Origin of the sequence: Streptomyces griseus subsp. griseus, assembly GCF_003610995.1 — a bacterium.
In the GTDB taxonomy this organism is placed as follows: domain Bacteria; phylum Actinomycetota; class Actinomycetes; order Streptomycetales; family Streptomycetaceae; genus Streptomyces.
The window spans coordinates 2,923,908-3,039,250 of the sequence record NZ_CP032543.1 but is presented as its reverse complement, the minus strand read 5'-3'; the positions used below and the strand labels follow the sequence as shown (position 1 = coordinate 3,039,250).

The following is a 115,343-nucleotide window of genomic DNA, read 5'->3' as shown; positions in this document are numbered from 1 at the left end:
CAACAGATCCTGATCGGGGCCCGTTCCCCCAGGTGGCTGGCCGCCGGGGGCCTCAGTACGCGGGCGAGGTACCTCCGTCTGCGGCTGCTCGGCACCGTCTTGCACGCCCTCGGAGTCAGGCTGTCGGGTGCTGCCGGACTGACACTCGTCCTGAGGCAACGGTTCCTCGGCTGCACTCGGCTCGTCGTCCTCGTTGGCAGCCTGCGGTGCCTCGTGAGGCGTGTCGGTGCTCTGGGTGCCTGTGGGCGGGGCGTCTGTGTGACTGGCGCCCTCGAAATAGTTCAGCTCGCCGGACTCCTCCACCGTGACGAGACCGACCGCGACCATCAGATCGAGTAGAACGTGGGCCTGCTTGATGCGCTCAGGCCCGGCTTTGGCCGCCACCATGAGGGTGGCCACCAAGCCCTCGCGGGAGACGGGGCCGTGTCGGCAACGGTCTCTGACCGTTCGCGCGAACCATTGCCCCCTCCACTTCGTCCTCAGGGCTCCAAGCCCTTCGGCTTCACCGCGCGCGAAGGCACGTGCGATGTACCGACCCTTCTCGCTGGGCAGATATGTCGCTCGCCGGTGCCCCTTGGTGAGCAGTCCGGTGTTCATGATGAACACCGGCACCAGTCCGCAGTTCTTGGCATAGACCCCAGTCACCGCTGCCAGTTCCTCAGCCCCTACCGGGTTGACCGCCGAGCAGGCGGCCACTGTGACTAGGAGGTACTGCTCCGCCCGCAGCTTGGGCGACGGCATCAGCCGCTCTTCAGGCCTCAGCCTGGCGCGGCCGTTGGTCGGCGGTGTTCCCGCCTGGCGAGTCGACACTGTAGATACCAATCCTTTCAAACCGGCTGGGATGGAAGCGCGACCAATCATGGGTTGCTATTGTTATAGCAACCCATGATTGTGCGGGGTGAGCAAGTCGGCATCCCGTCCGTCACACTGGTCGCATGCCCGGAGGAACGAGACGTGGAAAGAAGCCGCGCGACTATGCCGTGTCCGGCCACTGGCCGTACGCAGTGATGGATAGCGCCCGGCAGGCACAGGTCGGGCAGGCCGTAGCCCGAGCCCTGGCGGAGGCGATGGAGCGGCGCGGCTTGTCGGCCAACGCGCTGGCGACTGCGTCCGGCGTCAACCGGCAAGTCATTTCCAACATCCTTGCCGGAACCGTTTGGCCCGACATGTTTACGCTCGCAAGCATCGAGGAGACGCTCGACGAGATGCTCTGGCCGCGTCACACCGATTGGCCCGCAGGCGCTGACGGTGCCCGTCACCAGCCCACTCCCTCGCATCGGCGAAGCGGCGAGGAGTAGTAGCCGGCCGGGTCGGATAGCCGGGAAAAGTCCGATGATGCGCCTGTCATGCGAGGGTCGGCCTCTCGATCGAGGGAACGCAGGCCGAACCGGCCCCTCGCCCGGGAATTGCCCGGTAGCGTGGGGGGTACGGCCCAGAGTCGTCAGACCGCCTCCCGCGTTGATGCGTCGGCCTAGGAACCATGCCAGCGCGGGAGGCGGTCGCCTTGGGGTGCCTCTAGGCGGCCTCCGTTGCCGCGGCCGCGACGAAGTAGCAGCGACGACCATCATCCGAGTACATCTTCGCCACGAGCTGCTTCTTTGCCAGGTCGTCCATGAGCGTCCGCGCGCGATTGTGCGCCTTCCCGTCGGCCTCGACCTCCTGGCCTTCCAGCCGTACCGCGAGCAGCTTCCCGGTCCACTGCAGCGTGGGCTCACTGTTGATGATCTGCATGGCCTGCATGCCGCGAGGGCCGAGCTTCGATGCGTCAAACGCTGTCGAAGCCTTGCCGGTGTGGCTGCCTTCTTCAGCCGACGTGGCCGCCGCATCCGAACTGTCCGCAGCCTCATCGGCGCAGGCGTCGCTCCCCTTGCATTCGTCAGGATCTGGCACGTCCTTGAAACTGGCCCCACCCTCGCGCTGCCCGCTACGAAGAGCGGCTCCAGCCCGGGCTGCCGCGTGGAGCATCTCCTGAACGCGCAGCGCCTCCTCGCGAGTGAGCACCACCTGCTGGCGCGCGGAGCGCACCGCTTGCTTCTCAGCTTCCAGCGCGGCGACTCCCGACGTCAGTCGGTCGAGCATGGCGTCGTGCTGAGCCAACTCGGCATCGCACTGGTGAATCAGGGCACCCATATCCACCGCGACCCAGCTGGGATTGGCGGACGCGGCGCCACTGTCGGTGGGCTGCATGGCGATCACCATAGGGCCTCGACAGCACAGTCCCGTCCGCTCTGATAGTCACCGGGGGATCCGCCAGCAGCCCAGGGCGCGTCAGAGAGGTCGGGAGCGTGATGCCTCAGGCCCCGGAAAATCGTCGGATCACGGTAGCTCTGACCTCGTGTGACGGCCCCTAAAACTTGACGCGACCCCTGTACGCGGGTACTTGAGAACCCGACCACAGCTCAGTCTGTGAGAGGCACTCAGGAGAACGGCCCAGCCCGGATTCCCTAGGCGGGATAGGAGAAAGCCACCGGAGAGCTCGCTCGGCTAGCTGGCTCCTGCCGCAGGGCAGTGGTGACAGGTGCTCACATCCTGCAGGGTTGAACACCACCTGGGCTCAACGACCTTGAGCAACCACGCGTGGGTCCTGAGAGGCTCATTCCCACTTCATCTTCCGACCCCTCAGTGCCCTGATTCTTCCCTTCACCCTATAGAGGGGCAAGAGGAGTACGTAGGTGACAGATAGAGTTCGTGTTGCATCGTGAGGGGCGCAAGCCCTACATGACCTCCGGTCAGTCATCCCGCGCTCTCTACGGGCCCCGGGGCTCCAGTGTCTATGTCCCGCCCGGCGTGAACCTGGGCAAGGACAAAGGCGCGAGGTGCCCTGGTTGCCGGATTGATACTCCGAGCACGTTCCTCGCCACGTACAGAACCCTCGGGTCTGCCGCACGATCGGGTGACATCTGAACTGGCTTGCCCTGTAGGGCAGGTGGGAAGGATGTCGCTGTGCCCAAGCCTTATCCCCAGGAGTTCCGCGAGGACGTCGTGCGGGTCGCGAGGAACCGCGGCCCGGGCGTCACTGTCGAGCAGGTGGCCGCCGACTTCGGCGTCCACGCGATGACGCTGTGGAAGTGGATGCGCCGTGCGGATATCGACGACTGCACGAAGCCCGGGACGACCAGCCAGGAGAGCGCGGAACTTCGAGAGGCCCGACGGAGAATCAAGCTGCTGGAGCAGGAGAACGAGGTCCTGCGGCGGGCGGCGGCCTATCTGTCGCAGGCGAATCTTCCGGGAAAAGGATCTCCCCGCTCGTGAAAGAGCTGGCCGGAGACGGGGGTCCCGTCACGGTGACGTGCCGGGTTCTGAAACTCGCCCGCCAGCCCTACTATCGCTGGCTCGACCGACCGGTGACCGCTGCCGAGTTCGAACAGGCGGCTCGCGCGAACGCATTGTTCGACGCCCACCGCGAGGACCCGGAGTTCGGCTACCTCTTCCTGGCCGACGAGGCCCGCGGCGTCGGTTCTGGCATGTCCGACCGGACCGCGTGGCGGATCTGCCGCGACAACCGCTGGTGGAGCGTCTTCGGGAAGAAGCGCGGGCGATCCAAGAAGGCCGGCCCGCCGGTGCACGACGACCTCGTCCGCCGCAACTTCACGACGGACGGCCCGAACCGGCTGTGGCTCACCGACATCACCGAACATTCCACCAGGGAAGGCAAGTTGTACCTCTGCGCGATCAAGGACGCCTACAGCAAGAGAATCGTGGGCTACTCCATCGACGATCGGATGAAGTCCCGCCTGGCCGTGGCAGCCCTGGACAACGCTGTTGCCCGCCGCGACAACGTCGCCGGCTGCATTGTCCACAGCGACAGGGGCTCCCAGTTCCGATCAAGGAAGTTCGTCAGGGCGCTCGCCCGCCACCAGCTGGCCGGCTCGATAGGAAGGGTCGGGACGGCAGGCGACAACGCGGCCATGGAGTCGTTCTTCAGCCTGCTGCAGAAGAACGTCCTCGACCGCCGGCAGTGGGCCACCCGCGAGGAACTGCGGATAGCGATCGTGACCTGGATCGAAAGGACCTACCACCGACGCCGCAGACAAGCCTCGCTCGGCCGGCTGACCCCCGTCGAGTTCGAGATCGTCATGACCAAACCGGCCCTCCGGGCCGCGTGACCACACCTGTCACCCAACCCTGCATCAGACCCCTCCGTGTGATGCGCCTGCTGAAGGGGGGGTGCCTCTATGTCCTTCGTCAAGCCCGAGGTGGTCATGCGGCGGCTACCTCGGGCTGGCGTGCCTCGTAGAAGGTGCCGTCCCGGAGCATGGCGAACAGGACGCTGATGCGGTGGCGGGCGAGGCGGAGGAGGGCCTGGGTGTGGGTTTTGCCGCGGGCTCGGCAGCGGTCGTAGTAGGTGCGGGATGCGGGGTCGTGCAGGGCGGCGAACGCGGAGAGGAACATGGCGCGTTTGAGCTGCCGGTTTCCGCTTCTGGGTGCGTGTTCGCCGTGGATCGAGGTCCCGGACGACTTGGTTGCCGGTGCGAGGCCGGCGTAGGAGGCCAGGTGGGCGGCGCTCGGGAACGAACTGCCGTCGCCGACGGTGACCAGGAGGACTGCGGCGGTCCTGACGCCGACGCCGGGCAGCGACGTCAGGACCTGGGAAAGAGGGTGGGCCTCCAGCAGTTCGTTGATCTGGGCTTCCAGGGCCCGGCGTTGTTCGTGGACGGCCGCGAGCGAGCGGGCCAGGGACGGGATGACCACGTCGAGGGTTGCGGTGCCGGGGACGACGACGGTCTGTTCGTCGAGCGCGTCGAAGACGTCGTCGATGAGCCGCTGTGCCATGCGCGGGGCCTTCGGGCGGATCAGCTCGACAAGTCTGCGGCGGCCGGCTTTCCGCAGGGCGGCCGGGGATCCGTGGCGTTCCAGCAGCCAGGTGACGGCCTGGTGGTCCAGGCGTGGTCCGAGGACTCGTTCCAGGCTGGGATGGAACTGGGTGAGCAGGCCGCGTATCCGGTTGGAGGTGCGGGTGGCTTCGGCGGCGAGGTCCTGGTCGAAGCCCACGAGCACGGTGAGCTCGGCGGTGATCTCGTCGGTGAGTTCCAGTGAGCGCAGTGTGCGGGGCATGGTGCGGGCGGCGTCCGCGATCACCGCGGCGTCCTTCGCGTCGGTCTTGGCCTCGCCGGGGTAGAGGTCGGCGATCCGCCGCATCGCCAGTCCGGGCAGGTAGGCGACGTGGCAGCCCGCGTCGCGGGCCACCGCGAGCGGGAGGGCGCCGATCGAGGCGGGCTGGTCCACGACCACGAGGACGGTGCCGAACTTGTCGCGGAGCTTGTCGAAGACGGCCCGCAGTTTAGGCTCGCTGTTCGGCAGCGGCTTGTCGAAGACCTTCTTACCGGCCGGGGTCAGTCCATGGCCGTGATGAGCGGTCTTGCCGACATCCAGGCCCAGGAAGACGCCTACGCCGCTGGTGTCGATCATCGTGCCCCCACTTGCTCGATACCCGTGCTGGCCTGGGCGTCGGGGCCGTTCTCGCGCATCCACGTTATGCAGACCTGCCGCCCGTAAGCGGCCGGGCATTGCGCCCGGCCGGGCGGTGGTCGGACCTCTCATCAGCGTCTCCGACGGCACCCCTCGGGCCCGGTGACACCACCCCCCCAGGTCATCCGTTCGACAGGGGGCAACAGTCATGCCGGGCCCGGAGGCCAGCGGCCCTCTTGCAGGACCGCGAAAAACATAACGGGGGGGGGAGCCGCCAGCCGAGACACGGCCTGGAGCTCTGCTTCGCAAGCTCGATAGCTGGCCTGAACTGGCGCTTGAAACAGGGCCGCTACCGCCGCCAACGGCAAGGCCGTTACCAGGGCAAAGGCGGCGGCGCGGCGCGGACCACCGGCCGGAAAGCAAAGACCTGTCCACACCCAAACCCGCAGGGCTGCAGCGTCCGGCTGCAGCCCTGTGCACGGGCACCTGGCGAGCCCAGGTCGGTCACGTGCGACCGTGTCTACGGCGGCTTACATCACGACAATGCCGACTGGCACTCCTCGCACCGTCGTACCGCCTGCCGTGTGGTTTCCCCCTCTGTCGCGGTCGCTGGGTGGCTGCTGCTCAACCGGTTCCAGAGCCCCGTGCGGCGGTTCGGGGATACAGCCCCAGCGCGGGGCCGTCACCAACTCCTCGGTCAGGTGGGCGCAGGCCCCGAGCCGGTGCGCGTACCGCGTCGGCGAGATCAGGATCGTGTCCGCGGGGAAGCGCCGCCACTCCTGTCTGTGCTGCGGTACAGCACGTCTTTCCGATACGACCCCGTTTGGCAAGCAGGCGCATCCCAACCCGACGATGCATTCACACCGGTCGCACCGCTCTTCCTTCACAGCCGCACCCCGCCCTCAGCCCGTATTGGTGTCCACCCGGTAGACGATCTTCCCATCGAACTCCGCGAATCCCAGCGACTTGTAGAAGGCCAGGGGCCGGCCTGCCGCAGGAAGGGAGCCATGGCCGCAGCCATGCGGATGACCAGCTCATGCAGCGCGAGATTGTTCGCCCGCCGGATGCAGGCGAGGACGTTCGCCTGCTCGTTCTCCAGCCAGCCAAGGGCCGCCGTACGCGACTCCATAGGCGGCGTCTCCACCTGCGCGGCGACGCCTGGTGGCGCTGGTGCAGCGGCGCCACTGCGAAGGATGTGTCCGTTCGCGACGGCAAGGGCGGCCAAGGAGTAGGTGCAGACGTGCTGAACGGCCTGAACTTGTTCCATGGTGCCTCCCTCGTCGGCGAGACCGCGGGCGTAGTCGCGTAAGAGGTCATGAAGCCGATAACGGCTTCCAGGGTGTTCGTCGATCAGATGGGCGTCTTAGAGCGCGTCGAGTTGCTCGCGCGCCGCGGCCACCGAGACTGAGCCGAGCGCGGCACCGGCATAGGCGTCGAGGTCGGTACCAGGGTAGAAGCCGAGACGCTGGAAGAAGCGCTGCCGCTCCGGCGCGAGGTCACGGTAGGACAGGTCGAACGTCGCGGCGACTGCGCGCTCCCCGGCCCGGAGCTCTCCCAGCCGGTCCCGTGCCGCCACCAGCCGCGCCCGCAGGTCCTCGGCGCTCCACGACGGATGATGGCGCAGCCGCGCTGCAAGCAACGAAACCCCCAGCGGCAAATACCCGCACAGCCCCACCAGCTCCGCGAGCACGGCATGGTCGAGCGAGTCCGCCGGCCGCCCGCTGAGGCGTACGAAGAGGTCGACAGAGTGCTCCGGCGGCAACGCTGCCACTGGCAGGACCACCTCCTCGTACGCCGCCAGCCGCTTCCGGCTGGTCACCAGCACGAGACAGCCGCTCCCGCCCGGGATCAGGGGCTCAAACTGGCGATAGCTGGCCGCGTTGTCGAGGATGAGTAGCGCCTTCTTGTCCGCGAGCCGACTCCGCCACATGGCGGCCCGCGCCTCGGCGACCGCGCCCACGTCGTCGCCGACGGGAATCCGCTGTGCGGGCACACCGGTCGCCGCCAACAACGAAGCCAGCGCCTCGGTGGCCTGCACCGGGGTGCGTCCCGTCGTGTGCCCGTTGAGGTTCACGAAGAGCTGCCCGTCCGGAAACTGCTCCGACAGCACATGTCCCGCGTGCACGGCGAACGTGGTCTTGCCGACCCCGGGCATCCCGTCGATCACATGCACGGGCAGCGCCGAGCCGCTCTCCTGCGAGACCCTCACGGAGCGGACCAGCGCCTCAAGTTCGGCGCTCCGGTCGGTAAACGCCGCGGTGTCGCGCGGTAGCGACCGCAGCACCAAGGCGGCCCCTGGAGGCTCCGCCCCGTTCCCCGGCTGATGCGGCTCAGTGGACCGCAGGGGCGTGCGGGTCTCCGACAGTGCGGCGAGCAGCATGGTCAGCCCGACCGTGGCCCCGCCCAGCACGGCGAACGAGAACCAGGCATGTCGCTGTAACCACCCCAACCAACCTGGCCACTCCGACTCGGACACCGCGTTCGTGACGAGTCCCACGAGCATCGTCGTCACAGCACCTCCGGCTGCCACGACACCGATCGTGATCCCTTGCCGGAGTCTCATGCGTGGGCCGCCCGTCCACCGAGCGGAAAGACCGAAGTTGTCTTGCTACCACGGGCACGACACATCGAACCTAGACCAGCCCTGACCACGAAGCCCCCGAGTCCGACGCCCAACTCCCCAAGCGCATCAGCTATGGAGGACCTTGGTCAAGGCCGCCTCGGCGCAGTTACACCAGAGGTGGGTGCGGATCGTGGCCCCGAACTCACTTTGGCGGACCAGGGCGGCGACCAACATGCAGGCGATCACGTCCGGGCTCGATGCCGAGTGCGCCGCCTTTATCTGCCCAGGGCTCGATCTCGCCGGTCACACAGATGGGATCGTCGCGGTGGCTCCTAGGTAATCAGATCGCTGACCAGGGCGTGTCTGCTGGCGCTGCGGCGCCACTCTCAGCGGAGAGTGATGGGGCCATCGGGGATCCATCCTTCGACGTAACCGGTGACCAGTAGGACGATCCCCTCGGGGGAGATTTCCCTTCTTCGCCTTCGCAGTTCCTCGATACTCCATCGGGCGTGTGTGACCGACTGCTTCTCAATCGCCGATCCTTCGCCGTCGCTGATGTGGACGATGAAGACCCGCGTAGCCGTGGCTCGGTCGAACTCCCAGCCTTCACCGGTGCGCGACTGCCGGATGCCATACACCGATCCATAGCGTGGAGCCGTCACCTTGAATCGCTCCTGCAGGAACCGGGTGGCTGAGTCCAGGAAGTTGGCGCTGGCCGGCATGCGTACCTGGGGGACGGTCCAGCCGCCGCAGCATCCGCCGCACAGAAGGAGCCGTCGCTGGTCGTCCAGCAGGAGGAGGTAGGTGCGACGGTCCAAGCGGGGCCATGGGACCCAAGGGGCAGTGGAGGACGGCATGCCTCAATCTTGAGGTGATGCTGCTTGAGTAGCAAGATTTGAGTGTCGGACGGGTGAGCTGTGATGCAGGGAGGGCCGGGCTGAGGTGCGCCACCCTGAGCGACTTGATCGAAGGGCGGTCAAGGTTGACCACCATGCGATCGCCGGGCAGGCCCCCGATTGAGCCTTCATCTGAGTCGGAGCGATTCATGTAGCGCAGGCTCCTGGCGCGCGAGGGGGCTGCTCAGACCGGAATGCACGGGGGCTGGCTTCTCGCCCTGGCGGTGACCGGACCGTCGGTTGGTGCGACCCGGACGGGGAGTCGCCATATTGATCGTCTCGTGGTGGTGGCGGGGCCGCCTGTGGCAGGGCTTCGGCGTAGTCAGCCCTGGTCCGGTTGGTGACGGTTCATTGACCGGTAGGTGTTCCGGAGGTAGGACAGGCGCGGATTTCCAAGATCATGGAGTTCTCTACGCCTCGTGACCTGCCTGGAAGACCGTGCCTGCCGACGCATCATTGCCGATTCCGCCTGCCCTTGACCATCTCCGCGGGCAGCCCGGCGTCGGGCCCGGGGAGGTGGCGGGCCTGCTGGAACGGCTGGCCGAGGTGCCGGACCCACGGGACCCTCGCGGTGTGCGTCACGCGTTGGCCATTGCCCTCGCCCTGGCCGCGTGCGCGGTGCTGGCGGGGGCGACTTCGCTGCTGGCAGTCGGCGAGTGGATCGCGGACGCGCCGCCCCAGGTGCTGGAACGGCTCGGCGTGCGCCCCGATCCGGTGCTGCCCAGGCGGCTGGGTGCCGGCCGAGACGACGGTGCGCCGCCTGCTCGCGCGCGTCGACGGCGACGCCCTGGACCGGGCGGTGGGCGGCTGGCTCGCCGACCGCTGCCCCGTCGGCTCCGGGTTGCGCGGACTGTCCGTGGACGGCAAGTCGCTGCGCGGCGCGGCCAGGGCGAGGGGACGGAAGATCCACCTTCTTGCGGCGGTGGAGCACAACACCGGCCTGGTCCTGGCCCAGTTCGACGTCGGTGAGAAGACCGGCGAGACCACCTGCTTCCAGCCGCTGCTGGACACCGTCGCCGACCTGGCCGGGACGGTCGTCACCAGCGATGCACTGCATACCCAGCGCGAGCACGCCGGCTACCTTCTGGGCCGGCGGGCCCACTCCATCGCGATCGTCAAGGGCAATCAGAAGAAACTGCGCAAGCAGCTGAAGTCCCTTCCCTGGAAGGGCATCCCGCTCCAGGGGCGCACGCGCGGCAGCGGCCACGGCCGCGTGGAGATCCGCCGAATCAAGGTCGCCACCGTGAACAACCTACTCTTTCCCGGCGCCTGCCAGGCCGTCCAGATCAAGCGCCGCCGCACCGACCGCAAGACCGGCAAGACCACCATCACCACCGTCTACGCGGTGACCAGCCTGGCCGCCGAGCAGGCCGCCCCCGCCCGGCTCGCACAGCTGGTCCGGGATCACTGGAAGATCGAGGCCCTGCACCACGTCCGCGACACCACCTTCGCCGAGGACGCCTCCCAACTGCGGACAGGCAATGCACACCGAGCGATGGCGACTTGGCGCAATCTCGCCATCGGCGCCATGCGGCTGGGCGGCGTCAAGAACATGGCCGCCGGCCTCCGCCGCAACGCACGCAACGCCTGCCGACCCCTCGCGTTCCTCGGCCTCGCATGATCACAAACCGGACGTCATCCAGTCTTTGCCGAAGCCCTGGGTCCGACGGCTGAGGTTCATCTACTCTGTCGTCATGGCATGCAGGGTATGTGGACTCGATGGGCACAACAACCGCACATGTCCGGGTGAACACCCCACGTGTCCGAACTGTGGTAAGCCGACAGCCAACATGAGCGACTACTCCGAGCGACACGACAGCGATTACTGCTCTCCGTTTACCTCCTCCGATTGCTGGGGGTGACGCGCGGTGACAGCGCTTGTCTGTACAGGGTGTGACGATCCCGTCGAGAACGCGACTGACTGGGACGACGAGTCTCAGATGTGTAGTGCTTGCTATGAAGTCAGCGGCGGCCCCACGTACTGCTGCGGCGTTATGTACGACGATGACGAAGACACCTGTAGGAGTTGCGGCGACCCGCTTTAAGGGACCGTTGTGCTCCAACGTTGCGTCGCGGGCCTGCGACGCAACGCCCGCGATCCCCGATGGCCCCTCGCACTCCTCGGCCTCGGATGATCACAAACCGGACGCAACGCGACTACGCCGAGGCCCTGCCGCCTGTGGCGGGTCAGTGGTGGTTGTTGTAAGTGAGGCTCGCGATGGCGTCGTGGCTGTGGATGCTTTCCAGGTTCTTCGCCGTGACGGTGTGGGTCAGCCCTTTGTCTCGGCAGGTGAGGCTTATGTCCCGGATGATGTCTTCGACGAACACGGGGTGGTCGTAGGCCTGCATGGTGACGACGCGTTCATCAGGCCGCTTGATAAGCGGGATGACGGGAGCGGAGCCAGTGGCACGCAGCATCTGGATGATCTCGTGGACCGGTAGGGGATAAGGGGTGTCGTCGGTGCCGGTGATCTCCAGGGTGATCTCGCTGCGTTGGTTGTGGGCGCCGTAGTCGGAGATGGCTTTGGAGCAGGGGCACAGGCTGGTGACGTGCGTGGTCACCGAGGTGGTGACAGTGCATCCGGAAGCGGTGATGCGGCCGGTGACGGTGACGTCGTGGGCCTGCCAGGATTCCCGCTGGCTGGCGGGGGCGGTGACAGCCGTGGCGATGGGCAGGGTCAGGGTGAGGGTGAGAGCCGGTGCATCGAGCAGGGCGAGGCCACGCTTGAGAGCGATGGGAAACTCCTGCGGGGTCAGCGTGGCGACTTCCTCGTGCACGAGCGCGATCATGCGGCTCATGTGGGTGCCGCGCCGGTCGGCTTGCAGGCCGACGGTGACGCTGATGTCAGCAATGCCCTTCTGTCGGGTGTAGCCGTCGTCGAAGGTGAGGGGGTAACGCAGGCCGCTGATGCCCACCTCGTCGATGGAAATGCCGCGGCGGTCGGCTTCGTTTTGGATGTCGTGCATGCCTTACACGCCTCGATAAGTGCAACCGGAGGTGCAGGTTTCCCGCACGGTGATCTCGGACAGTGCGGGAAGTTCGCCGATCAGCCGGTCCCAGATCCAGCGGGCCAGGTTCTCGCTGGTGGGGTTGTCCAGGCCTTCGATGTCGTTCAGGTAGTAGTGGTCGAGTTGAGCATCGATGGGCTTGAAGGCCCGCTTGATGTCGCCGAAGTCCATCACCCAGCCCAGTTCTGCATCGACGGGGGCTTCGACGTGCACGATCACCTTGTAGGAGTGGCCGTGGAGGCGGGCACACTTGTGGCCCTCAGGTACGCGCGGCAGGCGGTGCGCTGCTTCGAAGGTGAACTCGCGAAAGATTTCCATTACTGAATTCCCAGATACTTGTGCGTCTGGAGGGAGAGAGTCCAGCGCGGGTTCTTCATGCAGTATTCGACGGTGGCACGGGTATGGGCTTCACGGTGAGCGTCATCCAGCGGTTGCAGCCTGAAGTGCCGGAAGTCCAGTTCTTCGAACTGGGCGGGGTCACCGCCGACCTGCGGGTAGACCAGTTTCAGTTCGTCACCCTGGGTGAGGGCCAGAGTGGAGCCGATCTTGGGGCTGACGCACAGCCAGTCGATCCCTCGTGGGGCGGGGCGAGTGCCGTTGGTTTCCACTGCGACTTCGAAGCCGCGCTCGTGCAGAGCCTCGATGGTTTCTTCATCCAGTTGCAGCAGGGGCTCTCCACCGGTGCACACCACGAACCGGTGGGCTCGATCGGTCGTGGGCCAGGCGGCCTCCACGGCATCGGCTAGGTCCTGCGGGGTGCGAAAGCGGCCGCCACCTTCACCGTCGGTGCCGACGAAGTCGGTGTCGCAGAACTGGCAGATAGCGCGGGCCCTGTCCTGTTCCCGGCCTGTCCACAGGTTGCAGCGGGAGAAGCGGCAGAAGACCGCCGGACGCCCTGCGTGGCTGCCTTCTCCCTGCAGGGTGTAGAAGATTTCCTTGATCAGATAGGTCATGCTCAGGCGCTCTGATACCGGACGGGGTCCTTCACGCCGGCTTCAGCGAAGCCCTTCAGGCGCAGCAGGCAGGTGTCGCACTTACCGCAGGCCTGCCCCTGCTCGTCGGGGTCGTAGCAAGAGGAAGTAAGGGAGTAGTCCACGCCCAGTCGCAGGCCCTCGCGCACGATGTCGGCCTTGGACAGCGCGATCAGGGGGGAATGCAGGGTGATCTTGGAGGTTCCTTCCACCCCAGCTCGGGTGGCCAGGTTGGCCATGGTGGCGAAGGCCTCCATGTACTCGGGGCGGCAGTCGGGGTAGCCGCTGTAGTCCACGGCTGTGACCCCGGTGAAGATGTCGCTGGCACCGACCGTCTCGGCGAACGCCAGCGCGAATGAGAGGAAGATCGTGTTGCGGGCCGGCACATACGTGATCGGCACCCCGCCCTCCTCGACGTCCTCCAGCGTCTCGTGCTTGGGCACCTCGATGTCGGAGGTCAGGGCAGAGCCGCCGAAAACCCGCAGATCGATGTCGGCAATGACGTGCCGGGCCACGCCCTGGGTCTGCGCCACGCGCTGAGCCGCCTCCAGCTCGATGCTGTGCCGCTGGCCGTAGCGGAAGCTGAGCGCGTAGGGAGTGAATCCCTGGTCCTTGGCGATGGCCAGCACCGTGGTCGAGTCCAGGCCGCCGCTCAGCAACACGATCGCGGGACGGTCCATGCTGTCACTCCCCTATCTGCAGTCCAGTTTCCTCAGTTGAGGCAGGTGCAGCCTACCCCCCTAACTACCGGCTACAGTAACCACAACAAAAATCGAGTTACGGAAGCCAGGGGTCGAGTCGCAGTGAACGAGTTGCCCATCGTGGTCACGTGCACGGACCGGAAGGCCTCACCACCCCCCGCGGACCTGCAAGCCCGCACCCTGCCCAGCGGCGACCTGCCGCAGCGAGCCGCGGAATGGGCACGCCGCCTGCAGGCAGTCCAGGGCCGGCAGGCGAAACTGCAGGATCTCTACCAGGGGGATCAGTGGCGGCGTGCGCTCGCTCTCACCGACGCCGCAGCTCGAGCAGGGTTTGTCCCTCGTCTCTATGTAGCCTCGGCCGGCCTGGGCCTACGGCAAGTCTCCAGCCTGGCGCCGTCGTATGCAGCGACTTTCGTACCACGACACGCAGATTCCGTGGCTTTCTCCAGTCATGAAGCATCCCGGTGGTGGGATCACCTGCAGCACCTGGACGGCGCCAGCGATCTGTCTAAGATCGCCACGGCCGCCGGACGGGCACTGGTGGTGCTGTCGGAGACCTACGCCCAGGCCATGCAGCGGGACTTGCGCGGGCTCGCGGCCGCCGACGCCGAGGTGGTGCTGATCGGGGGCGCCTGCGATCTGGACGGGGTGCTGCGGGTGCCGGCCAATGCCGCCCTGCGGCAGGCCCTCGGCGGAACCCTCACCAGCTTGAACACCCGCATGGCAGCCTCCTGGCTCGAGCACTGCACGCCGGGCCGCCTCATCAGCCCTGAGGCGCAGGCGCGTTGGGATGCCTGGGCCTCTCAGGCGGCCCGGCCCGAACGTTACGCACGCACACCTATGTCGGACGAGCTGGTGATCGCCTTCATCAAAGAGATGAAGGCCCTCCACCCCGACTCCTCCCGCACTCGTCTGCTGCGTCTCTTCAGAGACAAGGGGATGGCCTGTGAACAGAGGCGCTTCGCAGACCTGTACACATCAACGATTGGCCGCTGATGACTTTCACTGTGCTTAAGCGTCGGGCCCTGCGGATCGAGCAGCACCCCACGATCCCGCTGTATGTGTTCACGTTGGCGGCAGAAGAGGTGCACCAGGTCGCCGACGTCGCGCGGATCTCCCGGGACGAGGCCGGCAGGCTCATCGGCTACCAGCGCCCCGAGAAAAAGCAGCACGTCAAGCAGATCCTGGAGTATCTCGACAGTGACGAGGTCCTCTTTCCCAACGGACTGATCCTCGCCTTGCCCTCCAGTGTGCGGTTCAAGTCCAGCCCCGGCCCCAGCAGCAGCGACGGCCTGTGTACCTCCGGGACGCTGGAGATCTCTCTGCCCGATTCCCCCGATGCCCCCCGGCCGGCCTGGATCGTCGACGGCCAGCAGCGCAGCCTCGCTCTGGCCCGCACCCGCAACACCCGCCTGGCCGTGACCATCGCCGGGTTTGTCGCCGAAGACCTGGAAACCCAGCGAGACCAGTTCCTGCGCGTGAACACGGTCTCCCCGCTGCCGACCAACCTCGTCACCGAACTGCTTCCCGAAGTCGGCACGGTGCTGCCGACCAAACTGTCCGCCAGGAAACTCCCCTCGGTCCTGGTCGAAGCCCTCAATCAGGACAAGGATTCGCCCTTCCACGGGTTGGTGCGCCGCCCTTCCACCACGGCCGAGCAGAAAGCGGAGGCTGTCGTCACCGACAACAGCCTCACCACGGCCATACAGGAATCCCTCAACTCCCCTTCGGGTGTTTTCTTCCCCTACAAAAATCTGTCCAACGGCACCGTCGACACCGCCACCATCCGGCAGATTCTTGTCATCTATTGGAATGCCGTCCGGGACACCTTCCCGGAAGCGTGGGGCCTGCCGGCGACTCGGAGTCGGCTGATGCACGGAGTGGGCATCCGCTCCATGGGGCGTCTCATGGACCGCGTAATGATGGCCATCCCGCCTGCATCCCCCCATGCGCTCGAGCAGGCACGGGCCGAACTCGCACTAGTCGCACCGCACTGCCGTTGGACCGACGGGCGCTGGCCGGACCTGAACATCCCTTGGAACGAACTCCAGAACAACCCGCGCCACATCAGCACCCTGTCGAACTACCTCCTCCGTATCTATGTGCAGGAAAAGGCAAAAGCGGCGTGAAATTCTATTTTCCTGACAGCCAGGACCTGGTGAGCCCCACCTACGACTTCGTCAACGACGAGTACTCGCCCTACCGAGTGCGCCAACGGGACGACGTCTACGCTCACCAGGTTGTGACGCCGATCCCCTACGACGGGATCCTCGTCAGCAAGGCGGTCGTCGACGGATCCGTGAAAGGCTCGGGAAAATACTCCTCCCCGCAGCGCGAGCGTTTCTACCGGCTGGGCGTGAGAAATTTCTTCCGTCTCCCCGAAGCCTGTGCCACCATCGGTGACTGTGGCGCCTTCAACTATATAGACGAAGAGCGTCCGCCTTACGAGGTGGATGAAGTCATGGACTTCTACGGCCGTTGTGGATTCGATGCGGGAATTAGTATCGACCACATTATCTTCGGGTATATTCCCGAAGAGTCTGATAAGCAGCCCGAAGACGCCTGGATCACCCGGCAGCAAATCTCCCTGGAACTTGCCGAAGAATTCATTACCGCAACACGAAAATCAGGCGCGCACTTCGAACCGGTCGGTGCAGCACAGGGTTGGGGCCCGCAAAGCTACGCGCACAGCGTGAAGCAGTTGCAGAAGATGGGTTACCGGCGCATCGCACTGGGCGGCATGGTTCCCCTCAAATCGCACGAAATCCTCTCCTGCCTGCGCGCCATCGACGACATTCGCTCCCCGGGAACAGGACTGCATCTCCTCGGCATCAACCGGGTGGACAGCATGGAACAGTTCGCCCGTCACGGCGTGACCAGTTTCGACAGTACCTCCGCCTTCCGTCAGGCCTTCATGGATGACCGCAATAACTACCACTCGGCCACCGACTCCTACACGGCCATCAGGGTCCCCCAAGTCGACGGAAACCCCGCACTCAAGCGGCTCATCCTGTCCGGGAACGTGTCGCAGGCAGAAGCAATCGCCGCCGAGCGAGCCAGCCTGCGCGCCCTGCGCGAATTCGATCGCGAGGACACGTCCATAGAGGAGGTCCTGACTGCCCTCGGAACCTACGAATCCCTCGTACTCGGGCCCAAAAAGAAAAGCTACCTCGAAGTGTACGAGCGCACCCTGAGCGATGCGCCCTGGCGCATCTGTCCCTGCGCCCTGTGTGAGAAGCACGGAATTGAGATCGTGATATTCCGGGGGAGTGAGCGAAACAAGCGTCGCGGATTTCATAATTTGACCGTGCTCGAAGCGAAAATGCGATCACTCACCTTCGGGTAAGATCCGCCCTCTACTTTTTATCCATGTCAGGAGATGCGATGGCCGACCGCTACGAACTCAGGCTCCCCGCACTTGAAGTGCGTCAGGGTGACCGAAAAATCTACTGCTTCGCTGTCGACGGAAAGAAGATCCACAGCTTCGCCGCCGTCTCCCGCGTCCGGCGGGACGACAGCAGCAGCCTGCAGGGCTACCAGCGACCCGAAGTCCTCAGCCACATCCGGGGCATCCGCCGCTACCTCGAGTCCGACAACGCCATGCTCCCCAACGCCCTGGTCCTGGCGTTCGACGAGTCCGTCAGGTTCGAGACCGGAGCACGCCGGGCTGCCGGCGTCGACTACTCCGTCCCGGGAGAATTGGTCATCCCCGTCGACGAATCCCTTCCCGATGAGGAAAAGCCCGCCCTGATCGTGGACGGACAGCAGCGCAGCGCCGCCATCCGCGACGCGGACCTGGCCGAATTCCCCGTAGCCGCCGTCGGATTCATCGCCGACGATCAACAAGATCAGCGCTCCCAGTTCATCCTGGTCAACTCCACCAAGCCGCTACCCAAGGGCCTCATCCACGAACTGCTGCCCGAAACCAGCGGACACCTCCCTCCCTCCTACGCCCGCAAGCGCCTGCCAGCGCGGTTGATGACTCGCCTCAACATCGACGGCGAGGGCCCCTTCTACGGCCGCGTCGCCAGCCCCACCTCCCCCCACGGCAACATCAAAGACACCAGCCTGCTGCGCATGCTGGAGCACAGCCTCTTCGAAGGGGCCCTCTACCAGTACCGCAACCCCGAAGACGGCTCCGGCGACGTCGAACGCATGCTGCTGCACCTGCGCTCCTTTTGGACCATCGTGCAGGAAACCTTCAGCGACGCCTGGAAGCTCCCGCCCCGCCAGTCCCGCCTCAGCCACGGAGCAGGCATCCAAGCCATGGGTTTCGTCATGGATAGCCTCACCGACGGCATGGCCGCCGAAGACGTCGACTGCGACCGGGTCCGCAACGCCATCCTGAGCCTGATGCCGGTCACCGCTTGGACCTCCGGCATGTGGCGCTTCCCCGACGGCGAACAGCGCCGCTGGAATGGCCTGCAAAACACCCCCAACGACATCCGCCTGCTCACCGACCTGCTGGTGCGCACCGTGCGGGGCTGACCGGCCGACTGGGTTCACCGTGCCTGGATCGGACACGGTGAATGCCCCTCATCTGCCGTGCTTGCGCCCGTCCTCGGCGGCTGCCAATTGGACAGACCCATCCTGCAGCGCATCCACGATGGCACGCACCACGGATACCGACCCGGCCCTGTGGGACTGTCGCCCGATTCGCGGGTGGTGTGCGGGGCTTCCGGCGGGGTCGGGGTGTGAGGTCGGCGAAGTGGGTGCGGCGTGTGGTGCCTGCAGGGAGTCCGGTCAAGTGGGCGTCGATGCGGTGCGGTAGAGCAGGGACACGATCATCAGGGCAGCATTACAAGTCCCCGTCGACGAGCCTGTAGGCGGGTGCCGACCAGCAGCGATGACTTTATGAGCCTCACACGCCGAGGTCGAGGCGGTCGCGGGCCCGGGTGACGGCAACGTAAGCGAGGCGGGCTTCTACCTCAAACCTTGCCGGCGCGGAGCAAGCCGTGTATTGCCGCGCGCAGAAGAGAGGCCGAACCACTGCCGTCCGCATATTCGGTAACAGCTGATTTTGCGTGCTGTGTGATGAACCCTGTGGCGGCGTGCTTGGCACAGCGGGTGGCCAAGACGATCACGTCTGCCTGTCGGGCTTTTTGACGCAGTTGGGAACTTCCTACGCTGTCGTGGGAAGCGGTCACTTTGAGGCCAGGGACAAGTTGCTGAAGCGTCTCGCTGACTCGGTCGAGCACTCGTTCGTCGAGGGAGTACAGCAGGAGTTGGCACCCCGTTGCGGCCTTGAGTTCTGCTTCGGCGTCTTGTGCTTCGCCTTCGCTGGGCTGGCTCTGCCAGTCCAGTTCAATGCCGAGTTCCGTGGACAGGCGGCGCGCCATGCTCAGGTCGCCGGGGTCCAAGCGCCCCTGGTGCACGCTCAGTGGTAGCAGCAGTGCCAGGGCGAAGGTTTCGCGTGCGTTTGGCTCGGGGCTGGCTTCCATGACGAGGCGGTCGGCGAAGTCCAGTGCGATGGCGGCTCGTTCGGGGGCCACCCAGCGTTCGCAGGTGTCGGCGAGTTCTTCCAGCAGTTGTTTGTAAGTAGCGGCGGAAGGACTGGAGCGCAGGACGATTTCGGTGAGGGCCTGTACGGCTAGCAGGTCTCCTGGGCCGAGCCAGTCGTATGCCAGTGCGCAGGTGATCAGGGCGCGTGCGCTCAAGGGGGCAGGCTGGCCGTACCCGACGCTGTCGATGAAGGCGCCCACGTATCGCCAGATTTTTGCCTGGCTGTCGTCGAGGAGGTCCTCCAGCACGGTGGCGATGTGCCGGTCGTCTTGGGCTGGTGATGGCCAGTCGGTCCACGCTTCCTGGTCCAGGATGCTGGTCAGGTGGGCGTGGCCGTCGGCGACCGCGCTCATCAACTCCGGCCAGGAGGTGGGAGTTGCTGGTGTGGGTGGTGCGTCCGCGTGGTGTGTCGGGGACGCGGGGGCGGGAACTTCGGGCGTTTCGGTGGATTTGCTTGTCTGGTGGGTTGGTATCCCGTCCGGCTGGACGTTGTGCAACGCGGTGATAGCGCTACGAAGAGCCAAGGGAAGGGATTCGAGGGGTGCGTTCTTTTGGAGGGTGGTGAGAACTGTTTTGGTGCTTGCCAAGTCCTCTCGGCTCACGGCGGCGAGGAGGAGGACGGTGAGGGCTTCAGTGGAGTATGAGGCTTGGGCATCTTCGAAGGGCGCAAGGGCGAGGAAGCCTCGATCGCGCAGGGCTTGTTGGGCGCCTGGCAGGTCACCGCAGGTGAGTGGTTCGTGCAGGTCGCATGCGTAGACAGCGTTAAGCACTGCTTCCTTGACGGGGATCGGCGGGTTTTGCCGCACGATGTCGCCCAGGTCAGGGTAGTCGAGCAGTTCCTGGTCGAGGCCAAGGCGGGAGAGCCGTTTGATGCGCAGGTAGGCGAGGTTGACGGCGTTGATGCCGCCTTGCGCTGCCAACTGCTCGAGCGTTGCTTGGGAGGCTGCTTCGCCGCCGGCGGCCAGGGCAGCGTCGAACTCGGCCAGGAGTCGCCCCGTGGGTTTGGTTACGCGCCACAGGCGAGGGGGGCGACTGGCCAGGGTGCGCTGCATGAGCAGGGCGACGTCGGTCAGTTTCTGGCGGTAGCGGCGGTTGGGGTGGGTTTCCAGGCGGAAGGTGGTTGCTTCGCCGGCGAGGTCCAGCAGTGCGGACTCGATGGGGTCGTTGACGTCGAGGGTGCACGGACGCACGCCTGCGTCGATGAGGTACGTCGGTCCGGCGAATGCGGTGATGATCTGGGCCATGAGCGCCGCGTGTGCTTCGTCACGGGCGGTGACGTAGATGGCGAAGCGGTCCTGGGCTTGCTGGTAGCGGGGCAGGACGAGGGGAATGTCAGTACTGCGGCGCAGCAGGTCGACGAAGGGCCGGGCTCGTTTGCCCTTGCGGGGGTCGGGATCCATTCCTGGCCACGCGTCGTTGCCTGGGCCGAAGAAGCGCTGAAAGAGGTCGTCCAGGTCCTGTGTGGTCCAGGCTGGGGCGCTTTGGCGTGTGGTGGTCACTGATGCTTCTTCCAGCGCTGGGCGAGTTCGAGGCGTGCCTGGCCTGCATGGCTGCCTCCCACCTTGTAGGTCACGGCTTCATCGTTTTCCAACAAGCCGCGCACGGTGAAGTTCATTGACCCGGTGAGCAGCCAGTCACGGCCGCAGATGGTCTTTTCGTGGACGGAGGCGTCTTGCACCACGCGGACGGATTGGGCAGGGGTGCGGCGGTGCAATCGGGCGAGGAAGTGGGCGTTGTGGGGATCGGGGCGGGTGACGACGGTGAGGGCGGAGCCAGCGGTCACGATCCGGGCGAGGAGGTCGGATAGTGAGCAGGCGCTGGGAGGGGTGTCGCCGAACAGGTCGTCGTATGATCCGTGGCTGTTGTCCACGACGTGGACGTCGCTGATCCAGGGCGAGACCAGCCACATTCTGGGTCCGGGGAAGAGAAGTTCTCCCATCAGGGCCGTGGCAAGAATGGTGTCGGGGTTTTCACCGGTGGGTCCGCCGGTGCGTACGGGGCGCTGGAGTCCATTCATTGTGTGGCCTCTCGGATGTCCACTCGTACGTGCCATTGCTGGCCGTGGCGGCTCATGCTTTGCATTTCTCCGTGTACGCGCATCGCGTCTCGGTCGATCGGCAGGGCCGGCACCCGGACGATGGCGTCGGCCAGTGCGGTGGTGGCTTGGGTGTCTGCGGTCAACACGGCGGCGGCGTGTTGGGCTAGTGCGGTTTGGTAGCGCTCTTCCCAGCCTTCTTCGGTGACGTCGATGTGGGGCAGTTGTTCGTCGTGTGCTGCGGTGGCCAGGAGTCGGTCCAGGCTGGCGGGGCGGTCGAGATAAGGCTGGTAGTGCTGGAGATGGTGGTTGCGGGCGTCGCGGCCACGCGGCCAGAGCAGGCTGAAGGCTTGGTCGGCGCTAAGGCGCGGTCCCGGGCCGGTGGGCATGCGGCCTGATCCGACGGCGTAAGCGATGACGCGGGCATCGACTTCCACGCCCAGGCGTTGTTCCAGGGACCGCCATCCTTCGACCAATGCCAGTGTACTGGCGTCGGTGGCGGGAGTGCTGCCGGGACGCAGCAGCCGGGTTGACAGTGCTGCCACTGCGCTGTGGCGTGGGGGGCCGTCGATGTCGCTCCAGGCCTCGCGCAGTGTTGTCAGCGCTTGGTTGGATTCGGCGGCGGAGGTGTGGGCCCGCAGGGCTGCCATGGCACGTGCTGCCTTGCCGTTGGGCTGGGTGGTCACGTGGTGCAGGAGTCGGGTGACGGTGGAGTCGACGTATTCGTAGTCGTTGGGGGTCAGTGCTGATTCGACCAGGCGCCAAAAGCGCCGCGGGTCTTCGGCGTAGTGCCGGGAGAGCTGCTCGATGACACCTAGACCTCCGATGGAGGTTTCGCTGAGCCAGATCGCGGCCGCGTTGTGGCTGTGTGCGGGCAGTTCCACGTCCACAATCAGGTCGCCGTCTTGGGCGTCGGGGCAGGCGCGAAGGGCGGCGCTCAAGATGGCTGCAGCCATGGTGTCGGTGTAGGTACGTCGTGCCAGGTCGGCTGTGCGCTGGGCGATGTCCGAGGCCACGAGGAGGTGTCCGGCGCGGTCGAGTGCGTCGATGACGACGGGTTGCTGGCTGAGTTCGGTGAGGGTGGCGATGAGGCGTTCGTTGCTTTGTGCGGGTGATGTAGCTGGGTCGTCGCGGTAGAGCACGCTGAGGATCTCGCTCAGGTCGTCTCGCCAGGTTCCGGTGGCGAGCATCTGGCGGATCGATGCCGGGGCGGGGCTGTTTTCTGCCAGGCCTCGCAGGGAGAACGACGTCAGGTAGGCCAGGGCCAGCCAGCCGCGCTGGAATTGGTTGGTCACCTCGCTGAGGGCGGCGTCGCTGTCGACGGCGTGGAAGAAGGCCAGGGTGCGCCATTGGGGCGAGGTCAGATACTGGGCGACCTGGGGGTGGCTGGTGTCGAGGGGCGCCAGGGTGAAGGAGGCTGCGTCCACGTTCAGTCGGAAGCCGAGTGCGGCCGGTTCCCCGTTCAGGGTGTAGCGCACGGTGCGTGCGTCGGTGGTGCCCCCGTCGTAGCTGACCTCAAAGCGCGATCCGCATGTCATGCGGCGCACCTCGATGGGGTTGCCTGCCTCGTGGGTGGCGAAGCCCACGCTGGTGATGCGTTGTCCCCAGGGCGAGGGGTGGGGAATATCGGCGGGCAAGGGGCGTGCGCCGGCTTCGACGACGAGTTGTGAGCCCCACAGAGGAAATCCTTGGGACCGGTCGGCGACCTGCTTGTCCGGCTTGCTCAATTGCAGTCGGTGCGGGCGAAGGACGACGACGTCTGACGGTTCTTGGCCGGTGAGGGTTGGGGTCCAGCGGCCTTCGGCGGTCGAGACGGGCACGAGGGTGCTGTCGAGTTCCAGGGTGTCCTGGCCCAGCGGCGGGATGGGCAGCCAGGTGCGGTGGTCGTCGTGCTGGTGGCCGTAGCGGCGGCTGATTCTTCCCGGTACGGCCTCGCGCAGGGCTCTGGCAATCGGCAGCAGTTCATCGGCGCTGTCCTGCTCAGCCGTGTTGGCTGTGGGCTGCGCAGCGAAGGGCAGGATCAGGGCGACTTCGGGCACGTTCAGGGGGTCGAACAGGGTGCGTGTGACGAACTCCGGGAGCACCGCTCTGGGTTCGGCGCCGGGGTCTTTGTCCTGGAGGACTTGCCAGTCGTTCTTCAGCCGGCGCAGCGCGGTGGGAACGACGCTGAGGAGCAAGGAGCGCGGCTCTTCCCACAGCAAGGCTTGTACGTCGTCGGCGGTCAGGTGCAGTGACGCCTTGAGGTGGCGGGCCAGGTCGTCTTGGAGAGCGGGAGTGGTCAACAGACTCTCCAGCAGGTGCGCCAAGGCTTCACCAGCGGCCTTCTTTTCCTTGCTGCTGCTTCCCCCGCTGGGTGCGGTCAGCAGCCCTCGAGGGTCGGCCCACCAATGGCTGGGGCGGATCTTGCGCCCGGCCCAGTCCAGCAGTGATTGCGCTCCTTGAATCTTGATGACGAAGCGATTGTGGACCGGAAGGTGGCGTGCGGGCACTTCGGGCTGAAACAGCGTTTCGTAGGCCTGGTAGGCCAGACGGTCGCGACCGTAGTCGGAGAGGGTGATGACGGTCAGGGGGCGCATGGCGCGTTGGCGGCCGGCCCGGCCGCGGCGCTGGATGAAGGCTGCCGCGTCGTGGGGTGCCTTGTGCTGGAGTACCAGTCCCACGCGGGGGTCGTTGAATCCGACCTCGAGGGAGGCCGTCGCCACCGTCAGGTTCGCTTGGAGATCGACTCCGACGTCCTGGGAGGAGGTGCGTGCGATGCGCAAGGCGTGGTTGGCCCTGCCAGCAGCGAGTACGTGGCCGATTTTCTCCATGAGGTCCCACGACTGGCCCTCACGGTAGCGTGCCTGGTGCTGGGCGCGCGTCGGGGCCCGCAACGCTGCAAGAACCGGCTTCTTCCCCGGCTTACCGTAGCGGTTTTGTCCTCCTTCGGCGTCCCTGAGATCGTCGTAGAAGCGATTGGTGACGTCCAGGTCGTCGGTGAAGAGGAATCCGGTGGAGCCGTAGAGTGCCGCGTCCTCTTCCGGATCGAGCATGCGCCCAAAGAGCATGGCTGTCTGGATCGACGTCGACAACAAACTGCTGCCTGCGATCGGATCGCCACGCAAGGCCAAGGCGTATTCGCGGCCCTCGTGGTCCATGCTGTCATCGGTGGGCTGAATGTATTCCACGCGGCTGTCGCGCAGTCCTACCAGGCGGGCGAAGAACCCTGCAGCATCGCGCAGGGTCGCGCTCAGGCCGACGAAAGCCACCGGTTTGCGGACAGCGTGCTGCCAACGGCGCAGCAGCAGGGCGGTTTGCGCTCCGTGGATCCCCGAGTAGGTGTGTACCTCGTCAAGCAGGACGAGGGAAGGCACTGCGCCGCCTTGCCAGCCCAGCAGGCGGCTGAGCCCGCCACCGGCGCTGTTCAGGTTGAGCATTTCGGTTGTCGTGAACAGCAGGTCAGGAGGTGTGTCTTCCTGAGATTTACGAGTCAGGGCAAGGACGCCGTGGGGAATGGTGGCACGGCAGGCTGGAGCCAGACAGGTCAGGCGCTCTTGATTGCTCCGGCGATCAGCATCACGCCACAGCAGTTCACCGCGCTCGCACGCGGGGCAGGTCAGGTACGGGCAGACGGCGCCATCGCGCGTGCGCTTCCAGGCAGTACGGCCCGTGGCGCCGGGTAGCAGGCGAGTGTCGTCTTGGCGGTACGGCGTGTCTCCGTACAGGGCTCCCAGTCGAAACGGCCGACGCCCCAACTTCAGCAGGGCAGGCTCCAGTGAGCGTGCGGTGCTCAATGCCTCGCGCAACTGGTCCCGTAGAAGTTCCTTGCGGGGATACAACGCGAGCGTGTGCAGGCGAAAGGTGTTGGGGCGAGCGCGCTCGGCCATGGCCGCAAAAGCTGGCAGATAAAAAGCCAGAGTCTTGCCGCTGCCGGTGCCAGCGCCCACGATGACGCCACTGGAGTGAGGGCGTTGCAGGGCGCCAGTCACCGCCGCGGTGGCCTCGACCTGGAAGCGGGCGAGGTCGCGGGCGCCGATCTGGGTTTGCGCCACCAGGTGTTGAACGGCTCCCCAGCCTGGTTGGCTGTCCAGTTCCTTCAGTGCTGTGGCTGCTGGAATGTTGCGTTGAGGGTAGCGGCGTGGCGCGGTGTGCAGGCGGTAGTCGGCCACGAGTCGCTTGCCGCTTTGCCACCACGGTGTGGACTCATCCCGCGCTTGCCAGGGAAAAAGCTGCCGCAGTTGTGCTGCGAGTCGGACACTCTCTGCAAGGCGTGTGCGGTACTGCGCAGGAGAGGTGTCGGGCACTTTGAAGAGCCAGGCCCGGTCGCGGAACTCATAGAGCAGGTCCTCGCTCGACATCTGCGCGCCGTCCGCGGGGCCTTGGGCAGCAAGGATTCTATGACGTCGAGGACTTCATGCTCGGTCAGGGATCCGTCGGTGATACCCCACGACACGAGAGGCAGTTCGCGGTCCTCGAGGGCGTTGAGGACCAGGTTGTAAAAGCGCGCCAGCGCAGGTGAGATCACGCTCGCCTCCTTCGGACTTCCAGGTCGCCATCGAGTTGGCACTGGCGCAGCAGCGCGATTTCTGCGTCGGTGATGTCCTTCAGTAGCTGCGAGGTACCAGATGCCAGGCGGTCCAGGAGTGTCTGCAGTTCCGGCGGGGGGGCCGGGGCGGTGCTGAGCAGTTCGGCCAGCTCAGCATGCGCGTTGGCAAACAGGGTGATCGCTGATGCATCGACTTCTGCGGTCCGGGCGGCTTTGACGAGGTCCTGGTGCAGTGACTTCGCTCGGCTCTGCTCGCCGATGGAGAGCATGACTTGCCGGGCCAGTTCCAGTCCGGCCAGTTGCGTCTGCGTCCACTGCCGCCAGGCCTCCTGACTGTCCCGGGCGATGCGCTCTACCGTTTTTTGTACTGCGGTCGATGCGCGAGTGAAGGCCGCGTTGGGGGGCAAGCCGCCGCCCTCGCACTGACGGGAGAATGCCGCCAGCCCGGAGTCGACTCCGGACAGGTCGATGTCCGGGCTTGCGGGTTGCATCATCAGCGAGCGGGCGATACGGAGGTGGCGCTGCAAGGTGACCAGGTGGGTCCGCAAGACGATGATGCGTTCGCTGATGCGCCGCGCTTCCTCCTCTCCCTTGGCTCCCTCGTTGAGACGGCGTGCTTCAGCCTGAAGGCGTTCTGCCTTTTGCAGGACAGACAGGGGCCCGCTCATCGGTCTTCTCCCTCTACGTTCAGCGCCTGCCACTCGGTCAGAATGTCCTGAACTGCCCGGGCGGCTTCGTCGCCGTGGGAGTTGGTTCGAGATTCTGCGTGGTCCAAGGCAGCGGTCAGCCACGTGTCGCTGGCCACGAGAAACTCCCGCACGACCTGCACGGTTGCGCCGCGGTCTCGCGCGGCAGCAGTGATGGATGCCGCGTGGCGCGCAGCATCGGTGGCGTCTGAATCGTCGACTTTACGCAGGTCGTCCTCGAGTTGGTTGAGGATCTTCCAGTCGACGTCGCGGGCACCTTTCAGCAACTCGGTGATCTGCTTGAAGGTTGCCCGAGGGATCGAGATGCTCGCGTCCTCGGCGGCCGCGAGGGCGTCGCGTACTGCGGCCAGGACCTGCGCGGAAGTAGTACCGCGCGGATGATGCTGGCGAATGACGTCGAACTGATCGCGCAGGGAGGCGTTTTGGTTGTTGACGACGTCGATCCAGTTGGCGAAGTTCTTGACGGCCGGCTTCACGTGGTCCGGCGGCGGTTCCTTCCCTTCCATCTGCCAGTCCCACTGTGTGCACGCCTGACGCAACAGCGGCAGAGTTCGGGCAGCGTCGATCAGGCGCGGTTGCCCGTTGCCCTGAGCCACGCCCAGTGCGTTGCGAAGCCATTCGACCAGGGCGGGCCTGTTGGGGAGGTGGGACTCCAGCAGTTTGTTCCATGCAGGATCGCGGTCGGCTGCGTCCTGACGCTTCCATGAACGCCCGTCATGGAAGGCTGCCGCCAAGAGGTCGGCCTCGTCCATGCCAGGCCATGCAACACCAGCCAACGCAGCACCGATGAGCGAAGCCCTCAGTCCGAGGACCAGTTCGTCGTCGGTGATCTGCAGGCTTGTTTGCAGGGCCGTCGTAAAAGACGCAGCGTAGCGGTCTGCGTCGGCACTCAACCGGCGTACATGCTCTGCTCGTTGCGCGGGGCGGCCGTTCTTCATCAGCAGGATGCTGTGCAGGTAACGACTGTTTCGCGCGGTCCGCTTGATACGAATGGGTGCGGTCGCAGCGCCGACCAGGTTTTCCGTTGCCCCTTCGATGGAGACCACACGGGCGTTGACGGGCCACACGGCGCGGGCGGTGGTTTGAGATTGTTCCGGCATCAAGGGATCGATCCAGCGGTAGCGCTGGACGACCGCGCCGATGAGTGCGGTGCGCAGCTCCGAAGCAACGGACTGCAGGAGCACCTGGTCTCGAGTGAGCCAGTCATCCACTGCCTTGAGCTTGGCCAGAAGCGATGGTAGAAGGTCTGATTCAGCGGAGACAGGAGCGGTCGTCGTCGGCGTGCTGGTGACGGTGCTCCTCTTGTCCCCTTCAGCTTTTACCTGGGCTTTCGGCGTCTGTTTGATCGCTGTGCTGTCGCCAGAGAAGGTGCGGTGTTCCAAGGCGAAGGCGTCGATGACGGCGTTGGGCAGGGCGTCGGCGTGGGTGGGTGCGTTTCCCCAAAATTCCAGGACAAGCTTGCGGCGGGCGGCATCCAGGTGGTCCTCAGCCTCGACCACTTCCTGCACTTCGGCAGGCAGTGGGTCATCAACGGCTGCTGTAGGGAACTGAGAACGGAAGCGGGCGTCGGGGAAGGATCCTTCCTTGAGCGCGGTCGCGTGCTCGACCAGGACAGGACGGATCACGCTTCCCAAAACGGTGCGGGGGACAAACGCGTAAGGGTCGCTGCGTGGGGCAGTGGCGTGGATGGTGCGCACCAGCGCAGACTCGTTGAAGGGATAGAGCCCAAAGCCCTGGGAGGTTGCCCCGAACTGCTCGTGGCATTGGGTGATCAGGGGGCAGGATTCGCAGTGGTTGGTGACCTGTCCGTCGTCCGCGCTTTCCAGGGCGTCCCGTCCAAGGCGGGCGGCGTTCAGATACCGCCCGACGAACGAGGCGATCTCTTCCTCGCCTTGGTCGTCCTGGGTGAAGGGCACGTTGAGGTTGTAGACGTAGCCGGTTGTTGCCCGCACGCGGGTCAGGGCAGTTTCCGGCAGGTCCTTGAAGTAACCCGTGGTGACAGCCATGAGGGTGCGGATGGGCGCCAGGCTTGCGCTGCCAAAGCGGTTGCCCGCCTCGATGACCGCATCGAGAAGATCTTTCTGGACACCCTGAATGAGTGCAAAGTCTTCGATCAGCAAAACGATCTCTTTGCCCTCGCGGGCGTACTCCCGCCGCACCTTGAGCATGGCGTCCTGCAGGCGGCCGGAGCCCAGGCTGGCTACCTGCTTGACGGCCGTTTCCAAGTGCTGGTTCAGCAGGTCAACGGCAGCCTGCTGCAGGAGGGGGTTACCCGAGATCGCGCCGACCAGTTTGATCGTGATCTGGGCGGCCTGGTGGAGATCGAGCAGGTCGGTCGGTAGATCGTCGATAGTGAAGGCCATGGGACGGTCTGGTTCGCCACCCGCGCGGTCATGAAGCAGCTGCTCTGCCAGTTCGGTGATGAACTTGCCCTGGGCGAGCATGGAGGCACTCACGTGGGGGTCTTGCAAGATGACGGTCAGGCCGCGGGGGCCGGCCAGGGGGCGGGCGTGCTGCGGAACGTCGCGGACTGTGGTGGCGGCCAGGGATTCACTCAGTGCGTTGACCAGTCGCCTGCTGAGCGTGGCGACGTCCATGCTGTCGGTGAAGCGATGGATGTCGTCGCGCAGTTTGGCCAGGTTGCCGTCCTGGACGCCGGCGAGGAGGGCGTCGATGACGGCCCGCAGACTCGTCTTGGCCTTTTCCAGGTAGATGACCTTGCGCTTGGCCGAGTCGGGCAGCGTTTCGCCTACCCAGCGCACCAGGTGGGACTTTCCCGTGCCGGAGTCACCCACAATCGGCACCAAAAGTGCACCGGTGTCGGATTTCAGTGCAAGGAACTCATCGCGGACGGTTTTCTCGTCGACCAGGGCGCCGGCGGCCAAAACGGAGCGCCCGTCCAGGCGGGAGCGGCGGATACGCAGCGGTGCATGCGTGGCCAGGAAGACCGCTCGGGAAGGGCTGACTGCTTCGGTGTTGATCGTCGCAGCTGCCGTTTCAGGCTTCCAGCACAAAAAGCCGCGAAGGTCAGCCATTCTGGTCCTCCGAGATGACGATGTCGGACACGTAGTGCGAGGGGCGGTCGGGGTCGTGAAGGCTCAGGATGCGCTGCGCATCGGCATCTTGCTGCAGAACGAGCCAGCCCTCGTCTTCACCGCGCAGGAGAGCAAAGGACAAGGCAGGGCCAGCCGATCGTGCTCCTGGGTCGGGGATTCCCAAGGCCGTGGCGTACTCACCGCCGGGAAGCACCGGTAGGGCTGTGCGCAGGGCCTGGGCGGCGTCAACGGCGTTGACGCGTTCCCCGATCCCCCACATCGTCAGCATGGTCTGTTTGATGGCTGCCGTGCAGTCCGGCGACAGGGGCCCCTTGCCCGAGGTGGGCAGCAAGGGAGTCGCTCCGAAGCCCAGGGCGGGGGCCCAGTGCACGAAGCGATTCCAGCGGGTGTCATTTTTGGAAGCGGTGCCCGCTTCGGGGTTGAGGTCGACAGACTGCTCAAGCTGAGCGATATCCCAAGTGGCGGCTTCGCCCAGGGGGTCTCGGGACAAGAACCACACGAGCGTACGGGTCAGGTCCCGCGGACCGGTCTGCGAAGGATCCTGGGCCAGTCCCGCATTGAGGTCACTGTCCAAGACAGCACGGCGAAGGCAGGCAGCGAACGCGGCGAAGTCCGTGCCGTCCACGCTCACAGCATGTCCAGCGAGCCGGATGTGGTTGTCTTCCTCTGCGATCAGCCCCAGGTCCCGCAGGGTGCGTACGGTTTGATCGAAGGTCTTGTTCTCCTTTCCCTCGGTGAGCGAGGGCGGAGCCAAGAACGACCGTGCCCGGTCGACGGGCAGTGGTCTGCCTTCTGCGGCAAGCAGTCGAACCACGGCCCACATAAAGGGTGGTACCGAGGCTTCCACATTCAGCAGGGCCATCAGAAAGACTCCAGGGCAGTACGTACCCACAGGTGGGCGCGGTGGATGGCAATGAGAGGGGCTTTGGGGCGGTCCGGATGCGTCAGGGACCGGGGATGCAGCAGGTACGTCACATCCTGGGACTCAAAACGCATCGCCGCTTCCGGCCCCATGACGGAATCCTCCGGGTCCATGAGCCAGACCAGGGGGTTGGTGTAGCGGTCGAGGAGGTCTCCATCGGAGTCCACGATGAGGGGATGCGGGCGCACGTCGCGCTGCAGTCGTCGGGTGGAAAGGCGGCTGATTCCCGGACCGCCCACGGCCAACATCCCCCGTGCCGCCAACCGCTCGAGCAGTTCGGGTATGAGGTCGTTGAACTCTTGTTGGGTTTCCCAGTAGATGGAAAGACACGAAAGGTCTGTCCTGAAGCGCTGCAGGGGATCTGCGCTGCTGGTGGGCCAGGACGGCACCGGGGGCCGGGGTTCCACGGCCAGTCGGTAGTAGCCGGCAGCACTCCCGCGCGCGGGGCCGTTCTTACGGCAGTGCGGGCACCCGCGGCAGGTGACTGCAGTGGGCAAGGTGCCCCCCTGGTACGGCACGCGATAATGCTCTGCCAGTGCCTCGCCCCAGCAGCGTTCACTGCGCAAAATGGTGCGCAGTCGCCCGCCCGCACTGTGCTGGTCGGCGATGATCTGCTGACGCACCTGGTTGAAGTGGGCGCCAAAGTAGTCAAGGTCATTGGTTTGGCCGTCGGCGAGGATGATGTCGAACTGCTTGCCCAGTGCGGCATAGAACGCATCGGATCGCTGCTGCCAGGCTGCGTCGGTTTCCTCAGGTGCGCGCACAGGCGGCTCAGGGATGGTCACCGTGATCAGGCCGGCTCTGACCATCAGGTTGAGGATGCGTTCGTTCCAGGTGCGATGTTGGTTGAAGCCTTCGTGCATATCGGCGGGCAGGGAATCAAGGCTGATCCGGTAGGCGCCGCTGGGGGTGCGAATGCGGTCGCGCCACATGGCCCGCCATCGTTTCCAGGCACGCTTGGTCGTCAGTTGCGGATCGCGGTTGAGGCGTTCGGCCAACTCCTCATCGCCGGGGGCGGTGGCCATGTAGGCGATGCAGGGGTTGCCGTCGCGCCCTGCGCGGCCGACTTCCTGGTAGTAGCGATCGGTGGTTTCCGGCAGGCAGGCGTGAACGACGGTGCGTACGTCGGCGAGGTCGACTCCCAGACCAAAGGCTGAGGTGCCGACGACCACGTCAAACCGGGTCGGGCTGGGCCCGGCAGGCGTGGAGCCCGCCCAGCCTTCCAGGGCAGCACGACGATCATCGTCCTTGGAGTCGCCGGTCACCTGGGTCACGCGGCGGAAGCCCACTGAGCGAAGCCGCTCAGCCCAGGCTTCGGCGTCCTTGACGCGCGTCGTGTACAGCGCCAGCGGCTTGGGCAGCATGGCGACGGCCTCGATGACGGCTTCCTGCCGCGTTTCCGGGTCCGGGCAGGTGTCGACGTAGTAGCTGGGCTCGTGGCGCAGTTGCGCCGCCCAGACCACCTGCGCCTGTCCTGGTTCGGCAAACAGTTGTTCCAGGAGGATGACCTGGCGGCTGGTGAGGGTGGCGCTCATGGCCACGGTCACCGGGGCCTGCCCTGCGGGGGCCTTGTGCAGCCAGGTGCGCCGGTGGCTGGCCATGGTTTGAAAATCGGGCCGAAAGCCTGTGCCCCACTGCTCGACCAGGTGTGCTTCATCGATGATGAAGTACTGCAGCAGTCCCGCCTCGGCAGCATCCTCCAGCGGCTTCTTCAGCGCCGTCACCACTGCTTCGGGCGAGGTGAACAGCAGGCGCTGGCGGCCGGTGCGGACGTCGTCGCAGATCTGCTGCTTGACCTCCTGCGGCAGGCCGCTGGTGTAGGCGTAGCGTCCGGTCGGGCTTCGTTTGCCTTGCCGTTCAAGGGTGGCTTGCGTTCTGGCTTCCATGTCCAGGGCCAGGATGACGGTGGGCACGACCAAAACGGACACGCCCCCGCGGGCACCGGCCAGCAGGGCTGAAGCCTGTGCGACCGCGGTCTTGCCGTGTCCGGTGGGCAGGCACGCGATCGTCGTGGTGCCGGCGGGGGCGAGTGCGACCGCTCGGGCCGCCTGCTGCTGTCCGACGGAGACGTACTCCTGGTATCCCAAGGCCTCGTGCCAAAAGGGATCGGCAGGCTGAGGTTCAAGGTGTCGCCGGAGCGGCGAGTCCTCTCCGAGGTAGACCTGTTCCAGATCCTTTTGAGCGCTGTCTTGTGCTTCGGGCGTCAGCGCTCGCGGGTGCCACGGTTGGGCGAAGACCCGCAGGCCTCGCGCGGTTGGAAGGGTCCGGCAGGCCATCTGTTCCCACTGCTCGCGGCTGGGCAGTGCCGGATCCAGGGGGACGTCGAGTCCGGTGTGGTTTCCCCTGACGGCAGCCTCCAGCAGCACCTGGCGGGTCAGCGCCGCAATGTCGCGCCAGGCGACCGCCTGGGTGTGCTGTGCCGCCTGGTCGGCCAGGGCGTCCTGCAGCCGTCGCAGGGTGCCGGCAGCCGGCTTCGACGGTATCTGGGGCCATGCGGCAAACAATTCCTGGGCCTGCGCCCACGCATCACTCATGGTGCTCCGCCTTCCGGAAGCCGCCGCGCACGATGCAGGTGGCAGCCACCACGCGCACCGAGGGGCGGATGAGCCCCTCCACGAGATCGCCTGCCACGGCAACATCCAGCAGATAGCTCTCGGTATCCCCCAGCAGATGACCGGCTGCCTGGCGCGCCTGGGCCTGGGCGGTTGCGACGGCGAGTTGCTGGCGTGCCTGCTCCTGCGCCGTGGTGCACCTGCTCACGAGGTCGGTCGCCTGGAACAGGTGGGCCCGGGCCGCGCCCTCGGCCGCTTGTGCCGCATGCCGGTACTCCTGCCAGCCACCGAACACAGCCAGCAGTTGGCCCTGGTTGGTGACGTTGTAGTTCTGATCTCTCTTCGTTTCCTTGCCGTCCTTGTCCTTGCCGTAGGGGGCATTCAGCCAGGCGCAGACCGCCGGGTCGGCCAGAGCCGTGGGGTGCCCCGCGCGCGTCCACACCTTGAGGGTGAACGGGGGCATGAGGCGATCAGCCTGACGCCTCAGCGCGCGCCGGGCCTCCGGTACGTCTTCGAGGCGGCGCAGTGCGGCACTGATGTCCGCTTCCACGAGATACTCGAGTCCGAAGTAGGCCTCATCGGCTCCGCGACAGGCGGGGTCGAAGCGGCGGAAAGCTGTGGCCTGACCGCATTCATCGGTGAAGACGATGTCGGCGAGCAGGTCCACGAAGGGGTTGCCCGCGCGAAACAGCCTGGTTCCCGGGGCCCGCAACGCGGTGGACCGGTTGAAGACTCCCTGCGTCATGTCGGCATGCATGCGCTCGGCAGCTGCTTTGTAGCGGCGTGGGTCGGTCAGCGGGCGTGAGGAAGCAACGTCGAAGTAATCGCGCTGGTGGCCTGCGACGGTACGCGTGCCGTGCCGGAAGCCCAGGCCGCCGTTGTTTCGGTCGGCGTAGTGCACCAGGTCCGTCCGCAGACGTGGCCAGTCTTGTTCCAGGCGATCCAGGGCGGCAGCAATCTGCCGTGTCTGCTCCGACGCCTCATGTACGGACTCCAGCATGTCCATGGTGTCGATATCCCGCTTGGCCTGGCGCAGTTCTTCGCGGATGCTGGGCGCCAGCGAGGTCAGCCGCCCCGGACCGTCGACGAGGGCTTGCCCCCACACACCGGGCAGCCCATCAGCAATGATGTCCTGCAGGGTAGAGACAGATGCGGTGAACAGGTCGTATCCCTCGTGCAGCACACGCGCCCACGCGCCGCAAAACGCCTCATCGCCTTCGCGGTCGCCCACACGGAACTGCTGCGCCGGCCGGTTTTGGCGCAGCGATTCCACCCCGCGGTAGCGGTCCACGCGTCCGATCCGCTGCTCCAACCGGTTGGGAGACCACGGCAGTCGCACGTGCACCACCGTGTCGGCGAGTTGCAGGTTCAGCCCGTCCTCGGCGGATGCGTCAACGACAAGGATCTGGGACTTCGTGGTGTCGCCTGCCGTGCGCCAAGCCAGCACGGCCTGCTCGCAGGCGTCCGATCCGACGTCGAGGGTGTGCAGGCCCACGACGGCCGCGGGTGCCTGCTCGCGCAGCGCATCGGCGACCTGCCCGGCCAGGCTTCCAGGGCCGCAGAAGATCACCGCCCTGGTTCCGGGGCGGACCACCGACAGCAGCGCCTTAGCCAGGACCGTACGGGCCGATACACCGGAGTGGTCGGCGTACTCCTGAATGTAGGCGTCCAGCAGGTCACTCTCGCCGGGCACCGGGGCCGGCGCGGCAAGGTAGCCGCGTTCCTGATCGGTGAGTCCTGCCTGGTCGGCGGCTCGACTGTCGTGGTGCACGCGCCAGCGCAAGGCAGAGAGCACGTCCTTGAACAGGGCCCCGGCCCGTGAGGCGAGTACCGCCAGCGCCATGCCGTAGGCGGTCTGCTGGGTTTCGTCGGCTTCGGTGTCCAGCAGGTGATCAGCGATCAGGGTGCGCCATTGCAGCAGCAGCGCCTGGGCCAACTGGTGTTCCCCGGATTCCACCGCGAGCAGGCGCGGGCGGGTACGTCCCCGCACTTCGTAGGGCACCAGGTCCGATGCTTCGTCGTCGCGCAGCACGGAGGCGCGGCGGTGGCGGATCACTCGTCGGTGCAGGCGGTAGGTCTCACTGAGGTGAGCCCTCAGTGCCTCGACGCGCACTTCCAGTTCCGGGGCCTGCTCCTCGTCCGCCAGTTCGTCGTCGTCGGTGAGCAGCGCCAGCACCTCGGTGGCCAGACCGTCGAAGTGGCCATCGTGGGGCACCAACTCACGCAGGTTGTGGATGGTCATCGGCAGCAGTGCCGGGAAGTAGGCATCCAACTGGAAGGCGCCGTCGGCGAAGTCTTTGCGCCGCCGGTAGCGCTCTTCGAAGGCGGCACGGTCGTCCCAGCGGTACAGGTGTTTATCCAGGAGGTGCAGCAGGCCCAGGTGGGTGACGTAATGCGAGGTCACCGGGGTGGCCGACAACAGCAGCAGGCGCGTGGCCGAGTGGGCGATGCCGCACAGTTCGCGGTAGGGCGACTGCGTCGGCTCGGTGATCGTCTGGACGAGAAGGTGCGCCTCATCGACGATCAGCAGGTCAGCGTCGCGGTAGGTAGCCCACTTGTCGGGGGTGTCGTGAGCGGTGAAGGTGATGCGTGCTTCGGGGAAGTCATCGATGAAGAACTTCTCCAGCATTTCGCTGCGCCATTGCCTGACCAGGGGCGCCGGCGCGAGCACGACAACTCGCGCGCGAGGGTTGTCGATCAGCGTCTGGCGAAAGATGTAGCCGGCTTGGACGGTTTTGCCCAGGCCCACCTCATCGGCCAGCAGGTAGCGCTGCACGGGGTCGGAAAGGACGGTCAGCGCGGCCTGGATCTGATGGGGGTAGATCTCGGCAGCAGAAGACAGCAGGGCCGGGATACTTCCGCTGGCGCCGCGCTGGGCGATGAGGCCGTGCAGCATCGGCAGGCGGGCATCGTGGAAGTAGCCGGATTCGTTGCCTCCCGCGCCCAGTGTTGCCACCGGGTTCCTCACGGGCTGGTCCCAGCGCACGTGCAACTCTGTCGTGCGCACCGGCGGATGCACGTTCGGATGATTGGGGAACCGGACGTAGTACACACCTGGGTCGCTCCCCTGAACCCGCCCCACGAACCAGACGCCCGTGCTCGGGTCACGCCGATACACGCGGGTCTGGTCGGGCAGGCTGACCGGCGTGCACAGGTGCGCAGCCACCCACTGCGTGTGAACAACCGGTTCCGCTATCGACTCGAAGAAGTCGACCTTGACGTTGTCGCCCTCGACTGCCGTGACACGCCCAACCCCCGGAGAACCGACAAACCGAACAAAATTCCCCACCCTTGGCCTTGACATCACACTTCCTTCACGGGGCGCTCGCATCCGGCAGGCTGAAGCGTAAACGGCACCTCTGACAGTCACCCCGCCCGGGGATGCCAATCCGGTCTGCGATCACGAGAGTAGGGTCTCCGCCTTAGGGTGGTTTGTGCCGTCTCACGCCGCCCCTCCCTTGTGTCGACGTTCACTCACGCTAGCGGTGATCACGCCATTCGTGGTCTCTCTGATCGGGTTGGCCGCTCGTAACGTGCCGCAGGACGCCGGGCGGGCCGACTCGAGTACTTCCTGCCGCCCGCAAAAGCTGGCCCTCTTTGGGTGTGTCGACCTGCCCGGTGTCCGTTCGCGGCTTGACTCAACAGAGGCATGAGCATCGGCCACCCCACGCTTCTCGAAGTCGGGATGTCACCTGCGGATTCCACTGACCCGACGTCCGAGAGAGAGGACCGCCGATGATGCTGATCGGTATCGATCCGCACAAGTCGACCCACACGGCCACGGCCGTGGATCCCGAGACCAACCGTGATCTGGCATCGATCCGCATCGACGTGACGCTCTAGGAGTACCAGCACATGCTGGACTGGGATGCCAGTGGCTCGAGCGGCGATGGGCCGTCGAGAACGCCAGGGGCCTGGGACGCCATCTGACTTCATGGCTGCTTGCCCGGGGGCAATGCACCAGAACGACTGGTCGCGCGCCGAGTCGTTCGCCGAACGGGCCGTTAACCTGCTGGACGACGCGTTCACCCGGGCCGCCTGCGGCACCATCCTGATCAACAAGGCCGATTTCTTCGCTAGCCAGAGCGACAACCGGCGGCAGGAATTCCTCCAGCGCGGGAATAAGCACTTCGAGGTGGCCTCCCTCGGACCGGGCGATGTCGCTGGCGGAGAGCGTCACGGAGTGCGACGTCCCGGAATAGCCCACGCCGATCGCCGAGTTGCTTCACGAGCGGAAGCTGATCTACAGCGGCCTGCGCCTGGACCTCCGATACGACCTGGCACTGGACTCGGTCCGCCGAGCCGACGTGCTGTCCCGCCGATGGAGAAACCTGTCGGAGTAGGGCCTCCCCGCTGAAGGTCCAAGGGGTCGACTCCCGACGGAGTCGGCCCCTTGGGTCTGAGTTGGAGCGCCCTCATCACTCCCGGCTCCGCTCACCATCCATGCGCCGAGCGTGGAATACCGGCACTGCCGTGCTCGTGACGGCCGCAATCAATAGGGTTGCCCGCGGAAGGCTGGTTCGCGAAGGACTTGGATCGCCTCCCTGTGGCACCCCCGCCCCACCGATCTGATCGATGCGGCATCCGCCTACCGGGACCTCACAATGAGGCTCCGTAAGGACCCCGAGACCGGCGTCCCGCACTACTGGGTGCATCGAGGACAGGGCCCACCGTGCGGAAAGGCGCATGCAACGCAGCGCACATTACGGCCAGCGCAGCGCGAACTGCTATCGATTGGTGCATGGCACGACGGCGTCCTGTACTGATGCCTTGGAGCCGGTCCCCGCAGCGGGCACCCCAGCGCTGGGGTGCGTGCGTACAAGCCGGGGGCGTTTTGAAATCCCGGGTGGCCCGTTTCGGAGGCGTCCGCGTTAAGGCGCTGACCTGGGCCTGGAGCGTTTTCGACAGATCCCACGAAGGCCGGGGCCTGGTGAGGCCTCGGAGAAGACCTGGAGTGGATCTTCGGCGAGGTCGACCAGCCCGCTGGTCGGGCGGCTCGCGCTGTTCCGCGTGGCGCTGCCTGTGCGCGGAGCAGGGCGGGCTGATGTCCGACCATGGACAGCCTAGCGGATGCGGGCACGTGCCGAGCTGCTGTGGGGTGCTGTCGCAGCGGCCGGCCGGTGGCACGATGCTGCATGGCACCTTGGGGACAGCGGGGCAACACAGGAGATGAGAGGCCTGATCGGGAGTGGCCACGAGCGGCCACACGCGGCCTGACCTCTTTGTGCAATGCGGCAGGTACAGACAGCCGAACCGGCGCGGGACAGAATTTCTTCCGGACAGACAGAGCGAAGAGAATTCCCGGAAAAAGGGAAGTCCTTCGATCCACTTCTTCGGAAAGGCTTCCCCCGTGAAGAATCCCGTTTCCATCGCTGCTCGTACCCTCATCGGCGTCGCCGCATTCGCCGCCGTCACCGTGCCCCTGGGGGGCACCGCCGCGGCCGCCACCGTGCCGGGTTCGCAGGTCAGCGTGTCGGTGACGGGAACCTCCGACGAGGGGGGCGACGGCTTCGGGTGGGGCGTCGTCGGAAAGTGACGGCCCGCCGGCCGTGTACGCAGTCGTCGCCGTCGTGAAATCACGCGACGGCCGGCGGGAGCCGGGCATCGACTGCGCTTCGTTGACCGATGCGTTCTGGGCGCACACGCAACACCATGACCGCCTGGAACACGTACGGATATCCCGTTCCGCCCAAGGGCTCTCCGTCACCCTCTTCCTTCAGGGAAGGACCGAGCGGGACGCGACGACTTCGGGACTCGCGCTCTGCCGGCGCGTGGTGCGGCTCGTCCCCGCGCTCGACGCCTGGCACGTGGAGTCCTGCAACCCCTGGCACGGGCGGAGTTGAGCGGCGGCCGTACGAGACGCGGCCGATCCCGTGCCCCACGCACCCACCTGTTCCAGGTCGCCCCCGTCACCGCGGCTCCAGTGCCCGGAGGATCACGTGAGTCTTTCCCTCAATCTGCCGGAATCCCTACCCGTCGACGTGCTCGCCCCGGACGCCCTGGAGTTCGACAGGGGGCCGACGGTATCGGTCCCCGTCCGGTCCCTGCGGCTCGGCCGGTCGCCGCGTACCGGCGGGCTCAACGACGAACACTGCCGGATGCTGGCCGCGGCCGGCGAGGCCCTGCCGCCGGTCATCGTGCACAGCGGGACCATGCAGGTCATCGACGGAAGCCACCGGGTGCGCGCCGCCGTCCTCCAGGGCCGGCAGGAGGTGGCCGCCGTGATGTTCGACGGCACCGCCGACGAGGCGTTCGTTCTGGCGGTCCGGCTGAACTTGGTGCACGGCCGCGGGCTGCTGCTCTCCCGCGCCGACCGCACCGTGGCGGCGGCACGGCTGGTCACCTCCCACCCGTACTGGTCCAATCGCATGATCGCCTCGCTCACCGGCCTGTCGGCCGGGACCATCGGGCGGGTGCGCGGACAGCTGAGCGCGCAGACCGGTCCGGTCGGGACCCGGGTGGGCAAGGACGGGCGCTCCCGTCCGGTCGACGGCTCCAGCGGGCGGATGAAGGCGTACGAGCTGCTGCTGGGCGATCCGTCCGCCTCGATCCGTGAGATCGCCAAGCGGGCGGGTGTCTCCCCCTCGACCGCCCATGACGTCCGCAAGCGCCTCCAGGCCGGCGAGGAGCCGGTGCCCCGCCACCGCCAGGTGCCGCCGGCCCAGGAGCCGGCCGCGCCGGAGCGGGCGGTGGCCCCGCCGGCCAGGCCCGAGCCGGAGCGGGAGGAGCCGGCCGACCCGGAGGCGATCATCGCGGCGCTGACCAAGGACCCCTCGATCCGCTACAACAACATCGGCCGGCGGCTGATCCGCTGGCTCGACGGATGCCGCCGCGGAGTCGCCGAGTGCCCCGGGATCGTCGAGCGCGTGCCCTCGCACAACATCGACTCGGTCGCCGCGCTGGCCCGTGAGTACGCGCACGCCTGGGGCGAGTTCGCCGCCGCGCTGGAGGAGCGCAACCGCGAGGCCTGCTGACGGCGCCCGTCCGTGTGCCGCGATGCCCGGGCCCGTGTCGTGTTCGCGGAAGCCGTGCCTGTGTCGCGCGCGGGGACGCGCGCCCGGGAGCGCCGAATCCCCGCGTGCACACCTACGCGCCGGGTAGATCCATCAACCATTCCACGGATCACTTCAGAAGACCTCTGGGGTGCACTCTCGGAAGGACATTCCATGGATGACATGACCGAGGTCTTCGCCGAAGTGGAGGCCATACGTGCGGGACTTCCCGAGCGTAAATCCCGGCGGGACGGGGTGGAACTCAAGGAGCTTTCCCGGAAGCTCTCCTCCAGCCGTGTCCTGCGGAGCCGTCCGGCGGTCCGCGCGTTCCTGGAGGACCTCGATGTGTACGAACCGGGAAAGCGGCTGGAAGCGACCAAGGCGCACATCAACACCCGGCGGGACAACCACATCTTCTCGCTGTTCGACGCCTCCTACTTCCCCCGGCTCAACCTCGACTACCTGACGTACGCGACGCTGCCGACCGACCCCTATCTGGCGGAGCGGTACGCGAGCAACACCATGCCCGTCAACATCACCGGGCTGACCACCGGCTTCGGCTCCCGGGTGGTGGTGGCGCTCTTCCCGGAGAACCACATCGACGGCATCCAGCGGCCGGACGACCTGATCTTCTACTTCATCAACAAGTTCGTCGAGCGCCACAACCAGATCACGCGGCTGCTCATCGACGAGGTGATGGAGCCGGGCAGCTTCCCGATGATCCAGGGCGCCCCGGACGCCAAGATCGAACAGGCCTCGTCCTGGTGGGTGCGGCTGCACGAGTACCACCACCGCCACGGCGACATGCCGATCCCGGAGTTCCTCTCCGCCAAGAAGCTCAAGCCGCTGGCGGGCCTGGAGGAGCTGCGCGTCGACGTGTCGGGGATGCTCGCCTGCCTGCACGACACGCAGCTGCCGCGCGCTGAGGCGGTGGCCGCCTACGAGTTCATCCTCTCCGAGCGGCTGCTGCGGTACGCGGTCGAGGGCATCCCGCGCCCCAACTACGACGCCGTCGCCTCCCAGCTGCTCTTCAATTTCCTGGAAGGGCACGGGGGAATTCAGCTGGGCGAGGGGCGTATCCGTCTCACGCCGAAACTGCCCGGCGTCCTGCGGGACTTCCTCTCGGAGATCGAGAGCATCGAGGCCCATATCCACCAGGAGCCGGTGGAAGCCGTGAAGAAGCGCCTCCTCGACTTCACCAACCGGTACACGGACTACGACGCCGAGGCCCGGGACTACCGGCACATTCCGTATTTCGCGGAGGTCAAGGCCCGGCTCGGCGTCTAGGGGTTCACAGCCGCGTTGTTCGACCGAGCAGGACAGTCGATCACCGTGGACGACCGGTACGGGCATTATCGGGATATGGCCCTGCGTAAGAGCGAAGTGTTCTACGAGGAGTACTTGTGAGAAACGCGCACGCGACCCACCCCGACGACGATCCGGTGGGCACGACCACAGAACGCCCCTACGATCTCCTGGGCATCGGATTCGGGCCCTCCAACCTTGCTCTCGCCGTGTGCGCGCGGGAACAGAAGCTGCCGCTGTCCTGCCTCTTCGTGGAGCGCCAGGACACCGTGGCGTGGCACCCGGGGATGCTCATCGACGGCGCCCGGATGCAGATCTCGTTCCTCAAGGACCTGGTTTCGCTGCGCAATCCGTCCAGCCCCTACTCGTTCCTCCAGTACACCAAGGCCAAGGGCCGGCTGGAGCGGTTCGTGAACCTCAACGAGTCCCGGCCGACCCGGATCGAGTACGACGACTACCTGAAGTGGGTGGCCCAGGACTTCGCCGACCAGGTCCGCTTCGGCAGCCAGGTCGACCGGGTGACCCCGGTGCAGGGCCCGGACGGGGGCGACCTGTCGCTCTTCCGGGTCGAGACCGAGGACGTCGCCACCGGGCGGCGCAGCGTCCACTACGCCCGCAACGTGGTGCACGCGGGCGGCGGGCGCCCGCCCACCCGCACGGCCGGGGTGGCCGAGGTGCCCTCGGTCGTGCACTCCAGCGAGTTCCTCACCCGCTTCCCCGGCCAGTTCAAGGACCACGACGGGGCGTACCGCTTCGTCGTGGTGGGCGGCGGACAGAGCGCGGGCGAGATCGGCGAGTACCTGCTGGACCACTACGACCGGGCCGAGGTGCATGTCGTCGTCTCCGGCTACACCCTCCTGCCGACCGACAACAGCCCCTTCGTCAACGAGCAGTTCTACTCCGGCAACGCCGACGCCTTCTACCGGATGAGGCCGGAGCAGCGTGCCGCCGTCTCGGGCCGGCTGCGGGCGGCCAACTACGGGGTGGTCCGGGAAGACCTGCTGGAGCGGCTCTTCAACACCGACTACCTGGACCAGGTCAAGGGCCGCAAGCGGCTGCACATCCACCCCTTCTCCCGCCTCTCCGAGGTGCGCGAGGACGGGGACGCGCTGGCCGTCACCCTCCAGCGGCGCCTGGACCTCCAACAGCGCCTGGACGAAGGGCCCGAGGAGTCTCTGCGCTGCGACGGCGTGGTGCTGGCCACCGGGTACGACCGGTCACTGGATCCGGCCGTCTTCAGCGATGTGCTGCCCCACCTCACCCCCGGGGAGAGCGAGGACGCGGGAGGCATCGCCCTCTCGCGTCACTACCGGGCCCGTACGTCCCCCGAGTTGCGTGCCGGGCTCTATCTCCAGGGCTTCGGCGAGGCGCAGTTCGGCCTGGGCGACACCCTGCTGTCGCTGCTGCCCTTCCGCTCCCAGGAGATCGTGGAGGACATCGCCGACCGGGTGCCGGCCGCGGGTGTCGGCGGGTGCCCGGTGATGTCCCCGTACGGCAGTGGTGTGGTCTCCACCTCCCCGCACGGCCCGGTCCCCTCGTCGGTCTACCCGCCCAGGTGGTACCTGGAGCACGACCGGGAGAAGCTCTACGGGCTCATGGAGCGCTTCCGGTTCGCCACCCTCATCTCCGCGCGCTCCGGCGACGAGCCGTTCGCCACCCATCTGCCGCTGATCCTGGACCGCTCGCGCGGCGCCGCCGGGGTGCTCTTCGGCCATCTGGACCGGGGCAACGAGCACGCCGAGCTGATCGACGGGCGGCACATGCTCGCCGTCTTCCACGGCCCCAACGCCTATATGCCGCCGGGTGTCTTCGAGAGCGACCCGCTGCCCACCTGGAACTCCATGTCCGTCCACGTCCGCGGCCGGGTCCGCGCGGTCCGGGACCGGGACGCCCTGGTGCGCGGGCTCATCGGGATCGCCGAGCGCTCCCAGCCCGACAACCGCCTCGCCGCCGACGACCCGCGCATCGACCGCATCATCGGCTCCATCGTCGGGTTCGAGTTCGAGGTCGAGGAGCTGGTCGGGCGGTTCAAGCTCTCCCAGGACCGCGACGAGACCGACCGCCGCCACGCCGCCGTCGCGCTGGCCCGTGCCACCGAGCGCGGCGAGCGGGACTTCATCGAGTACGTCGTGGGGCTCAGCCTGATCACCGAGGACGACCCGCGGGACCTCGCCGGCCGTCCGCTCTCCCCCCTCGCCATAGGAGGCGTTCATGAGTGACACCACCGAGACCGCACAGGAGCGTTACCTCGTGGTCCGCAACCACGAGGAGCAGTTCTCGCTCTGGCGTGCCGACCGCGAACTCCCCCTGGGCTGGGACCCGGTGGGCGAGCCCGGCTCCCGGGAGGTGTGCCTGGAGCGGATCGAGGAGCTGTGGACCGATATGCGGCCGCTCAGCCTGCGGACGTTCATGGAGGAGCAGCAGCATGGCTGAGACGGTGGTTGACCAGGACATCAGCTCCAACGCCTCGCCGATCTTCACCCTGTTCGACTCCGAGACCGCCGACGAGCTGACCCGCGACCACATCCTGCGGCTCGCGGTCGGCGTGCTCGGGGCCGTACGCATCCGGGGCTTCTCCTCGCCCGAGGAGTGCGCGGCCATCATGGAGGGCCTGGACCGGCGGGAGTTCGGGGAGTACGACCAGAACCTGATCTTCCCGCCGATCGCCAAGATCGGGCCGGCCGCGTACGACTACTACGGTGCCCATACGCTGACCGATGCCTACTGGGAGGACGCCGACGAGGCCCGGCGGCTGCGGAGCAAGCTGTACGGGGGCAACGACCCGATGGACGTGGCCGTGGCCCGGGTCGCCCGGGGGTGGGGCGGTGAGGTGGAGCCCGCCAGGTCGCGGGGGCGCGAGATGTTCGCGGGCATGATCCGCGAGATCGCCAACGGGGCCAAGCTCCACTTCGACGAGATCGTCCGGGAGTTCCCCGGCATCGTGGACGAGACCCCGGCCAGTTTCCTCACCCTGAACTGGTACCTCTCCATGCCCGAGGAGGGCGGCGAGACCCGGGTGTACCGGCGCCGCTGGCGGCCGGCCGACGAGATCCACCGCGACGGCTACGGATACGACGAGAAGGTCGTCGAGGACGAGCCGGTCGCGGTCGCGAGTCCGCAGACGGGTGACGTCGTGATCTTCGACTCCCGCAACCTGCACGCCGTCAACGCGATCGGCGGCGAGGGGCGGCGGGTCAGCCTCTCCTTCTTCCTGGGCGTGACCGGCCGCGGCCCGCTCCAGATCTGGTCCTGACACTTCTACCGATGAGCAGAGTGATGACATGCAGCTCAGCCAAGAACAGGTGCGCCACTTCCGGACCCACGGCTATCTGATACTCGACCAGCTGTTCAGCCCCGAGGAGGCGGTGGCCTTCCAGGAGGCGTTCCGGCGGGACTCCCGGATACCGGGCGAGCACCGGGTCCTGGAACAGGACGGCGAGGAGGTCCGGGCCGTCTACGCCTCCCACGTACGCCAGAGCGAGTTCGCCGGCCTGATCCGCTCCCCGCGGGTGCTCGGACCGGTGCGCCAGCTCCTCGACAGCGAGGCGTACATCTACCAGTTCAAGATCAACTCCAAGGCGCCCTTCGCCGGGGCCGGCTGGTCCTGGCACCAGGACTTCGCGGCCTGGCAGATGGCCGACAACCTGGCGGCGCCCCGGCTGGTGAACGTCGGCGTCTTCCTCGACGACGTCACCGAGTTCAACGGGCCGGTCATCTTCTGCCCAGGCTCCCACCGCGACGGGCTGGTCAAGAAGGGCCGCACGGCCGCTTCCGCCGCCTCCGACCAGCACGTCGACCCCGAGGACATCTCCCTCACCGCCGCCGACATGACCGCCCTGGTCGACCGGCACGGCCTGATCAGCGCCAAGGGCCCGGCCGGCTCCGTCGTCCTCTTCGACCCCGAGATCGTGCACGGCTCCGCCTCCAACATGGCCCCCTTCCCGAGGCGGCTGCTCATCGTGACCTACAACGACGTCACCAATGTGCCCGTGCCGCTGGGCGAGCCCCGGCCCGCCTACGTGGTCGGGCGGGATACCGCCCCCCTGGAGATGTCCGGCCAGGAGACCGCCACCACGATGGAGGTGCTGGTGTGAGCGGCGAGGCGAGGCCCGGTGGCGAGGCCGGTGGTGGCGGCGAGGCGCGTGCGGTCGTCCTGACGGGGTTCGGCCGGCCCCTGGAGCTGTGGAAGCTGCCCGTCCCCGCCGCGCCCGAGGGCGGGATGATCGTGGCCGGCCGGTACGGCGGGGTCTGCGGCACCGATCTCCACCTGGCCCAGGGCCACCTGGAGGTGCCCACCCCGCTGGTCCTGGGCCACGAGGGGCTCGGCACGGTCCACGAGCTGGACCCCGGGGCGGCCACCGACGTCAACGGCACCCCGCTCCGCGTCGGCGACCAGGTCATGTGGGCCTCGTCCATCGCCTGCGGCGCCTGCGTCCCCTGCCGCATCCACCGCGAGCCCACCCTCTGCGAGAACCGCCGCACCTACGGGGTCAACCGCCCCACGGACCAGGAGCCGGGCCTCTCGGGGTCCTGGGCGGAGTACATCTGCCTGCGCGCCGGTACGACGGTGGTCAAGGTCCCCGACGGGGTCGACCCCGTCGCCGCGATGGCCTTCGCCTGCGCCGGACCCACCATGGTCCACGCCCTCCACGAGCGCCGTCCCGTCCGCGTCGGGGAGACCGTCGTGGTCCAGGGCAGCGGCCCGGTCGGACTGGCCGCCGCCGCCCTCGCCCAGCTCTCCGGCGCCGCACGGGTGATCCTCGTCGGCGGACCGGAGCAGCGGCTGCGCGCCGCCGCGGAGATCGGCATCGCCGACCACCACCTCGACATCGCCGGCGCGGACGACCCCGGGGCCGTACTCGCCGAGGTCCTCGCCCTGACCGGGGGCCGCGGCGCGGACCTGGTCATCGAGGCGACCGGGGTGCCCGCGGCCATCGACCAGGGGCTGCGCCTCGCCCGGCGCGGCGGCTCGTATCTGGTCGTCGGCCAGTACACCGACAGCGGTGACACGACGATCAACCCGCACCAAATCGTCCACCGGCAGCTGGACGTCGTCGGCTCCTGGGCCTTCACCGGGGCGCACCTGGTGCAGTACGTCGGCCTGCTGCCCGCCCTGGTGGCCCGGTTCGACCTGGCGCGGCTGGTGACCACCTACCCGCTGGAGGAGAACGCCCGGGCGCTGGCGGACGTCGCCGCCGGGTCCGTCATGAAGGCCGTACTCGCCGGCTGAACCGGCGCCCCGCCGGACCCCACCCCAACGCAGCCCACCCATGGCCGCGGCGCGGTGCCGCGGCCCGGAACGAGGGAACGATTCCATGGCGACCCAGCCCACCCTGCCCCCCTCCCCGGCCCCGCTCCCGGCCCGGGACGCTCCGCCCCCCGACTGGCGGGAGACCCTGGCCGGCCTGCCGGAGCGGACCGACCTGCCGGGCCTGCGCCGGGCCGAGGGCCCCGGGGCGGCGCGGACGGTCACGGCCCAGACCCCGCTGGACGCCCGCGTCGCCGAGGGCCTGAGCGCCCTGGCCGAGGCCGAGGGCACCACCCCCGGCACGGCGCTGCTGGCCGGAGCGGCCGGGCTCCTCACCCTGCTGCGGTGCGGCACCGACCTCCCGCTGGGCAGCGCCGGGCCGGACACCCGGGCCGGGGTCCGGGTGCTCCGCCTCGCCACCTCCACGGCGGACACCTTCCGCTCGCTGCTGGCGGCCACCGCCGCCCAGGAGCGGGCCGCCGCGGGCCAGGACGGGGTGCCCCACGAGGAGCTGGCCGCCGCGGTCAACGCCGACCGCGCCACCCCGGGCCTGCCCCTCTTCCAGGTCGGGGTGGCCCCGGACGGGACCCCGCCGCCCGGCCACGGCGGGGCGCTCTGGTTCTCGCTGCTTACGGCCCCGGGGGGCACCGGACCCGCGCGGCTGCGGCTCACCCACTCCCCGGCCGTGCTCGGCCACCACGACGCCCAACGGCTCTGCGACCGCCTCGCCCGGGTTCTGGCCCGGCTGGTGCGGGAGCCCGGGGCCCGCCTCGACACCGTCGACTGCCTGCTGCCGGGCGAAGCGTCCGGGCTGATCGGTGAGGGGGCGGCCGGGGCGGTGCCGGAGGGCGGGGTGGAGCGCTGGTTCGCGGAGCGGGTACGGCTGAGCGGCGGTGAGGTGGCCGTCGTGGACGGCCCACGCCGGCTGACGTACGCCGAGGTCGACGCCCGGGCCAACCGGCTCGCGCGGGCGCTGGTCGCGGCGGGCGCGGGCGCCGAGCGGGCCGTCGCCGTCGTGCTGCCGCGCTCGGCGGAGGCGGTGATCGCCTTCCTCGCGGTGCTGAAGAGCGGCGCCACCTATATGCCCGTCGACACCGAACTCCCGCCCGCCCGCGTCACGATGATGCTGGAGGACGCCCGGCCCGCCGTCGTGCTCACCGACGCCGCCGGCGCCCGGCTCGCCGAGGACGCGAAGGCGCCGCCGCTCCTCGTCGACCAGGAGCTCTCGGTCTGCGCCGGGTACGCGGCGCACGACCTGTCCGCCGCTGATCTCGCCGCCCCCGTCACCGGTGCGACCCCCGCCTACCTGCTGTACACCTCCGGCTCCACCGGCCGCCCCAAGGGCGTCGTGATGACCCGGGAGGCGCTGGCCAACCTGATGGCCTGGCACCTGGACGAACTGCCTAGCGGGCCGGGCCGGGTGACCGTCCAGTTCACCTCCGTCAGCTTCGACATCTCCGTGCAGGAGATGCTGGCGGCCCTGCTCTCCGGGGCGGCGCTCGCCATCGTCCCCGAGGATGTGCGCCGCAGCCCCCAGGACCTGGCGCCATGGCTCCAGGAGCACGGGGTCACCGACCTGTTCGCCCCCAACGTGGTGATCGAGCTGGTCTGCCGCGCCGCCCTGGAGCAGGGCCGCACCCTGCCCGCCCTCGTCCAGGTAGCCCAGGCCGGAGAGGCGCTCGTACTGAGCGACGCCGTACGGCAGTTCTTCCGGCTGCGCCCCGGCCGCCGGCTGCACAACCACTACGGGCCGACCGAGACGCACGCCGTCACCTCCTGGGCCGCCCCCGCCCACGTGGCGTCCTGGCCCGCCACCGCCCCGCCGGTCGGGCTGCCGGTCTGGAACACCTCGCTGTATGTGCTGGACGAGGCGCTGCGGCTGGTCCCCACCGGGGTGGCGGGGGAGCTGTACGTCTCCGGGGTCTGCCTCGCCCGGGGGTACGCGGGCCGCCCGGACCTGACCGCCGACCGGTTCCTGCCCTGCCCGTGGGGCCCGCCCGGCTCCCGGATGTACCGCACCGGCGATCTGGTGCGCCGCCGCCCCGACGGGGCCGTCGTCTACCTGGGCCGCACCGACCACCAGGTCAAGATCCGGGGCGTACGCGTCGAACTCGGCGAGATCGAGGCGGCGTTGCGGCAGGCCCCCGGCGTCCGGGACACGGTCCTGGTCACCGCGGGGGACGCGGCCGCCCGGCGCATCGACGCCTATCTGGTGCCCGCCCCGGACGCGGACACCGCGACGCTGGGCGCCGCCGTCCGCGCGGAGCTGCGCCGCACCCTGCCGCCGCGATGGTCCCGGCCTCCTTCACCGTGGTCCCCGTCCTCCCGCTCAACTCCAACGGCAAGGTGGACCGGGCCGCGCTGCCCGAGCCGGTGTTCGCCGGGCCCGGTGAGGAGGACCGGCCGCGCACCGGCCAGGAGGAGCGGCTCGCCCGGATCTTCGCCGAGGTGCTGGGCCTGCCCGCGGTCGGCGTCCACGACAACCTCTACGACATCGGCGGGCACTCCCTCCTCGCCGCCGACCTCACCGTCCGCGTACGCAAGGAGTTCCAGGCCGAGTTGAGCCTGGGGGAGGTGCTGAGCAACCCGTCCGTCGCCGAACTGGCCGCCCTGCTGAGCCGGGTGGAGCCGGCCCGCCCGCCCGTCACCCCGCGCACCGCCCCGGGGACGCGCCCGCCTCCTTCGCCCAGCAGAGCCTGTGGGTCCTGGACCAGCTGGAGGGCGCGGGGCCGCAGTACAACGAGCCGTACGCCCTGCGGCTGACCGGCCGCCCGGACCCCGCCGCACTGCGCGAGGCCCTGGCGGACGTGGCCGGACGCCACCACGTGCTGCGCACGGTGCTGGACGCGGTGGACGGGCAGGTGCGGCAGCGGGTGCTGGAGGGGGAGGCCGCCCGGCCCCGGCTGGACGAGGTCGCCGTGGAGCCGCAGGCCCTGGACGCGGCGGTGCGGGAGGCCGCCCGGGTCCCCTTCGACCTCGCCGCGGACCTGCCGGTGCGGGCCACCCTGTTCCGGCTGGCGCCGGAGGACCATCTGCTGCTGGTCGTCCTGCACCACATCGCCTGCGACGGCGCCTCGCTCGGGCCGTTCCTGCGCGACCTGGCGACCGCGTACGGCGCCCGCACCGGCGGTCACCCACCCCGGTGGGACGAACTGCCGGTGCAGTACGCCGACTTCGCCGCGTGGCAGCGCGACCTGTTCGAGGGGGACGGGCCGTCCTCCGGGGCGGGGCTGCTCGGCGGGCAGCGGCGCTACTGGGAGAAGCGCCTCGCCGGTCTGCCCGCCGCCGTCCCGCTGCCCCTGGACCGCGAACGGCCCCCGGTCCGCACGGGCGCCGGCGGAGCCGTCCCGGTCACCGTGGACATCCCGCTCCACCGGGCCGTACGCGCCTACGCGCAGCGGAGCCGGACCACGACCTTCACCGTGGTCCACGCCGCCCTGGCCGCGCTGCTGGCCGAGCGGGGCGCGGGCGAGGACATCGTGCTCGCGGCGGCCGTCTCCGACCGCGGCGATCCGGCCCTGGACGGGCTGGTCGGCCTCTTCGTACGGACGCTGGTGCTGCGCGTGGACGCCTCGGGCGGGCCGGACTTCGCGGAGCTGCTGGACCGGGTGCGGGAGGCGGACCTCGGGCCTTCGCCCACCAGGACCTGCCCTTCGAGCACCTGGTCGAACTGGTCAACCCGGTCCGCTCGTTCAGCCTCCACCCGCTCGCCCAGACCATGCTGGCCTTCCAGGTCGAGGAGAGCGGACCGCCGCAGCTGGCCGGGCTGTCGGGGCGGTTCGAGGAGGTGGAGCTGGGCGTGGCCAAGTTCGACCTCTGCTTCAAGGTGGTGGAGCGGTTCGGCCCCGGCGGTGAACCGGCCGGGATGGCGGGCACGCTGGAGTACGCCACGGACATCTTCGACCCCGGTACGGCCCGGAGCCTGGCCGAGGGGCTGGTGGGCTTCCTGCGGGCGGGGGCGGACGGAACGGCGTAACCGATGGGGAGAGGCCGGGGGCCACGGCGAACCGCCGTGGCCCCCGGCCTCTGTGTGGGCGGGCCCTGTCGTGGACGCCGAACTCAGCGGCGCACCACCGGCTTCGTGGCCTCGGGCGCCCCGGCCGCCACCCCCAGCTCACCGGCGACCAGCCCCGTCACCTCGGCCGCGGCGCCGACCGGGAAGAAGTGGCCGCCCGGCACCATGCGCACGGCGAACCGGCCGCCGGCCCAGCGCCGCCAGGCCTCGCAGTGGCCGACGGGGGCCGTGTCGTCCTGGAGCCCGCCGAGCGCGACCAGGTCCACCGCCACCTGCTCGCCGGCGGCCTCGGTCCTGCGGCACGAGTGGAACACCTTCAGATCGGCCCGGAGCGTGGGCAGGAAGGCCCGCAGGAACTCCGGATCGGCCATCAGCTCGGCCGGGGTGCCCTGCCAGGCGGCCAGGTACGAGAGCAGCTCCTCGTCCCCGGCCGCCTCCTCCTCGCCCACCAGGTGCGGCGGGAGCGCCCCCGCCACGAACAGGGCCCGCTGCCGGGAGGTGGAGGCGGCCAGCCGCCGGGTCACCTCACGGGCCACCAGGGCCCCGGTGCTGTGCCCGAACACGGCGAACGGCCGGTCGGCGTGGGCGAGGATCTGCTCGGCGATCCGGTCGGCGAGCGCCGCCACATCGGTGAACGGCGCCTCGTTGAAACGCTCTTCGCGGCCCGGGGTGAGCACGGCCTCCACCCGCAGCCCCGCCGGGGCGGCCTCGGACCAGGAGCGGTAGGCGCCGGGTCCGGCGCCCGCGGCGGGGATCAGGTACAGCAGTGCGCCGGTGTCGTCCCCGGCGAGCCGCTTGAACCACCGTCCGGCGGGCTCCTGGCCCAGCCGGGCGGCGATCGGCTTCGCCTGGGTGCGCAGCAGCATGAGAAAGCGGGCGTCCAGCACCTCGGCGGGCCCCGCGTGCTGGAGGCCGCCCGCCGGATCGACCCAGAGCCGCACCTGGCGGCGCCGGGCTTCACCGATCACTTGGTCGGCAAGGAAGGACATGGCAGGGTCTCCGTTCTTCTTCTGGCTCCACGGGTTGCTCCCGCCGGCTCCACGAGGGCGGGTCTCAGGGCCACGGGCGGCGGCTCAGGCGTCGACCTTCACCTCCTCCGGCAGGGTCCGCATCCGGGCGACCGGGGCGAAGAGCAGCGGCAGGACGCTCAGCGCGCCCCCGATGACGGCGAGCCAGAGCGCGGGCCGCAGCCCCAGCCAGGTGCCGAGGCCACCGGCGATCAGCGCGCCGGCGGTGCGCACACCGTTGATCAGGCCCAGGTTGGCGCCCTGCACCCGCGAGCGGTACGCGTCCGGGGTCAGCGCCTGCTGGAGGGAGGCACCGGTGATGTCGCAGAGCATCAGCCCCAGGCCGGAGAAGAACTCGGCCGCCACCACCAGGCCGAAGGCCACCCACTTGTCCTCCGAGGCGAACGGCACCAGGGCCAGCGCCCCGGGGAAGAGCAGCGTGCCGAGGATGAACGTCAGGCCCAGGCCGATGCGCCGGCTGAACCAGCCGGTGACGAACGACCCGAGCAGAGCGCCCACCGCGCCGAGTCCGAGGGCGACCCCGATCATCGCGGGGGAGAGCTTCAGGTCCTTGGCGATGAACAGCAGGAAGAGGGTGAAGTAGATCGAGTAGAAGAGGTTGAGCGCGCCGCCGGAGAGGAACTTGGCGCGCAGCACGGCGTTGGCGGAGACGAACCGCAGCCCGTCCCGGATGTGGGACTTCGACCGCGTCTTCGCCGGTTCCGGCTCGTCCGCGTCGACCCCGCGCAGCAGTACCGCCGACCCCAGGAAGGTGACCACGTCGATCAGGAGCGCCACCGGTGCCGACAGCGCCTGGACGAGGGCCCCGCCGAAGCCGGGCCCCGCCACCCAGGAGAAGGAGAAGCTGCCACGGGTCAGCGAGGTGCCCTGGACGTAGTCCTTCCGGTCCACGATGGCGGCGAAGAGGCTGTAGCTGGAGATGTTGAACAGCATCGCCAGGGAGCCCGTGGCGAAGGCGACGATCCACAGGTGGGTCAGGGTCAGCGTGCCCAGCAGGTAGGCGACGGGCACGGTGAGCAGGATGAGGGCGCGCCCTACGTCGCAGAGGATCATCATCCGCTTGAGCTGCCCGTACCGGTCGACCAGCCCGCCCGCGTGCAGCGAGAAAAGCAGGTTGGGCAGCGAGGTCAGGGCGCCGAGGAGACCCATCTGGGCCGCCGACGCGTCCAGCGCGAGCACCGCGGTCAGCGGGATGGCGATCGTGCTGACCTGGTCCCCGAGGAACGAGACCGTCTGGGCGGCCCAGAACCGCCGGAACGTGGCCTGCCGCAGCAGACCGGGCAGACGGTCCAGTAATTGAGTGGCCATCGTTCACCATTTCGGTACGGAGAGCCGGCCGCGGGAGGTATTCGGCGGACCGGGTACGGCAGGGTCCAGGAAAACTTACCGGACACCTCGCGGGCGCCGCAGGGGCGTTCGACTGCACAGATGGCTTCATCGAACGGTGGATATTCTCTCGTCGGAGGCAGACGGAACACCGACCTTGCGAATTCGAGGGCCCACTGTGCTGCAGACTCTTCCCGCGCTCACCGACCCCCTTCTCTACTCCCGGGGAGACCCGCACGCCGTATGGCGGACGCTCCGGCGGGAATCCCCCGTCTCCTGGCACGAATACGGTGAGCACGGCGGCTACTGGGCCGTCACCACGCATGCGGCCGGGCTCGAAGTCCTCACCGACTGGGAGCGTTTCACCTCGACCAAGGGCATTTTCCTCCGCCCCAACTTCAAGGATCCCTATCCCGGCGCCGGGAAGATGATGGCGCTGAGCGATCCGCCCCGCCATGACCGGCTGCGCAAGGCGATCATGGGCCTCTTCACCGTACGGGCGATATCCCGGATGGAGGAGCGGACCCGCAGAGTGGTCCGCGAAGCCCTGCACGGGGTGGTCGAAGCCGGGCGGTGCGACTTCGTCAAGGACATCGCGGCCCGTATTCCGCTGGCTGTCTCCGCAGAGCTGTTGAGTATTTCGATGGACGATGTGGAAATGCTGGCGAAGGTCACCACGGACGCCGCCGAGAATTCCACCGAAATCGACGGGATCGACGCGCGGGAAGCGCACTTCGAGATTCTGCGGCACTATTCCTCGATCATCGAGGAGAAGCGCCGGAACCCGGGCCGTGACCTGGTCTCCGCTCTCACCTCCGCGCAGGCCGAAGGCCTGGACATCACCGATGACGAGGTGATCCTGACCTGCGACAACGTCATCGTCGCGGCCAACGAGACCACGCGGCAGGCCGTCGGCGCCGGGATGCTGGCGCTGCTGGAGAGCCCCGGGCAGTGGCGCGGTCTGCGCGCCGGCGACCTCCGGCTGAAGCCCGCCGCCGAGGAGTTCCTGCGCTGGACGGCCCCGGTCACCCACATCCTGCGGACCGCCCAGCACGACACCGTGCTCGAAGGGGTGCGGATCAGGGCGGGGGACGCGGTGACCGTCTGGCTGCCCTCGCTCAACCGGGACGAGAAGGTCTTCGACCGGGCCGACAGCTTCCTGCTCGACCGCACCTCCAACCACCACGTCTCCTTCGGTGGCGGAGGCCACTTCTGCATCGGCGCCAATCTGGCACGGCTCACCATCCGGGTGCTCCTCGACGAACTGGCCCACCTGCCCGCCGAGATCGAGGTCAGCGGGGAGCCGCAGCGGATCGGCTCGTACATCCTCGGCGGCCTCACCTCGCTGCCGCTCACGTTCCGTCCGAGCTGACCACCGACACCAGGGGAGACCGGTCCACCATGACCACAGCGCGTGATCTGCTGAGCGGGCTGACCGCCGACGGCGTGCAACTCTGGGTCCAGGACGGGCGCCTGCGCTTCCGCCCCTCCGACGCCCTCACACCCGACCGGATGGGCGCTCTGCGGGCCCACAAGGCGGAGATCGTCGGGCTTCTGGAGCGGCCGGAGGCCGACCCGGAGCCGGCCCCGCTGGCCGTCCGCCCCCGGCCGGGGACGCTGCCGCTCTCGCACGGCCAGGAGAGCCTGTGGTTCCTCGACCGGATGGGGCTCCAGGCCAGCTACAACGTGGGCACGGTGGTGCGGATCGAGGGGCCCCTCGACACCGCGGCCCTGCGCGGCGCCCTCGACCTGATCGTGCGGCGCCACGAGGTGCTGCGGACCCGCTTCCGGGAGAGCGAGGGCACCGTCGCCCAGGTCGTCGTCCCCGACGAAGGGGTGCGGCTGGTCCACACCGACCTGAGCGGTGAGCCCGCCGAGAGGCGCGAGGCCGAACTGACCCTCCGTCTGGAGCGTTTTTTCGCCGCCCACTTCGACCTGGGCCAGGACCAACTGCTGGCCGTACACCTCCTGAGACTCGACGCGGACAGCCACGTGCTCGCCCTCAACGCCCAGCACATCGTCGTCGACGGCGCCTCCATCGGCCTGCTCTTCGCCGAGCTGAAGGAGGCCTACGCCGCCCTGCGCGCCGGCCGCGCCCCCGAGCTGCCCGGACTCGCCGCCCAGTACGCCGATCACGCGCTGCGCCAGCGCGAGCGGCCCGGCGACGCCTGGGCCGGGCACCTGGCGTACTGGAAGCAGCAGCTGGACGGTGCCCGCGGCGGACTCGATCTGCCGCTGGACCGCCCGCGCCCCGCCACCCCCGACTACGCGGGCGCCTCCACCGCCTTCACCGTGCCGCCCGCCCTCGCCGCCGCCCTCCAGGACCTCGCCGCCCGCTCCTCCGCCACCCCCTTCATGGTGCTGCTCGCCGCCTTCGAGGTGCTGATGGCCCGCTGGTGCCGGCAGGACGATGTGAGCGTGGGCACCCCCGTCGACACCCGCGTCCACCCCGACACCGCGGCGATGATCGGCTACTTCGCCAACACGGTGGTGATCCGGGCCGACCTCTCGGACAACCCCGCCTTCACCGCCCTCCTGGACCGCGTCCGCACCACCGTGATCGGCGCCTACGAACACCGCGAGCTGCCCTTCGACCAGGTGGTGGCCGGGCTCGGCCCCGGCCGGGACCAACCGCTCTTCGACGTGATGTTCTCCCACCTCGGCGCCCAGGAGTCCGTCCTCGACGGACTCACCGTCACCCCGGTCGAACAGCCCAGCACCACCGCGAAGTTCGGGCTCTCCCTGTTCGTCGGGGAGAGCGCCGGCGGAGTGCACGGCAGCTTCGAGTACGCCACCGCCCTGTTCGACGAGGAGACCGTCCAGGAGCTGTCCCGGCTCTATGTGACGCTGCTCGAAGGGCTGGTGGCCGACCCCGGTGCCCGCGTCCTGGACCTCCCGCTGATCGACCCGGCGGACCGGCCCGAGCTGCTGGCCGCCGGAGCGGGCGGCGTACCGCGCGGGGAGTCCCTGGCCGGCTGGTTCGCCGAACGCGCCGCCGCCGTGCCCCGGGCGCTCGCGCTGGTGGACGGGGAGAGCGCCTGGACCTACCGGGAGCTGCGTGAGCGTACGGACGGGCTCGCCCGCGCCCTGGTGGCCGAAGGCGTCGGCCCCGAGCGCACCGCAGCCGTGCTGCTGCCCCGCTCCGGCCTCGCCGTGACCGCGTTCCTCGCCGTGCTGGCGGCGGGCGGGACCCATCTGCCGGCGGAGCCCGCCCTGCCGGACGGCGCCCTCCGCGCGCTGCTCGGCGAGGCCCGGCCCCACCTCGTGGTCACCGACGAGGCGGGGGCGCGCCGGCTCGCCGGAACGGGCCACCGCCTCCTCGTCGTCGACGCACCGCTCACCGGTTGCGCGGACCGGGACGGCGAGGGCCCCCCGGCCACCGTCACCGGCGCCACCGCCGCCTGTGTGTTCCCCGGCTACGACGCCACCGGCCGTCCGACGGGGCTGACGGTGCCCCACTCCGCCCTGGTCAACATGGCCGAATGGCACCTCACCACCCTGCCGTCCGGCCCCGGCCGGGTGATCGCCCAGTTCACCTCGGCCGGTTCCGAGGGCTTCGTCCGGGAGACGCTCTCCGCGCTGCTCTCCGGCGCGACGCTGACCCTCGTGCCCGACGGCGTACGCTCCGCCCCCGCGCACCTCGCGGCCTGGCTGGGAGAGCACCGGGTGAGCGACCTGTACGCACCCGGCACCGTCCTGGAACTCCTCGCCCGCGCCGCCCTGGCCGACGACCGGCCCCTGCCCGCCCTCGCCCACCTCGTCCAGACCGGTGAGAACCTCGAACTCGGCCCGGCCCTGAAGGAGTTCGTCGCCGCACGCCCCGGCCGCCGCCTTCTGCACCACCACGGCGGGCCCGGTGTCCAGATCGCCACCGCCCACGAGCTGCCCCCCGGCATCGACGGCTGGCCCGAGACCGCCCCGCTGGGCCACCCGGTGCGCAACACCGCCGCGTACGTACTCGACACGGCCCTCAACCTCGTGCCGCCCGGCGTCGCGGGAGAGCTGTACGTCTCCGGAGCCTCGCTCGCCCGCGGCTACCACCGCCGCCCGGCCCTGACCGCCGAACACTTCGTGCCCGACCCCTACGGGCCGCCCGGCTCCCGGATGTACCGGACCGGCGACCTCGTACGGCGGCGGGCCGACGCCACCCTGACCCACCTCGGCCGCACCGACCGCCGGGCCACGGTCCGCGGGGTGCGCGTCGAACCCGCCGGGACCGAGGCGGCCCTGCTCCACCACCCCGCCGTCGCCGCCGCCGCCGTCACCACGGGACCCGACGGGCAGGGCTCCCAGCAGCTCACCGCCCACCTCGTCCCCGCCCCGGGGCCGCCCCCACCGCCGCCGGTCTGCGCGGCTGGCTGCTGGAGCGCCTCCCCGGCCACGCCGTGCCCGCCCGCTACACCGCCCTGGACGCCCTGCCCCTGGACCGGCACGGCCGCACCGACCTGACCGCCCTCGCGGCCGCGGGCGGCTCGCCGCTGCCCGGCGGGGACGGGCCGGTGGCGCCGCGCTCGGGGGTCGAACAGCTCGTCGCGGAGGTGTGGCAGGACGTGCTGGGCGGCGGCGAAGTCGGCGTCCTGGACGACTTCTTCGCGGTCGGCGGGCACTCCCTGCTGGTCTCCCAGGTGCTCGCCCGGGTCGGTGCGCGGCTGGGCGTGGAGGTGCCGGCGGGCGACTTCCTCGCGGAGCCGACCGTCGCACGCCTCGCCTCCCTCGCCCTGGCGGCCGGCGGCGTACCGGACAAGGTCCTGCCACGGGCTGCGGGGGAGGTCGCACAGGCGTCCTTCGCCCAGGAGCGCATGGTCTTCCTCCACCTGCTCCAGCCCGAAGGCGGCCTCTACAACGTGCAGTTGCCGCTCGCCCTGCACGGGCCGCTGGACCGGGCCGCGCTGGGCGCGGCACTGGACGAGATCGTGCGCCGCCACGAGGTGCTGCGGACCGTGTACGACGCCGACGGCGCGGCCATCGTGCCCGTCGTCCTGGAACCCGGCGGCTGCCCGCTGGAGTTCGCGGACGTCACCTCGGCCGAGGACCCCGAGGCCACCCTCGACGCACTGTTGCGCGAGGACGCGGGGTGTCCTTCGACATCCAGACGGGGCCGGTCATCCGCGTCACCGCCGTACGGACCGCGCCCGATGAGCACCTGCTGCTCCTCAACGCCCACCACATCGCCTTCGACGGCTACTCCACGGCCGTGCTGGTCGGCGAACTCGTCCCGCTCTACGAGGCGTTCCTGCGCGGCGAGCCTTCGCCGCTGCCCGAACCCCGGCTCCAGTACGCCGACTTCGCCTCCTGGCAGCGCCGCAAGCTCCAGGGCGCCGAGCTGCACGACCACCTCTACTACTGGAAGCGGTACCTGGCCGGAACCCCGCACGCCCTCCAGCTGCCCACCGACCGGACCCGCCCCGCCATCACCGACTTCGCCGGGGACTCCGTGGCCTTCCGGGTGGATGCCGCACTCACCGCACGGCTGCGGGCCCTCGGCGGCCGCAGCCGGGTCACCCTGTTCATGACCACGATGGCCGCCTACAGCGTCCTGCTGCACCGGCTCAGCGGCCAGGACGACCTGTGCCTGGGCTACTTCTCCGGCGGCCGGGGCGACATCGGCACCGACGACCTGATCGGGCTCTTCCTCAACACCCTGCCGGTCCGCTCGCAGACCACTCCGGGGCAGCCCTTCGAGGCCCATCTGGAACAGGTCCGCGCCTCGGTGCTCGGCGGCGACGCCCACCGGGAGCTCCCCTTCGAGCTGCTGGTCGACGAGGTCCAGCCGGCCCGGGACGTCTCCGGCCACCCGGTCTTCCAGGTCGCCTTCAGCTACTACGCGGCCTCCCCCGAGGAGTCCGGCGCGGGCTCCACCGGAGTGCGGATCACCCCGTCAGCGGTGGGGACCCAGGCGCGGTCGGCCAAGTTCGACCTGACCCTCTATGTGCGGGAGACCGAGGACGGTGAGCTGGCGGGCGACCTGGAGTTCGCCACCTCGCTCTTCGACCGGTCCACCGTGGAGCGGTTCGCCGCCTACTACCTGCGGCTGCTGGAAGCCGTCGCCGACGCCCCGGAAACCGCCCTGGAAGCCCTCCCGATCCTCGACGAGGGCGAGCGGCGGCTGCTCCTGGAGGAGTGGAACGACACCGCGGCCGAGATCCCCGACGCCACCCTGCCCGACCTGTTCGAACAGGTCGCCGCCCGCACGCCCCGGGCGCCCGCCGTCGTGCACGGCGCGCGCACCCTGCCGTACGGGGAACTCGACGCGGAAGCCAACCGGCTGGCCCGCCACCTGGCCGCCCGGGGGATCGGACCCGGGGACTTCGTGGCCGTCGCCCTGCCGCGTACGGAACGGATCGTCGTCGCCGTCCTCGCGGTGCTGAAGGCCGGGGCCGCCTACGTCCCCGTGGACCCCGCCTACCCGGCCGACCGGATCTCGCTGATGCTGGAGGACGCCGACCCGGCGCTCGTCCTGACCTCGGCGCAGGCCCGCGACCGCATCCCGGACGGCGACCGCCCGCTGCTGGTCCTGGACGACCCCGCGACCGCCGCCGCCGTGGCGGCCCACGACGCCCACGCGCCGACCGACCCCGAGCGCACGGCGCCCCTCCACCCGAGCCACCCGGCGTACGCCATCTACACCTCCGGCTCCACCGGGCGCCCCAAGGGCGTGGTCGTCGCCCACCGCAGCGTCGCCAACCTGGCGGCCTGGGCGGGCGAGACCTTCGGCGGTGAACCGCTCTCCCACGTCCTGGCCGCCACCTCGCTCAACTTCGACGTCTCCGTCTTCGAGATGTTCGGCCCACTGCTCACCGGCGGAGCGGTCGAGATCGTCTCCTCCCTGCTGGACCTGGCCGACCCGGCCGCCGGACCGTACACCGCCTCCCTGCTCAGCGGGGTCCCCTCGGCGCTGGCCCAGATCGAGGCGGGCGGAGGGCTGCGCGCCGAGGCGGGCACGGTGGTCCTGGCGGGCGAGCCGCTCTCCGCCAAGGCCGCCAACGAGATCGGCCGGGCCGTCGGCGCCGGGCTGGTCGCCAACCTGTACGGCCCCACCGAGTCCACCGTCTACGCCACCGCCTGGTCCTCCCCGGACCCCATCGAGGGGACCCCGCCCATCGGCCGTCCCATCCGCAACACCCGGGCCTACGTCCTGGACGCGGCCCGGCAGCCGGTCCCCGTCGGCGTCGTCGGCGAACTCCACCTGGCGGGTGAGGGACTGGCCCACGGCTACCTCAACCGGCCGGGGCTGACCGCCGACCGCTTCCTGCCGGACCCCTACGGGGCGCCCGGCACCCGGATGTACCGCACCGGCGACCTGGTCCGGTGGACCGCCGACGGCCGGCTCATCTGCCTGGGCCGCGCCGACGACCAGGTCAAGGTACGCGGCCACCGCATCGAACTCGGCGAGATCGAGGCCCATCTGGCCGCCCACCCCGATGTGGAGCAGGCGGTGGCCGGGGTGCGCGCCGGGCCCGGGGGCGAGCAGCGGATCGTCGCCCATGTGGTCGGCGCGCGGCCCGTCACCGCCGAGGCGCTGCGCGAACACCTCGCGGGGCGGCTGCCCGGCTACATGGTCCCGGGCGCCTTCGTCACCCTCGACGCGCTCCCGCTCTCCGTGAACGGGAAGGTCGACCGGGCGGCGCTGCCCGACCCCGACGACGGCCCGGACGAGGGCGACTTCGTCAGCCCGGCCACCACCGTGGAGAAGGAGCTCGCGGAGATCTGGGCCGACGTGCTGCGCCGCGACCGGGTGGGGCTGCTGGACAACTTCTTCGCACTCGGCGGCCACTCCCTCCTGGTCACCCAGATGAGCGCCCGGATCAAGCAGCGCCTGGGCGTCCGGATCAGCCTGCTCGACATCTACACCACGCAGAACCTGGGCGAACTCGCCCACACCATCGCCCAGACGAACGGCATCAGCCAGTGACCCACCTGTCCCGAAAGGGGAGTTCCGTGGCCAACGACGAGGTCAACGACCCGGCGCAGCACCAGACGTACGGCACGGCGGGAGCCGCCGACCGGGCCGCCCCCGCCGTCCGCCTCACCGACGAGGACCGCGAGCAGGTGGCCGAGGCCGCCCGCCACCACGGCGTCGCCGCCCCCGCCGTCCTACTCGCCGCCCTCCTCGCCACCCGCTTCCGCCGCACCCGCCGCGAGAACGCCGAGGTCCGGCTCGCCCCCGACGGCGGGCACGTGGTGCCCGTCACCGTGACCGGCGACCTCACCTTCGCGGAGCTGCTGCGCACCGCCGGCCAGGCGCTGTCCGACGGCGCTCCGGCCACCGCACCGGCCGGGGAGGAAGCGGCCGGGACCGTGGAGCGGCTGTTCTTCCACCCCGCCGGCACCGGCACCCCCGCGTCCCACACCGTCGAGGCGGGGACACGGTACGCGGCGGGCACCGTGGACGAGGACGCACGGGCCGCCGCCTGGGCGGACCACTACGTCACCCTGCTCCTGGACGGGGTGCGCCACCCCGGCACCACCGTGGACCGGCTGGCGCTGCTCACCCCCGCCCAGCAGGCCGAGGCCGTGGCCGCCGCCGACACCGGCCACGAGGAGTACCCCGGGCTGCGCCCCATCCACCTGGCCTTCGAGGAGGCGGCGCGCCGCGACCCCGGGGCCGTCGCCGTGGAGGCGGGCGGCCGGTCCGCGACCTACGGCGAGCTGGACGGCCGGGCCAACCTGCTCGCCCGCTCCCTCGCCGACGCCGGGATCGGAGCCGGGAGCCTGGTCGCGGTCAGCGTCGAACGCTCCCCGGAGCTGGTGGTGGCGCTGCTCGCCGTCCTCAGGCTGGGCGCCGCCTTCGTACCGCTGGAGCCGTCCCTGCCGGCCGAGCGGATCGCCGTCATCACCGCCGACGCCCGGGCCGCCGCGGTCGTCGTCCGGGGCGAGGAGACCGTCCGGCTGCGCGGACTGGGCATCCCGCTGGTGGAGGTGCCGACGACGGGCAGCGCCGAGGCCCCGCAGGTGGAGGTGCGGCCGGAGCACGCCGCGTACGTCTACTACACCTCCGGCTCCACGGGTACGCCCAAGGGGACCGTCCTGGACCACCGTTGCGCGGCGGGCCGGCTGGAGTGGCTGGGCCGGCGGTACGGGCTGCGCCCCGGCGACCGGGTCGTCCACAAGACGCCGCTCATCTTCGACGTGGCGATCTGGGAGATATTCGGGCCGCTGAGCGCGGGCGCGACCATCCTCATGGCCGACCCGGGCGCCGAGTCCGACGTCGTGCACCTGAGCCGGCTGCTCTCCACCGAGCGGACCGTCTTCGCCCACTTCGTGCCCTCGATGCTCGACGCCTACCTCAGCCTCGCCCCCGAGGCGGCCTGCCCCGACCTGCGGTGGGTGCAGCTCTCCGGCGAGGCGGCCTCCGTACATCTGCTGGAGCGGTTCGCCGAGCGCTTCGACGCCGAACTGCACAACCTCTACGGCCAGACCGAGACCTCCGAGGTCGCGGGGTGGGAGGGGCGTTCGTACGAGGGCACCGGCGGGCTGCCCATCGGGCGGGCGCTCGGCATCTACCGGCTCCTCGTGCTGGACGAGGCGCTGCGCCCGGTACCCGCCGGGTTCCCCGGCGAACTCTGCGTGGCGGGCACCGGGGGCCTGGCCCGCGGCTATCTGAACCGGCCCGGCCAGACCGCCGACCGCTTCGTGCCGCACCCCTGCCCGCTCACCCCCGGCGAACGGCTCTACCGCACCGGGGACCTGGTGGCACGCGACGGGGACGGCGAGATCCGCTACCTCGGCCGGGTCGACAACCAGGTGAAGATCCGCGGCTGCCGGGTGGAGACCGGTGAGGTGGAGGCCGTGCTCCGCGCCCACCCGGCCCTGCGCGCCTGCGCGGTGACCGTCTTCCAGGACGAGGACGGGGCCGCCCAGCTCGCCGCCTATGTGGTCGGTGAGGGCCAGGAGCCGGTACCGGTCGGGGAGTTGGCTGCCTTCGCCGAGGAGCGGCTGCCCGTCTTCATGCTGCCCGCCGTCTACGTCCCGCTCCCGGAGCTGCCCCACACCCCCTCCGGGAAGCTCGACCGGCTGCGGCTGCCCGCGCCGACCCTGGAGGACCGCCAGGCGCGGGCCGGGGCGGAGGAGCCGCAGAGCCCGCTGGAGGAGCAGGTCGTGGCCCTGTGGAAGGAGGTGCTGGGCATCGAGAACGTCGGCCGTACGGACAGCTTCTTCACGGTCGGCGGCAACTCGCTGAAGTCCCTCCAGCTCCTCAACCGGGTCAACACGACCTTCGAGGTCCAGGTCTCCGTACGGAGCTTCTTCGCCAACCCGACGGTCGAGGGGGTGGCCGACGCGGTCGAGGCGGCCCTGTTCGAACTCGTCGCCGGACTGTCCGACGAGGAGGCGGCCAAGTTGCTGAGCAACTTCTAGAGCAGGCCCTAGGGTTGGGCGGGCGTGCGGTGGTCCCGGAGGGGCCGGGCGGGGAACGGTGAACGGCGAAGGGCGGGCAGTGGGAGCGGGTGCGGTGGGTCCGGCGCTCCGGATCGAGGGCGCGGCGGAGAACAACCTCCGCGATATCGACGTGGACCTCGGTGAGGGCATCACGGCCGTCGTGGGGGCCTCCGGCTCCGGCAAGTCCTCCCTGGTCTTCGACACCCTCCACCGCGAGGCCCGGCACCGGTTCCTGGCCGCCCTCGCCGGCGCCCCGGCCACCGCCCGCGCGGCCCGGGTGCGGGCGGTGCACGGGCTGCGGCCCGCCGTCGCGGTCGGCCAGAACGTGCTGAACCGCAACCCGCGCTCCACCGTGGCCACGGCCGCCGGGATCCACCCCTTCCTGCGGGTCCTCTACGCCCGCTTCGCCACCCTGCGCTGCCCCGCCTGCGGTGAGGTCACGGAGATCGTCCCGGCCGAGGAGCAGCTGACCCGGCTGCGGGCCGCCGCCGAGGCCGGACCCGTCGAGGTCGTCGCCCCCCTGGTCGCCGGCGCCACCGGCACCCACGCCCGGCTGCTGGCCCGGCTCGCCGAACGGTTCGGGCCCGACGGCGTCACCGTGGACGGGGAGCGCTGGTCCGGCGCCGGGCTGGACCCCGATGTGCCGCACACCGTCGAGGTCCCCGTCGGCACGCTCACCGCGGCCGGGGACGCGAAGGAGGCCCGGTCCCTCCTCGACGCGGTCGCCGCACTCGGCCCGGTCCACGTCGTCCTGCGTACGGAGGAGGGGACGCGGGTCCTCTCCCGCGCCCGGCTCTGCACCGGTTGCGCCACCCCGCTGCCCTCGGCCCGGCCGCAGGACTTCCGTACCGGGGAGCCGGAGACCGCCGCCTACGAACTCGGCGGGCTCTCCTTCGACGGGTTCCTCGGCCTCGACGTGGACCGGGCCCGCGAGGTGCTGGGGGGTGCCGTGCTGCCCGCGCACGCCGCCGCCCCCGTCCGCCATGTGGTGCGGCGGCTGGAGGCGCTGGCCTCGCTGGGCCTGGGGTACCTCACCCTCGACCGGATCTCGCCGTCCCTGTCGCGCGGCGAGGCGCAGCGGCTGCGCATCGCGGTGCTCCTGGCCAACGATGTCGAGGACCTGCTGCACATCCTGGACGAGCCGACCATCGGCCTCGGCCCCGGCCAGGCGGCCCGCCTGATGGACCGGCTCAGCGCCCTGGCCGGCCCGGTGGTGCTCGTGGAGCACGACCGCACCGCCGTGGGCCGCGCCGACCAGGTGGTCGAGATCGGCCCCGGCGCCGGACCGGACGGCGGGCGCGTCGTCTTCACCGGCACCCCCGCCGAGCTGTGGGCCGCCGACACCCGCTCCGGCCGCTGGTTCTCCGGCCGCGAACGGCTCGCCCCGCCCCCCGGCTCCGGCACCGGTGAGCGGTGGATCACCGTCCGGGGCGCCGCCCGAAACAACCTCAGCGGCTTCGACTGCGCCTTCCCCGTGGGCGCGCTCACCGTGGTCACCGGCCCCTCCGGCGCCGGGAAGAGCACCCTGGTCCGGGAGGTCCTGGTCGCCTCCCTGGAGGCGGGCGAGGCCGTCGGCTGCGCCGCGATCGAGGGCGGCCCGCTCACCCCGCAGAGCGTCGACCAGTCGCCCATCGGCGTCAACCCCCGCTCCAACCCGGCCACTTACACGGGGCTCGCGGACCGCATCCGGGCCATGCTCGCCGCCGCCACCGGTGTCGCCCCCGGCACCTTCTCCTTCAACCGCTCCGAGGGCGCCTGCCCCGAGTGCGCCGGCATGGGCTCGGTGGAGGTCAAACTCCGCTTCCTGCCCTCGGAATGGGTGCAGTGCGAGGCGTGCGGCGGGCGCCGCTTCGCCGCCGAGGCCCTGGCCGTCCGGGCCCTCCTCGCCGACGGGGAGAGCTACGCCATTGACGAGGTCTTCGACCTCAGCGTCGCCGAGGCGCTCCCGCTCTTCACCCACGACGCCCGCGCCCGCCGTATCCTGCACGCCCTGCGCGACGTCGGGCTGGAGTACCTGAAGCTCGGCCAGCCCTCCCCGACCCTCTCCGGGGGCGAGGCCCAGCGCGTCAAGCTCGCCAAGCAGATCGCCGCGGGCAAGCCCGCCCAGCTGGTCTGTCTGGACGAGCCCACCACCGGACTGCACCCGGCCGATGTGCCCCGGCTCGCGGCGCTGCTGCGGACCCTGACCGGGCGCGGCTGCACGGTGGTGGTCGTCGAACACAACCAGGACATCGCGGCGATGGCCGACTGGACGGTCCGGATCGGCCCCGGCAGCGGGCCCGAGGGCGGCCGGCTGGAGTACGCCGGTCCCCCCGCCCCGCCGGCCGAGCCGCCCGCCGCCCCGGCCGGGCCCTCCCGCCCGCCGCGCGCTCCCCGTACGTCGGTGGAGATCCGCGGGGCCCGGGCCAACAATCTGCGGGATGTGTCGGTCAGCATCCCCAAGGGCGCCATGACGTCCGTGGTCGGCGTCTCCGGCTCCGGCAAGTCCTCCCTGGTCCGCGACGTCCTGGAGGCCGAGGCGACCCGGCGGCTGCTGGAGTCCCTCTCGCTGTACGAGCGCCAGTCGGTGCGCGAGGGCCCGGAGGCGGCGGTGGGCGCCGTCACCGGCCTCGGCCCCACCCTGGCCATCGGCGGCGACGGCCGTCCCCCCGGCCCGCGCGCCACCGCCGGCTCCACCACCGACCTCAGCCCGCACCTCGGCGTCCTCCTGGCCTACGCGGGGGCCCGCACCTGCCCCGACTGCGGTGGCGAGCAACGCCGTTCGGGCCATCTCCCGGGCAGCGCCTGGGCCTGTACCGGCTGCGGCCGGACCGGCCCCCCCGCCGACCCGGCCGACTTCTCGCCCGTACGGTACGAGGCGGCCTGCCTGCGCTGCCACGGCATGGGCTCGGTGGCCGTACCCGTGGTGGAGCGGCTGATCCACCGGCCCGACCGCCCGATCTGCGACGGCGCCCTGTACTCACCGGGGTTCTATCCCCGCTCCTACCTCTCCAAGCCCGCCAACGGCGGCTACTGGGCGTTGCTGGCCCTCGGCGAGCGGTACGGCTTCGACCCCGCCCGCACCCCCTGGCAGGAGATGAGCGCCCCCGCCCAGGAGGCCTTCCTCTTCGGGCAGGAGGACGTCACCCTCTCGCCCGAGTCCCGGGTCACGCCCTCGGCGACGGTCCTGTGGCGCGGGGTCTTCCGCATCATGGAGGGCTGGGACGTCGGCGGCCTCTACACCGACCGGGTGCCCTGCCCCGGGTGCGGCGGCGGGCGGCTGCGCCCGGAGTTCCTGGACCAGAAGGTGGCGGGCCTCAACCGCCACGAACTGCACCGTGCCCCGGTCGACCGGGTGCGCGACGCCCTCGCCGCGCTCCGGCTGCCCCCCGACGCGCCCGGCTGGGCGGTCCGGTCGCACGCCGTGGCCCTGCGTCGGCTCGGCTTCCTCGGCCGGGTCGGACTCGGCCACCTCCACCTCGACCGGACGGCCAACACCCTCTCCGCCGGAGAGCTCCAGCGGGTCCGGCTGACCGCCCTGCTCGGTGCGGAGCTCACCGGTATGACCGTCCTGCTGGACGAGCCGTCGCGCGGTCTGCACCCCCGGGAGGTGGACGTGCTCGGCCAGGTCCTGGACGAGCTGCGCGACCACGGGAACACCGTGATCCTCGTCGACCACGACCTGCGGCTCGCCGACCACGCCGACCACCGCATCGTGATGGGCCCCGCCGCCGGACGCCACGGCGGCACGGTCCTCGCCTCCGGCACCGCCGCCCAGGTCCGCGCGGTGCCGGCGGCGCGGGCCCTGCTCGCCCCGCCGCTGCCCGGGCGCGCCACCGCCGCCCGCGCCCGGCCCACCGGCTGGATGACGGTCCGCAAGCCCACCGAGAACAACCTCGAAGGCCAGGACGTACGTATCCCGCTCGGCGTCCTGACCGGCATCTGCGGGGTCTCCGGATCGGGCAAGTCCAGCCTGGCCATCGATGTGCTGGCCCGCGCCCTCGCCCCGAAGAAGCTCACCACGTCGGCCGCCGCCACCCCCGTCGCCCCCGGCGACCACGAGCGGATCGACGGCGCCCCCCAGCAGGTCCGCAACGCGGACCAGAGCAGCGTCGGCATCACCTCTCCGGGCGCCTTCCTCAAGGTGCTGGGCCCACTGCGGGACGCCTACCTCGACTCCGCTCCGGCCCGGGAGCGGGCGGTGGCGGCGGCCGATCTCCAGCCGCGCTGCGACGGCTGCAAGGGCAAGGGCACGGTGACCGAGGACATGGGGTTCATGCCCTCGGTGCAGCGGCCCTGCGACGCCTGCGAGGCGACCGGTTACGGCGCGGAGGCCCGCGAACTCGCCGTGCGCGGCCACACCCTGCCCGAGCTGGAGCGGCTGACCGTCGAAGAGGTCCTGGAACTCTGGGAGGACCACGAGGCGGTGGCCGCCCCGCTGCGCGCCGCCGTCCGGCTGGGCCTCGGCTACCTGGCTCTCGGCCAGGGGCCCGGCTCGCTCTCCGGCGGCGAGCGCCAACGGCTCAAGCTGGTGAAGGAGATCGCCAAGCCGCCGGCCCGGCCCGCGCTCTACATCCTGGACGAGCCCACCACCGGCCTGCACGCCCGGGACGTGGAAGCCCTCGTGCGGGCGCTCGAAGGGCTGGTGGCCCTGGGCCACAGTGTGCTCGTCGTCGACCACGACATCCCGCTGCTGGCCTGCTGCGACCATCTGATCGAACTGGGCCCCGGCGGCGGCCCCGACGGCGGGCGGATCGTCGCCGAGGGCACCCCCGAGCACCTGGCCGCCGCCGACACGGCCACCGCCCCGTACCTGCGTGAGGTGCTGTCATGACCGGTTCCGCCTGGCTGCTGCTCTGCGACCGGTCGCCCGCGCTGCGCCACCGCGTCCTGGCCGAGCTGCTGGACGTCCCGGCCGACGACCCCGAACGGGCCGACCTGGCGGCCCGCCGCGCCGACGACCCGCAGGTGCGTGCCCTGCTCGCGGCCGCACCGGAACCCCTCCAGGAGCTGAGCCTGCTGCTCTGCCGCCTCGGCCACCTGGGTGTGGACCGGCGGCACCCCCGGGTGGCGGCCCTGGTGGAGCGGGTCTTCGACCGGCAGGCCCCGGACGGCTCCTTCCCGCTCGACGCGTTCCGCACCGACGAGCGCTACACGATGATCCCGCTCCAGGCCTCCCTGCCCCTGCGCGGCATCGCCGCCGTCGGCGCGGCCACCGACCCCCGGGCCGAACGCGCCTACGCGTGGCTGCTGGAGCGCCGGAACGACGACGGCTCCTGGCCCACCGGCCTGGTGGCCGGGCAGCCCGGCAGCGTCCCCGGCTACCGCAGACTGCCCGGCTCGCCCGGCTGCCGGGCCAACACCGAGGCCGCCCTCGCGGCCCTGGCCGGACACCCCGGCCGCGCCGGGTCCGAACCCGCCCGGCGCGCCGCCGACCTGCTGCTGCGGCGCGAGACGCGTGACGAGTGGGCGGTGGGCACCGAGATCGCCCGGCTGCACGGCCGCGAACGCGCCACCGGCTTCATCTCCCTGCACTCCCGCTTCGACCTCGCCTTCGTCCTCGACCTGGTCTCCCGCACCGGGATCTCCGTCCATGACGCGCGCGTGGCGGACCTGGTGGAGTTCCTGGAGGGGCTGCGCGGGCCGGCCGGACTGTGGAGCCACCCGGCCCACCCGGAGCTCGGGCGGTGGCTGACACTGGACCTGATGGTGAGTCTGCGGCGTCTTGAGGGCGGCAACTGGGCCGGGGAGGGCCCACGGCTGGCCTTCCGCCCCGGCGACGTACCCGTCAAACACCACTGACCGGACCGCGCAACCCCCTTTTGTTCGACTGAGAACTTGGCCCAGTCGAATTCATCGGGGATCGGATAACTTCTTGCTTGCCTGAAAGAAGCGAAATTCCGTTCCTGTGTGGGGTGTGAACACGTGGGTCAGCTCAATGACAACCAAGCGCAGCTTCTCGAAAGACTCCGCAGTCGCAAGACGAAAAAGGTTACCGTTGAGATTCCGCGGACGGCTCCCGGTGCGCGTGTCCCCCTGCTCCCCGCGCAGGCCCGCATCTGGTATTTCACCGAACGATTTCCCGACAGCGCCGAATACAATCTCTTCGACGTCGTCACCTTCACCCGGCCCCTCGACCGGGAGCGGCTGACCGCGGCCGTCGTCACGCTCACCGAGCGCCACGACGCCCTGAGGCTGCGCATCGTCGAGGAGGACGGCCGGCCGGTCCAGGAGGACGGCGGCCCCGTGGCGCCGCCCATCACCTGGTACGACCTGACCGACCTGGACGCCGAGCAGGCCGAGGCCCGGGCCGAGGCCGTCGTGGCCGAGGCCGCCGCCCGCCCCCTGCCCACCGACCGGGCGCCGCTCTTCCGGGTCCTGGCCCTGATGCTGCCGGGCGGCCGGTCCGCCCTGGCCCTGGGCTTCCACCATGTGATCATCGACCACTGGTCGATCGGCCAGGTCATGGGCGAGCTGGCCCAGCTGCTCTCCGGCGCCCCGCTGCCGCCGGCCCCCCAGGTGCGCTACCTCGACTACGCCGCCGCCCGGGCCGAGGAGCGCGACGAGGGCCGCCACGAGCGGGAGCTCGCCTACTGGAAGCAGCGGCTCGGCGGCGAACTCCCCGTGCTGGACCTGCCCAAGGACTTCCCCCGGCCCGCCACCGAGACCCGCGACGGGGCCATGGTGAGCTTCACCGCCGGACCCGGACCGGCCGCCCGGGTGCACCGGTTCGCCGCCGAGGAGAACACCTCCCTGTTCGTCGTCCTGCTCGCCGCCTACCAGGCGTTCCTCTCCCGGCTCAGCGGCCAGCGCGACGTCGTCGTGGGCTCGCCCCTCGCCGGCCGGGACGACGAGACCGCCGAGAAGATCGTCGGCTGCTTCGTCAAGCCCGTCGCGCTCCGCGGCGACCTCTCGGGCCCCATCGGCTTCCGCGACCTGGTCCGCCAGGCCCAGCGGACCGTGCTGGAGGCCCAGGACCACCAGAGCGTCCCCTTCGAACAGATCGTCGCCGCACTCGACATCGCCCGTGTCCCCGGCGTGAACCCCGTCTTCCAGACCATCTTCGGGGTGCAGGAAGGGGTCGAGGTCCGCACCGAGGGCGACGGCGGAAGCCTCACCTCGCTGGACACCAGGTCGGCCCGCACCGATCTGACGGTCTCCATATCCGACTTCGGCGACTCGCTGCGCGGCTCGCTCGAATTCTCCGCCGACCTCTTCCGCCCCTCGACGGCCGAGCGGTTCGCCGAGACGTATCTGGAACTCCTGGACACCCTCATCGGCGACCCCGAAGCCCCCGTCGCCGAGGTGCCCCTGTTCACGGAGGCCCGGCGCCGGGAGATCCTGCACGGCCTCAACACCTACGAGGACCCGGGCATCCGGTACGGCACCCTCGCGGAGCCCTTCGAGGAGCAGGCGGCCCGCACCCCCGACGCCGTGGCCCTGACCGGGCAGGAGGGCAGCCTCACCTACGCGCAGACCAACGCACGGGCCAACCGGCTCGCCCACCACCTGCGGGAGCTGGGCGTACGCCCCGGGGACAAGGTCGCCGTCTGCATGGACCGGAGCTTCGACCTGGTGATCGCCCTGTACGCGGTCGCCAAGGCGGGAGCCGCGTACATCCCGATGGACCCCGACCTGCCCGCCGAGCGCATGGAGTTCATGCTGGCGGACACCCGGCCCCGGCTCGTCCTCACCGACGGACGGGGGCAGGAGCGGCTGCCCCGCGGCGACCACCGCACCCTGCACCTTACCGGCGCCGAACGGCCCTGGGAGCAGGCTCCCGACACGGACATCCCGGTCACCACCCCGCCCAACGCCCTGGCGTTCCTGCTCTACACCTCCGGCTCCACCGGCCGCCCCAAGGCCGTGGCCTACCCGGTCGACGGGGCCCTGGCCAACATCTTCTGGCTCCAGCGGGCCTACCCCTTCGGTCCCGGTGACGCGAACATCCTCAAGACGTCCTTCGGCTTCGACGTCTCCACCTGGGAGCTGTTCTGGCCGCTCTACCACGGGGCGCGGCTCGTCGTCGCCCGCCCGGGCGGGCAGCGCGACCCGGAGTACCTGGTGGAGCTGACCGAGCGGCACCAGGTCACCACCCTCTTCTTCGTGCCGACCATGATGGACGTGTTCCTGGACGCCGCCCCGGCCGGCAGCTGCCGCTCGCTGCGCCGCGTGATCATCGGCGGCGAGGAGGTCAAGCCCCGGCTGCGCGACACCTTCCACGCCCGCTTCGACGCCGACTTCGTCAACTGCTGCGGCCCCACGGAGGCGGGCACCGTCGTCGAGGGCGTCATCCCGCGCGAACCCGGCGTGCCCGTCCTGCCGCTGGGCCGGCCCTGCGGCAACTTCCGCGTCTACGTCCTCGGCCCGGAGCTGGAGGTGCTGCCCGTCGGCACCCCCGGCGAGATGTACATCGGCGGCGATGTGGGCCTGGCCCACGGCTACCACAACCGGCCCGGGCTGACCGCGGAACGCTTCCTCCCCGACCCGTTCGGCCCGGTCGGCGCACGGATGTACCGCTCCGGGGACCTGTGCCGGATGCGCGAGGACGGCGTCCTGGAACACCTCGGCCGCATCGACCGGCAGGTGAAGATCCGCGGCCTGCGCATCGAACTCTCCGAGATCGAGGCGGTGCTCCGCGACCACCCCGGGGTACGGGCCTGCGTCGCCCTCGCACCCAGTACCTTCGACGGCCGGATAGCCGCCTTCGTGGCCGGTGACACCGATGAGGGCCCCGACCCGCGGGAGCTGAAGGCGCACGCCGCGCGGCTGCTGCCGACGCACATGGTGCCCGCGGCGTACGTGGCCGTCGACAGCATCCCGTACAACGTCAACGGCAAGGTCGACGAGAAGGCGCTGCTGGCCCGGCTGGACAGCGGAAGCGGACCCGACGGTTCCGAGGCGAGCGTCCTGGCGCCGGAGGGGGAGACGGAGGAGCGGCTCGCGGCCGTCTTCCGGGAGGTGCTGGGCGTCGCGACGTTCGGCGTGGACGAGGGCTTCTTCGCCCTGGGCGGCCACTCCCTCCTCGTCTTCAAGCTGATCGCCGCCTGCGGCCGCCACCTGGGCGTGCGCCCCACGGTGGGCGACGTCTTCGCCGCACCCTCCGTGCGCGAGCTGGCCGCCCGCCTGGACTCGGCGCGCGGCGGGGCGGAGGGCGTCCTCGTCCCGCTGGCCCGCCCCCGCAACCGGCCCCTCGTCCTCTTCGTGCACGGCGCCGGTGGCTCGGTCCTGCCCTTCCGGGCGGTCGGGTCGCAGCTGGCCGGGGAGTACGACGTGTACGGGCTCCAGGCCGCCGAGGGCGACGAGGGCCCCGACCTGACGGTAGAGGCCATGGCGGCCCGCTACACCGAGGCCGCCGACGCCGTGCGCGCCGCCCGGCCGCTGCTCCTGGTCGGCTGGTCCGTGGGCGGCTGCGTCGCCCTGGAGATGGCCCGCCAGTGGCAGGCCCGGGGCGTGGAGGTCGTCGGCACCGTGCTCCTGGACAGCTGGCTGCCGCCCGGGGCCATCGAGGAGGCGTCCGTCGCCGAGGCCGCCCGGGCCGCGTTCGGCGCGATGGACCTGCTCGGCGGCGAAGGGCCGCAGCCGCTCCCCGAGGAGGCCGCCGGCCTGGCCGAGCTGATGGAGCACCACCGCGCTGCCTTCCTGCGGTACGCCCCCAAGCCCTACACCGGTCCGGTCCGGCTGCTGCGCGCGGCCGAGCCGTACCCCGACGACCGCATCACTTTCCCCGCACTTCTGCGGGGAGAGGACCACGGATGGCGGGAAAGGGTTTCCGACCTTTCCTTCCGTGAGATTCCCGGTAACCATTTCACGCTCGTCTCGGAAGAGAATTCCACGGAACTTGCGGGCGCCGTCCGCGACATCCTCGACGAGTTGCTCTCGTTCGACGAAATCTAGGAACCTGGAGTATTCGTGACTGCAACAGTTCTGACCGACGACGCCCGCAGCGCACTCGACGAGCTGGTCGACCGCGAAATCGAGGCGGCCGGTCTCGGCCGCGCCGACAACCGCTTCTTCGCCTTCGCCAGGGGCTTCGAGACCGAGGACTTCCGCGGCCCGCTCGCCGTGGCCCACCAGTGGCGGGCGATGACCAAGGCGTTCATGTTCACCACCCTCTCCGGGCTCGGCGCCTCCGCCCGGGCCATCCACGCCCAGGAGAACCCGTCCCTCGACGTCCTGGCCGCCTTCCAGACGGTCTTCCGGGTCATCGGCGACGACCTGGACAACCTCGCCCCGGTCTTCGGGGCCGTGGCCCCCAAGGGCCCCTCCGGCGCCCACTACGTGTGGTGGGAGGACTCCGTCATCGCCCCCGTGGAGCGGCACGTTGACGCCGCCGGCCGCGAGGAGGCCGCCCGGCTCCCCGAGGGCGTACGGCTCCTGATCGAGAACATGGAGCGCTTCGCCCTGGAGCCGCTCGGCGCCGCCGTCCAGCTGCGGGTCGTCGAGACCATCGCCCTCGACATCGCCGTCGCCTTCCGCCGCGTCTACGGCAAGCTCCAGGCCGACGGGTCCCCGCTCTTCCCCGACGCCGCCGACCTGGCCTGGATCGACTCGCACATCAAGGCCGAGACGATGCACGCCGCCCAGGTCAGCGACGAGGAGACGGGCATGACGACCATCGTCACCACCGAGGAGGAGGCACGGACCTTCGCGGAGATGACGACCGAGTACTCCGCGAGCTGGGCCAGGGCCCTGAACGACTTCGCGGACTCCCTCGGCCTCCCCGCCGCCACGGCCGTCCGGGCGGCGTGACCATGCGCTCCCACCGCATAGCCGCGATCGAACTGGACGAGACGCGTCTGGCGGCCGACCTCGCCGCCTCCGGCGACTTCGTCTACAACGACTCCTACGCGGACTTCGTCTCCACCGGGATGCTCCGCAGCACCATGCTGTGGAACCAGACCGGCAGCCTCCAGGAGACCTCGCTCGGCGACTACGACGGGTCGGCCGTCCCCACACCGCACGGCGACGCCATGCCCTACGTCCGCGAGCTGGTCAGCGGCCTCTTCCGCACCGAGTACCTGAAGTACGCCCGGTTCATGCGGCTCGCCCCCGGCAGCGTCTACGTACCGCACCGGGACTTCCTGGAGCTCAAGGCGGACATGCTCCGCATCCATCTGCCGCTGCAGACCGACGACAGCGTCTTCGCCTCCGAGGAGTCCACCGTCTTCCGGATGCGCCGGGGCGAGCTGTGGTTCCTCGACGCCAGCAGGACCCACTCGGTCGGCTCCTTCTCCGACCACGACCGGGTCCATGTCATCTGCGACTTCACGGCGGAGAGCCTGAGCGACGTCCTCGCCTTCGGCACCCCCGAGGAGTCGGCGATCCCGGCCGGCAACGTCGCCGACCGGCCGCCGCTGGACGAACGGGGCCGCAGCGCCCTGCTCGGCCTGGCCGGGGTACTCGACGCCCGCAACTACCAGGAGATCCAGACCCTGCTGATCAAACAGCACTTCCTCAGCGACATCTCCGGGGACGACGTCTTCACCCTGCTGAAGGAGATCGCCGCCGCGAGCGGAAGCAGCGAACTGCTGACCCGGGCCACCGCCCACGAGGAGTACTGCATGGTGCGCCGGTGATCCGACCGGCGCCGCACCACGACACGGAAGGAGCCCGCACCTCATGAAGTGGAGCGGAATCTACGTCAACGCCTGCGGGGCCGTCCTGGGCCGCGGCGAGGACGTCTCGGCCGCAGTGGCCGAAGGGCGGTACGACGAGGGCGAGGCGGCCGCCGACGGCTTCCTCTCCATCAGCGTCATCGACAATGGCCCGGCCGTCGACCTGGCGGTCAAGGCCGCCGACCTGACCATGGGCCGCTCCACGGTGGCGCCCGGGGACATCGAACTCGTCCTGCACTCCAGCTGCAACAACCAGGGCCTCGACCACTTCGCCCCGGCCTCCTACGTCCAGGGCCGCACCGTGGGAGGGCGGGCCGCGGCGGTGGAGGTGAAGCAGTACTCCAACGGCGGCCTGGCCGCCCTGGAGATCGCCGCCGCCTATCTGCACGCCCGGTCGGCGGGGTCGGCGGCGCTGCTCACCACCAGCGACGTCTTCGCCCTGCCCTCCTTCGACCGCTACCGCTCGGACAAGGGCGTGGTCTTCGGCGACGGAGGCACCGGGCTGGTCCTCTCGCGCACCGGCGGTGTCGCCCGGCTGCTGTCCACCGCCGTGATCAGCGACGGCACCTACGGGGCGGTCTACCTCGGCAACAAGCCCTTCGAGGAGGAGCCCCGGGCCGCGGACGAACCCGTCGACCTGCGCTCCCGCCGGGACGAGTACCTGCTGGAGAACGGCGAACTCCTCCTGAAGATCGTGCAGTCGCTCACCGAGCGGCAGCAGGAGAGCGTCAGCGTGGCCCTCGCGGACGCCGGGCTCACCGCACCCGACATCGACCGCTGGGTCCTCACCAACGTCGGCCGGACCCTCGACGACGTCGACTTCCGGGCGATGTTCGGCATCACCGACGCCAACACGACCTGGGAGTGGGGCCGCAGGGTCGGACACGTCGGCGCGGCCGACCAGATCGCCGGCCTCGCCCATCTGCTGGAGACCGGCGAGGTGGGCCCCGGGGACCGGGTCGCCCTGTGCGGCATCGGCATGGGCTTCACCTACGCCTGCGCCGTCGTGGAGATCCTCGAACGCCCCCAGTGGTCGGCCGACGGGTCATGAGCGGCCCGCTCCACCCGCCCGGCGACGACCTGCTCGCCCGGGTCCGGGCCGTGCGCGAGTCACGCGACACCACTGATCCCACGCTGGCACAGACGCTCGGCGCGACCGACGACGCCCTCCTCCTGGTGGAGGCGGGACGGCTGCTCCAGGGCGTTCCGGCCGGCCGGCTCACCGCAGCCCCGGCCGGCCGTCCCACCACCCTGCGGGTGGCGATCGCCGCCACGTTCACCGCCGACGACGTCCTGCCGCTCCTGCGCGCGACGCTGCTGGCCGCGGGCGTCGACGCCGAACTGCACCTGTGCCCCTACGACCAGCTGGGCGTGGAGCTGAGCGATCCGGCCTCCGCCCTGGCCGCCTTCGCCCCGCAGGCCACCCTCTGCCTGCTGGACTCCGGGGCGCTCCTCCCGCAGGACTGGGACGCGGCCGACCCGCAGAAGGCGGGCGGGGCAGCCCGGGAACGGGCCGGTGAACTCGCCGCAATGGCCGCGGACTTCGCCGGGCGCACCGGGTCGGCGGTCCTGCTGCACACCGTGCCGCTGCCCCGACCGGACCGCAGGAGCGTGATCAGCTTCCGGGGGGCGGCGAGCCTCGGCCGCCTCTGGCGCGAGGCCAACACGGTGCTCCTCGCGGCGGGGGAGAGCCAGGAGGGCCTCTACACCGTGGACCTGGAGGCGTTGCTCGCCGATGTCCCGGGGCCGGTGCGCGACGAACGCCGCTACCGGTTCGGCCGGATGGCCTGGACCCCGCAGGTGGAGCTGGCCTACGCCCGGGAGGCGGCGCACTTCTGCCGCGCGGTGGCCGGGCACGGCCGCAAGGTCCTCGTCCTGGACCTGGACAACACCCTGTGGGGCGGGGTCCTGGGCGACGACGGCCCCGCGGGCATCGAACTCGGCACCCTCTACCCGGGGGACTGCTACACCGACCTCCAGCGCCGGGCCCTGGCCCTGCGCCGCCAGGGCGTACTCCTCGCGGTGTGCAGCAAGAACGAACAGGCCCTGGTGGACGATGTGCTGGCCACCCACCCGGACATGATCCTGCGGCCGGACGACTTCGTCGCGGTGGCCGCCGACTGGCAGCGCAAGGATCTGCGCATCGCCGCCCTGGCGGACGAACTCAACCTGGGACTCGACGCGTTCGTCTTCGCCGACGACAGCCCCTTCGAGTGCGGCATGGTGCGCGAGTCGCTGCCCCAGGTCGACACCGTCCACCTCGCCGGCGACCCGGCGGACCACGCGGCCCGGCTGCTCGACGGCGCCCGCTTCGTCCAACTCGGCTCCACGGCGACCGACTCCGAGCGCACCGAGCTCTACCGGGGCAGGCGCAGGCGCCACCGCCTCTCCACCGCCCACGCCTGTGCCGAGGACTACCTCAGGGCCCTGGACCTCAGCGTCACGGTCGGGCCCGCCACCGCCTACACCCTGCCGCGACTGGTCCAACTGGAGTCGCGTACCAACCAGTTCAACATGACCGGACGCAGCCACGGGGAGGCCGTCACCCGGCGGCTGGCCGAGTCGGACGAGCACCTGGTCCTCTCGGTGGAGGTCGCCGACAGGTTCGGCGCCGAAGGCGTGGTGGGCGGCGTCTGGCTGGACCGGGGGCCGGACCGCTGGGTGGTGCGCAACCTGGTGCTCAGCTGCCGGGTGCTCTCCCGGGGTGTGGAACAGGCGGTCCTCCAGTACGTCGCCGACCGGGCCCGCTCCGGCGGCGCCACCTTCCTGGACGCGCTCTTCACCCCGACCGCGCGCAACGCGCCCGCGGCCGCCCTCTACCCCTCCGCCGGGTTCACCCGGGCCGAGGACCCCACCGGGGAGGAGGCACCGGCCCGCCACCGTGCGCGACTCGACAGCCTCCCGCCCCTCACCCCTGACTGGATCACCCTTGTCCCCAAGGAGGCACTGGACCATGTCTGACGTCATCACCACCCTGCGGCCCCTGGTCGCCCGCGTGGCGCAGCGCACCCCCGACGACATCACCGCCGAGACCCGCTTCGCCGGACTCGGCAGCTGGGGCAGCCTCGCCGCCATGCGGCTGCTGGCCGCCGTCGAGCAGAGCTACGGCGTCCAGCTCGACCTGCGTTCGTACATGAAGCTGGAGACCGTGGGGGAGCTGGCCGACGAGATCGACCGCCGCCTGGCCGCCCTCACGGCCCATGCGCGCTGACCCGCCGCGCCCGGAAGGCCGCCGCCCGTGATCCTCGGCATCGACCACATCGGACTCGCCACCGCCGAACCGGACCGTACGGGTGCCCAGCTCGCCGCCCTCGGCCTGCACCGGACCGACGAAGGGACCGCCGACGCCTACCGGGTGGCCTGCTCCTTCTGGAGCCTGCCCGGCGACCCGGTGGGCGCCGCCGTGGAGCTGGTCTCCCCGACGGGTCCCGGCTCGGCGGTCGAGGGCCGGCTGCGGGGCCCCGGCCCCGGCTTCTACCACCTGGCCCTCACCGTGGACGACCTGGCGGAGGAGACGGCCCGGATGCGCGCCTCCGGCTTCCTCGTCCTGGACGCGGAGCCGTGCCGGGGCGCCCGGCCCGGTATGCGGGTGGTGTTCGTGTACGCCCCCGAACCCGCCGACCTCCTGGTCGAACTGGTCCACTACGCGCCCGACCCGGCCCGCTGACCCCCGGCCCCACCGGCCCCCGACCCAAGGAAGCCCATGACCGCGCACCTCGGAACCACCCCTCCCGAGCCACGTATCGGGCGCCGACGCCACTACCTCATGTGCCGGCCCGACCATTTCGACGTCGTCTACTCCATCAACCCGTGGATGGACCCGAAGAAGCCCGTCGACACCTCCCTGGCCGTCCTCCAGTGGGAGCAGCTGCGCGACCTCTACCTGTCGCTGGGCCACACCGTCGACCTGATCCCCTCGCTGCCGGGCCTGCCCGACATGGTGTACGCGGCCAACGGCGCCACGGTGGTGGACGGGCGGGTGCTCGGCGCCGACTTCCGCAACCACCAGCGGCGGCCCGAGGGCCCGGCGTACCTCGCCTGGTTCCGGGAGAACGGCTTCACGGAGCTGCACGAACCGCTCCATGTCAACGAGGGCGAGGGGGACTTCCTCGTCACCGACAGCTTCGTCCTGGCGGGGTACGGCTTCCGCAGCGACCCCCGCAGCCACCTGGAGGCGCAGTCCTTCTTCGCCCGCCCGGTGATCAGCCTGGAACTCGTCGACCCCCGCTACTACCACCTAGACACGGCGCTGGCGGTCCTGGACGGCGACGAGATCATGTACCACCCGCAGGCGTTCGCCCCGGCCTCCCGCGAGGTGCTCCGCCGGCTCTTCCCCGACGCCCTGGAGGTGTCGGCCGCCGACGCCGCGGTCTTCTCCCTGAACGCGGTCTCCGACGGACTCAACGTGGTGATCCCCGAGGCAGCGGGTGACCTGCCGATCCACCTGCGTGAACGCGGCTTCCGGCCGATCGGCATGGATATGACCGAACTGCTCAAGGGCGGCGGCAGCGTGAAGTGCTGCACCCTCGAGATCAGGCACTGACCGTACGGAGACGAAGGGTTTCCCATGGACGTCATGACGGCAGTTCTCACCCGGCGCAGCGAGCAGGTCCTCACCGGGCCCGCCCCCGGCGACGAGGAGTTCACCTATCTCCTTCAGGGCGCCAGCTCCGCGCCCGACCACGGCCGGCTCCGCCCGTGGCGCTGGGTCCTGCTGCGCGGTGAGGACTCCGACCTGCTCGGGGACTGCCTGGCCGAGGAGTCCGGCGCCGACGCCGCCCAGGCCGAGCAGCTGCGGGCCAAGCTCCGCCGGGCCCCGCTCGTCGCCGCGCTCGTCTTCTCCCCGCGCGGCGAGCGCATCCCCGAGTGGGAGCAGATCGCGGCGGCCTCCTGCATGTCGTACTCCCTGATGCTGCTGCTCCACGCCCGCGGCTACGGGAGCATCTGGCGCACCGGGCGGCTGGTCCGCAGCGAGGCCGCCGCCGAACTGCTGGGACTGGGCGCCGGGGAGAAGCTGCTCGGCTCGCTGGACATCGGCACGGCGCTCCCCTCGACCGCCCGCAACCGGCGTCCGCCGGAGGAGGTCTCCACCCGCGTCACCCGCTTCTCCGACCTCCGCACCCCCCGGGTCGCTGCGACGGCGGGCAACCGCAGCGCGGCCTAGGGTCCTTCGTCACGAGAGGCCCTGGGCACCCAGGGCGTGTCCGGAGGCCCGGAGTCGACAGGAGACGGCATGGCGGTTCCCGCCCCACCCACCTCAACCGCCCCACCCACCGCGGCGGTTCCGGCCGGCCCGTGGCCGCTCCGGGCTCCCGCCCCGCGCCCGGTCCCGTACGGACCGCTGCCCGCCGGGCTCGGACCGCCACGGGACGGTGAGCCGCAGCTCTGGGTGGCCGACGCGGACGGCCGGTGGGCGGATGCGGAGGGGACCGCCCCGCTGGACCGGGAGGAGAGCCTGCGCGCCGGGCGGTTCGGCTCGGCCCGCGACCGGCACCGGTATGTCGTCGCCCACGTCCTGCTGCGCAGACTGGCCGGTGCCCTCCTCGGGCTGGCCCCGGCCGATGTGGTCATCTCCCGTGAGCGCTGCGGGGTGTGCGGCCGGCCGGGCGGGCGGCCCGTCCTGCCCGGCTCGGGGGTGCACTTCTCCCTGTCGCACAGCGCGAGCACGGTGCTGCTCGCCTTCGCCCGGGCCCCGGTGGGTGTGGACGTCGAGGCCACGCCGGCCCCGGGCATCGCCGACGAGCTGGCGGCCTCGCTCCACCCCCGGGAACGCGCCGAGCTGGCCGCCCTGACGGCGGCCGGGCGGGACGAGGCCTTCCTGCGCTGCTGGACACGGAAGGAGGCCCACCTCAAGGGTGCGGGCGCGGGCCTGGCACACGGTCTGGCCGGGCACTACGTGGGCACCGGACCCGCGCCGGCCTCTCCGCAGGGCTGGCGGCTTTGGGACATCCCTGTCGGTACCGGACAGCGCGCGGCCGTCGCGCTCGCCATGGCCGGGGGCGGACCGGACGACGGGCCGGGGATCGGGTCTCGGCCGGATGTGGCGTTCGGTTCATGCAACTGACACGTGCAGTGAGTGAGTTGCCTGTAGTATCCCCGAAATCGGTGGGCCATGCGACGCTCTTACGGGCTGCGAGGGGCCCTTGCGGGTCGTGAGGGAGGAAGAACTCTTGCTCGAAGCGCTGGGTCTGGAACCGGATGTCGAAGCCGTCTACCGTCTGCTCCTTGCACAGCCCGAGTGGAGTGTCCAGCAGATCGCCCAGCAGCTCGACGTGGAGTCGGGCCGGGTGCGCGCGGCCCTCGACGTCCTGGCCGAACTCCACCTCCTGCAGCGGGACACCGAGGGCAAGCAGCTCCTTCCGGTCAGCCCGGACGTGGGGCTCGGCATCCTGGTGAACCGGCACGACCTCGAACTCCGCTCCCGTCTGCGGCGGCTGGAGTCCGCCCGCGCCTCGGTGGCCGCGATAGTCGACCAGTACGGCGGGAAGAGACACGCGCCGGAGATCGTCCAGCAGCTGCACGGAGTGGAGACGGTCCGCCGCCGGCTCGAACAGCTCGCGGAGACGGCCCGTAAGGAATGCCTCTCGTTTTTTCCCGGTGGCGCCCAGCGCCCCGACACCATGGAGTCGAGTAAGCCCCTCGACCAGATGGCCCTGGAGCGCGGGGTCAGCCTCCGCACGCTCTACCAGGACAGCATCCGCAACGACCCGGACACCTACGAGTACGTGCGCTGGCTCTCCACCCTGGGCGCCGAGACCCGCACGGTCCCCACGCTCCCCATGCTGATGGTCCTCGTCGACCGCGAGGTCGCCCTGGTCCCCATCGACCCGGAGGACGGCCGGCAGGGCGCCCTGGAGATCCGCAGCCGGGGCGTGGTGGAGGTGCTGCACGTCCTGTTCACCCGGTTCTGGGACTCGGGCATGCCCTGGCACGAGCAGGACGGTCCGGACACCGTCGGCCTCTCCCGCCGGGAGCGCGAGCTGATGTACCTCCTGGCCAGCGGTCACACGGACGAGGCCATCGCCAAGAAGCTCGGGGTCTCCCTGCGCACGGTGCGCCGGACGGTCTCCGGGCTGATGGCCCGCCTGGAGGCCCGCAGCCGGTTCGAGGCGGGCGTCCTGGCCGCCCGCGCGGGCTGGCTCTCCTGAGGCCCGGCCCGCCGGATCCCGAGCGCGCCGAAGAGATCCGCACCCGCCTCACCGCCCCCGGCGCCCCTTCGCCGTGGTCCGGGGCGAGCGGGGAACCCTGGAGTACGCCGACGGGCCGCGCACGCTGCGGGAGTTCGTGGAGACGACGTGGGCCTACGGTGACTCCCCCTTCCTCCTCGACGGTGAACGCCATTTCTCGTACGGGGAGTTCTTCGCCGCCGCCTCCGCCCTGGCCGTCCGGCTGAGCGAACGGTACGGGCTGCGCCCTGGCGACCGGGCCGTCGTGGCGATGCGGAACCTCCCGGAGTGGCAGATCGCCTTCTGGGCTGCCCAGTTGGCCGGGCTCATCGCCGTACCACTCGACGCCCGGTGGTCCGGGGCCGCCCTCCGTCCCGTACTGGAGGACTGCGAGCCCGGGGTGCTGCTCGTCGATGGGGAGCGGCTGGAGCGGGTGGGGGAGTGGGCCCGGCGGGCCGGGGTGCGGACCGTCCTGTTCCGGGAGGAGGGGCGGTTCCCGGGCGGGGCGGGCGTTCAGCGGTACGAGGACTTCCCCGCGCCCGACCCGCTGGCCGCGCCGCCCGATGTGGAGCCCAGGCCCGAGGACGATTCCGTGATCCTTTACGCCGCCGGCACCAAGGGCGCGGTGACCACCCATCTCGCCCAGGCCGGGGCCGCACTCGACGCCCGCTACCGGGCTGCCGCCTCCGCGTTGGCGCGGGGGGCACTTCCGGGGACGGGGCCCGTCCCGGACACCCCGGTCACGCTCCCGTTCCCCCATCCCGCCGCGTTCGCCGACGTCTACGGGGCGATGGCCGCAGGGGGCACGCTCACGCTCGGGGAAGCGGGCGGAGCGGAGGGCGCGGAGAGCATTCCGTACGGCCTGGACCCCACCCCCGTTACCGAGTCCAAGGTCGTCTCGGCCCTCGGCGACCCGCTCCCCGACGGTGAGAAGGGCGAGCTGTGGCTGCGCGGGCAGTCGCTCCCGCGCGGCTACTGGCGGGCCCCGGCCGCCGACGCGTTCCACGACGGCTGGTTCCGTACGGGCGACCTCGCCGTGCGGCCCAGGGACGGGAGCGGGCGCGGGGTCGTGGTGGTCGGGCGGGGCGAGGGGGCGGCTCGGCCCCTCACGGCCGAGTGATCCGCACCCGGTAGTTCCCCTCCCCGTCCTCGTCCAGCACCGCTATCCGTACGCCGTTGGCCCGGTCCGTGAACGTCTGGCCCGGGCGGAACGGCGCGTCCGACAGTTCCGCGTGCACATTGGGACGCCGGGTGCAGCCGCCGCTGTCCTGGGTGGCGTCGGCGACCGAGACCGGGCCCTGGCCGGTGTCCACGTCGGAGCTGACCTTGTAGATCAGCACCCCGGGGCGGCAGACCGCCTCGTCGTTGCCGTCGGCCGTGCGGACCTCCACGGCGTAGCCGGACTGGGCGCTCAGCGGCACGAAGGCGAGCTTGGTGCCGCCCTCGGTGGCCAGCGGGCCGAGCGTGTGCTCGCTGACGCCGGGCCGCGAGGCGCAGCTGATCTGCTCGTTGTCCAGCCAGCCGAGCTTCCACTTGTGCCAGCCCAGGAAGTCGTTGTTGGCGCCCCAGTCCTCGGACATGATGTCCCAGTGCCCCACCGAGCCGCCGCCCTCCATCGTGTAGAGGTCGGGCAGGCCGAAGACATGGCCGTTCTCGTGCGGCAGGACGCGGTAGCCCGTCTGTGCGTACGACCCCGAGCCGTCGTCCTGGCGGCTGTAGACGAACGACGTGTTGGAGAGGGGCACGCCGTCCGCCGTCGGGGCGTCGTCGTTGCCGGAGAAGGTCACCGAGAGCACGGTGTCCAGCGCGGAGGGGCCCGCGTTCGGGGTGACGAGGACATTGACCAGGTCGTACGCCGAGAAGTCCACCAGCGGGTCGGCGGCCGCGACGAGGTCCTTGACCAACTGGCGGTAGCCCGGCTCGAACGGTGAGCCGCGCTCTATCCCGTACTCCGTGAACGGCATCGGCATCCGGAGCCACTCCTTGACGGGGGCCTCGGGGCGGTAGTCGAGGCGGCCGTAGGAGCTGGTCGTGAACCAGTCGGAGGTCTGCGGGAAGAACTCCGCGAACCGGTCCACCGCCGGTTCCGTGGCCTCCGCGTCCGGGAAGTCGATCATCAGGTTGAGCGCCCTGATCTCGCCTGTGGAGCGGGCGTAGCCGGGCGGGGTGGGCATGCCCAGCGACATCTGGACGCCCATGGTCGTGGCGATCCGGCAGGGGGCGACCGCGGAGTCCTCGGCGGTGGCCGCCGGGCCCGCCGTGGCCTTTCCGGCCCCCGGGAGCGTGGTGCTCGCCGACGCCATCGCGGCTATGACCAGGGCGGTCGCTCCGGCCAGGGCGATGGGGCGGCGGTGACTGCGTATCCGGTGGCGGGGCTGCTGCATAGAGGCGCCTTCGGGTCCGCGGCAGCCGGCCGACCCTGACTGCGCTCTGGCGATCAGCCTGTGCCGGGTGGTCCGGGGGCGCTCGTCGGGTGCGCCGATCGGTGGGTTTTCGCCGGCGAGTGGTGTGACTCGGGTCACATCAGTGAGGGGAAATAAGCGGGGAGGGGTTCCCCGTTTGCATCGGTGTCCCCGGCGAAACGGGGATCTGGTCCCCGGTTACGGATGGGGATCGTCCAGCTACCCATCGTGTGACCGGAGAGAGGGAAGGCCGCAGCCGTGGAGACCGCCGCAGACACCGCCGCACCGGCAGCCCGGCGCCGTACGCCCCGACCGAGGGCCGACGCGCTGCGCAACCGTGAGCGGATCGTCACGGCCGCACGTGAGCTGTTCGTCGAGCTCGGGCCGGATGTGCCTCTCGACGACGTCGCACGGCGGGCCGGTGTCGGCAACGCCACGCTCTACCGGAACTTCCCCGACCGTGCCGCCCTGACCCATGAGGTCGTGCTCGCGGTCACCTCCCGCACCACTCGCCGGGCCGAGGAGGCCACCGCGGCGGAGGCCGACCCGTTCGCCGCGCTCAGCCGCTTCGTGCACGCGGCCGCCGACGAACGGATCGGCGCCCTCTGCCCGATGCTCTCCGGCGTCTTCGACAAGGACCACCCCGACCTGCTCGCCGAGCGCGACCGCCTCGAAGCGGCGGTCGAGGGGCTCGTGTCGCGCGCCATGTCCGCGGGGCGGCTGCGCACCGACATCGCCGTCGGTGACGTACTCGTCGCCCTCTCCCAGCTCACCCGGCCCCTGCCCGGCATCGCCTGCCTGGACATCGACCGGTTCACCCACCGCCATCTGCAGCTGTTCCTGGACGGACTGGAAGCCCCGGCCCGCTCCGTACTGCCCGGATCGGCGGCCACCCTCGAAAACCTGAGGCGCCGCGACTGACGCCTGCCCGGGCCCCGGCCCTCGCCCCGTAGATCAACGTCCTTCCACGTTCACGCGTTTCCCTACTCCATCACGCGTACGCCAGCACGTACCGGCGACTCTCCTCCCTACGTCCTCGGCGCCCTCGCATGTCCCAAGGTGGCTACTCCCATGGCAAAAACCGCTGACACCCCGCTGTCGAGAACCGCAGGCACCGGGCTTCCCGATCCCAGCCGATGGAAGGCCCTGGCCTTCATCGCGCTCGCCCAGCTGATGGTCGTCCTCGACGCGACCATCGTGAACATCGCCCTGCCCTCCGCCCAGACCGACCTCGGCATCTCCGAGGGCAACAAGCAGTGGGTCATCACCGCCTACGCGCTCGCCTTCGGTGGTCTGCTCCTCTTCGGTGGCCGGATCGCCGACCTCTGGGGGCGCAAGCGCACCTTCGTCGTCGGCCTGATCGGCTTCGCGCTGGCCTCCGCGCTCGGCGGGGCCGCCCAGAACGAGGCGATGATGTTCGGCTCCCGGGCCCTGCAAGGTGTCTTCGGCGCCCTGCTCGCCCCGGCGGCCCTCTCGCTGCTCGCCGTGATGTTCACCGACGCCAAGGAGCGCGCCAAGGCCTTCGGTATCTACGGGGCCATCGCCGGTGGCGGTGGCGCGGTCGGGCTGATCCTCGGCGGCTTCCTCACCGAGTACCTGAACTGGCGCTGGACGTTCTTCGTCAACATCCCGTTCGCCGTGATCGCCGCCGCGGGCGCGTACTTCGTCATCCGTGAGCCCTCCGGTTCGCGCAACCGCTCGGCGCTGGACATCCCCGGTGTCGTGCTCTCCACGCTCGGCCTGGTCGCCCTGGTCTACGGCTTCACCCGCGCCGAGTCGGCCGGCTGGTCGAACGGCCTGACGATCACCATGTTCATCGCGGCCGCCGCGCTGCTGCTGGCCTTCGTCGTGACCGAGTCGCGCGTGAAGTCGCCGCTGCTGCCGCTGCGCGTGCTGACCGAGCGCAACCGCGGCGGGGTCTACCTCTCGCTGGGGCTCGCCATCATCGCGATGTTCGGGCTGTTCCTCTTCCTGACCTACTACCTCCAGGTCGTGAAGGGCTACTCCCCGGTCAGGACCGGCTTCGCCTTCCTCCCGATGATCGCGGGCATGATCACCGGCTCCACCCAGATCGGCACCCGGCTGATGACCCGGGTCCCGCCCCGGCTGCTGATGGGCCCCGGCTTCCTGGTCGCCGCCGTCGGCATGCTGCTCCTCACGCAGCTGGACCTGAACACCAGCTACGCGGCCGTCATCCTGCCCGGCATGCTGCTGCTCGGCCTCGGGATGGGTACGGCGTTCATGCCGGCCATGTCCCTGGCCACGCACGGCATCGAGCCGCGTGACGCGGGGGTCGCCTCCGCGATGGTCAACACCTCGCAGCAGGTCGGCGGCGCCATCGGCACCGCTCTGCTGAACACCATCGCGGCCGGCGCCACCACCGCGTACATCGCCGACAACGCGGCCCGCGCCACGGACCCGAAGCTCCTGGAGCTCCAGGCCATGGTCAGCGGTTTCGCCAGCGCGATCTGGTGGGCGGTGGGCATCCTCGTCCTCGCCTCCGCGATCGCGGTCACGCTGATCAACACCGGCCGCCCGGGAACGGGCACCGGCGGGGGCGCGTCCGGCGGGAACACGGAGGGCGCCGAGGGCGCCGAGGATGAGTTCCGGATCCCGGTCGTCGCCCACTGACGCCACCGCACCACACGTCTGCCCTGGTCCCGCCGCTCGGCGAGCCAGGGCAGACGTGCGTCCGTACCTCAGCCTCGTACGTTCAACAGCCTCGTAGGCTCAGCGGCCTCGTACGTTCAAGAGCTTCGCGGGCTCAACAACCTCGTAAGTTCAAGAGCTTCGTACGTTCAGCGGAGCCAGGGCAGATCCGCGTCCCTGCCCTCCGGCTCCAGCCCCGAGGCGAGCACCCCCATGATGTCGCCGAGGCTGTGCACCTGCTCGGGCGTCAGCCGGTCGAACAGCGCCTGCCGTACGGCGTCGACATGGCCGGGTGCCGAACGGCCGAGCATCGCGTAGCCGTCGTCGGTGAGCACCGCGTTCTGGCCGCGCTTGTCCGAGGGGCACTCCTCGCGCCGCACCCAGCCGTTCTTCTCCAGCCGGGCGATGGCGTGCGAGAGCCGGGAGCGGGTGATCTTCACGTTCCTGGCGAGCTCGGTCATCCGCATCCGGCGCCGGGGCGCCTGGGAGAGCTGGACGAGCAGTCCGTAATAGATGTGGGGCATGCCCGCATCCCGCTGCAACTGGCGGTCGAGGTGGTCCTCCAGCAGCGTGGTGGCATGCAGATAGGCGCGCCAGACGCGCTGCTCCTCGTCGGTGAGCCAGCGTGTCGCGCCGGTGGATGCCGTGGATGCGGTGGTCATGTACTCCACTGTACGACCTTTTCTTGAAAGTTTAACTAGATAGGGCTAAGGTCTCCGGAGGTAGGTTCTTGAAGGTTCAAGAACCTCGCGGCGGGATTCCGCAGGACCCTTGGAGAACCATCCCCCGGGATCCGGAATCCATGATCGATGCCGAATTCAATGTCAGGTCCAGTGGATGGGGAGTGCCATGACAGTCACCGCGGAGCGCATGCCCGCCCTCTACCTCTCGCACGGCGCCCCGCCGCTCGCCGACGACCCGGTCTGGCCCGGCCAGCTCGCCGCCTGGTCCGCCACGCTGCCGCGCCCCCGCGCGATCCTGATGGTCTCCGCCCACTGGGAGGAGGCCCCGCTCGCGCTCGGTGCCGTCCAGCCGGTCCCGCTGGTCCACGACTTCTGGGGATTCCCCGAGCACTACTACCGCGTGCGGTACGACGCCCCCGGCGCCCCGCAGCTCGCCGACAGCGTCCGCAAACTGCTGCGCGGACCCGGTGCGCCGGTCCAGGACATCCCGGACCGGGGGCTGGACCACGGCGCCTACGTACCGCTGGTGGAGATGTTCCCGGACGCCGACATCCCCGTACTCCAGATCTCCATGCCAACCCTCGACCCGCAGGAGCTGATGGCCATCGGGCGACGGCTCGCCCCGCTGCGCGACGAGGGCGTGCTGATCGTCGGCAGCGGCTTCTTCACCCACAACCTGGCCGCCCTGCGCCACCCGGGCGGCGGGGTCCCCGGCTGGTCCACGGAGTTCGACGACTGGGGCGACCGCGCGCTGCGGGCCCAGGACATCGACGCCCTGCTGGACTTCGAGCACACGTCCCCCGCCGGGAAGCTGGCCCACCCCCGCACCGAGCACTTCGCCCCGCTCTTCGTGACGCTGGGCGCCGCCGAGGAGGAGCTGGGCCAGGGGCGGAGCGTCATCGACGGCTTCTGGATGGGGCTGGCCAAGCGCTCGGTGCAGTTCGGCTGAGCGACGGGCCGCCGAGCCGGCGGGCTCGGCGGCCGGGTTCGGCCGGGAGTGGTTCACCAGGCCGGGGTGTTCAGTTCCATCGCGCGCCCGGCGGCCACGAGGGCTGCCGCGTCACCCACGTCCAGGGCCGTGTCGGTGAACTTGATCGTGTGGTCGTCGCCGTGTGCCGCCGCCCGCTCGAACACCTCCTGCGGGTCCTGCGCGCCCGTGGGGGCCGTGACCGGCACCGCCTCGCGGGGCCCGTAGGCGGCGGTCACCGTGGCGCTCGCCGCCCAGGCCGCGTGCAGGCTCGGCACCCACAGGGCGCCGGGGAGCGCGGGCAGGGTGCGCAGGACCGCGTTGGGGGCGGTCGCCGAGTGGACCAGCATGATCGGTGCGGCGTGGCCATGGGTGGCGTAACGGTGGGTGGCGGCCCGGACGAGCTCCTCGATCGCGGTACGGGCCGCCTCCGGCTCCTCCGGGGTCTGCCCCGGCCAGTCGGGGAAGCCGGTGAGCCGGCCGAGCCGGGCCAGCATCTCGCCGTCCTGGTCGGCGATGAGCGGCACCCGCTCCAGGGCGGCCGCCGCGTCGGGGGCCGGGGCGAGGCGCTCCAGGGCGGGCAGCGGCTGGTGGCGGGCGGCCCAGTAGCCGAGGGCGTGGGCGAGCTCCCGTACGCGCGGCTCGGTCTCCTCGCCCGCCAGCAGGGTGCGCACGGAGTGGCCGACCCGGATCACACCGTGGGTGGCGCCGCCCGCGATGCCGGGCAGCAGCCGGGGCCACCACTCGGCGAGGACGGTACGCCAGGGCCGGTCGGCGGTCTCCCGCTCGAAGAACGCCGTCCAGTCGGCGACGCGGTCGATGTCGCCGAGGGCCTCCTGCCAGTTCCGGCCGGTGACCGGCGCGACGGAGCCGGGCATGTCCTCCAGCCGGGGCCGGTAGTTGTCCAGCCAGCGGTGTGCCGCCGGTGCCTGCCCGCGCCGCACCAGGGCCTCGACCGCCATCGGGGCGTGGTTGCTGAGCCAGCCGTCGCGCTCCGGGCCCGACAGATGGATGCGTTCCAGGGCCTCGTCAAGGGTGCCCGAAGTGTCCACATGGTTGCGCTGAGTGTCCGTCATGCGCCTCACGGTAGGGGTGGAGGGGGGTCCGGCGGATCGGGCTGAGGTCCCGGTCGACCGGGGCGGGGACCTCCTCCTGTGGACCTAGGACGCGCGTCCTTCTCCGGAGACGTGCGGGCGTCGCACCTGCGGCCTGCGGGCCTCGTGAGCAACCCCGAGGCGATACGGATCGTCTTCCGGGGTAGACGCGAGGTCGGAACGTTCCGTGACGTGAGGGGCGTTGTACGTGTACGTGAAGGATGTGCCCGGTCATGGGCGGCGTGGCCCAGGGGTGTGGCCTCCTGTGAGCGCGGCCTCACCGAAACGGTGTCACCGGCTCCCCGCCAGGGGCTGCCGATGCCTCGTGGAACCGGCCCTGACCTGCGCTTACGTGTCCATTCGCACCAGGTTTCGCCCGGTCGTGGCCGGACAGGGTACTGCATGATCGCGAAAATGAATGGGCAGCATGGGAATTCTGTCCGGATTCCAGTCGTTGTTTCCATCGGATGCAGGGCACCCGAGAGGGTGTCGCGACCTACTCAGCAAGGGAGCACGCATGGCAACCCGTGCCGTCGCCCGTCGTTCGTCCACCACCTCCGGTGGGACCGACCGGGCAAGCAGTGTTCGCGCCGTGGGCGGGGAAATCGCCGATCGCGACCTGGTCGGCATGTACCTGGACGAGATCGCTCGCACGCCGCTTCTCGACGCCGCCAAGGAAGTCGACCTCTCCCAGTCCATCGAGGCGGGCGTCTACGCCCAGCAGATCCTCGACGGCGAGGTGGAGAGCGACGCGGGCGGCGCGAAGCGTGAAGAGCTGGAGGCGCTGGTCGCCGAGGGCGAGCGCGCCAAGGACATATTCATCCGTTCCAACCTCCGCCTCGTCGTTGCCGTGGCCCGCCGCTACCCGCGCGCGGGGCTGCCCCTGCTGGACCTGATCCAGGAGGGCAACGCGGGCCTGGTGCGCGCGGTCGAGAAGTTCGACTACGCCAAGGGCTTCAAGTTCTCCACGTACGCGACGTGGTGGATCCGGCAGGCCATCACCCGGTCCATAGCGGACCAGTCGCGCACGATCCGGCTCCCCGTCCACCTGGTGGAGGAGCTCGGCCGGATCCGCCGGGTCCAGCGCGAGTTCAACCGGGAGAACGGGCGCGATCCCGAGCACGCGGAGATCGCCGCCGAGCTGGACTCCAATGCCGAGCGCGTGAGCAACGTGCTGGACTGGGCCCGCGACCCGGTCAGCCTCAACATGTCGGTCGACGACAACGGCGACACCCAGTTCGGCGACCTGCTGGAGGACACCTCCGCCGTCTCGCCCGAGCAGTCGGTGATGACCCTCCTGCGCAGCGAGGAGCTGGAGGACCTGATCGGCAAGCTCGACAACAGGACGGCCTCCATCATCAAGATGAGGTACGGCATCGAGGACGGGCGCGAGCGGACGCTGACCGAAGTGGGCAAGCAGCACGGCCTGACACGGGAGCGGATCCGCCAGATAGAGAAGCACGCACTACTCGAATTGAAGCGAATGGCTCACGACACGGGCTTTGACGCTGCGGCGTGAGCCGATAACCCGTAACCTCCCCATCAAGCCGGTTCGCACCGGCCGACCGACCGGATCACGCCGGTCACCCGACCGGTTTTCCCACCGGTCCCCGGAACTGAGTCCCGGCGCCCACCCCCCCCGGCGCCGGGGCTCATCCATGTCCGGGTCGGCCTCCGGGCCCCGGCCCCGGCCGTCCAGGTCCACGCCAGGACGGCTTACGAGGCCCCCGGCCCGTATTACGAGGTCTCCGGCCCAGGTCGCGAGGCCCCGCCCCGCTTACGCGGCCCCGCCCCGGGCGACGCGGCGCGGGTCAGCCGGGCGCCCAGGCTCTCCAGGTGCGCCACCAACTGCGGCGGCCCCAGCACCGTGAACTCGCACTCCACCAACGCCAGCCGCAGCGCCACCCACTCCAGCGAGTCCGTGACCGAGGACCGCAGCCGGCAGCCGCCCTCCCCGTCCGGCTCCGGCACCCCGAGCGTCGGCGGCAGCCGCGCCGCCACGGACTCCGCCGGCGCCCCGAACCGCACGTCGAGACGGAGCTCCGGCTGCCTGCCCGCCATCGACCGGGCGAAGTAGCGCGCCGCGTCCTCCGCCCCACCGCGCCCCCCGCCCCCGCCACCAGCCACGGGGAGAGGCCGGGGCGTGAACCGGACGCCCGTCGCGAACGGCTCGGAGACCCGGTCCACCCGGAACGTCCGCCAGTCCTCCCGCAGCAGGTCGTACGCCACCAGGTACCACCGCCGCCCCGTGCTCACCAGCCGGTACGGCTCCACCTGCCGCCTCGTCTCCGTACCGTCACCGCTGCGGTACGCGAACCTCAGCCGCTCCCGCCCGGTGGCCGCCGAGGCCAGCGTCGTCAGGGTCCGCGGGTCGATGGTCGCCCCGTCGCCCCGGACCAGCGGCACCGTGGCGTTCTGCAGCGCCGAGACCCGGTGCCGCAACCGTGACGGCAGCACCTGTTCCAGCTTCGCCAGCGCCCGTACGGAGGCCTCGTCGACGCCCTCGATGGCGTGCCCCGCACCGGCCCGCAGCCCCACCGCGATGGCGACGGCCTCCTCGTCGTCCAGGACGAGCGGCGGCATGGCGGCCCCCGCGACCAGGCGGTAGCCGCCCAGCGAACCGCGCGAGGCCTCGACCGGATAGCCCAGCTCCCGCAGCCGGTCGACATCGCGGCGGATCGTGCGCGGGCTGACATCCAGCCGTTCGGCCAGCTCCCCGCCGGGCCACTCGCGTGGCGTCTGGAGGAGCGACAGCAGCTTCAGCAGTCGTGCCGGGGTGTCCGTCATGGAATCCAGGATGCGCGCCCATCAGGTCACGACCAGTCCTAATAAAGGCATAGCTTCTTCTCATGTCTTCTTCCGCAGCGCTGCCGGACCCGGCGCCGAACTCCGCCCTGCCCACCGCACCACCCTCGCCACAGGCCCCGGCCGACCGGCGTCGCTGGTTCGCCCTGGCCATCGTGATGACCGCGGCCTTCATGGACCTGGTGGACGTCACGATCGTCAACATCGCGATCCCGAGCATCAGCCGGGACATCGACGCCTCCGTCTCCGCGATCCAGTGGATCACCGCCGGGTACGCACTCGCGTTCGCGGCCGGACTGATCACCGGCGGCCGGCTCGGCGACATCTACGGGCGCAAGCGGCTCTTCCTCGTCGGCATCGCCGGGTTCACGGTCGCCTCGGCCCTCTGCGGCCTCGCGCCCACCCCGGAGATACTGGTCGCCGCCCGCATTCTCCAGGGTGCGACGGCGGCCCTGATGGTGCCCCAGGTCCTCTCGATCGTGCACGCCACCTTCCCGGCGCACGAGCGCGGCAAGGTCTTCGGCCTCTTCGGTGCGATCGTCGGCCTCGGCGCGGTCTCCGGTCCGCTGCTGGGCGCGCTGCTCACCGAGTGGAACCTCTTCGGCCTCGAATGGCGGCCGATCTTCCTGATCAACCTGCCCGTCGGCATCGCGGGCCTGATCCTCGGCGCCAAGTTCATCACCGAGTCCAAGGCGCCCAAGGCCATGCGGCTGGACCTGGTGGGCGTCGGCCTGGTCACCCTCGCCATGCTGATGCTCATCTACCCGCTCACCCGCGGGCACGAGCTGGACTGGCCGCTCTGGGGCCACTTCTCGATGGTGGGCAGCCTCTTCGTCTTCGCGCTCCTCGTCCTGCACCAGCGGCAGAAGGCGGTCATCGACGGCTCACCGCTGATCGAACTGTCCCTGTTCCGGGTCAAGAGCTTCGCCGCGGGCATCGCCGTGCAGCTCACCTTCGGCGTAGCCCTCGGCATCTTCTTCCTGGTCTGGACCCTGTACATGCAGATGGGCCTGGGCTGGAGCGCTCTGCGGGCCGGTACGACGGGCATCCCGTTCTCCGTCGCCGTCTCGGTGGCCGCCGGGATCTCCGTGCAGAAGCTGGTGCCCCGCTTCGGCCGCAAGGTCCTCCAGGCGGGCGCACTCCTGATGGTCGCCGGGCTGCTGACCTACCTCTGGGAGGCCGAGCACTACGGCATGGCCATCACCTCCTGGCAGATGGCGCTGCCGCTGGTCGTCATGGGCGTCGGGATGGGGCTGATCGTGGCGCCGCTGACCGACGCGGTCCTCTCCGAGGTCCCCAAGCAGCACGCGGGCTCGGCGTCCGGGCTGATCAACACCGTGCAGCAGATGGGCACCGCGCTCGGCCTCGGCCTGGTGTCGGTGGTCTTCTTCGGCGCGATCGGGGACCGGCTGGCACCGCAGGAGGTCGGCCCGGCCTTCGTGGACGCGTTCCAGCAGTCGCTGTGGTGGGTGGCCGGGGTGCTCGCAGTGATCTTCCTGCTGATGTTCGCACTGCCGGCCCGGCCGAAGGCGCACGTGGAGGGCGAGGCGGCCGGCGACGGCCCGCTCACCAAGGAGCCGGCCCTGCACGGCTGAGGGGCGCACCCGAGGAGCAGTCGGCGCTTGCGGGGCCCGCCCGGCGACGATCCGGCGCTGAAGGGCCAAGGAGCGGGCGCTGAAGGGCCGTTGGGCGAAGGGCGAGCCGCACCCGGGTCAACAGATCCTGGTGCGGCTCTCCATCGCCGCCCGGGCCGTGTGCTCGTCCTCGTACACCTCGCACATGTGGCGGCCGTCGGGGGTCGCCGTGTGCTCCACCTCCCACAGGCTCGTCTCACTGCCGTCCAGCAGCAGGAAGGCGTGCTCGTAGAGCGTGAACCCGGCTTCCTGGCCGCCCACTTGGCACTGGCGCCCGAAGATCTGGGTGATGTGGTGGGCGAAGGCGGACCGGAGCAGCCGCGCCTTCGCCTCGTCCGGCCGGTCGCCGTTCTCCGCGCGGCGCAGGACGCGGCGGGCGTGGTCGGCCGAGTTGTCGGGAGCGTACGTCCGGGGCAGCGGGGCCGGGGGAGCGGACATCAGGACCGTGAGGATCTCCAGGTCTCCCCGGCTCTCCTCGTCCCCGAAGGCCGGGGTGTCGGAGAAACTCCCGGCGAGCCGGGCCGCGGCGATGTGGGCGTCGCCCTCGTCGGCGTAGAGCTCATGGCGGCGAGGGATCTGCTCGTCGCGTCCGCCGCTGTGCACCAGCTCCCACAGGGTCAGGTCGGAACCGTCGGTGAGGAGATAGGTGTGACGGTAGGTCTCCCGGTGCAGCGCGGGGCTGTGGTGCGACGAGTGCAGTGAACTGCTGTGCGCCAGCGCCGAACCGAGCAGGTCGACCGTGCTGTCGGGGAGGTCGAAAGAGTTGAGGGCGCGTCGCAGGAGTCGGTCGAGGTGTTGCTCGGTTGTCTCGTACGGATCGCTCAAGGTGCTGTCTCCAGGCCGTCGCCGCGTGTTACTTGGTGCGTGCTTAACGTAGTCCCTGGGTCTGACATCGTGACCGGGGTTCGTAAAAACGTAAGGCACCCGAGATAAGTTCCCCGTCTGTTCCCGGCGCATTTCGGGCGGTTGGGGGGTGAACTTCCTTGCCCTGGTTGCGAGTCGGGCGCCCGCGCGCCCCTGTGCCCATGCCGCACGCCCCCGGTGGTCTGTACGTTACGTCCGCGCCCCGCCCGCCCCGCCCGCCCCGCCCGGCCCTCCGTGGTCCGGGGCCGCCCCGTCCGGCACCCCGCCACCCGGCCCCTGCCCGTACAGGTCCGAGTGCGCGAGGAACGTGCCGCCCGGGCCCTGGACGCTCCGGGCCGCGCGTACCGCCTTCACGATGGCGCGGGCCAGCACGTCGGCGCCCGCCGCGAGGATCTCGTTCACCGCGACCGGGTTCCCCGAGTCCACCGGCACCTGACCCGTGGCCAGCGCGAACACGGTGTCCCCGTCGGTCAGCAGATGGACCGGCCGCACCGCACGGGCCAGGCCGTCGTGCGCGGTGCCCGCCAGCTTCTGCGCCTGGGCCCGCACGAGGTCCGCGTCCGTCGCCACGACCGCGATCGTGGTGTTGAACGGCGGAGCCCCGCCGTCGGCCGCCTCCCGCGCCTCCTGTGCCTGCTCCAGCCGCCGCACCGCCGCCGCATGTGTCGAGGCCGCCGGGTGCGCGGGTGGCTCCCCGGCCCCGTACTCCCCGAACAGCACCCCGGTACGGGGGTCGAGGACCGAGCCCGCCGCGTTCACCGCGACCAGGGCGGCGACGGTGACCCCGGAGGCGAGCCGCACGCTCGCTGTGCCGATGCCGCCCTTGAGCTGCCCGGCCACCGCACCCGTACCCGCGCCCACGCTCCCCTCGGGGACCGGGGACCCCGGTGCGGAGGCCGCCGCCGCCTCCACCGCGGCCCGGCCGGTCGACGCGTCGGGGCGGGCCCGCCAGTCGCCGCCCCGGCCGAGGTCGAAGAGGGCCGCCGCCGGAACGACCGGTACCACCTGGGCGGGGTCCGCGCCGACCCGGACGCCCCGGCCCTGCTCCTCCAGCCAGGCCACCACCCCGGAGGCGGCATCGAGCCCGAACGCGCTGCCGCCGGTCAGCACGACCGCGTCGACCCGCTGCACCAGGTTGCGCGGATCCAGCGCGTCCGTCTCCCGGGTCCCCGGCCCGCCACCCCGCACGTCCACGGCGGCCACCGCCCCGCCCTCCGGCGCCAGCACCACGGTCGTCCCGCTCAACGCCCCGGCCCCGCCCACCTCCGCATGCCCCACCCGCACCCCGGCCACATCGGTCAGCGCATCCAGCAGCGGGGCGGCCACCGGTGACGGGCCGTCCGGCAGCGGCGGGTGTGGGTCCTCGGCGGTCATCGTGCGCTCCCAGGGTCGGCGCCCGCGAGCAGAAGCGGGCTCGTACGTACGCTCCTGAACGTACCGCCGTCCCCGGCGCGCCCCGAACCGAACGCACCGCCGTCTCCCCGTACGCCCCGAACCGAACGCACCGGCGGCCCCTGTGCACGCTCCGGACCGGGCGCGCCTGCGGTCGGTCCCGCCGTACGCTCCGGGCCGAACGTACCGGCCGCCCCTCCGTACGCTCCGAATCGAACATGCCGGCGCTCCCGGCGCCTGTCCGCCCGGCCCCGCGTCCCGGTCGCGGCCCGGAGGGCCGCTCCGCCGCCGCTCCCCGCCGCTGCGCCTGTCCGGGCGATCCGCTCACCCCCTTACCGCACAAAACGGGTCCAATTGCCGTATACGGTCCTACGGTGTCCGAGTGACCGAGCCGCCAGAAGCTTCCGCAGTCCCCGCCACAGCCGAACCGGATCCCTCCAGCGACTCCGGGCCGGGCGCGCCCCCCGCACCCACCGGCCCCCGCTCCGTCAGCGCCCGGGCGACCCTGGCCGGAGTGGTGGTCTCCGCCCTGCTGATCGTCGCGATCGTGCTCGGCAGCCGGATGCTGCGCAACTTCGACTCGGCGCTCCTCCCGTACGCCGTCGCCACGGTCTTCCTCGCCTTCGGTGTCGCCTACCGCTACACCGTCTGGATCTCCGCCCCCGGCGCCCGACGCCTCTTCAAACAGGGCTGGCGCAGCCTCTTCTCCTACGAGAACTTCCGTCAGGCCCCCACCGCCCTGCCGAAGATGATCGCCACCTACCTCGGCCTCCAGAAGTTCCTCGGCGCCCGGTCCCACGCCCGCTGGGCCGCCCACCAGCTGATCTTCTGGGGCTGCATCCTCGCCGCGCTGATCACTTTCCCGCTCACCTGGGGCTGGTTCACCTTCACCTCCGGCAGTGGCTCGGGACCCGGCTACGAGATGCGGATCTGGGGCGTCAAGATCCTCGGTTTCGACTCGCTCTCCGTCCTCGGCTGGCTGATGTTCCACGGCCTCGACATCGCCGCCGTCCTCGTCATCCCCGGTGCCTCGTACTTCCTGTGGCGCCGGATGAAGGACCGGGGCGCCTCGACCGGCCAGCGCTTCGCCTACGACCTGGTGCCGCTGATCGCGCTGATCGTCATCTCCGTGACCGGGCTGCTGCTCACCTTCTCGTCGATCTTCCTGCACGGCGGCGGCTACCAGTTCCTGGCGATCCTCCACATGGTCTCGGTGGTCTTCACCCTCATCTACATCCCGTTCGGCAAGTTCTTCCACATCGTCCAGCGCCCGGCCGCGGTCGGTATGCAGCTGTTCAAGTACACCGGCCGCCAGGACGACAAGGTCTTCGCCTGCCGCCGCTGCGAGGAACCCATCGACACCGGCCCGTACGTCGAGAACCTGCGCGGCACCATGCGCGACCTGCGACTCGACTTCGACGCCTGGGCCGAATACTGCCCGCGCTGCAAGCGGGTGCTGCGCGGCAGTGCCTACCTCTCCCATGTGAAGAAGGGCTTCAAGTGACCGCGGAACCGCGAGCTGCCGCCGACCGCCGCACCTTCATCCCGCTCGACCCTTCCCTCGCCCCGCCCGGCACCCGAGCCTTCCGTGACGCGGGCGGCATCCCGGCCGACCGGTGGCACGCCGACCAGAACGGCGAGACGCTCGTCCCCACGCACTGCTGCTTCTGCGGTGTCCAGTGCGGGATGTATCTGCGCGTGGACCGGGGCGGCAAGGTCTTCGGCGTCGAACCCCGCAACCACGACATCAACCGGATGCGGCTCTGCCCCAAGGGCATCAACGCCTACCAGCAGGTCAACCATCCCGACCGGCTCACCGCCCCGCTGATGCGCCGCTCCCGGGACGAGGAGTTCCGGGAGGTCTCCTGGGACGAGGCGCTGGACTTCACCGTCGCCGAGGTCAAGCGCATCCAGCAGGCGTACGGCAACGACGCCTTCGGGCTGCTCGGCGGCGCCAGCCTCTTCTCCGAGAAGACGTACCTGGTCGGCAAGTTCGCCCGGGTCGCCCTCAAGTCCCGGCACGTCGACTACAACGGGCGCCTCTGCATGGTCAGCGCGGCGGGCGCCAACAAGCTCGCCTTCGGCATCGACCGGGCCGGCAACCCCTTCTCCGACATCCTCCTCACCGACTGCCTGCTCATCGCCGGCTCCAACGTGGGCGAGTGCTTCCCCGTGATGACCCAGTACGTCTGGGGAGCCCGGGACCGTGGGGCGAGCCTCATCGTCGTCGACCCGCGCGAGACCGCCATCGCCCGGACCGCCGACATCCATGTCGCCCTCAAACCCGGCACCGACTCGGCTTTCTTCACCTCCGTACTGAACGTCGTCATCGCCGAAGGGCTCACCGACGAGAACTTCCTCGCCGCCCATGCCACCGGCTGGGAGGAGGTCAAGGCCAAGGCGGCCGAGTACCCGCCCTCCCGCGCCGCCAGGATCTGCGGCATCCCCGCCGAGCAGATCGTCCAGGTCGCCCGCACCTTCGCCCGCGCGCCGAAGGCCATGGCCTGGCACGCCCGGGGGATCGAACACCACTCCCAGGGCGTCGAGAACTGCCTCTCCGTGATCAGCCTCTGCGCCGCCACCGGCCACATCGGCAAGCCCGGCGCCGGTTACGGCACCATCACCGGCCAGGGCAACGGGCAGGGCGGCCGCGAGCACGGCCAGAAGTCCGACCTCCTGCCGGGCGGCCGCTCCATCACCAACCCCGAGCACCGACGGCAGATCTGCGAGATCTGGGGCATCGAGGAGTCCGAACTCCCGCCCGCCGGGACCTCCATGATGGAGATGGTCTGGCAGATGCAGCGCCGCGAGATCCGCGGCCTGATCGGCATCTGCAACAACCCCTTCGTCTCCCTGCCCAACTACCGGGTGGTCAAGGAGGGGTACGACGCCACCGAGTTCCACGCCCAATTCGACTTCTTCCTCTCCGAGACCGCCGCCAACGCACATGTCGTCTTCCCCGTCACCACCTGGGCCGAGGACGAAGGGGTGATGGCCAACGCCGAGGCCCGGGTGGTCAAGCACAACAAGGCCCAGGACCCGCCGCCCGGCGTCCGCACCGACACCTGGGTGATGTGCGAACTGGCCCGCCGCCTCGGCGCCGGTGACAAATTCGACTTCTCCGGCTCCCGGGCGGTCTTCGACGAGCTGCGCACCGCCTCCGCCGGCACGGTCAACGACTACTACGGCATCACCTACGAACGGCTGGAGGAGACCGGCGGTATCGCCTGGCCCTGCCCCTCCACCGACCACCCCGGCACCCCGCGCCTCTTCGAGGACGGGAGCACCTATCACCCCGACGGCAAGATCCACCTCCAGGTCGTCGAGTGGCACCCGCCGATGGACCCGTACGACGACGAGCACCCCATGTCGCTCACCACCGGCCGGACCGTGGCCCACTTCCTCTCCGGCAACCAGACCCGCAGGCTCGGCGCCCTCGTGGAGCAGACCCCTCGCCCCTGGGCCGAGATCCACCCCTCCCACGGCTTCCGCAACGGCGAGCCCGTACGGATCGTCACCCGGCGCGGCAGCGAGGTCTTCCCCGCCCTGGTCACCGAGGCGATCCGCCCCGACACCGTCTTCGTGCCCTACCACTGGCCCGTCCCCACCGCGGCCAACGCGCTCACCATCGACGCCCTCGACCCGCGCTCCAAGATCCCCGAGTACAAGGTGTGCGCCTGCCGCATCGAGCACGCCGACCGGATCGACGAGGTCCCCGCACCCCCGGTCGCCCCGGGCCATGTCGCCTACCCGGAGACCCAGGTCTCCCGTACCGACCCGCTGCCTCCCACGTCCCCCCAGGGCCGTGGGACCTCGGAGAGGAGCTGATCCCCCATGATGGGCCGCACGATCTTCATCGACCCGGGGCGCTGCATCGGCTGCCAGGCCTGTGTCTCCGCCTGCCGCGAATGCGACTCGCACCGTGGCACATCGATGATCCACCTCGACTACACCGACGAGGGCCACTCCGTCGCCTCCCTTCCCACCGTCTGCATGCACTGCGAGGACCCGGTCGCCCCCTGCGCCGAGGTCTGCCCCGCCGACGCGATTCTGGTGACCGCCGACGGTGTGGTGCAGCAGGCCGACACCACCCGCTGCATCGGCTGCGCCAACTGCGTCAACGCCTGCCCCTTCGGCGTACCGAAGATCGACCTGGGCGCGAAGCTCCAGCTGAAGTGCAACCTCTGCTACGACCGCACCGCCTACGGCCTCGCCCCCATGTGCGCCACCGTCTGCCCGACCGGGGCGCTCTTCTACGGGACCGTCGAGGAACTCCAGGCCGAGCGTCCCGGTGTCCAGGTCGCCGACACCTTCGTCTTCGGCGAGACCGAGGTCCGCACCGGGGTTGCCATGGTCGTCCCCGCCGAGAAGGTGCGGTGGCCGGTCCCCGGCGGACTGCCCGTCGTCGAGATCAACGGGAAGGACGTCCGCCGATGAGCGTCACCGAACAGCAGCAGGGCGGGGACCACCCGGCCGGAGGAGACCCGCGCGAGGCGCTCCAGGACCGGATCGCCGCCGACTCCCTCACCACCCGGCGCGACTACCTCCGGATCGTCACCACCGTCTCCGGCGGTCTCGCCGTCGGCGGCATCGGCGTGGCCGCGGGCATCCTGCACCGCCACGGCGACAACCCAGACGGCAAGGCCCCCGAGGCGAAACGCATCGCCCAGCGGCTCCCGCCCGGCGAGTCCATCGCCTTCCGCTACCCGGGCGAGGAGGACCGGGCCGTCGCCGTCCGCCTCGATGACGGCACCCTCGTCGGCTACTCCGCCGTCTGCACCCACCTCGCCTGCGCCGTGCTCTGGCGCAAGGACCGGGGCCGGGAGGGCGAGCTGTACTGCCCCTGCCACGAGGGCGTCTTCGACGCCCGCTCCGGTGAGGTGACCGCCGGTCCGCCCCCGCGCGGGCTCCCGAAGGTGGTCGTCATCGAGGAGGAGGACGGCAGTATCTGGGCCGTCGGGACCACCCGCTCCGGCGAGAGCGTCGAGGCTGGCCTCTGCCGTCAGCTCGGCGGCGAACGCCCTGACATCGCCGCCCGTATCGGCTGCCCCGACATCGGTGGTGGCGCCGAATCCCCGCCCCGGGCACCGGGACCCGGCGCTTCCCGCACCTCCGCTGCCACCGAGACCCCGGGCGGGCGGGCATGACCGACGTCCCGCACCCCGAGCAGCCGCTGCCGCCCCCGGGCAGCCACTACCCGACGTACCAGCCGGGCAGCGCCGACCCCGCGCTGAACCGGCCCGTCCACGAGCGGTATCCGCAGATCCGCCCCACCAGCGGCTACGGAGACCCGCGCGTCCGCCACACCGGGCCCGGCCCCGGCGCGGGCACCGACCAGGAACCCGAGCGCTCCTCGAAGCTGACCGCCCGCCTCGCCCTGGCGATGACCGTGGTCGTCGGCCAGCTCTGGGGCCTGACGGTGCTGGTCGACGAGTGGATGGAGGGCAACACCGGAACGGCCTGGTGGGGAGCCGGCTTCCTCTGCCTGTCGTTCCTCGTGGTGCTCGGCCTGTGGCTGCTTGACCCGAAGGACCGCTGACGGCTGAGGGGCCCGGGGGGCCGACGAGGGATGGCGGGCCCTGAGGACCGGTGCGGGCCGCCCCGCCCGGCGGCGGCCCGCACCCCGTCGCCTGCCGCCGTACCCTGGAAGCATGAGTGCCGCCCCCGCCCCCGGTCCGCGAGACGAGAAGCAGCAGCCGCAGGCACAGCCGCCGCAGGGACCGAAGCCGAAGCCCAAGCCGGCTCTGGTCTTCGACGATCCGCTGGACCAGCAGTCCGCGGACGACACGGACCGAGGGTGGGGCGAGCGGCCCTCCGGAGGCTCCGGCGCCGCCGACCTCGCGCGCTTCCTCGACGAGAAGCCGCCCCACCACATCTGAGCCCTCGGCCGACGGGCTACCGCTCCCCGTCCCGGCCCGGCAGCGCCCCTCCGTCCCCGCCCGGCCCACCGGCACCGAACCCACCGGGACCCGCCGCGCCACCATCGCGCTGCGCGACCAGGGCGTCGCGGATCTCCTTGAGCACCTCCAGCTCGCTCACCTCCAGCGTCTCCTGCACGCCCTCCTTGGCGGCCTGCATTGCGGCCCGCCGGGCCAGGTACTTGGCCATCGGCAGCACCATCAGGAAGTACACGACGGCGGCGGTGATCAGGAAGCTGAGGGTGGCGCTGAGCACCGATCCCCACAGGATCTCGATCCCGTCCATCTCGCCGGTGGCCGGGTCCGTGGTGCAGGGGCCCCTGAGGCAGGAGCTGTAGTTGTCCAGGTCCTGCGTTCCGAACGCACCGACCAGGGGGTTGATGACGCCCTTGACCACGGCGTTCACGATGTTCGTGAACGCGGCGCCGATGACGACAGCCACCGCGAGGTCGATCACGTTGCCGCGCGTCAGGAAGGCCTTGAAGCCCTCCAGCAGACTGACCTTCTTCTCGCTCACAGGTGAGCCTTCTTTCGCATGTGCGGTGACGGGAGCAAACTGCTCCGCCACCTAAGGCGGGAGAAGGCAACAGTGTCCAATCCGGTAATGCCCACGGGTGACTTGAGAGCGCGTCAGTTCGCATCGGACACCGCCACCGCCAGCCGCCCCGAAGCGCCCGCGCCCAGCAGCGCCGTGGCGGTGGACCGCTCCACGGACAGCATCACCAGAGCCCCCTCCGGTGCCGCCCTCATGCCACTCACCCCCTCACCACCGCCCCGGAGGCCACCGTCACCGGCGGCCCGGCCCACCGGCACCTGGGCCACCCGCACCCCGCGTGCCACCAGACGGGCGTCGGCGCCCGCCCCTCCGACCGCGATCACATCGACGCGGTCCCCGGGGCGCAACAGCCGTACCGTCTCGGCGTCCGCGATCCGCACCGGCGCGGAGACGAGGCGCGCCGACGGGCTCCCTGACCCCACCGTCGGATCGGACAAGGCCGGATCGGACACGGCGGCGCTGTCCGAAGCCGTAGGGCCGGGCGCGGCGCTGCCGAGGCCCGTGGTGGCCAGCGCCGCGCCCACCAGAGCGATCCCCGCGGCGATCGCGCGTCGCTGTCTGCGCAGCATCCGCCGCAACCGGTACCCCCCACCGCCCCGCACCCGCAGCGGCGCGAACGGCCCCACTCCGGAGGGGGCGGGCGGCGGCGCCGGGGGCCGGGCGGGGAAAGGGGACGGAGCGGGGGAGGAAGACAGGGGCGGAGACATGGCTTCACCTGCAATCGGAGGCGATCAAACGAGGGGAGCCCGGCCGGAGGTCCCGGCCGAACTCCCCTCACGATCCACGCTCCGCACGCATCCCGCTGAGACCTGTGGACAACCCCGGGCTTGTGGAAAACTCCGTCACCCGATCCGGTACCCCGGCCGCCCGCGAGGTGCTCCTCAGCGCGAGTACGCCCCTACGGCAGCGCGACCCCCGTGTCGAGCCCGTCCAGCGCGTGGGCGCAGGCGCAGGTGCGGGCCCCGGCCTCCGGCATCCCGCCCACGGCGTCGAACAGCACCGACCGGAGCCGGTCCACGTTGGCCGCGAAGACCTGGAGCACCTCCTCGTGGGAGACACCCTCACCGGCCTCCGCGCCCGCGTCCAGGTCGGTCACGAGGGTCAGGGTCGTGTAGCAGAGCCCCAGTTCCCGGGCGAGCACGGCTTCCGGATGCCCGGTCATCCCGACCACCGACCAGCCCATCGCCGCGTGCCAGCGGGATTCCGCGCGGGTGGAGAAGCGCGGCCCCTCGACCACCACGAGGGTGCCGCCGTCCACCGCCTCCCAGCCCCGTCCGCGCGCCGCGGTGAGCGAGGTCTTCCGCCCCTCGGGGCAGTAGGGGTCGGCGAAGCCCAGGTGCACGACGTTGGGTACGGTCCCGTCGGCGCGGGTCTCACCGTCGTAATAGGTCTGCACGCGGCTCTTGGTGCGGTCCACCAGCTGGTCCGGGACGAGCAGGGTGCCCGGGCCGAACTCCGGGCGCAGCCCGCCGACGGCACAGGGGCCGAGCACCTGGCGGACCCCGACGGAGCGCAGCGCCCAGAGGTTGGCGCGGTAGTTGATGCGGTGGGGCGGCAGATGGTGGGCGCGGCCGTGGCGGGGCAGGAAGGCCACCCGGCGGCCGCCGATCTCGCCGAGGAAGACCGAGTCGCTGGGCTTCCCGTAGGGCGTGTCCACGGAGACCTCGGTGACGTCCTCCAGGAAGGAGTAGAAGCCCGAGCCTCCGATGACCCCGATCTCCGCCTCCGGCGCCGTACCCGCGATGTCTGTGCCGGAGCTCGTCTCCGTATGTGCGTTCACCATGCGGTCACCGTATCCGGGCGGGCCTGCGGAGCCGCGCCCGGGAAACGCGCGGACCCCGCCGAGTGGATCGGCGGGGTCCGGTGAAGCGTGTGGGGCGTACGTCGGCTCAGGCGGCCGACGTACCGCTCGACGAGGCCGACGCGGGCGCCGACGACGAGGAGGAAGCGGAGGACGACGACGAGGACGAAGCACTCGACTTCGCGTCCGAACTTGTTGACGTCGACGAGGACGACGAACCGGAGTCGGCCGACTTCGAGCCCGACGTCGCCGGCGTGCTGCTCGACGAGGAGCCGCGACTGTCGTTCCGGTAGAAACCGGAACCCTTGAAGACGATGCCGACCGCAGAGAACACCTTCTTCAGGCGTCCGTCGCAGCTCGGGCACACGGTCAGGGCATCATCGGTGAACTTCTGCACCGCCTCGAGGCCCTCGCCGCACTCGGTGCACTGGTACTGATAGGTCGGCACTTGCTCCTCCTGGCACTCTCACTCAGTGAGTGCTAACGACGCTCCATACTGACGTATTCCGCGGGATCAGTCCACCATGACCGGCTCGCGGTGACCGATCCCACGTGCGACGGTCCGGCCCGCGGACCTCGGGGCCAGCCGTGAGCGCAGGGCCAGCAGGGTCGCCAGCGCCAGTACGGTACCGGCCAGCGGGACCAGGAATCCGGTGCTCGCACCGTGGGCGTCGGCGAGCTGTCCCGCCACGGTCACGGCGGCGGCCTGGCCCAGTGCCACGGCGCCCGTCAGCCAGGTGAAGGCCTCGGTGCGGGCGCTGGCGGGGACCAGTGAATCGACCAGCGTGTAGCCGCTGATCAGGGCCGGAGCGATGCAGAGGCCGACCAGCAGGCCGAGTCCGGCCAGCAGCGGTACGGAGTGCACGGCCCAGAGGCCGGACGCCATGAGGGTCAGGGCGACATAGCCGACGACGAGGCGGCGCTGCGGGCTGCTCTTCCAGGCGATCGCGCCGCAGACGATGCCGGCCAGCATGTTGCCCGCCGCGAAGATCCCGTACAGCAGGCCGTTGACGCCGGGGTGGCCGATCTCCTCGGAGAACGCCGTCAGCGAGACCTGCATGCCGCCGAAGACCGCGCCGATGCCCAGGAAGGCGACGACGAGGACCCGGACGCCGGGGACGGAGAGGGCCGAGGTGTGCGGCCGGTCCGCCGTGGCGGCGGGGCGGGGGGCGGGCTGGGTCGCGCGCTGCGCGGCGAAGAGCAGGCCGCCGATCAGGGTGAGGGCGGCCTCGGTGACCAGACCGGCCGCCGGGTGCACGCCGGTGCACAGCGCGGTCGCGATGACCGGTCCGAGGACGAAGGTGAACTCGTCCGTCACCGACTCGAAGGCGGCTGCCGTGGACATCAGCGGGGAGGCGGGCCGGTCCGGGGTGGCCCCCAGCATCGCGGCCCAGCGGGCGCGCACCATCGGGCCGATCTGCGGCACCGAGGCGCCTGTGGGCACCGCGGCGGCGAACAGGGCCCACAGCGGCGCGTCAGCCAGCGCCAGCGCGGTCAGGGCGCCGACGGAGGCGGTGTGCAGCAGGACGCCGGGCAGCAGGACGGCCCGCTGGCCGAACCGGTCGGCGAGTTTGCCGCCCTGGGGGGCGACCAGAGCCATGGAGACGCCGGCGACGGCCGCGACGGCGCCCGCGGAGCCGTAGGAGCCGGTGGTGTGCTGCACGAGCAGCACGATGCCGATGGTCAGCATCGCGAAGGGCTGCCGTGCGGCGAAGCCCGGAAGGAGGAAGGTCCACGCACCGGGGGTGCGGAGCAGTTGCCCGTATCCGGGGCGGTCGGTGACCGTGTCTGCCACGGTCCTTGCCTTTCTGCCGCCTGGTGGCAGTGCTTCCCAGCGCCTTTGTGGGGCGGGCCGGACGGAAGCGGCCGAGAGCTGTCCTCTTCGCGCGGAACTGCGGTAGATGCCGGGCGACCCGCTGCCATCGGCGAAGAGACGCCGAGCTATGAGGCACCACGACCGCCATACGGTCGCGCCAGCTCTGCATCAGACAGAGTTGGTCGATCAGTGTGCCTTTCATCGTACAGGCAGGAAGCCCTGTACACCTGTGAATGCGTACAGGGCTTCCCGGGGAGCCTGTGATCCGCGTCCTATGAGCGACGCGCGTTCGCACCACCTGTGGTGGGGGCGTCGTCGGCCGGTCCGAGCTTCTTGACCGGCCGGACCGGTTTCACGGCCTGCCGGACGGCGGATCCGCCCGCCGTCGAGGGCTTCGCGAGCCGGGGAGGCGCGGGATGGCCCGGCGTACCGGACACCGTGCCCGTCCCCAGCCACCCGGCCAGCTTGCCGCCCTCGCCGACCGCCCGGAGCCGGGCCTCGGCCTGGTCGCGCACCGGATCGGTCGCCACCACCAGCAGCTCGTCGCCGCGCCGCAGGACCGTGGTGGGGGAGGGCACGAAGCTCTCGTTCTCGCGGACCACCAGGGTGACCGCCGCCCCGGCCGGGAGCCGTAGCTCACCGACCTCGACGCCGTGCATCTTGGACTTCTCGGGGATGTCGACCGAGAGCAGATGGCCGCGCAGCCGCTCCAGCGGGGCGGACTCGACGCCCAGGTCGTCGGCCTCGGCATCGTCGTCGGCGATCTTCAGCTTGGCCGCGACCCAGGGCAGGGTCGGGCCCTGGATCAGCGTGTAGACGATGACCAGGACGAAGACGATGTTGAAGATCCTGGTGCTGCCCTCGACCCCGGAGACCATCGGGATGGTCGCCAGGATGATGGGCACGGCCCCGCGCAGTCCGGCCCATGACATCAGGGCCTTCTCGCGCGCCGGCAGCCGGAACGGCGCCAGGCTGAGGAAGACCGACAGCGGCCGGGCCACCATGGTCAGCACCAGACCCACCACGACGGCGGGCCAGAAGTCCTGGACCAGGTCGTGCGGAGTGACCAGCAGGCCGAGCAGCACGAACATGCCGATCTGGGCCAGCCAGCCCAGCCCGTCGGCGAAGCCGCGGGTGGCGGGCCAGTGCGGCAGCTTGGCGTTGCCGAGGATCATGGCCGCCAGGTAGACCGCCAGGAACCCGCTGCCGTGGGCCATGGCGCCCGCCGCGTACGCCATCACGGCGATGGCCATCACGGCGATCGGGTAGAGGCCGGAGGCGGGCAGGGCGACGTGCCGCAGCCCGAGCGAGCCCAGCCAGCCCACGGTGATGCCGATGGCGGCGCCGATCGCCAGCTCCAGGGCGATCTCGCCGATCAGCAGATACCAGTGCTCCACCGGGCCGACCGCGGAGAACGCGACGACCAGAATGACCACCGGGGCGTCGTTGAAGCCGGATTCGGCCTCCAGCACACCGGTGATCCGGGACGGCAGCGGCACTCTGCGCAGCACGGAGAAGACGGCCGCGGCGTCGGTGGAGGAGACGACCGCGCCGATGATCAGGGCCTGGCGCCATTCCAGGCCGACGAGGTAGTGCGCGGCCGATGCCGTGATGCCCACGCTGATGCCGACGCCCACGGTGGAGACCACCGCGGCCGCGGGTAGAACGGGACGGACCTCTTTCCACTTCGCCCCGAGTCCGCCCTCGGCGAGGATGACGACCAGGGCGGCGTAGCCGATCACCTGGGTCAGCTCGGCATTGTCGAACTTGACGTCGAAGATGCCGTCCTGCCCGAGGGCGATCCCGATGCCGAGATACAGGAGCAGGCTGGGGAGCCCGCTGCGCGAGGAGATCCGTACCGCCGCCACGGCGACGAGCAGGACGAGCGAGCAGACGAGCAGGAGTTCGTTGAGCGCGTGGACAGTCAGGGTCCGTTCCTTCCCTGCGTGCGCCTGCCGGATCGTCCTCCGGCAGCCAGTTACTTCGTTACCTTACCTAATCTTTAACGTTTCCTTGACGGCTTCGGCGATCGCATGAAGGCCGCACGTCCCCATACAGGGGATACGCGCAAATGGATGCATCCCCATACCGCGTCCGAGTGGCTTCACGGCTGCGCCTATGGTTGCTCCTGCACTCCCAGGACCACCCTGCCCCTCGAAGGACAGCGATGCCCGCCAATACAACCGACTCTTCCGGTCCTTCCGACAACGCGAGGAAGCCCGGCAGGAAGAAGGGGCGCCGCGTCCGCCTTCTTCTGCTCGTCCTGGTGCTGGCGCTCGTCGCGGGTGTCGGGTTCGGCGCCTACTGGTCCGTCTCCACGGTGCGGGCCTCGTACCCGCAGACCACCGGAATGATCACCCTCGAAGGCCTTTCCGGCGACGTCGAGGTCAAACGGGACTCCTACGGCATCCCGCAGATCTACGCGGACTCCGACGCCGACCTCTTCCGGGCCCAGGGTTTCGTCCAGGCCCAGGACCGCTTCTGGGAGATGGACGTCCGGCGCCATATGACGGCGGGCCGGCTCTCCGAGATGTTCGGCTCCGGCCAGGTGACGACCGACTCCTTCCTGCGCACGCTCGGCTGGCGCAAGGTCGCGCAGGAGGAGTACGACAAGGTCCTGGACGAGGACACCAAGAAGAACCTCCAGTCGTACGCGGACGGCGTCAACGCGTACCTGAAGGGCAAGGAAGGCCGGGACATCTCGGTCGAGTACGCGGCGCTGGGGCTGACCAACGACTACAAGCCCGGCAAGTGGACCCCGGTCGACTCGGTCGCCTGGCTCAAGGCCATGGCCTGGGACCTGCGCGGCAACATGCAGGACGAGATCGACCGCTCGCTGCTGACCAGCCGGCTCGACAAGGACCAGATCCGGGACCTGTACCCGGACTACCCGTACGAGACGCACAAGCCGATCGTCGACCGGGGCGCGGTCTCGCGGGTCACCGGCAAGTTCGACCCGGAGGCCACCCCGTCCGAGGGCATCGGCTCGGGGACCCCGCAGGGCGCCACCGAGGGCCTGAACACCCAGCTCTCCGCGCTCTCCGACACCCTGGACGAGATCCCCGCCCTGCTCGGCCCCAACGGCAACGGCATCGGGTCGAACTCCTGGGTCGTCGACGGCAAGCACACGACCACCGGCAAGGCGCTCCTCGCCAACGACCCGCACCTGGCGCCGATGCTGCCCTCGCTCTGGTACCAGATGGGCCTGCACTGCCGGGAGCTCTCCAAGTCCTGCCAGTACGACACCGCGGGCTACACCTTCTCCGGGATGCCCGGTGTGATCATCGGCCACAACCAGGACATCGCCTGGGGCCTCACCAACCTCGGCGCCGACGTCACCGACCTCTTCCTGGAGAAGGTCTCCGGCGACGGTTATCTGTACGGCGACAAGGTGAAGCCGTTCACCACCCGCGAGGAGACCATCAAGGTCGCTGGCGGCAGGGACCGGAAGATCACCGTCCGGGAGACGAACAACGGGCCCCTGGTCTCCGACCGCAGCAAGGAACTGGACAAGGTCGGCCAGAAGGCCCCCGTTCCCAACGCCGCCCCCGACCGCGCCGACGGGTACGCGGTCGCGCTGAAGTGGACCGCCCTCCAGCCGGGCAAGTCCATGGACGCGGTCTTCGCGATCAACCGGGCCAAGGACTTCACCACCTTCCGGGCGGCCGCCAGGAACTTCGAGGTCCCCTCGCAGAACCTCATCTACGCCGACACCGAGGGCAACATCGGCTACCAGGCGCCGGGCACCATCCCGGTCCGCCTCAAGGGCGACGGCACGCTGCCCAGCCCCGGCTGGGACCCGGCGTACGGCTGGGCGAAGGAGCCAGTCCCCTTCGACGAGCTGCCCTACGAGTACAACCCCGAGCGCGGCTACATCGTCACCGCCAACCAGGCCGTGATCGACGAGAGCAAGTACCCCCACCTGCTCACCAAGGACTGGGGTTACGGCACCCGAAGCCAGCGGATCAACGACCTCATCGCCCAGAAGATCAAGGGCGGCGAGAAGGTCTCGACCGACGACATGCAGAAGATGCAGATGGACAACACCAGCGAGATCGCCGCGCTGCTGGTGCCCGAGCTGCTGAAGATCAACATCTCCGACCCGAGCGTGCGTGAGGCGCAGAAGCTGCTGGAGGGCTGGGACTACACCCAGGAGCCCGACTCGGCGGCAGCCGCGTACTTCAACGGCGTCTGGCGCAACATCCTCAAGCTCGCCTTCGGCAACAAGCTGCCCAAGGAGCTGCGGGTCAAGGGCGACTGCATCAACGTGCCGCCGGCCAGGAACAGCGGCCCGGCCGACCAGCAGAAGAAGCTCGTACGAGAGTGCGGCCAGCGCGACGGCGACTCGGCGCAGCCGGACGGCGGGGACCGCTGGTTCCAGGTGGTCCGCGACATCGTCGAGGACCAGGACAGCGAGTGGTGGAAGGCGCCCGCCAGGGGCCGCGAGGCCGCGCTGGAGAACCGGGACGACCTGTTCGGCCGGGCGATGGGGGACGCGCGCTGGGAGCTCACCGCCAAGCTCGGCAAGGACATCTCCACCTGGAGCTGGGGCCGGCTGCACCGGCTGATGCTGAAGAACCAGACCCTCGGTACCGAAGGGCCCGATCTGCTCCAGCGGGCGCTCAACCGCGGCCCCTGGAACCTCGGCGGAGGCGAGGCGGCGGTCAACGCCACCGGCTGGAACGCGGCGAGCGGCTACGAGGTGATCTGGGTGCCGTCGATGCGGATGGTCGTCAACGTGGGGGACTGGGACAAGTCCCGCTGGATCAACCTCACCGGCGCCTCCGGGCACGCGTTCAACGCCCACTACACCGACCAGACCGACAAGTGGGCGGGCGGTGAGCTGCTGGACTGGTCCTTCGGTACGGACGCGGTCGGCGGGTCCACCGTCGACACGCTGACACTGAAGCCGTAGAGGCCTTCGCGGCGCCTGATCCGCCGTCAGGCGGTGAAGTGCCGCGCTCCGGCCGGGGTGACCACGGCGTCCACGGGGTGGTCGTGCGGTTCCACAGGGACCCGCGCGACCACCTCGTCCGCGTACAGGAGCACGATGAGCGCCGGGTGCGCCCCGGCCGCCGCGAGCCGGGCCAGCACCCGGTCGTAGCTGCCGCCGCCCCGCCCCAGCCGCATGCCCGCGCCGTCCACGGCCAGCCCGGGCAGCAGCACCGCGTCGGCCTCCACGACGGCGGCCGGGCCGAGCCGGGGGCCGTCCGGCTCCAGGAGCCCGCGCCCGGCGGGCAGGAGGTGCTCCGCGCCCCCGTACACCGCCCAGTCCAGGTCGTTGTCGGCCAGGAGCACCGGGAGCAGCACCCGTACGCCGCGCTCGCGCAGCGCGTCCAGCAGGTCCCGGGTCCCCGGTTCGCGCCCCACGGAGACATAGGCGGCGACCGTTCGGGCGTCAGCCAGTTCGGGGAGTGCCAGTGCGCCGGCCGCGAGAACCGCGGCGGCCTCCCTGACGTCCTCCTTGGTCAGGAGGGCGCGCTCGGCGAGGAGTTGGCGCCGTAGGGAGGCTTTCGCGGGCGCCTTCACGGGTGCCTTTCCGGACTTGTCAGGGTTCATTAGAGACTCGCACGGTTCTCGTATGGGCATATTTAAGGGCAAAGTTAACCGGAAGCTCATCTTCCGTGTGTGTGCACCCATTAAGGTTCTGCGCATGACTCAGTCGCTCTCCAGGATCAGCAAGGCCGTCATTCCGGCAGCAGGTCTCGGAACTCGCTTCCTGCCCGCCACGAAGGCCACTCCCAAAGAGATGCTGCCTGTCGTCGACAAGCCGGCCATCCAGTATGTCGTCGAAGAAGCCGTCGCGGCGGGCCTCTCCGACGTACTGATGATCACCGGTCGGAACAAGCGTCCCCTGGAGGACCACTTCGACCGCAACTACGAACTGGAGTCCGCGCTCACCCGTAAGGGAGACGCCGAACGTCTCGGCAAGGTCCAGGAGTCCAGCGACCTCGCCACCATGCACTACGTGCGCCAGGGCGACCCGCGCGGCCTCGGCCACGCCGTGCTCTGCGCGGCCCCGCACGTGGGCGACCAGCCCTTCGCGGTGCTGCTCGGCGACGACCTGATCGACCCGCGCGACCCCCTGCTGGCCCGCATGGTGGAGATCCAGGAGCGGGAGGGCGGCAGCGTCGTCGCGCTGATGGAGGTCGACCCCTCCCAGGTCCACCTGTACGGCTGCGCGGCCGCCGACGCCACCGTCGACAGCGACGTCGTCCGGGTCACCGGCCTGGTCGAGAAGCCGGAGCCGGCCGACGCGCCCAGCAATCTCGCCGTCATCGGCCGGTACGTCCTGGACCCCGCCGTCTTCGACATACTGCGACACACCGAGCCGGGCCGGGGCGGCGAGATCCAGCTCACCGACGCCCTCCAGCTGCTCGCCCAGGACGAGAAGATCGGCGGCCCCGTGCACGGCGTCGTCTTCAAGGGCCGCCGCTATGACACCGGTGACCGCAGCGACTATCTGCGTGCCATTGTCAGACTGGCGTGCGAACGTGAAGACCTGGGACCGGACTTCCGGACCTGGCTCCGCAAGTACGTCGCCGAGGAGATGTAACCCGTGAGCAGCACGATCTGGTCGGTGGACGAGCACCTGGACGACATCCTCGCCACGGTGAGGGCGCTCGAACCCATCGAGTTGCAGCTGCCCGACGCCCAGGGCTGCGTCCTGGTGAAGGACGTCGTCGTGGAGGTGGCCCTGCCGCCCTTCGACAACAGCTCCATGGACGGCTACGCGGTGCGGATCGCCGATGTCGAGGGGGCGAGCGAGGAGTTCCCCGCCGTCCTCACGGTCATCGGCGACGTCGCCGCGGGCAGCGCGGGGCTCGCCGACGGCCAGGTCGTGGGACCGGGACAGGCCGCCCGCATCATGACGGGCGCCCCGCTCCCCGCCGGTGCGGAGGCCGTGGTCCCGGTGGAGTGGACGGACGGCGGTACGGGCGAGGGCCCGGCCGCCGCCATGCGCGCCCACTCCGACGCGCCGGAGGGCGCCGCGGGCGAGGTCCGCGTCCACCGGTCCGTCGAGGCGGGCGCCCATGTCCGCGAGCGCGGCAGCGACGTCAAACCCGGCGACCTGGCCCTGCGCGCCGGGTCGATCGTCGGCCCGCCGCAGATCGGGCTGCTCGCCGCGATCGGCTGCTCCACCGTCGTCGTACGCCCCCGCCCCCGGGTCGTCGTCCTCTCCACCGGCAGCGAACTGGTCCAGCCCGGCGAGGAGCTGACGGGCGGCCAGATCTACGACTCCAACAGCTTCGCGCTCACGGCCGCCGCCCGGGACGCCGGAGCCATCGCCTACCGGGTCGGAGCGGTCACCGACGACGCCGAGACCCTGCGCGCCACGATCGAGGACCAGCTGATCCGCGCGGACATCGTCGTCACCACGGGAGGCGTCAGCGTCGGCGCGTACGACGTGGTCAAGGAGGCGCTCTCCTCCGTCGGCGACGAGGACGAGCCGGGCAGCGGGATCGACTTCCGCAAGCTCGCCATGCAGCCGGGCAAGCCGCAGGGCTTCGGCTCCATCGGCCCCGACCACACCCCGCTGCTGGCCCTGCCGGGCAACCCGGTCTCCAGTTACGTCTCCTTCGAGCTGTTCGTCCGCCCCGCCATCCGCGCCCTGATGGGCCGCACGGACCTCCACCGCCCCACCGTCCGGGCCGTCCTGTCCGTCGACAAGGCGCTCACCTCACCCGCCGGGCGCCGCCAGTTCCTGCGCGGTACCTACGACGAGGAGGCGGGCACCGTCACCCCCGTCGGCGGCTCCGGATCGCATCTGATCGCCGCCCTCGCCCAGGCGGACGCGCTGATCGTGCTGCCCGAGGAGACCACCTCCGCCGAGCCCGGCACGGAGACGGACGTGATCCTGCTCCGCTGACCGCCGTCCGGTGGCGGTACGGTATCTGCCGCCGTGCCTTCCGGAGATCCCCCTCCGGGTCCCGGGCCGATGGGCGCCCCTACCGAGGCGGAGTGAGTTGAGTACGCAGAACAGGCTGACGCACATCGACGAGGCGGGCGCGGCCCGCATGGTCGACGTGTCCGAGAAGGACGTCACCACGCGCGTCGCCCGCGCGAGCGGCCGGGTCCTCGTCTCGCCGCGCGTCATCGAGTTGCTCCGGGGCGAGGGGGTCCCCAAGGGCGACGCCCTGGCCACCGCGCGCATCGCCGGGATCATGGGGGCCAAGCGCACCCCGGACCTGATCCCGCTCTGCCACCCGCTGGCCGTCTCCGGGGTGAAGGTCGACCTGAGCGTGGCCGATGACGCGGTGGAGATCACGGCCACCGTGAAGACGACGGACCGCACGGGTGTCGAGATGGAGGCCCTGACGGCGGTGTCGGTGGCGGCCCTGACGGTGATCGACATGGTGAAGGCCGTCGACAAGAGCGCGGTCATCACCGACGTACGGGTCGAGGCGAAGTCGGGCGGCAAGTCCGGCGACTACCGGCGCCCCGTGCCGGCGGGACCGGACGCGTGAGGCCGCCCGAGTCCGGAGCCCCCGGCCACGAACAGCCCGCGCAGGCGCCGGAGCCCGGCTATCGCGCCCTCGTCGTCACCGCCTCCAACCGGGCCTCCGCCGGGGTCTACGCGGACAAGGGCGGCCCCCTGATCGCCGAAGGGCTCACCTCCCTCGGCTTCACGGTCGAGGGCCCGCAGGTCGTCCCCGACGGCGACCCGGTCGAGGCGGCCCTGCGCGCCGGAGTCGCCGCCGGGTACGACGTGATCGTCACCACCGGCGGTACGGGCATCTCTCCCACCGACGCCACCCCCGAGGCCACCCGCCGCGTCCTGGACCACGAGATCCCCGGCATCCCCGAGGCGATCCGGGCCGAGGGGCTCGCCAAGGTCCCGACGGCCGCGCTCTCCCGG

Annotated in this window: 85 protein-coding genes and 4 pseudogenes (2 of these 89 cut by a window edge); 56 read left to right on the top strand and 33 right to left on the bottom strand. The window is 70.4% G+C overall.

Annotated elements, in window-relative coordinates; translation table 11 throughout:
* Nucleotides 1-741, bottom strand: partial view of a hypothetical protein gene (locus D6270_RS13715; RefSeq protein ID WP_109165135.1) — the 5' portion only. 132 nt of this gene lie to the left of the window's left edge; 741 of the gene's 873 nt are visible here — the first part of the coding sequence; its start codon is at nucleotides 739-741; its stop codon lies off the left edge, out of view.
* 194 nt (nucleotides 742-935) lie between these two features.
* On the opposite strand from D6270_RS13715, the gene D6270_RS13710 reads away from it, so the two are divergent.
* Entirely contained in the window at nucleotides 936-1,298 is a 363-nt protein-coding gene (locus tag D6270_RS13710) for a helix-turn-helix domain-containing protein (protein ID WP_225976845.1), read from the top strand.
* A gap of 217 nt (nucleotides 1,299-1,515) precedes the next feature.
* Here the strand turns inward: D6270_RS13710 and D6270_RS13705 are convergent, their stop codons facing one another.
* Nucleotides 1,516-2,187: a hypothetical protein gene (locus D6270_RS13705; protein WP_225976844.1), complete on the bottom strand. Its 672-nt coding sequence runs from the start codon at nucleotides 2,185-2,187 to the stop codon at nucleotides 1,516-1,518.
* Between the two features lie 756 nt (nucleotides 2,188-2,943).
* Between D6270_RS13705 and D6270_RS13700 the strand changes: the two genes are divergently transcribed.
* A protein-coding gene (locus D6270_RS13700; RefSeq protein ID WP_225976843.1) for an IS3 family transposase occupies nucleotides 2,944-4,106 on the top strand; the annotation gives its coding sequence in 2 pieces (ribosomal slippage) (nucleotides 2,944-3,210 and nucleotides 3,213-4,106; 1,161 coding nt in all).
* Nucleotides 4,107-4,200: 94 nt separating this feature from the next.
* Here D6270_RS13700 and D6270_RS13695 read toward each other — a convergent pair.
* The 4 genes from D6270_RS13695 to D6270_RS13675 form a co-directional block, all read right to left on the bottom strand.
* A complete protein-coding gene (locus D6270_RS13695) occupies nucleotides 4,201-5,409 on the bottom strand; it encodes an IS110 family RNA-guided transposase (RefSeq protein ID WP_109165139.1) in 1,209 nt (402 codons plus the stop codon).
* An 883-nt stretch (nucleotides 5,410-6,292) separates the two neighbouring features.
* Nucleotides 6,293-6,676 carry a hypothetical protein gene (locus tag D6270_RS33035; RefSeq protein ID WP_225976842.1) on the bottom strand — a complete coding sequence of 128 codons (384 nt, stop codon included), beginning with the start codon at nucleotides 6,674-6,676 and terminating at the stop codon, nucleotides 6,293-6,295.
* 96 nt (nucleotides 6,677-6,772) lie between these two features.
* The gene (locus D6270_RS13680; RefSeq protein WP_225977051.1) at nucleotides 6,773-7,912 is read right to left on the bottom strand and encodes an NB-ARC domain-containing protein; all 1,140 of its coding nucleotides are present in this window, start codon (nucleotides 7,910-7,912) and stop codon (nucleotides 6,773-6,775) included.
* 446 nt (nucleotides 7,913-8,358) lie between these two features.
* Nucleotides 8,359-8,790 carry a hypothetical protein gene (locus tag D6270_RS13675; protein WP_158650514.1) on the bottom strand — a complete coding sequence of 144 codons (432 nt, stop codon included), beginning with the start codon at nucleotides 8,788-8,790 and terminating at the stop codon, nucleotides 8,359-8,361.
* A 516-nt stretch (nucleotides 8,791-9,306) separates the two neighbouring features.
* Here D6270_RS13675 and D6270_RS33810 point away from each other — a divergent pair.
* Nucleotides 9,307-9,522, top strand: a pseudogene (locus D6270_RS33810) (transposase family protein); the annotation flags it as partial.
* A pseudogene (locus D6270_RS13670) lies at nucleotides 9,440-10,330 on the top strand (ISAs1 family transposase); the annotation flags it as partial. The pseudogenes D6270_RS33810 and D6270_RS13670, both read left to right, overlap by 83 nt.
* A 725-nt stretch (nucleotides 10,331-11,055) precedes the next feature.
* On the opposite strand, the gene D6270_RS13665 reads toward D6270_RS13670, so the two are convergent.
* From D6270_RS13665 to queC, 4 genes are read right to left on the bottom strand one after another with little or no spacing between them, the layout of a single operon-like run.
* Nucleotides 11,056-11,835, bottom strand: coding sequence for a GTP cyclohydrolase I FolE2 (locus tag D6270_RS13665; RefSeq protein WP_109165141.1), 780 nt, complete (start codon nucleotides 11,833-11,835; stop codon nucleotides 11,056-11,058).
* A 3-nt stretch (nucleotides 11,836-11,838) separates the two neighbouring features.
* Nucleotides 11,839-12,195, bottom strand: a complete 357-nt coding sequence (gene queD / locus D6270_RS13660) for a 6-carboxytetrahydropterin synthase QueD (RefSeq protein WP_018551858.1) — start codon at nucleotides 12,193-12,195, stop codon at nucleotides 11,839-11,841.
* Entirely contained in the window at nucleotides 12,195-12,830 is a 636-nt protein-coding gene (gene queE, locus D6270_RS13655; protein ID WP_109165142.1) for a 7-carboxy-7-deazaguanine synthase, read from the bottom strand. The genes queD and queE overlap by 1 nt, the downstream gene beginning before the upstream one ends.
* Before the next feature lie 2 nt (nucleotides 12,831-12,832).
* Nucleotides 12,833-13,528: a 7-cyano-7-deazaguanine synthase QueC gene (queC, locus tag D6270_RS13650; RefSeq protein WP_018551860.1), complete on the bottom strand. Its 696-nt coding sequence runs from the start codon at nucleotides 13,526-13,528 to the stop codon at nucleotides 12,833-12,835.
* A 456-nt stretch (nucleotides 13,529-13,984) separates the two neighbouring features.
* Here queC and D6270_RS33025 point away from each other — a divergent pair, with 456 nt between their 5' ends.
* Genes D6270_RS33025 through dbpB (D6270_RS13630) form a run of 4 tightly spaced genes read left to right on the top strand, consistent with a single transcriptional unit; the run spans nucleotide 13,985 to nucleotide 18,037 of the window.
* A complete protein-coding gene (locus tag D6270_RS33025; protein ID WP_225976840.1) occupies nucleotides 13,985-14,545 on the top strand; it encodes a hypothetical protein in 561 nt (186 codons plus the stop codon).
* Nucleotides 14,545-15,678 (top strand): DGQHR domain-containing protein DpdB, encoded by a 1,134-nt coding sequence (gene dbpB / locus D6270_RS13640; protein ID WP_095709797.1) that lies wholly within the window; start codon nucleotides 14,545-14,547, stop codon nucleotides 15,676-15,678. The genes D6270_RS33025 and dbpB (D6270_RS13640) overlap by 1 nt, the downstream gene beginning before the upstream one ends.
* Nucleotides 15,675-16,895 (top strand): tRNA-guanine transglycosylase DpdA, encoded by a 1,221-nt coding sequence (dpdA, locus tag D6270_RS13635; protein WP_109165144.1) that lies wholly within the window; start codon nucleotides 15,675-15,677, stop codon nucleotides 16,893-16,895. The genes dbpB (D6270_RS13640) and dpdA overlap by 4 nt, the downstream gene beginning before the upstream one ends.
* Before the next feature lie 38 nt (nucleotides 16,896-16,933).
* Entirely contained in the window at nucleotides 16,934-18,037 is a 1,104-nt protein-coding gene (gene dbpB / locus D6270_RS13630; protein WP_109165145.1) for a DGQHR domain-containing protein DpdB, read from the top strand.
* 440 nt (nucleotides 18,038-18,477) lie between these two features.
* On the opposite strand, the gene dpdD is transcribed toward dbpB (D6270_RS13630), so the two are convergent.
* The 8 genes from dpdD to dpdE all read right to left on the bottom strand — a co-directional run bounded on the left by dpdD (nucleotide 18,478) and on the right by dpdE (nucleotide 36,152).
* Entirely contained in the window at nucleotides 18,478-20,550 is a 2,073-nt protein-coding gene (dpdD, locus tag D6270_RS13625; RefSeq protein WP_109165146.1) for a protein DpdD, read from the bottom strand.
* Complete coding sequence (dpdK, locus tag D6270_RS13620) at nucleotides 20,547-21,068, bottom strand: phospholipase D-like domain-containing protein DpdK (protein ID WP_109165147.1); 522 nt, start codon at nucleotides 21,066-21,068, stop codon at nucleotides 20,547-20,549. The genes dpdD and dpdK overlap by 4 nt, the downstream gene beginning before the upstream one ends.
* Complete coding sequence (gene dpdJ, locus D6270_RS13615) at nucleotides 21,065-25,423, bottom strand: protein DpdJ (RefSeq protein WP_225976839.1); 4,359 nt, start codon at nucleotides 25,421-25,423, stop codon at nucleotides 21,065-21,067. Before dpdJ ends, dpdK begins: the two co-directional genes overlap by 4 nt.
* 163 nt (nucleotides 25,424-25,586) lie before the next feature.
* A complete protein-coding gene (locus D6270_RS13610) occupies nucleotides 25,587-26,279 on the bottom strand; it encodes a hypothetical protein (RefSeq protein WP_109165149.1) in 693 nt (230 codons plus the stop codon).
* Entirely contained in the window at nucleotides 26,276-29,353 is a 3,078-nt protein-coding gene (gene dpdH / locus D6270_RS13605; RefSeq protein WP_109165150.1) for a protein DpdH, read from the bottom strand. Before dpdH ends, D6270_RS13610 begins: the two co-directional genes overlap by 4 nt.
* The gene (gene dpdG / locus D6270_RS13600; protein WP_109165151.1) at nucleotides 29,346-30,236 is read right to left on the bottom strand and encodes a protein DpdG; all 891 of its coding nucleotides are present in this window, start codon (nucleotides 30,234-30,236) and stop codon (nucleotides 29,346-29,348) included. Before dpdG ends, dpdH begins: the two co-directional genes overlap by 8 nt.
* Nucleotides 30,236-32,830 carry a protein DpdF gene (gene dpdF, locus D6270_RS13595; protein ID WP_109165152.1) on the bottom strand — a complete coding sequence of 865 codons (2,595 nt, stop codon included), beginning with the start codon at nucleotides 32,828-32,830 and terminating at the stop codon, nucleotides 30,236-30,238. Before dpdF ends, dpdG begins: the two co-directional genes overlap by 1 nt.
* Nucleotides 32,823-36,152, bottom strand: coding sequence for a protein DpdE (gene dpdE, locus D6270_RS13590; protein WP_109165153.1), 3,330 nt, complete (start codon nucleotides 36,150-36,152; stop codon nucleotides 32,823-32,825). Before dpdE ends, dpdF begins: the two co-directional genes overlap by 8 nt.
* A 2,046-nt stretch (nucleotides 36,153-38,198) precedes the next feature.
* Here dpdE and D6270_RS13580 point away from each other — a divergent pair.
* From D6270_RS13580 to D6270_RS32505, 13 genes and pseudogenes are all read left to right on the top strand, one after another.
* The gene (locus D6270_RS13580; protein WP_109165154.1) at nucleotides 38,199-38,384 is read left to right on the top strand and encodes a hypothetical protein; all 186 of its coding nucleotides are present in this window, start codon (nucleotides 38,199-38,201) and stop codon (nucleotides 38,382-38,384) included.
* A 13-nt stretch (nucleotides 38,385-38,397) separates the two neighbouring features.
* Nucleotides 38,398-38,691, top strand: coding sequence for a hypothetical protein (locus D6270_RS13575; protein WP_109165155.1), 294 nt, complete (start codon nucleotides 38,398-38,400; stop codon nucleotides 38,689-38,691).
* A 96-nt stretch (nucleotides 38,692-38,787) separates the two neighbouring features.
* Nucleotides 38,788-39,822 carry a ParB/RepB/Spo0J family partition protein gene (locus tag D6270_RS13570; protein ID WP_158650512.1) on the top strand — a complete coding sequence of 345 codons (1,035 nt, stop codon included), beginning with the start codon at nucleotides 38,788-38,790 and terminating at the stop codon, nucleotides 39,820-39,822.
* A gap of 192 nt (nucleotides 39,823-40,014) precedes the next feature.
* Entirely contained in the window at nucleotides 40,015-41,127 is a 1,113-nt protein-coding gene (locus D6270_RS13565; protein WP_109165157.1) for a DUF6421 family protein, read from the top strand.
* A gap of 116 nt (nucleotides 41,128-41,243) precedes the next feature.
* Nucleotides 41,244-43,364, top strand: a complete 2,121-nt coding sequence (locus tag D6270_RS13560) for a SidA/IucD/PvdA family monooxygenase (RefSeq protein ID WP_109165158.1) — start codon at nucleotides 41,244-41,246, stop codon at nucleotides 43,362-43,364.
* Nucleotides 43,357-43,578 (top strand): MbtH family protein, encoded by a 222-nt coding sequence (locus D6270_RS13555; RefSeq protein WP_109165159.1) that lies wholly within the window; start codon nucleotides 43,357-43,359, stop codon nucleotides 43,576-43,578. Before D6270_RS13560 ends, D6270_RS13555 begins: the two co-directional genes overlap by 8 nt.
* On the top strand, nucleotides 43,571-44,398 hold the full coding sequence (locus tag D6270_RS13550; protein WP_109165160.1) for a 2OG-Fe(II)-dependent halogenase WelO5 family protein: 828 nt from the start codon (nucleotides 43,571-43,573) through the stop codon (nucleotides 44,396-44,398). Before D6270_RS13555 ends, D6270_RS13550 begins: the two co-directional genes overlap by 8 nt.
* 28 nt (nucleotides 44,399-44,426) lie before the next feature.
* A complete protein-coding gene (locus D6270_RS13545) occupies nucleotides 44,427-45,239 on the top strand; it encodes a phytanoyl-CoA dioxygenase family protein (protein ID WP_109165161.1) in 813 nt (270 codons plus the stop codon).
* A complete protein-coding gene (locus tag D6270_RS13540; protein ID WP_204117122.1) occupies nucleotides 45,236-46,375 on the top strand; it encodes a zinc-binding dehydrogenase in 1,140 nt (379 codons plus the stop codon). Before D6270_RS13545 ends, D6270_RS13540 begins: the two co-directional genes overlap by 4 nt.
* A gap of 85 nt (nucleotides 46,376-46,460) precedes the next feature.
* Nucleotides 46,461-48,956, top strand: coding sequence for a non-ribosomal peptide synthetase (locus D6270_RS13535; RefSeq protein ID WP_151414675.1), 2,496 nt, complete (start codon nucleotides 46,461-46,463; stop codon nucleotides 48,954-48,956).
* On the top strand, nucleotides 48,842-49,156 hold the full coding sequence (locus D6270_RS33995; protein WP_158650511.1) for a phosphopantetheine-binding protein: 315 nt from the start codon (nucleotides 48,842-48,844) through the stop codon (nucleotides 49,154-49,156). Before D6270_RS13535 ends, D6270_RS33995 begins: the two co-directional genes overlap by 115 nt.
* Nucleotides 49,090-49,956, top strand: a pseudogene (locus D6270_RS33990) (condensation domain-containing protein); the annotation flags it as partial. The gene D6270_RS33995 and the pseudogene D6270_RS33990, both read left to right, overlap by 67 nt.
* A gap of 155 nt (nucleotides 49,957-50,111) precedes the next feature.
* Nucleotides 50,112-50,369: a hypothetical protein gene (locus tag D6270_RS32505; protein ID WP_158650510.1), complete on the top strand. Its 258-nt coding sequence runs from the start codon at nucleotides 50,112-50,114 to the stop codon at nucleotides 50,367-50,369.
* An 83-nt stretch (nucleotides 50,370-50,452) separates the two neighbouring features.
* Here D6270_RS32505 and D6270_RS13515 read toward each other — a convergent pair whose 3' ends face one another.
* Nucleotides 50,453-51,397 (bottom strand): thioesterase II family protein, encoded by a 945-nt coding sequence (locus D6270_RS13515; RefSeq protein WP_109165163.1) that lies wholly within the window; start codon nucleotides 51,395-51,397, stop codon nucleotides 50,453-50,455.
* An 84-nt stretch (nucleotides 51,398-51,481) separates the two neighbouring features.
* Complete coding sequence (locus D6270_RS13510) at nucleotides 51,482-52,744, bottom strand: MFS transporter (RefSeq protein ID WP_109165164.1); 1,263 nt, start codon at nucleotides 52,742-52,744, stop codon at nucleotides 51,482-51,484.
* A gap of 196 nt (nucleotides 52,745-52,940) precedes the next feature.
* Between D6270_RS13510 and D6270_RS13505 the strand changes: the two genes are divergently transcribed.
* The 19 genes and pseudogenes from D6270_RS13505 (at nucleotide 52,941) to D6270_RS13415 (ending at nucleotide 83,022) form a co-directional block, all read left to right on the top strand.
* Entirely contained in the window at nucleotides 52,941-54,134 is a 1,194-nt protein-coding gene (locus D6270_RS13505) for a cytochrome P450 (RefSeq protein ID WP_109165165.1), read from the top strand.
* 29 nt (nucleotides 54,135-54,163) lie between these two features.
* The gene (locus D6270_RS13500) at nucleotides 54,164-57,211 is read left to right on the top strand and encodes a non-ribosomal peptide synthetase (RefSeq protein WP_151414672.1); all 3,048 of its coding nucleotides are present in this window, start codon (nucleotides 54,164-54,166) and stop codon (nucleotides 57,209-57,211) included.
* Nucleotides 57,148-57,819 (top strand): annotated as a pseudogene (locus tag D6270_RS33985) (condensation domain-containing protein); the annotation flags it as partial. The gene D6270_RS13500 and the pseudogene D6270_RS33985, both read left to right, overlap by 64 nt.
* 17 nt (nucleotides 57,820-57,836) lie before the next feature.
* Nucleotides 57,837-60,674: a non-ribosomal peptide synthetase gene (locus D6270_RS13490; RefSeq protein ID WP_158650508.1), complete on the top strand. Its 2,838-nt coding sequence runs from the start codon at nucleotides 57,837-57,839 to the stop codon at nucleotides 60,672-60,674.
* A gap of 26 nt (nucleotides 60,675-60,700) precedes the next feature.
* Nucleotides 60,701-63,118 carry a non-ribosomal peptide synthetase gene (locus D6270_RS13485; RefSeq protein ID WP_109165167.1) on the top strand — a complete coding sequence of 806 codons (2,418 nt, stop codon included), beginning with the start codon at nucleotides 60,701-60,703 and terminating at the stop codon, nucleotides 63,116-63,118.
* Nucleotides 63,119-63,212: 94 nt separating this feature from the next.
* Nucleotides 63,213-67,952: an ATP-binding cassette domain-containing protein gene (locus D6270_RS13480; RefSeq protein ID WP_109165168.1), complete on the top strand. Its 4,740-nt coding sequence runs from the start codon at nucleotides 63,213-63,215 to the stop codon at nucleotides 67,950-67,952.
* Complete coding sequence (locus D6270_RS13475) at nucleotides 67,949-68,920, top strand: hypothetical protein (RefSeq protein ID WP_109165169.1); 972 nt, start codon at nucleotides 67,949-67,951, stop codon at nucleotides 68,918-68,920. Before D6270_RS13480 ends, D6270_RS13475 begins: the two co-directional genes overlap by 4 nt.
* A 123-nt stretch (nucleotides 68,921-69,043) precedes the next feature.
* Nucleotides 69,044-73,015: a non-ribosomal peptide synthetase gene (locus tag D6270_RS13470; protein WP_158650507.1), complete on the top strand. Its 3,972-nt coding sequence runs from the start codon at nucleotides 69,044-69,046 to the stop codon at nucleotides 73,013-73,015.
* A gap of 15 nt (nucleotides 73,016-73,030) precedes the next feature.
* On the top strand, nucleotides 73,031-73,870 hold the full coding sequence (locus D6270_RS13465) for a DUF6202 family protein (RefSeq protein WP_109165171.1): 840 nt from the start codon (nucleotides 73,031-73,033) through the stop codon (nucleotides 73,868-73,870).
* 2 nt (nucleotides 73,871-73,872) lie between these two features.
* Nucleotides 73,873-74,697 (top strand): aspartyl/asparaginyl beta-hydroxylase domain-containing protein, encoded by an 825-nt coding sequence (locus D6270_RS13460; protein WP_109165172.1) that lies wholly within the window; start codon nucleotides 73,873-73,875, stop codon nucleotides 74,695-74,697.
* A 43-nt stretch (nucleotides 74,698-74,740) separates the two neighbouring features.
* On the top strand, nucleotides 74,741-75,787 hold the full coding sequence (locus tag D6270_RS13455; RefSeq protein ID WP_109165173.1) for a ketoacyl-ACP synthase III family protein: 1,047 nt from the start codon (nucleotides 74,741-74,743) through the stop codon (nucleotides 75,785-75,787).
* On the top strand, nucleotides 75,784-77,697 hold the full coding sequence (locus D6270_RS33640) for an HAD-IIIC family phosphatase (RefSeq protein ID WP_158650506.1): 1,914 nt from the start codon (nucleotides 75,784-75,786) through the stop codon (nucleotides 77,695-77,697). Before D6270_RS13455 ends, D6270_RS33640 begins: the two co-directional genes overlap by 4 nt.
* The gene (locus D6270_RS13445) at nucleotides 77,690-77,947 is read left to right on the top strand and encodes an acyl carrier protein (RefSeq protein WP_109165175.1); all 258 of its coding nucleotides are present in this window, start codon (nucleotides 77,690-77,692) and stop codon (nucleotides 77,945-77,947) included. The genes D6270_RS33640 and D6270_RS13445 overlap by 8 nt, the downstream gene beginning before the upstream one ends.
* 27 nt (nucleotides 77,948-77,974) lie before the next feature.
* Nucleotides 77,975-78,403 (top strand): VOC family protein, encoded by a 429-nt coding sequence (locus tag D6270_RS13440; RefSeq protein ID WP_109165176.1) that lies wholly within the window; start codon nucleotides 77,975-77,977, stop codon nucleotides 78,401-78,403.
* A 36-nt stretch (nucleotides 78,404-78,439) separates the two neighbouring features.
* Nucleotides 78,440-79,279, top strand: coding sequence for a dimethylargininase (ddaH, locus tag D6270_RS13435; RefSeq protein WP_202418946.1), 840 nt, complete (start codon nucleotides 78,440-78,442; stop codon nucleotides 79,277-79,279).
* A gap of 33 nt (nucleotides 79,280-79,312) precedes the next feature.
* Complete coding sequence (locus D6270_RS13430; protein WP_225976837.1) at nucleotides 79,313-79,900, top strand: nitroreductase family protein; 588 nt, start codon at nucleotides 79,313-79,315, stop codon at nucleotides 79,898-79,900.
* A gap of 69 nt (nucleotides 79,901-79,969) precedes the next feature.
* Nucleotides 79,970-80,800, top strand: a complete 831-nt coding sequence (locus D6270_RS13425; RefSeq protein ID WP_109165178.1) for a 4'-phosphopantetheinyl transferase family protein — start codon at nucleotides 79,970-79,972, stop codon at nucleotides 80,798-80,800.
* 106 nt (nucleotides 80,801-80,906) lie between these two features.
* A complete protein-coding gene (locus D6270_RS13420; protein WP_109165179.1) occupies nucleotides 80,907-81,884 on the top strand; it encodes a helix-turn-helix transcriptional regulator in 978 nt (325 codons plus the stop codon).
* 73 nt (nucleotides 81,885-81,957) lie between these two features.
* Entirely contained in the window at nucleotides 81,958-83,022 is a 1,065-nt protein-coding gene (locus tag D6270_RS13415; protein ID WP_151414670.1) for an AMP-binding protein, read from the top strand.
* On the opposite strand, the gene D6270_RS13410 is transcribed toward D6270_RS13415, so the two are convergent.
* Nucleotides 83,009-84,286 carry a M6 family metalloprotease domain-containing protein gene (locus D6270_RS13410; RefSeq protein WP_109165181.1) on the bottom strand — a complete coding sequence of 426 codons (1,278 nt, stop codon included), beginning with the start codon at nucleotides 84,284-84,286 and terminating at the stop codon, nucleotides 83,009-83,011. The two genes, D6270_RS13415 and D6270_RS13410, sit on opposite strands and share 14 nt — an antisense overlap.
* A 276-nt stretch (nucleotides 84,287-84,562) precedes the next feature.
* Between D6270_RS13410 and D6270_RS13405 the strand changes: the two genes are divergently transcribed.
* Both D6270_RS13405 and D6270_RS13400 read left to right on the top strand, forming a co-directional pair.
* On the top strand, nucleotides 84,563-85,225 hold the full coding sequence (locus D6270_RS13405) for a TetR/AcrR family transcriptional regulator (RefSeq protein ID WP_109165182.1): 663 nt from the start codon (nucleotides 84,563-84,565) through the stop codon (nucleotides 85,223-85,225).
* Between the two features lie 150 nt (nucleotides 85,226-85,375).
* Entirely contained in the window at nucleotides 85,376-86,935 is a 1,560-nt protein-coding gene (locus tag D6270_RS13400) for an MFS transporter (protein WP_204117123.1), read from the top strand.
* Nucleotides 86,936-87,102: 167 nt separating this feature from the next.
* On the opposite strand, the gene D6270_RS13395 is transcribed toward D6270_RS13400, so the two are convergent.
* Nucleotides 87,103-87,624 carry a MarR family winged helix-turn-helix transcriptional regulator gene (locus D6270_RS13395; RefSeq protein WP_109165183.1) on the bottom strand — a complete coding sequence of 174 codons (522 nt, stop codon included), beginning with the start codon at nucleotides 87,622-87,624 and terminating at the stop codon, nucleotides 87,103-87,105.
* Nucleotides 87,625-87,802: 178 nt separating this feature from the next.
* On the opposite strand from D6270_RS13395, the gene D6270_RS13390 reads away from it, so the two are divergent.
* The gene (locus D6270_RS13390) at nucleotides 87,803-88,585 is read left to right on the top strand and encodes a dioxygenase family protein (RefSeq protein ID WP_109165184.1); all 783 of its coding nucleotides are present in this window, start codon (nucleotides 87,803-87,805) and stop codon (nucleotides 88,583-88,585) included.
* Nucleotides 88,586-88,638: 53 nt separating this feature from the next.
* Here D6270_RS13390 and D6270_RS13385 read toward each other — a convergent pair whose 3' ends face one another.
* Nucleotides 88,639-89,679, bottom strand: a complete 1,041-nt coding sequence (locus D6270_RS13385) for a questin oxidase family protein (protein WP_109165185.1) — start codon at nucleotides 89,677-89,679, stop codon at nucleotides 88,639-88,641.
* 535 nt (nucleotides 89,680-90,214) lie between these two features.
* On the opposite strand from D6270_RS13385, the gene D6270_RS13380 reads away from it, so the two are divergent.
* The gene (locus D6270_RS13380; protein ID WP_109165186.1) at nucleotides 90,215-91,216 is read left to right on the top strand and encodes a sigma-70 family RNA polymerase sigma factor; all 1,002 of its coding nucleotides are present in this window, start codon (nucleotides 90,215-90,217) and stop codon (nucleotides 91,214-91,216) included.
* 218 nt (nucleotides 91,217-91,434) lie between these two features.
* Here the strand turns inward: D6270_RS13380 and D6270_RS13375 are convergent, their stop codons facing one another.
* Complete coding sequence (locus D6270_RS13375) at nucleotides 91,435-92,484, bottom strand: helix-turn-helix transcriptional regulator (RefSeq protein ID WP_109165187.1); 1,050 nt, start codon at nucleotides 92,482-92,484, stop codon at nucleotides 91,435-91,437.
* A gap of 62 nt (nucleotides 92,485-92,546) precedes the next feature.
* Between D6270_RS13375 and D6270_RS13370 the strand changes: the two genes are divergently transcribed.
* Nucleotides 92,547-94,097 (top strand): MFS transporter, encoded by a 1,551-nt coding sequence (locus tag D6270_RS13370; protein WP_109165188.1) that lies wholly within the window; start codon nucleotides 92,547-92,549, stop codon nucleotides 94,095-94,097.
* Between the two features lie 117 nt (nucleotides 94,098-94,214).
* On the opposite strand, the gene D6270_RS13365 is transcribed toward D6270_RS13370, so the two are convergent.
* Both D6270_RS13365 and D6270_RS13360 read right to left on the bottom strand, forming a co-directional pair.
* Nucleotides 94,215-94,961, bottom strand: coding sequence for a DUF6227 family protein (locus D6270_RS13365; RefSeq protein ID WP_109165189.1), 747 nt, complete (start codon nucleotides 94,959-94,961; stop codon nucleotides 94,215-94,217).
* Between the two features lie 228 nt (nucleotides 94,962-95,189).
* Nucleotides 95,190-96,374 carry a P1 family peptidase gene (locus D6270_RS13360; RefSeq protein WP_225976836.1) on the bottom strand — a complete coding sequence of 395 codons (1,185 nt, stop codon included), beginning with the start codon at nucleotides 96,372-96,374 and terminating at the stop codon, nucleotides 95,190-95,192.
* A gap of 400 nt (nucleotides 96,375-96,774) precedes the next feature.
* On the opposite strand from D6270_RS13360, the gene D6270_RS13355 reads away from it, so the two are divergent.
* The 6 genes from D6270_RS13355 (at nucleotide 96,775) to D6270_RS13330 (ending at nucleotide 102,271) form a co-directional block, all read left to right on the top strand.
* Complete coding sequence (locus D6270_RS13355) at nucleotides 96,775-97,896, top strand: MFS transporter (protein WP_109165190.1); 1,122 nt, start codon at nucleotides 96,775-96,777, stop codon at nucleotides 97,894-97,896.
* Nucleotides 97,893-100,220 (top strand): molybdopterin oxidoreductase family protein, encoded by a 2,328-nt coding sequence (locus tag D6270_RS13350; protein WP_109165191.1) that lies wholly within the window; start codon nucleotides 97,893-97,895, stop codon nucleotides 100,218-100,220. Before D6270_RS13355 ends, D6270_RS13350 begins: the two co-directional genes overlap by 4 nt.
* Before the next feature lie 6 nt (nucleotides 100,221-100,226).
* Complete coding sequence (locus tag D6270_RS13345) at nucleotides 100,227-100,829, top strand: 4Fe-4S dicluster domain-containing protein (RefSeq protein WP_109165192.1); 603 nt, start codon at nucleotides 100,227-100,229, stop codon at nucleotides 100,827-100,829.
* Entirely contained in the window at nucleotides 100,826-101,539 is a 714-nt protein-coding gene (locus D6270_RS13340) for a QcrA and Rieske domain-containing protein (protein ID WP_109165193.1), read from the top strand. Before D6270_RS13345 ends, D6270_RS13340 begins: the two co-directional genes overlap by 4 nt.
* The gene (locus D6270_RS13335) at nucleotides 101,536-101,931 is read left to right on the top strand and encodes a hypothetical protein (protein ID WP_109165194.1); all 396 of its coding nucleotides are present in this window, start codon (nucleotides 101,536-101,538) and stop codon (nucleotides 101,929-101,931) included. Before D6270_RS13340 ends, D6270_RS13335 begins: the two co-directional genes overlap by 4 nt.
* A 112-nt stretch (nucleotides 101,932-102,043) precedes the next feature.
* Nucleotides 102,044-102,271, top strand: a complete 228-nt coding sequence (locus D6270_RS13330) for a hypothetical protein (protein ID WP_109165195.1) — start codon at nucleotides 102,044-102,046, stop codon at nucleotides 102,269-102,271.
* 16 nt (nucleotides 102,272-102,287) lie between these two features.
* Here D6270_RS13330 and D6270_RS13325 read toward each other — a convergent pair whose 3' ends face one another.
* The 6 genes from D6270_RS13325 to D6270_RS13300 form a co-directional block, all read right to left on the bottom strand.
* Entirely contained in the window at nucleotides 102,288-102,827 is a 540-nt protein-coding gene (locus tag D6270_RS13325; RefSeq protein WP_109165196.1) for an MscL family protein, read from the bottom strand.
* A gap of 113 nt (nucleotides 102,828-102,940) precedes the next feature.
* Nucleotides 102,941-103,573, bottom strand: a complete 633-nt coding sequence (locus tag D6270_RS13320; RefSeq protein ID WP_109165197.1) for a hypothetical protein — start codon at nucleotides 103,571-103,573, stop codon at nucleotides 102,941-102,943.
* Between the two features lie 191 nt (nucleotides 103,574-103,764).
* Nucleotides 103,765-104,649, bottom strand: a complete 885-nt coding sequence (locus tag D6270_RS13315) for an S-methyl-5'-thioadenosine phosphorylase (protein WP_109165198.1) — start codon at nucleotides 104,647-104,649, stop codon at nucleotides 103,765-103,767.
* 106 nt (nucleotides 104,650-104,755) lie between these two features.
* On the bottom strand, nucleotides 104,756-105,115 hold the full coding sequence (locus tag D6270_RS13310) for an FmdB family zinc ribbon protein (protein ID WP_109165199.1): 360 nt from the start codon (nucleotides 105,113-105,115) through the stop codon (nucleotides 104,756-104,758).
* A 66-nt stretch (nucleotides 105,116-105,181) separates the two neighbouring features.
* Nucleotides 105,182-106,462, bottom strand: a complete 1,281-nt coding sequence (locus tag D6270_RS13305; protein ID WP_109165200.1) for an MFS transporter — start codon at nucleotides 106,460-106,462, stop codon at nucleotides 105,182-105,184.
* 293 nt (nucleotides 106,463-106,755) lie between these two features.
* Nucleotides 106,756-108,351, bottom strand: a complete 1,596-nt coding sequence (locus tag D6270_RS13300) for a potassium/proton antiporter (RefSeq protein WP_239476879.1) — start codon at nucleotides 108,349-108,351, stop codon at nucleotides 106,756-106,758.
* 299 nt (nucleotides 108,352-108,650) lie between these two features.
* Between D6270_RS13300 and D6270_RS13295 the strand changes: the two genes are divergently transcribed.
* Nucleotides 108,651-111,398 carry a penicillin acylase family protein gene (locus D6270_RS13295; protein WP_109165202.1) on the top strand — a complete coding sequence of 916 codons (2,748 nt, stop codon included), beginning with the start codon at nucleotides 108,651-108,653 and terminating at the stop codon, nucleotides 111,396-111,398.
* A 26-nt stretch (nucleotides 111,399-111,424) separates the two neighbouring features.
* Here D6270_RS13295 and D6270_RS13290 read toward each other — a convergent pair whose 3' ends face one another.
* On the bottom strand, nucleotides 111,425-112,042 hold the full coding sequence (locus D6270_RS13290) for a 5-formyltetrahydrofolate cyclo-ligase (RefSeq protein ID WP_109165203.1): 618 nt from the start codon (nucleotides 112,040-112,042) through the stop codon (nucleotides 111,425-111,427).
* A gap of 94 nt (nucleotides 112,043-112,136) precedes the next feature.
* On the opposite strand from D6270_RS13290, the gene galU reads away from it, so the two are divergent.
* The 4 genes from galU to D6270_RS13270 form a co-directional block, all read left to right on the top strand.
* The gene (gene galU / locus D6270_RS13285; protein WP_109165204.1) at nucleotides 112,137-113,039 is read left to right on the top strand and encodes a UTP--glucose-1-phosphate uridylyltransferase GalU; all 903 of its coding nucleotides are present in this window, start codon (nucleotides 112,137-112,139) and stop codon (nucleotides 113,037-113,039) included.
* 3 nt (nucleotides 113,040-113,042) lie between these two features.
* The gene (glp, locus tag D6270_RS13280) at nucleotides 113,043-114,353 is read left to right on the top strand and encodes a molybdotransferase-like divisome protein Glp (RefSeq protein WP_109165205.1); all 1,311 of its coding nucleotides are present in this window, start codon (nucleotides 113,043-113,045) and stop codon (nucleotides 114,351-114,353) included.
* Nucleotides 114,354-114,450: 97 nt separating this feature from the next.
* Nucleotides 114,451-114,951, top strand: a complete 501-nt coding sequence (gene moaC / locus D6270_RS13275) for a cyclic pyranopterin monophosphate synthase MoaC (RefSeq protein WP_109165206.1) — start codon at nucleotides 114,451-114,453, stop codon at nucleotides 114,949-114,951.
* On the top strand, nucleotides 114,948-115,343 hold the 5' portion of the coding sequence (locus D6270_RS13270) for a MogA/MoaB family molybdenum cofactor biosynthesis protein (protein ID WP_109165207.1). The gene runs 156 nt beyond the window's last position; only the first 396 of its 552 coding nucleotides appear in the window; it begins with the start codon at nucleotides 114,948-114,950; its stop codon lies beyond the right edge, outside the window. The genes moaC and D6270_RS13270 overlap by 4 nt, the downstream gene beginning before the upstream one ends.

What these genes read in the sequence shown, in the direction of transcription:
- D6270_RS13710 (WP_225976845.1), top strand. Translation starts at nt 936, where the DNA reads ATGCCCGGAGGAACGAGACGTGGAAAGAAGCCGCGCGACTATGCCGTG.
- D6270_RS13705 (WP_225976844.1), bottom strand. Translation starts at nt 2,187, where the DNA reads ATGCAGCCCACCGACAGTGGCGCCGCGTCCGCCAATCCCAGCTGGGTC.
- D6270_RS13695 (WP_109165139.1), bottom strand. Translation starts at nt 5,409, where the DNA reads ATGATCGACACCAGCGGCGTAGGCGTCTTCCTGGGCCTGGATGTCGGC.
- D6270_RS33035 (WP_225976842.1), bottom strand. Translation starts at nt 6,676, where the DNA reads ATGGAACAAGTTCAGGCCGTTCAGCACGTCTGCACCTACTCCTTGGCC.
- D6270_RS13680 (WP_225977051.1), bottom strand. Translation starts at nt 7,912, where the DNA reads ATGCTCGTGGGACTCGTCACGAACGCGGTGTCCGAGTCGGAGTGGCCA.
- D6270_RS13665 (WP_109165141.1), bottom strand. Translation starts at nt 11,835, where the DNA reads ATGCACGACATCCAAAACGAAGCCGACCGCCGCGGCATTTCCATCGAC.
- queD (WP_018551858.1), bottom strand. Translation starts at nt 12,195, where the DNA reads ATGGAAATCTTTCGCGAGTTCACCTTCGAAGCAGCGCACCGCCTGCCG.
- queE (WP_109165142.1), bottom strand. Translation starts at nt 12,830, where the DNA reads ATGACCTATCTGATCAAGGAAATCTTCTACACCCTGCAGGGAGAAGGC.
- queC (WP_018551860.1), bottom strand. Translation starts at nt 13,528, where the DNA reads ATGGACCGTCCCGCGATCGTGTTGCTGAGCGGCGGCCTGGACTCGACC.
- dbpB (WP_095709797.1), top strand. Translation starts at nt 14,545, where the DNA reads ATGACTTTCACTGTGCTTAAGCGTCGGGCCCTGCGGATCGAGCAGCAC.
- dbpB (WP_109165145.1), top strand. Translation starts at nt 16,934, where the DNA reads ATGGCCGACCGCTACGAACTCAGGCTCCCCGCACTTGAAGTGCGTCAG.
- dpdK (WP_109165147.1), bottom strand. Translation starts at nt 21,068, where the DNA reads ATGAATGGACTCCAGCGCCCCGTACGCACCGGCGGACCCACCGGTGAA.
- dpdJ (WP_225976839.1), bottom strand. Translation starts at nt 25,423, where the DNA reads ATGTCGAGCGAGGACCTGCTCTATGAGTTCCGCGACCGGGCCTGGCTC.
- D6270_RS13610 (WP_109165149.1), bottom strand. Translation starts at nt 26,279, where the DNA reads ATGAGCGGGCCCCTGTCTGTCCTGCAAAAGGCAGAACGCCTTCAGGCT.
- dpdH (WP_109165150.1), bottom strand. Translation starts at nt 29,353, where the DNA reads ATGGCTGACCTTCGCGGCTTTTTGTGCTGGAAGCCTGAAACGGCAGCT.
- dpdG (WP_109165151.1), bottom strand. Translation starts at nt 30,236, where the DNA reads ATGGCCCTGCTGAATGTGGAAGCCTCGGTACCACCCTTTATGTGGGCC.
- dpdF (WP_109165152.1), bottom strand. Translation starts at nt 32,830, where the DNA reads ATGAGTGATGCGTGGGCGCAGGCCCAGGAATTGTTTGCCGCATGGCCC.
- dpdE (WP_109165153.1), bottom strand. Translation starts at nt 36,152, where the DNA reads ATGTCAAGGCCAAGGGTGGGGAATTTTGTTCGGTTTGTCGGTTCTCCG.
- D6270_RS13565 (WP_109165157.1), top strand. Translation starts at nt 40,015, where the DNA reads ATGGATGACATGACCGAGGTCTTCGCCGAAGTGGAGGCCATACGTGCG.
- D6270_RS13555 (WP_109165159.1), top strand. Translation starts at nt 43,357, where the DNA reads ATGAGTGACACCACCGAGACCGCACAGGAGCGTTACCTCGTGGTCCGC.
- D6270_RS13550 (WP_109165160.1), top strand. Translation starts at nt 43,571, where the DNA reads ATGGCTGAGACGGTGGTTGACCAGGACATCAGCTCCAACGCCTCGCCG.
- D6270_RS13545 (WP_109165161.1), top strand. Translation starts at nt 44,427, where the DNA reads ATGCAGCTCAGCCAAGAACAGGTGCGCCACTTCCGGACCCACGGCTAT.
- D6270_RS13535 (WP_151414675.1), top strand. Translation starts at nt 46,461, where the DNA reads ATGGCGACCCAGCCCACCCTGCCCCCCTCCCCGGCCCCGCTCCCGGCC.
- D6270_RS32505 (WP_158650510.1), top strand. Translation starts at nt 50,112, where the DNA reads ATGCTGGCCTTCCAGGTCGAGGAGAGCGGACCGCCGCAGCTGGCCGGG.
- D6270_RS13515 (WP_109165163.1), bottom strand. Translation starts at nt 51,397, where the DNA reads ATGTCCTTCCTTGCCGACCAAGTGATCGGTGAAGCCCGGCGCCGCCAG.
- D6270_RS13510 (WP_109165164.1), bottom strand. Translation starts at nt 52,744, where the DNA reads ATGGCCACTCAATTACTGGACCGTCTGCCCGGTCTGCTGCGGCAGGCC.
- D6270_RS13500 (WP_151414672.1), top strand. Translation starts at nt 54,164, where the DNA reads ATGACCACAGCGCGTGATCTGCTGAGCGGGCTGACCGCCGACGGCGTG.
- D6270_RS13475 (WP_109165169.1), top strand. Translation starts at nt 67,949, where the DNA reads ATGACCGGTTCCGCCTGGCTGCTGCTCTGCGACCGGTCGCCCGCGCTG.
- D6270_RS13460 (WP_109165172.1), top strand. Translation starts at nt 73,873, where the DNA reads ATGCGCTCCCACCGCATAGCCGCGATCGAACTGGACGAGACGCGTCTG.
- D6270_RS13455 (WP_109165173.1), top strand. Translation starts at nt 74,741, where the DNA reads ATGAAGTGGAGCGGAATCTACGTCAACGCCTGCGGGGCCGTCCTGGGC.
- D6270_RS33640 (WP_158650506.1), top strand. Translation starts at nt 75,784, where the DNA reads ATGAGCGGCCCGCTCCACCCGCCCGGCGACGACCTGCTCGCCCGGGTC.
- D6270_RS13445 (WP_109165175.1), top strand. Translation starts at nt 77,690, where the DNA reads ATGTCTGACGTCATCACCACCCTGCGGCCCCTGGTCGCCCGCGTGGCG.
- ddaH (WP_202418946.1), top strand. Translation starts at nt 78,440, where the DNA reads ATGACCGCGCACCTCGGAACCACCCCTCCCGAGCCACGTATCGGGCGC.
- D6270_RS13430 (WP_225976837.1), top strand. Translation starts at nt 79,313, where the DNA reads ATGACGGCAGTTCTCACCCGGCGCAGCGAGCAGGTCCTCACCGGGCCC.
- D6270_RS13425 (WP_109165178.1), top strand. Translation starts at nt 79,970, where the DNA reads ATGGCGGTTCCCGCCCCACCCACCTCAACCGCCCCACCCACCGCGGCG.
- D6270_RS13410 (WP_109165181.1), bottom strand. Translation starts at nt 84,286, where the DNA reads ATGCAGCAGCCCCGCCACCGGATACGCAGTCACCGCCGCCCCATCGCC.
- D6270_RS13400 (WP_204117123.1), top strand. Translation starts at nt 85,376, where the DNA reads ATGGCAAAAACCGCTGACACCCCGCTGTCGAGAACCGCAGGCACCGGG.
- D6270_RS13390 (WP_109165184.1), top strand. Translation starts at nt 87,803, where the DNA reads ATGACAGTCACCGCGGAGCGCATGCCCGCCCTCTACCTCTCGCACGGC.
- D6270_RS13385 (WP_109165185.1), bottom strand. Translation starts at nt 89,679, where the DNA reads ATGACGGACACTCAGCGCAACCATGTGGACACTTCGGGCACCCTTGAC.
- D6270_RS13380 (WP_109165186.1), top strand. Translation starts at nt 90,215, where the DNA reads ATGGCAACCCGTGCCGTCGCCCGTCGTTCGTCCACCACCTCCGGTGGG.
- D6270_RS13375 (WP_109165187.1), bottom strand. Translation starts at nt 92,484, where the DNA reads ATGACGGACACCCCGGCACGACTGCTGAAGCTGCTGTCGCTCCTCCAG.
- D6270_RS13370 (WP_109165188.1), top strand. Translation starts at nt 92,547, where the DNA reads ATGTCTTCTTCCGCAGCGCTGCCGGACCCGGCGCCGAACTCCGCCCTG.
- D6270_RS13360 (WP_225976836.1), bottom strand. Translation starts at nt 96,374, where the DNA reads ATGACCGCCGAGGACCCACACCCGCCGCTGCCGGACGGCCCGTCACCG.
- D6270_RS13345 (WP_109165192.1), top strand. Translation starts at nt 100,227, where the DNA reads ATGATGGGCCGCACGATCTTCATCGACCCGGGGCGCTGCATCGGCTGC.
- D6270_RS13340 (WP_109165193.1), top strand. Translation starts at nt 100,826, where the DNA reads ATGAGCGTCACCGAACAGCAGCAGGGCGGGGACCACCCGGCCGGAGGA.
- D6270_RS13335 (WP_109165194.1), top strand. Translation starts at nt 101,536, where the DNA reads ATGACCGACGTCCCGCACCCCGAGCAGCCGCTGCCGCCCCCGGGCAGC.
- D6270_RS13330 (WP_109165195.1), top strand. Translation starts at nt 102,044, where the DNA reads ATGAGTGCCGCCCCCGCCCCCGGTCCGCGAGACGAGAAGCAGCAGCCG.
- D6270_RS13320 (WP_109165197.1), bottom strand. Translation starts at nt 103,573, where the DNA reads ATGTCTCCGCCCCTGTCTTCCTCCCCCGCTCCGTCCCCTTTCCCCGCC.
- D6270_RS13315 (WP_109165198.1), bottom strand. Translation starts at nt 104,649, where the DNA reads ATGGTGAACGCACATACGGAGACGAGCTCCGGCACAGACATCGCGGGT.
- D6270_RS13295 (WP_109165202.1), top strand. Translation starts at nt 108,651, where the DNA reads ATGCCCGCCAATACAACCGACTCTTCCGGTCCTTCCGACAACGCGAGG.
- D6270_RS13290 (WP_109165203.1), bottom strand. Translation starts at nt 112,042, where the DNA reads ATGAACCCTGACAAGTCCGGAAAGGCACCCGTGAAGGCGCCCGCGAAA.
- galU (WP_109165204.1), top strand. Translation starts at nt 112,137, where the DNA reads ATGACTCAGTCGCTCTCCAGGATCAGCAAGGCCGTCATTCCGGCAGCA.